The organism is Rhodococcus sp. K11/5, assembly GCF_055193735.1.
The window spans coordinates 1375752-1488899 of sequence record NZ_CM143721.1 but is presented as its reverse complement, the minus strand read 5'-3'; the positions used below and the strand labels follow the sequence as shown (position 1 = coordinate 1488899).

General features: G+C 68.2%; 116 protein-coding genes, 3 tRNA genes and 1 pseudogene (2 of these 120 running past the window's edge). 57 read left to right on the top strand and 63 right to left on the bottom strand.

All coding sequences use genetic code 11. The features are described from left to right. A protein-coding gene (locus ACY466_RS07255; protein ID WP_463251082.1) for a hypothetical protein crosses the window boundary here: on the bottom strand, positions 1 to 82 show its 5' end (the start). The gene continues 443 nt to the left of window position 1, outside the view; 82 of the gene's 525 nt are visible here — the first part of the coding sequence; the start codon lies at positions 80 to 82; the stop codon falls past the left edge of the window. A 127-nt stretch (positions 83 to 209) separates the two neighbouring features. On the opposite strand from ACY466_RS07255, the gene ACY466_RS07250 reads away from it, so the two are divergent. Next, complete coding sequence (locus ACY466_RS07250; protein WP_463251080.1) at positions 210 to 1079, top strand: hypothetical protein; 870 nt, start codon at positions 210 to 212, stop codon at positions 1077 to 1079. 1060 nt (positions 1080 to 2139) lie between these two features. On the opposite strand, the gene ACY466_RS07245 is transcribed toward ACY466_RS07250, so the two are convergent. After that, positions 2140 to 2213: transfer RNA gene (locus ACY466_RS07245), tRNA-Leu, on the bottom strand. A gap of 31 nt (positions 2214 to 2244) precedes the next feature. Next, positions 2245 to 3090, bottom strand: coding sequence for a sulfurtransferase (locus ACY466_RS07240; RefSeq protein ID WP_463251079.1), 846 nt, complete (start codon positions 3088 to 3090; stop codon positions 2245 to 2247). A 117-nt stretch (positions 3091 to 3207) separates the two neighbouring features. Between ACY466_RS07240 and ACY466_RS07235 the strand changes: the two genes are divergently transcribed. The 5 genes from ACY466_RS07235 (at position 3208) to ACY466_RS07215 (ending at position 5316) form a co-directional block, all read left to right on the top strand. Next, the gene (locus ACY466_RS07235; RefSeq protein ID WP_463251078.1) at positions 3208 to 3567 is read left to right on the top strand and encodes a TA system antitoxin ParD family protein; all 360 of its coding nucleotides are present in this window, start codon (positions 3208 to 3210) and stop codon (positions 3565 to 3567) included. A 132-nt stretch (positions 3568 to 3699) separates the two neighbouring features. Beyond that, complete coding sequence (locus tag ACY466_RS07230) at positions 3700 to 4116, top strand: nitroreductase family deazaflavin-dependent oxidoreductase (RefSeq protein ID WP_463251076.1); 417 nt, start codon at positions 3700 to 3702, stop codon at positions 4114 to 4116. Between the two features lie 92 nt (positions 4117 to 4208). Further along, positions 4209 to 4658 carry a hypothetical protein gene (locus tag ACY466_RS07225; protein WP_463251074.1) on the top strand — a complete coding sequence of 150 codons (450 nt, stop codon included), beginning with the start codon at positions 4209 to 4211 and terminating at the stop codon, positions 4656 to 4658. Next, a complete protein-coding gene (locus ACY466_RS07220) occupies positions 4655 to 4948 on the top strand; it encodes a transcriptional regulator (RefSeq protein ID WP_463251072.1) in 294 nt (97 codons plus the stop codon). Before ACY466_RS07225 ends, ACY466_RS07220 begins: the two co-directional genes overlap by 4 nt. Before the next feature lie 23 nt (positions 4949 to 4971). Next, positions 4972 to 5316 carry an MmcQ/YjbR family DNA-binding protein gene (locus ACY466_RS07215; RefSeq protein WP_463251070.1) on the top strand — a complete coding sequence of 115 codons (345 nt, stop codon included), beginning with the start codon at positions 4972 to 4974 and terminating at the stop codon, positions 5314 to 5316. On the opposite strand, the gene ACY466_RS07210 is transcribed toward ACY466_RS07215, so the two are convergent. The 9 genes from ACY466_RS07210 to ACY466_RS07170 all read right to left on the bottom strand — a co-directional run bounded on the left by ACY466_RS07210 (position 5303) and on the right by ACY466_RS07170 (position 15946). After that, positions 5303 to 6247, bottom strand: a complete 945-nt coding sequence (locus ACY466_RS07210) for a Ppx/GppA phosphatase family protein (RefSeq protein WP_463251068.1) — start codon at positions 6245 to 6247, stop codon at positions 5303 to 5305. The genes ACY466_RS07215 and ACY466_RS07210 overlap by 14 nt on opposite strands. Next, a complete protein-coding gene (locus ACY466_RS07205) occupies positions 6244 to 6759 on the bottom strand; it encodes a DUF501 domain-containing protein (RefSeq protein ID WP_463251067.1) in 516 nt (171 codons plus the stop codon). The genes ACY466_RS07210 and ACY466_RS07205 overlap by 4 nt, the downstream gene beginning before the upstream one ends. Positions 6760 to 6804: 45 nt before the next feature. Beyond that, complete coding sequence (locus ACY466_RS07200) at positions 6805 to 7377, bottom strand: FtsB family cell division protein (protein WP_463251063.1); 573 nt, start codon at positions 7375 to 7377, stop codon at positions 6805 to 6807. A 39-nt stretch (positions 7378 to 7416) separates the two neighbouring features. Beyond that, positions 7417 to 8709: a phosphopyruvate hydratase gene (gene eno, locus ACY466_RS07195; protein WP_463251061.1), complete on the bottom strand. Its 1293-nt coding sequence runs from the start codon at positions 8707 to 8709 to the stop codon at positions 7417 to 7419. 158 nt (positions 8710 to 8867) lie between these two features. Further along, on the bottom strand, positions 8868 to 9605 hold the full coding sequence (locus ACY466_RS07190; RefSeq protein WP_463251059.1) for a lytic transglycosylase domain-containing protein: 738 nt from the start codon (positions 9603 to 9605) through the stop codon (positions 8868 to 8870). A 56-nt stretch (positions 9606 to 9661) separates the two neighbouring features. Then, positions 9662 to 10672, bottom strand: a complete 1011-nt coding sequence (locus tag ACY466_RS07185; RefSeq protein ID WP_463251057.1) for a nucleoside triphosphate pyrophosphohydrolase — start codon at positions 10670 to 10672, stop codon at positions 9662 to 9664. A gap of 4 nt (positions 10673 to 10676) precedes the next feature. Next, the gene (mfd, locus tag ACY466_RS07180; protein ID WP_463252169.1) at positions 10677 to 14291 is read right to left on the bottom strand and encodes a transcription-repair coupling factor; all 3615 of its coding nucleotides are present in this window, start codon (positions 14289 to 14291) and stop codon (positions 10677 to 10679) included. A 202-nt stretch (positions 14292 to 14493) separates the two neighbouring features. Then, positions 14494 to 15138, bottom strand: a complete 645-nt coding sequence (locus tag ACY466_RS07175; RefSeq protein WP_463251056.1) for a ScbR family autoregulator-binding transcription factor — start codon at positions 15136 to 15138, stop codon at positions 14494 to 14496. A 163-nt stretch (positions 15139 to 15301) separates the two neighbouring features. Further along, the gene (locus ACY466_RS07170; protein WP_463251054.1) at positions 15302 to 15946 is read right to left on the bottom strand and encodes a TetR/AcrR family transcriptional regulator; all 645 of its coding nucleotides are present in this window, start codon (positions 15944 to 15946) and stop codon (positions 15302 to 15304) included. A gap of 163 nt (positions 15947 to 16109) precedes the next feature. On the opposite strand from ACY466_RS07170, the gene ACY466_RS07165 reads away from it, so the two are divergent. The 3 genes from ACY466_RS07165 to ACY466_RS07155 all read left to right on the top strand — a co-directional run bounded on the left by ACY466_RS07165 (position 16110) and on the right by ACY466_RS07155 (position 18750). Further along, a tRNA-Gln gene (locus tag ACY466_RS07165) sits at positions 16110 to 16180 on the top strand. A gap of 103 nt (positions 16181 to 16283) precedes the next feature. Continuing rightward, positions 16284 to 17762 (top strand): bifunctional UDP-N-acetylglucosamine diphosphorylase/glucosamine-1-phosphate N-acetyltransferase GlmU, encoded by a 1479-nt coding sequence (gene glmU / locus ACY466_RS07160; protein ID WP_463251053.1) that lies wholly within the window; start codon positions 16284 to 16286, stop codon positions 17760 to 17762. Between the two features lie 4 nt (positions 17763 to 17766). Next, positions 17767 to 18750 (top strand): ribose-phosphate diphosphokinase, encoded by a 984-nt coding sequence (locus tag ACY466_RS07155; RefSeq protein WP_463251051.1) that lies wholly within the window; start codon positions 17767 to 17769, stop codon positions 18748 to 18750. Between the two features lie 57 nt (positions 18751 to 18807). Here the strand turns inward: ACY466_RS07155 and egtD are convergent, their stop codons facing one another. From egtD to egtA, 4 genes are read right to left on the bottom strand one after another with little or no spacing between them, the layout of a single operon-like run. Then, positions 18808 to 19779, bottom strand: coding sequence for an L-histidine N(alpha)-methyltransferase (egtD, locus tag ACY466_RS07150; protein ID WP_463251049.1), 972 nt, complete (start codon positions 19777 to 19779; stop codon positions 18808 to 18810). A gap of 37 nt (positions 19780 to 19816) precedes the next feature. Beyond that, positions 19817 to 20548: an ergothioneine biosynthesis protein EgtC gene (gene egtC / locus ACY466_RS07145; RefSeq protein WP_463251048.1), complete on the bottom strand. Its 732-nt coding sequence runs from the start codon at positions 20546 to 20548 to the stop codon at positions 19817 to 19819. A 16-nt stretch (positions 20549 to 20564) separates the two neighbouring features. After that, positions 20565 to 21890 carry an ergothioneine biosynthesis protein EgtB gene (gene egtB / locus ACY466_RS07140; protein ID WP_463251046.1) on the bottom strand — a complete coding sequence of 442 codons (1326 nt, stop codon included), beginning with the start codon at positions 21888 to 21890 and terminating at the stop codon, positions 20565 to 20567. Further along, a complete protein-coding gene (gene egtA / locus ACY466_RS07135) occupies positions 21887 to 23146 on the bottom strand; it encodes an ergothioneine biosynthesis glutamate--cysteine ligase EgtA (RefSeq protein ID WP_463251044.1) in 1260 nt (419 codons plus the stop codon). Before egtA ends, egtB begins: the two co-directional genes overlap by 4 nt. A 114-nt stretch (positions 23147 to 23260) precedes the next feature. Here egtA and ACY466_RS07130 point away from each other — a divergent pair, with 114 nt between their 5' ends. From ACY466_RS07130 to ACY466_RS07110, 5 genes are all read left to right on the top strand, one after another. After that, entirely contained in the window at positions 23261 to 24436 is a 1176-nt protein-coding gene (locus ACY466_RS07130) for an aminotransferase class V-fold PLP-dependent enzyme (RefSeq protein WP_463251042.1), read from the top strand. Between the two features lie 208 nt (positions 24437 to 24644). Next, positions 24645 to 25328: a 50S ribosomal protein L25/general stress protein Ctc gene (locus tag ACY466_RS07125; RefSeq protein ID WP_463251040.1), complete on the top strand. Its 684-nt coding sequence runs from the start codon at positions 24645 to 24647 to the stop codon at positions 25326 to 25328. An 88-nt stretch (positions 25329 to 25416) separates the two neighbouring features. Further along, positions 25417 to 25998, top strand: coding sequence for an aminoacyl-tRNA hydrolase (gene pth / locus ACY466_RS07120; RefSeq protein ID WP_463251039.1), 582 nt, complete (start codon positions 25417 to 25419; stop codon positions 25996 to 25998). Positions 25999 to 26092: 94 nt separating this feature from the next. Beyond that, positions 26093 to 27748 carry a peptide chain release factor 3 gene (locus ACY466_RS07115; protein ID WP_463251037.1) on the top strand — a complete coding sequence of 552 codons (1656 nt, stop codon included), beginning with the start codon at positions 26093 to 26095 and terminating at the stop codon, positions 27746 to 27748. A 315-nt stretch (positions 27749 to 28063) separates the two neighbouring features. Continuing rightward, positions 28064 to 28408: a hypothetical protein gene (locus ACY466_RS07110; RefSeq protein ID WP_463251035.1), complete on the top strand. Its 345-nt coding sequence runs from the start codon at positions 28064 to 28066 to the stop codon at positions 28406 to 28408. Positions 28409 to 28576: 168 nt separating this feature from the next. Here the strand turns inward: ACY466_RS07110 and ACY466_RS07105 are convergent, their stop codons facing one another. From ACY466_RS07105 to ACY466_RS07075, 7 genes are all read right to left on the bottom strand, one after another. Beyond that, positions 28577 to 29272, bottom strand: coding sequence for a fasciclin domain-containing protein (locus ACY466_RS07105; RefSeq protein ID WP_463251033.1), 696 nt, complete (start codon positions 29270 to 29272; stop codon positions 28577 to 28579). A gap of 211 nt (positions 29273 to 29483) precedes the next feature. Beyond that, positions 29484 to 30158 (bottom strand): DUF4166 domain-containing protein, encoded by a 675-nt coding sequence (locus ACY466_RS07100; protein ID WP_463251031.1) that lies wholly within the window; start codon positions 30156 to 30158, stop codon positions 29484 to 29486. Positions 30159 to 30237: 79 nt separating this feature from the next. Beyond that, positions 30238 to 32022, bottom strand: coding sequence for an ABC-F family ATP-binding cassette domain-containing protein (locus ACY466_RS07095; protein WP_463251029.1), 1785 nt, complete (start codon positions 32020 to 32022; stop codon positions 30238 to 30240). Then, positions 32022 to 32957: a 4-(cytidine 5'-diphospho)-2-C-methyl-D-erythritol kinase gene (locus ACY466_RS07090; RefSeq protein WP_463251027.1), complete on the bottom strand. Its 936-nt coding sequence runs from the start codon at positions 32955 to 32957 to the stop codon at positions 32022 to 32024. Before ACY466_RS07090 ends, ACY466_RS07095 begins: the two co-directional genes overlap by 1 nt. 91 nt (positions 32958 to 33048) lie before the next feature. Further along, entirely contained in the window at positions 33049 to 33912 is an 864-nt protein-coding gene (gene rsmA / locus ACY466_RS07085; RefSeq protein ID WP_463251026.1) for a 16S rRNA (adenine(1518)-N(6)/adenine(1519)-N(6))-dimethyltransferase RsmA, read from the bottom strand. A gap of 38 nt (positions 33913 to 33950) precedes the next feature. Next, the gene (locus ACY466_RS07080) at positions 33951 to 35078 is read right to left on the bottom strand and encodes a transglycosylase family protein (RefSeq protein ID WP_463251024.1); all 1128 of its coding nucleotides are present in this window, start codon (positions 35076 to 35078) and stop codon (positions 33951 to 33953) included. 63 nt (positions 35079 to 35141) lie between these two features. Further along, complete coding sequence (locus ACY466_RS07075; protein ID WP_463251023.1) at positions 35142 to 35351, bottom strand: hypothetical protein; 210 nt, start codon at positions 35349 to 35351, stop codon at positions 35142 to 35144. Between ACY466_RS07075 and ACY466_RS07070 the strand changes: the two genes are divergently transcribed. Further along, positions 35350 to 35598, top strand: coding sequence for a modification methylase HgiDII (locus tag ACY466_RS07070; RefSeq protein WP_463251021.1), 249 nt, complete (start codon positions 35350 to 35352; stop codon positions 35596 to 35598). The two genes, ACY466_RS07075 and ACY466_RS07070, sit on opposite strands and share 2 nt — an antisense overlap. Before the next feature lie 433 nt (positions 35599 to 36031). Next, entirely contained in the window at positions 36032 to 36415 is a 384-nt protein-coding gene (locus ACY466_RS07065; RefSeq protein WP_463251020.1) for an LppP/LprE family lipoprotein, read from the top strand. A 14-nt stretch (positions 36416 to 36429) separates the two neighbouring features. Here ACY466_RS07065 and ACY466_RS07060 read toward each other — a convergent pair whose 3' ends face one another. From ACY466_RS07060 to ACY466_RS07050, 3 genes are all read right to left on the bottom strand, one after another. Next, positions 36430 to 37215, bottom strand: a complete 786-nt coding sequence (locus tag ACY466_RS07060; RefSeq protein WP_463251018.1) for a hypothetical protein — start codon at positions 37213 to 37215, stop codon at positions 36430 to 36432. Positions 37216 to 37254: 39 nt separating this feature from the next. Further along, complete coding sequence (locus tag ACY466_RS07055) at positions 37255 to 37587, bottom strand: hypothetical protein (protein WP_463251017.1); 333 nt, start codon at positions 37585 to 37587, stop codon at positions 37255 to 37257. A gap of 280 nt (positions 37588 to 37867) precedes the next feature. Next, positions 37868 to 38668, bottom strand: a complete 801-nt coding sequence (locus tag ACY466_RS07050; protein ID WP_463252168.1) for a TatD family hydrolase — start codon at positions 38666 to 38668, stop codon at positions 37868 to 37870. 76 nt (positions 38669 to 38744) lie between these two features. On the opposite strand from ACY466_RS07050, the gene metG reads away from it, so the two are divergent. After that, a complete protein-coding gene (gene metG / locus ACY466_RS07045; protein WP_463251014.1) occupies positions 38745 to 40301 on the top strand; it encodes a methionine--tRNA ligase in 1557 nt (518 codons plus the stop codon). 39 nt (positions 40302 to 40340) lie between these two features. Here metG and ACY466_RS07040 read toward each other — a convergent pair whose 3' ends face one another. After that, positions 40341 to 41729 carry a WS/DGAT/MGAT family O-acyltransferase gene (locus ACY466_RS07040; RefSeq protein ID WP_463251011.1) on the bottom strand — a complete coding sequence of 463 codons (1389 nt, stop codon included), beginning with the start codon at positions 41727 to 41729 and terminating at the stop codon, positions 40341 to 40343. Between the two features lie 224 nt (positions 41730 to 41953). Here ACY466_RS07040 and ACY466_RS07035 point away from each other — a divergent pair, with 224 nt between their 5' ends. Both ACY466_RS07035 and ACY466_RS07030 read left to right on the top strand, forming a co-directional pair. Then, positions 41954 to 43099 (top strand): alpha/beta hydrolase, encoded by a 1146-nt coding sequence (locus ACY466_RS07035; RefSeq protein ID WP_463251009.1) that lies wholly within the window; start codon positions 41954 to 41956, stop codon positions 43097 to 43099. A 67-nt stretch (positions 43100 to 43166) separates the two neighbouring features. Then, a complete protein-coding gene (locus tag ACY466_RS07030; RefSeq protein ID WP_463251006.1) occupies positions 43167 to 43595 on the top strand; it encodes an SRPBCC family protein in 429 nt (142 codons plus the stop codon). Positions 43596 to 43599: 4 nt separating this feature from the next. On the opposite strand, the gene rsmI is transcribed toward ACY466_RS07030, so the two are convergent. Next, on the bottom strand, positions 43600 to 44400 hold the full coding sequence (gene rsmI / locus ACY466_RS07025; RefSeq protein WP_463252167.1) for a 16S rRNA (cytidine(1402)-2'-O)-methyltransferase: 801 nt from the start codon (positions 44398 to 44400) through the stop codon (positions 43600 to 43602). Between the two features lie 72 nt (positions 44401 to 44472). Between rsmI and ACY466_RS07020 the strand changes: the two genes are divergently transcribed. Further along, positions 44473 to 46038: a dolichyl-phosphate-mannose--protein mannosyltransferase gene (locus ACY466_RS07020; protein ID WP_463251005.1), complete on the top strand. Its 1566-nt coding sequence runs from the start codon at positions 44473 to 44475 to the stop codon at positions 46036 to 46038. Positions 46039 to 46084: 46 nt separating this feature from the next. Further along, the gene (locus tag ACY466_RS07015; protein WP_463251003.1) at positions 46085 to 46942 is read left to right on the top strand and encodes an ANTAR domain-containing protein; all 858 of its coding nucleotides are present in this window, start codon (positions 46085 to 46087) and stop codon (positions 46940 to 46942) included. Between the two features lie 10 nt (positions 46943 to 46952). On the opposite strand, the gene ACY466_RS07010 is transcribed toward ACY466_RS07015, so the two are convergent. Together ACY466_RS07010 and ACY466_RS07005 are read right to left on the bottom strand one after the other, a co-directional pair. After that, positions 46953 to 47375: a DoxX family protein gene (locus ACY466_RS07010; protein WP_463251001.1), complete on the bottom strand. Its 423-nt coding sequence runs from the start codon at positions 47373 to 47375 to the stop codon at positions 46953 to 46955. Between the two features lie 83 nt (positions 47376 to 47458). Then, positions 47459 to 47839 carry a GntR family transcriptional regulator gene (locus ACY466_RS07005; RefSeq protein WP_463250999.1) on the bottom strand — a complete coding sequence of 127 codons (381 nt, stop codon included), beginning with the start codon at positions 47837 to 47839 and terminating at the stop codon, positions 47459 to 47461. A gap of 41 nt (positions 47840 to 47880) precedes the next feature. Here ACY466_RS07005 and arsC point away from each other — a divergent pair, with 41 nt between their 5' ends. After that, positions 47881 to 48258, top strand: coding sequence for an arsenate reductase (glutaredoxin) (gene arsC / locus ACY466_RS07000; protein WP_463250998.1), 378 nt, complete (start codon positions 47881 to 47883; stop codon positions 48256 to 48258). A gap of 25 nt (positions 48259 to 48283) precedes the next feature. Here arsC and arcA read toward each other — a convergent pair whose 3' ends face one another. Together arcA and ACY466_RS06990 are read right to left on the bottom strand one after the other, a co-directional pair. After that, complete coding sequence (gene arcA / locus ACY466_RS06995; RefSeq protein WP_463250996.1) at positions 48284 to 49516, bottom strand: arginine deiminase; 1233 nt, start codon at positions 49514 to 49516, stop codon at positions 48284 to 48286. Positions 49517 to 49562: 46 nt separating this feature from the next. Then, the gene (locus tag ACY466_RS06990) at positions 49563 to 50432 is read right to left on the bottom strand and encodes an SDR family oxidoreductase (protein WP_463250994.1); all 870 of its coding nucleotides are present in this window, start codon (positions 50430 to 50432) and stop codon (positions 49563 to 49565) included. 78 nt (positions 50433 to 50510) lie between these two features. On the opposite strand from ACY466_RS06990, the gene ACY466_RS06985 reads away from it, so the two are divergent. Next, positions 50511 to 51110 carry a sulfite oxidase-like oxidoreductase gene (locus ACY466_RS06985; RefSeq protein WP_463250992.1) on the top strand — a complete coding sequence of 200 codons (600 nt, stop codon included), beginning with the start codon at positions 50511 to 50513 and terminating at the stop codon, positions 51108 to 51110. A gap of 6 nt (positions 51111 to 51116) precedes the next feature. After that, positions 51117 to 51893, top strand: a complete 777-nt coding sequence (locus tag ACY466_RS06980) for a ferredoxin reductase (protein ID WP_463250989.1) — start codon at positions 51117 to 51119, stop codon at positions 51891 to 51893. 9 nt (positions 51894 to 51902) lie between these two features. Here the strand turns inward: ACY466_RS06980 and ACY466_RS06975 are convergent, their stop codons facing one another. The 5 genes from ACY466_RS06975 to ACY466_RS06955 form a co-directional block, all read right to left on the bottom strand. Continuing rightward, positions 51903 to 52088, bottom strand: coding sequence for a hypothetical protein (locus ACY466_RS06975; RefSeq protein ID WP_463252409.1), 186 nt, complete (start codon positions 52086 to 52088; stop codon positions 51903 to 51905). A gap of 125 nt (positions 52089 to 52213) precedes the next feature. Continuing rightward, positions 52214 to 52885 (bottom strand): TetR family transcriptional regulator, encoded by a 672-nt coding sequence (locus tag ACY466_RS06970; protein WP_463250988.1) that lies wholly within the window; start codon positions 52883 to 52885, stop codon positions 52214 to 52216. A 253-nt stretch (positions 52886 to 53138) separates the two neighbouring features. Continuing rightward, complete coding sequence (locus ACY466_RS06965) at positions 53139 to 53576, bottom strand: GyrI-like domain-containing protein (RefSeq protein ID WP_463250986.1); 438 nt, start codon at positions 53574 to 53576, stop codon at positions 53139 to 53141. Next, positions 53573 to 54034: an effector binding domain-containing protein gene (locus ACY466_RS06960; RefSeq protein ID WP_463252166.1), complete on the bottom strand. Its 462-nt coding sequence runs from the start codon at positions 54032 to 54034 to the stop codon at positions 53573 to 53575. Before ACY466_RS06960 ends, ACY466_RS06965 begins: the two co-directional genes overlap by 4 nt. 152 nt (positions 54035 to 54186) lie before the next feature. Beyond that, on the bottom strand, positions 54187 to 55173 hold the full coding sequence (locus ACY466_RS06955) for an EamA family transporter (protein WP_463250983.1): 987 nt from the start codon (positions 55171 to 55173) through the stop codon (positions 54187 to 54189). A 118-nt stretch (positions 55174 to 55291) separates the two neighbouring features. Here ACY466_RS06955 and ACY466_RS06950 point away from each other — a divergent pair, with 118 nt between their 5' ends. The 4 genes from ACY466_RS06950 (at position 55292) to ACY466_RS06935 (ending at position 59020) form a co-directional block, all read left to right on the top strand. Beyond that, positions 55292 to 55834, top strand: coding sequence for a CGNR zinc finger domain-containing protein (locus ACY466_RS06950; RefSeq protein WP_463250981.1), 543 nt, complete (start codon positions 55292 to 55294; stop codon positions 55832 to 55834). Positions 55835 to 56177: 343 nt separating this feature from the next. After that, on the top strand, positions 56178 to 57461 hold the full coding sequence (locus tag ACY466_RS06945; protein WP_463250980.1) for an aspartate aminotransferase family protein: 1284 nt from the start codon (positions 56178 to 56180) through the stop codon (positions 57459 to 57461). Further along, positions 57458 to 58495, top strand: coding sequence for an SDR family oxidoreductase (locus tag ACY466_RS06940; protein WP_463250978.1), 1038 nt, complete (start codon positions 57458 to 57460; stop codon positions 58493 to 58495). Before ACY466_RS06945 ends, ACY466_RS06940 begins: the two co-directional genes overlap by 4 nt. Before the next feature lie 12 nt (positions 58496 to 58507). Further along, positions 58508 to 59020, top strand: coding sequence for an SRPBCC family protein (locus ACY466_RS06935; protein WP_463250977.1), 513 nt, complete (start codon positions 58508 to 58510; stop codon positions 59018 to 59020). On the opposite strand, the gene ACY466_RS06930 is transcribed toward ACY466_RS06935, so the two are convergent. From ACY466_RS06930 to sepX, 5 genes are all read right to left on the bottom strand, one after another. Continuing rightward, complete coding sequence (locus tag ACY466_RS06930) at positions 58983 to 59855, bottom strand: SDR family NAD(P)-dependent oxidoreductase (protein WP_463250975.1); 873 nt, start codon at positions 59853 to 59855, stop codon at positions 58983 to 58985. The two genes, ACY466_RS06935 and ACY466_RS06930, sit on opposite strands and share 38 nt — an antisense overlap. Continuing rightward, the gene (locus tag ACY466_RS06925; protein ID WP_463250973.1) at positions 59852 to 61339 is read right to left on the bottom strand and encodes a flavin-containing monooxygenase; all 1488 of its coding nucleotides are present in this window, start codon (positions 61337 to 61339) and stop codon (positions 59852 to 59854) included. The genes ACY466_RS06930 and ACY466_RS06925 overlap by 4 nt, the downstream gene beginning before the upstream one ends. A gap of 79 nt (positions 61340 to 61418) precedes the next feature. Then, entirely contained in the window at positions 61419 to 62300 is an 882-nt protein-coding gene (locus ACY466_RS06920; RefSeq protein WP_463250971.1) for an oxygenase MpaB family protein, read from the bottom strand. Positions 62301 to 62535: 235 nt separating this feature from the next. After that, a tRNA-Ala gene (locus tag ACY466_RS06915) sits at positions 62536 to 62611 on the bottom strand. 48 nt (positions 62612 to 62659) lie between these two features. Then, a complete protein-coding gene (gene sepX, locus ACY466_RS06910) occupies positions 62660 to 63430 on the bottom strand; it encodes a divisome protein SepX/GlpR (protein ID WP_463252165.1) in 771 nt (256 codons plus the stop codon). 228 nt (positions 63431 to 63658) lie between these two features. Between sepX and ACY466_RS06905 the strand changes: the two genes are divergently transcribed. Genes ACY466_RS06905 through ACY466_RS06890 form a run of 4 tightly spaced genes read left to right on the top strand, consistent with a single transcriptional unit; the run spans position 63659 to position 67927 of the window. Beyond that, the gene (locus ACY466_RS06905; RefSeq protein WP_463250968.1) at positions 63659 to 64930 is read left to right on the top strand and encodes an Nramp family divalent metal transporter; all 1272 of its coding nucleotides are present in this window, start codon (positions 63659 to 63661) and stop codon (positions 64928 to 64930) included. A gap of 10 nt (positions 64931 to 64940) precedes the next feature. After that, positions 64941 to 65597 (top strand): response regulator transcription factor, encoded by a 657-nt coding sequence (locus ACY466_RS06900; RefSeq protein WP_463250966.1) that lies wholly within the window; start codon positions 64941 to 64943, stop codon positions 65595 to 65597. After that, entirely contained in the window at positions 65598 to 67019 is a 1422-nt protein-coding gene (locus tag ACY466_RS06895; protein WP_463250964.1) for a sensor histidine kinase, read from the top strand. It abuts the gene before it with no gap. Further along, a complete protein-coding gene (locus ACY466_RS06890) occupies positions 67016 to 67927 on the top strand; it encodes a TAXI family TRAP transporter solute-binding subunit (protein ID WP_463250962.1) in 912 nt (303 codons plus the stop codon). The genes ACY466_RS06895 and ACY466_RS06890 overlap by 4 nt, the downstream gene beginning before the upstream one ends. Positions 67928 to 68000: 73 nt before the next feature. Here ACY466_RS06890 and ACY466_RS06885 read toward each other — a convergent pair whose 3' ends face one another. From ACY466_RS06885 to ACY466_RS06875, 3 genes are read right to left on the bottom strand one after another with little or no spacing between them, the layout of a single operon-like run. Beyond that, positions 68001 to 68651, bottom strand: a complete 651-nt coding sequence (locus ACY466_RS06885) for a GNAT family N-acetyltransferase (protein ID WP_463250960.1) — start codon at positions 68649 to 68651, stop codon at positions 68001 to 68003. Positions 68652 to 68681: 30 nt separating this feature from the next. Then, on the bottom strand, positions 68682 to 69938 hold the full coding sequence (gene glp / locus ACY466_RS06880; RefSeq protein ID WP_463250958.1) for a molybdotransferase-like divisome protein Glp: 1257 nt from the start codon (positions 69936 to 69938) through the stop codon (positions 68682 to 68684). A gap of 31 nt (positions 69939 to 69969) precedes the next feature. Further along, complete coding sequence (locus ACY466_RS06875; RefSeq protein ID WP_463250956.1) at positions 69970 to 70911, bottom strand: UTP--glucose-1-phosphate uridylyltransferase; 942 nt, start codon at positions 70909 to 70911, stop codon at positions 69970 to 69972. Between the two features lie 58 nt (positions 70912 to 70969). Here ACY466_RS06875 and ACY466_RS06870 point away from each other — a divergent pair, with 58 nt between their 5' ends. The 4 genes from ACY466_RS06870 to mscL all read left to right on the top strand — a co-directional run bounded on the left by ACY466_RS06870 (position 70970) and on the right by mscL (position 73402). Beyond that, complete coding sequence (locus ACY466_RS06870; protein ID WP_463250954.1) at positions 70970 to 71599, top strand: 5-formyltetrahydrofolate cyclo-ligase; 630 nt, start codon at positions 70970 to 70972, stop codon at positions 71597 to 71599. Positions 71600 to 71711: 112 nt separating this feature from the next. Next, a complete protein-coding gene (locus ACY466_RS06865; RefSeq protein WP_463250952.1) occupies positions 71712 to 72074 on the top strand; it encodes an FmdB family zinc ribbon protein in 363 nt (120 codons plus the stop codon). An 89-nt stretch (positions 72075 to 72163) separates the two neighbouring features. After that, positions 72164 to 72856 carry an SAF domain-containing protein gene (locus ACY466_RS06860; RefSeq protein ID WP_463250950.1) on the top strand — a complete coding sequence of 231 codons (693 nt, stop codon included), beginning with the start codon at positions 72164 to 72166 and terminating at the stop codon, positions 72854 to 72856. Positions 72857 to 72943: 87 nt separating this feature from the next. Beyond that, on the top strand, positions 72944 to 73402 hold the full coding sequence (gene mscL / locus ACY466_RS06855; RefSeq protein WP_463250948.1) for a large conductance mechanosensitive channel protein MscL: 459 nt from the start codon (positions 72944 to 72946) through the stop codon (positions 73400 to 73402). Between the two features lie 276 nt (positions 73403 to 73678). Here mscL and ACY466_RS06850 read toward each other — a convergent pair whose 3' ends face one another. The 7 genes from ACY466_RS06850 to ACY466_RS06820 all read right to left on the bottom strand — a co-directional run bounded on the left by ACY466_RS06850 (position 73679) and on the right by ACY466_RS06820 (position 81439). Beyond that, positions 73679 to 74941, bottom strand: a complete 1263-nt coding sequence (locus tag ACY466_RS06850) for an APC family permease (RefSeq protein ID WP_463250946.1) — start codon at positions 74939 to 74941, stop codon at positions 73679 to 73681. A 52-nt stretch (positions 74942 to 74993) separates the two neighbouring features. Further along, on the bottom strand, positions 74994 to 75440 hold the full coding sequence (locus ACY466_RS06845; protein ID WP_463250944.1) for a hypothetical protein: 447 nt from the start codon (positions 75438 to 75440) through the stop codon (positions 74994 to 74996). Between the two features lie 212 nt (positions 75441 to 75652). After that, positions 75653 to 76309: an MspA family porin gene (locus ACY466_RS06840; protein WP_463250942.1), complete on the bottom strand. Its 657-nt coding sequence runs from the start codon at positions 76307 to 76309 to the stop codon at positions 75653 to 75655. 787 nt (positions 76310 to 77096) lie between these two features. Continuing rightward, the gene (locus tag ACY466_RS06835; protein WP_463250940.1) at positions 77097 to 77594 is read right to left on the bottom strand and encodes a MogA/MoaB family molybdenum cofactor biosynthesis protein; all 498 of its coding nucleotides are present in this window, start codon (positions 77592 to 77594) and stop codon (positions 77097 to 77099) included. Between the two features lie 95 nt (positions 77595 to 77689). Then, complete coding sequence (locus tag ACY466_RS06830) at positions 77690 to 79201, bottom strand: S1C family serine protease (RefSeq protein WP_463250938.1); 1512 nt, start codon at positions 79199 to 79201, stop codon at positions 77690 to 77692. Positions 79202 to 79247: 46 nt separating this feature from the next. Further along, positions 79248 to 80705: a HAMP domain-containing sensor histidine kinase gene (locus ACY466_RS06825; protein ID WP_463252164.1), complete on the bottom strand. Its 1458-nt coding sequence runs from the start codon at positions 80703 to 80705 to the stop codon at positions 79248 to 79250. 47 nt (positions 80706 to 80752) lie between these two features. Then, the gene (locus tag ACY466_RS06820) at positions 80753 to 81439 is read right to left on the bottom strand and encodes a response regulator transcription factor (RefSeq protein WP_463250936.1); all 687 of its coding nucleotides are present in this window, start codon (positions 81437 to 81439) and stop codon (positions 80753 to 80755) included. A 113-nt stretch (positions 81440 to 81552) separates the two neighbouring features. Here ACY466_RS06820 and ACY466_RS06815 point away from each other — a divergent pair, with 113 nt between their 5' ends. The 11 genes from ACY466_RS06815 (at position 81553) to ACY466_RS06765 (ending at position 94042) form a co-directional block, all read left to right on the top strand. After that, entirely contained in the window at positions 81553 to 81780 is a 228-nt protein-coding gene (locus tag ACY466_RS06815; protein WP_463250934.1) for a hypothetical protein, read from the top strand. A 117-nt stretch (positions 81781 to 81897) separates the two neighbouring features. After that, positions 81898 to 82068, top strand: coding sequence for a hypothetical protein (locus tag ACY466_RS06810; RefSeq protein ID WP_463250932.1), 171 nt, complete (start codon positions 81898 to 81900; stop codon positions 82066 to 82068). 85 nt (positions 82069 to 82153) lie between these two features. Next, positions 82154 to 82864 (top strand): GAF domain-containing protein, encoded by a 711-nt coding sequence (locus tag ACY466_RS06805; protein WP_463250930.1) that lies wholly within the window; start codon positions 82154 to 82156, stop codon positions 82862 to 82864. 146 nt (positions 82865 to 83010) lie between these two features. Beyond that, the gene (locus tag ACY466_RS06800) at positions 83011 to 84486 is read left to right on the top strand and encodes a sugar transferase (protein WP_463250928.1); all 1476 of its coding nucleotides are present in this window, start codon (positions 83011 to 83013) and stop codon (positions 84484 to 84486) included. A gap of 3 nt (positions 84487 to 84489) precedes the next feature. Then, positions 84490 to 85872, top strand: a complete 1383-nt coding sequence (locus ACY466_RS06795; RefSeq protein ID WP_463250926.1) for an O-antigen ligase family protein — start codon at positions 84490 to 84492, stop codon at positions 85870 to 85872. After that, entirely contained in the window at positions 85782 to 86834 is a 1053-nt protein-coding gene (locus ACY466_RS06790; protein WP_463250925.1) for a glycosyltransferase family 4 protein, read from the top strand. The genes ACY466_RS06795 and ACY466_RS06790 overlap by 91 nt, the downstream gene beginning before the upstream one ends. Positions 86835 to 86888: 54 nt before the next feature. After that, complete coding sequence (locus ACY466_RS06785) at positions 86889 to 88421, top strand: flippase (RefSeq protein WP_463250924.1); 1533 nt, start codon at positions 86889 to 86891, stop codon at positions 88419 to 88421. Next, positions 88418 to 89524 (top strand): glycosyltransferase family 4 protein, encoded by a 1107-nt coding sequence (locus ACY466_RS06780; protein ID WP_463250923.1) that lies wholly within the window; start codon positions 88418 to 88420, stop codon positions 89522 to 89524. The genes ACY466_RS06785 and ACY466_RS06780 overlap by 4 nt, the downstream gene beginning before the upstream one ends. Positions 89525 to 89735: 211 nt before the next feature. Then, positions 89736 to 91661 (top strand): YveK family protein, encoded by a 1926-nt coding sequence (locus ACY466_RS06775; protein ID WP_463250922.1) that lies wholly within the window; start codon positions 89736 to 89738, stop codon positions 91659 to 91661. Then, a complete protein-coding gene (locus tag ACY466_RS06770) occupies positions 91645 to 92760 on the top strand; it encodes a glycosyltransferase (protein ID WP_463250921.1) in 1116 nt (371 codons plus the stop codon). Before ACY466_RS06775 ends, ACY466_RS06770 begins: the two co-directional genes overlap by 17 nt. Then, positions 92744 to 94042, top strand: a complete 1299-nt coding sequence (locus tag ACY466_RS06765; RefSeq protein WP_463250920.1) for a hypothetical protein — start codon at positions 92744 to 92746, stop codon at positions 94040 to 94042. The genes ACY466_RS06770 and ACY466_RS06765 overlap by 17 nt, the downstream gene beginning before the upstream one ends. Before the next feature lie 48 nt (positions 94043 to 94090). Here the strand turns inward: ACY466_RS06765 and zwf are convergent, their stop codons facing one another. Next, entirely contained in the window at positions 94091 to 95563 is a 1473-nt protein-coding gene (gene zwf / locus ACY466_RS06760) for a glucose-6-phosphate dehydrogenase (RefSeq protein WP_463250918.1), read from the bottom strand. 186 nt (positions 95564 to 95749) lie between these two features. Here zwf and ACY466_RS06755 point away from each other — a divergent pair, with 186 nt between their 5' ends. Both ACY466_RS06755 and ACY466_RS06750 read left to right on the top strand, forming a co-directional pair. Then, positions 95750 to 98092 carry an ATP-binding protein gene (locus ACY466_RS06755; protein ID WP_463250916.1) on the top strand — a complete coding sequence of 781 codons (2343 nt, stop codon included), beginning with the start codon at positions 95750 to 95752 and terminating at the stop codon, positions 98090 to 98092. After that, a complete protein-coding gene (locus tag ACY466_RS06750; RefSeq protein ID WP_463250914.1) occupies positions 98089 to 98562 on the top strand; it encodes a DnaJ family domain-containing protein in 474 nt (157 codons plus the stop codon). The genes ACY466_RS06755 and ACY466_RS06750 overlap by 4 nt, the downstream gene beginning before the upstream one ends. 18 nt (positions 98563 to 98580) lie before the next feature. Here the strand turns inward: ACY466_RS06750 and ACY466_RS06745 are convergent. Next, positions 98581 to 99757: pseudogene (locus tag ACY466_RS06745) on the bottom strand (cation:proton antiporter). A gap of 3 nt (positions 99758 to 99760) precedes the next feature. Continuing rightward, the gene (locus ACY466_RS06740) at positions 99761 to 100240 is read right to left on the bottom strand and encodes a cation:proton antiporter regulatory subunit (RefSeq protein WP_463250912.1); all 480 of its coding nucleotides are present in this window, start codon (positions 100238 to 100240) and stop codon (positions 99761 to 99763) included. A gap of 190 nt (positions 100241 to 100430) precedes the next feature. Between ACY466_RS06740 and ACY466_RS06735 the strand changes: the two genes are divergently transcribed. Beyond that, positions 100431 to 102260, top strand: a complete 1830-nt coding sequence (locus ACY466_RS06735; RefSeq protein ID WP_463250910.1) for an HNH endonuclease signature motif containing protein — start codon at positions 100431 to 100433, stop codon at positions 102258 to 102260. 116 nt (positions 102261 to 102376) lie between these two features. Here the strand turns inward: ACY466_RS06735 and rpmF are convergent, their stop codons facing one another. Genes rpmF through mrf form a run of 3 tightly spaced genes read right to left on the bottom strand, consistent with a single transcriptional unit; the run spans position 102377 to position 104059 of the window. Continuing rightward, entirely contained in the window at positions 102377 to 102547 is a 171-nt protein-coding gene (gene rpmF, locus ACY466_RS06730; protein WP_463250909.1) for a 50S ribosomal protein L32, read from the bottom strand. A 4-nt stretch (positions 102548 to 102551) separates the two neighbouring features. Next, complete coding sequence (locus tag ACY466_RS06725; protein ID WP_463250907.1) at positions 102552 to 102809, bottom strand: type B 50S ribosomal protein L31; 258 nt, start codon at positions 102807 to 102809, stop codon at positions 102552 to 102554. Continuing rightward, entirely contained in the window at positions 102806 to 104059 is a 1254-nt protein-coding gene (gene mrf, locus ACY466_RS06720; protein WP_463250904.1) for a ribosome hibernation factor-recruiting GTPase MRF, read from the bottom strand. Before mrf ends, ACY466_RS06725 begins: the two co-directional genes overlap by 4 nt. Before the next feature lie 97 nt (positions 104060 to 104156). On the opposite strand from mrf, the gene rpmB reads away from it, so the two are divergent. From rpmB to ACY466_RS06690, 6 genes are all read left to right on the top strand, one after another. After that, positions 104157 to 104399, top strand: a complete 243-nt coding sequence (gene rpmB, locus ACY466_RS06715; protein ID WP_463250902.1) for a 50S ribosomal protein L28 — start codon at positions 104157 to 104159, stop codon at positions 104397 to 104399. Beyond that, positions 104396 to 104566 carry a 50S ribosomal protein L33 gene (gene rpmG, locus ACY466_RS06710; RefSeq protein WP_463252163.1) on the top strand — a complete coding sequence of 57 codons (171 nt, stop codon included), beginning with the start codon at positions 104396 to 104398 and terminating at the stop codon, positions 104564 to 104566. The genes rpmB and rpmG overlap by 4 nt, the downstream gene beginning before the upstream one ends. After that, complete coding sequence (gene rpsN / locus ACY466_RS06705) at positions 104566 to 104871, top strand: 30S ribosomal protein S14 (protein ID WP_463250900.1); 306 nt, start codon at positions 104566 to 104568, stop codon at positions 104869 to 104871. Before rpmG ends, rpsN begins: the two co-directional genes overlap by 1 nt. Positions 104872 to 104901: 30 nt before the next feature. Further along, the gene (gene rpsR / locus ACY466_RS06700; RefSeq protein ID WP_463250898.1) at positions 104902 to 105156 is read left to right on the top strand and encodes a 30S ribosomal protein S18; all 255 of its coding nucleotides are present in this window, start codon (positions 104902 to 104904) and stop codon (positions 105154 to 105156) included. 90 nt (positions 105157 to 105246) lie between these two features. Beyond that, positions 105247 to 106173: an AEC family transporter gene (locus tag ACY466_RS06695; RefSeq protein WP_463250896.1), complete on the top strand. Its 927-nt coding sequence runs from the start codon at positions 105247 to 105249 to the stop codon at positions 106171 to 106173. A gap of 59 nt (positions 106174 to 106232) precedes the next feature. Then, positions 106233 to 106697, top strand: a complete 465-nt coding sequence (locus ACY466_RS06690) for a hypothetical protein (RefSeq protein ID WP_463250894.1) — start codon at positions 106233 to 106235, stop codon at positions 106695 to 106697. A 27-nt stretch (positions 106698 to 106724) separates the two neighbouring features. Here ACY466_RS06690 and ACY466_RS06685 read toward each other — a convergent pair whose 3' ends face one another. From ACY466_RS06685 to ACY466_RS06675, 3 genes are all read right to left on the bottom strand, one after another. Next, positions 106725 to 108686, bottom strand: coding sequence for a hypothetical protein (locus ACY466_RS06685; RefSeq protein WP_463250892.1), 1962 nt, complete (start codon positions 108684 to 108686; stop codon positions 106725 to 106727). After that, positions 108686 to 110050 (bottom strand): sigma 54-interacting transcriptional regulator, encoded by a 1365-nt coding sequence (locus tag ACY466_RS06680; RefSeq protein WP_463252162.1) that lies wholly within the window; start codon positions 110048 to 110050, stop codon positions 108686 to 108688. Before ACY466_RS06680 ends, ACY466_RS06685 begins: the two co-directional genes overlap by 1 nt. Before the next feature lie 133 nt (positions 110051 to 110183). Further along, positions 110184 to 110498: a hypothetical protein gene (locus ACY466_RS06675; RefSeq protein ID WP_463250890.1), complete on the bottom strand. Its 315-nt coding sequence runs from the start codon at positions 110496 to 110498 to the stop codon at positions 110184 to 110186. A gap of 159 nt (positions 110499 to 110657) precedes the next feature. Between ACY466_RS06675 and ACY466_RS06670 the strand changes: the two genes are divergently transcribed. Next, a complete protein-coding gene (locus ACY466_RS06670; RefSeq protein WP_463250888.1) occupies positions 110658 to 111140 on the top strand; it encodes a glutathione peroxidase in 483 nt (160 codons plus the stop codon). Positions 111141 to 111178: 38 nt separating this feature from the next. Here ACY466_RS06670 and purH read toward each other — a convergent pair whose 3' ends face one another. Both purH and purN read right to left on the bottom strand, forming a co-directional pair. Further along, on the bottom strand, positions 111179 to 112750 hold the full coding sequence (purH, locus tag ACY466_RS06665) for a bifunctional phosphoribosylaminoimidazolecarboxamide formyltransferase/IMP cyclohydrolase (RefSeq protein ID WP_463250886.1): 1572 nt from the start codon (positions 112748 to 112750) through the stop codon (positions 111179 to 111181). After that, positions 112743 to 113148: the 3' portion of a phosphoribosylglycinamide formyltransferase gene (gene purN / locus ACY466_RS06660; RefSeq protein ID WP_463252161.1), read on the bottom strand. It continues 239 nt past the right edge of the window; the window shows 406 of its 645 coding nt (coding positions 240-645); its start codon lies beyond the right edge, outside the window; it ends in the stop codon at positions 112743 to 112745. The genes purH and purN overlap by 8 nt, the downstream gene beginning before the upstream one ends.

Here is a 113148-nt window from a genome sequence, read left to right as displayed (position 1 = left end):
CGCGAGCATTAGCGAACGTGAGGTGGACCGAGTGGGTGAGCAGGTCGAGCAACTTGCGCTCCTGCTCGGCGAGTGTGCTCACGGACCGTCCTTCCAGTTGTCAGTCAAGTCAACCCGATTATGGCGAATGACGTCAACCAAGTCAACGCTCCGCGGGTCCTTTTAAATGACGTCATACGCGAGTAAGGGGCAAATGGAACACTTGGTCTGTGATCGCCAATGATTTTTTCACCCCTGTCGCGTCGTTCAGCTCGTCTCCCTCGTTCGGGGACCCGTGGGACCCGGCGTCTGCCCGGCAGCAGTTCGACACGGCGATGATGACCCAGTTGCGACGCGGCTCCGTGGCGGGTAGGTCCGATCTGGAGGTCGCGATCGCTCTGTCGGACCTGCTCCAGGACGAGCTCACCGCGTACGGAACCGGCGGCGGTGAGCAGTTGGCCGACAAGGAGATGTCGGCGGCTCTAACGGCGATGAAGGCGATGTGCGGCCGCCTGAGCGTGGATTTCGAACCCCCGTTCCGCAACTTCACGACTTTCCGGACGTATTGGAACAAAAATGACGGGTACGGGTCCTGGCAGGCGAGACGGGAAATGGTCGCGGAGCTTTTCGACCCGGTGCACACCAAGCTGATCGCGTTGGAGGACCGCAGCTTCGACGCGCTCGCCGAGCCCGCGTCACCGAGGGCCGCGACGGGGTGGCCGGCGGTGGACGAAGAGGTTAGAGAGCTGCGCCGGCGATTCCAGATGGCCTCGACACCGCAGGATTACCGCGCCTTGGGAACGAATTGCGTCGGGGTGTTGGAGGCATTGTCCCGAACTGTCTACGACGCGGAGAAACACCTGCGCGAAGGAGAGACCGAGCCGCCGGTCGACAAGACGAACATGCGGATCGAGCGCTACATAGAGGACACGCTGCCGGGGAAGAAAAACGAGGACATCCGCGGCCTGACTAAGAAGTCGGCCGTAGTAGCTCACAGAGTGAAGCACTCGGCGACAGCGACCCGACGTGACGCAGGGATTGCCGCCGACGCGGTGATTCTGCTGGCCAATATCATCCGTCGGCTAGACCAGGACGAATGAGGGAACCCTCCGGCACGACTTGGTAGGTGACCACACCGCTCTCTTGGGTGGCAGTGGTCGTCTGCATGCAACTGCTTTCCGTGACGCCGTTTCCGACTAGTGTCGCGTGCTCGCGGCGGTAGGCCACGACGAAGTCGGGGCGCGCGTGTCCGGTTTGGCAGGCGAATGCTGGGCCGTCAGCGCCGTTGCGGGCGCCTTGGGTGACAGCCCCCCGGCACGCAACGAGTGGCGGCTCTACGTCGTTAGGGTGATGGGGTGGCAGCAGGCATGTTCGGCTCGGCGGCGGACGGTTTGGTGGATCGCAGCTGCGGCGAGCAGTGTGGCGCCGACGTTGCAGGTTTTTCGCGACATCCCGCAGCAAGAGGAACCGTGCCGCGGTGCGGGTCACTCCCCCACAGCACACATGCCCATGAACGGCTCATGCTTGCCGAGAGCACACTGATGACAGAGTGGCGACCGACATCGTAGGCGGCGACGACCTGCACCCGGCGCATGCGCTGCCGGATGTTCAGTCTGTCGACGCAGTGCAGGATGATGTCGCAGCAATGCTGATCTAACGTTTCACTGCGTCGGTATGAGCCGTCGAACCCGCGCAGCAGGATTGCGGCGTCGCGGGGTTCGAGGACGTCGGCCAGTCCCAGCACGGGTTGCTAGCGGTCTCGACGAGGATCTTGATGTCTCGACCAGTAGTGTGCTCGCCGGTTCTGCGCCGGTCTCCCGTGGTCGCGTTTTGGCCGGGTCGGAGTCGTGAGTTCGTGCTGTATCAAGCCAATGGTGGGCGAAGCAAGAAACTGGCGTGTCCACGCACGTCGATTCACGTCCATCTGGATGCGCATAAGGCAGTTGTGACAGCGTTGTGACACCGAGCGCCAGAGCAAACAGGTCTCAAGTCCCTGACCTGCAAAGATGCAAATGATGCCGAGAGAAATGGCCCAAATCAGCGGATCTGAAATCCGCTGCCTCAGTAGTCCACTCAGATCCGTGGTTGGCCGCTGAGGGCCACGATACCACCCGAAAACTGATGTCCTGGTCCAAAATTCTGGATCCATATGGACCTACGTGCCCCCAGTCGGACTCGAACCGACACTGTGCGGATTTTAAGTCCGCTGCCTCTGCCAATTGGGCTATAGGGGCGTCACCTGCGCTGCCACTGTATCGGGCCGGGTCAGCGAGGGCTGCTGCCCGTAGACACCGGTCGATCCGGGTCGGAGGACCACGCCGACCACGAGCCGGGGTACAGCGCCGCGTCGATACCGACCCTCGCGAGCGCGACGATCTGGTGCGTGGCGTGCACACCCGACCCGCAGTAGACGCCGACCGACTCCCCGTCCCCGACCCCCAACGCCGCGAACCGCGCTCGCAAGACCTCGGCGTCCGCGAACGTGCCGTCATCGGTGAGGTTCTCCGACGTCGGCGCGCTCACCGCGCCCGGGATGTGGCCGGCGCGGGAATCCATCGGCTCGACCTCACCGCGGTACCGCTCCCCCGCCCTGGCATCGAGAAGCACGCCGGTGGTGGGCACGGTTGCTGCGTCGTCGGTGGACAACGTCGGCATCGCGCCGCTGGTGAGCGTCACCGTCCCGCGTCGCCGCGCCACTTCCTCACCCGACGACGTCGCGAACCCGGCTCGCTGCCATGCCTGGATCCCACCGTCGAGAAGGCGCACGTCGGCGAACCCTCCCCAACGCAACAGCCACCACGCACGGGCCGCAGCGAGATTGCCCGTGGCGTCGTACACGACCACCGATCCGCCGTCGTCGATTCCCCACCGCCGCGCGTTCTCCTGCAGATCTGCGACATCGGGGAGCGGATGACGCCCATCGGTCGCCTCGCCACTGCCCGCGAGCTCCGTCGGCAGGTCGACGTAGACGGCACCGGGGATGTGCGACTCCAGGTACTTCTCGAAGCCGTCCGTCGCCCCGAGTGCCCACCGAACATCCAGCAGCACAGGCGGACTGGAGGATGCGAGCGCAACATTCAGCTCGGCAGCGTCGACAAGGATCGTGGCCATGCGGTCAGGGTAGACCTGCATACGTCGGCCGGTGCGCGATGCGTGCAGCAACCCACCACGTGCCGCCCCTGAACGCGGGCGACTCCCCGACGCGAGGCACGGTACTACCATCGGGCTGTGGCCAGGACCAGCAAAGCGACGCGACTGCCGGCCGATGTGTACGAGTCCGCTGCGGCTGCCGCACGCGCCACCTTCCGGACCGTGCCGGAGCAGATCGCACACTGGGCACGGATCGGCCGCGAACTCGAGATGTCACCGCGGGTGAATCACCGGGCCATCACCGAGGTTCTTGCCGGTACCGGCTCATATGACGAGCTCGGCGAGCACGAGCAAGCCCTCGTCCGCGAGGAGTGGTCGGATCGGGCGGCCGCCCGTCGAAGCCGGCTGAACTATGCGTCACAGTTCATCGAAACGGGAGCGTCGTACTCGGAAGTCGACGATGACGGCAATCTCAACGTGCACCCCGCCCACGGCTGATGCCGCTGCTGCGTCTCCTCGCCGGACCCAACCTCGCTCATCTCCACGTCATCGTCGTCCGGCCGACCTGACCGCGCAGGAACCCACCCCGGATCCGCCCGGACCACACTCGCCCGGAGGTAGCGTGATCTCATGACCACAGCCGAAGATCTGCACGGAGATGCCCACGTCGAGCGCTACCTCGAAACCGCCGGTGAGGATGGGTACCACTGGCACGGGACCGAGATCCTGATCCTCTTCACCACGGGTCGCAAGAGCGGCACCGAACGCCGACACGCCCTGATCTTCCGTGCGTGGGAGAACGCCTACCTGGTGGTCGCCTCGAAGGGCGGCACCGACGCACCGCCCGCGTGGTTCCTGAACCTCGAGGACACGCCGGATGCGGAGATCCAGATCAAGGACGAGCGCTTCGCCGTCCGGGCACGGGTGGCCACGGACGACGAGAAGCCGGCCATGTGGAGTCACATGACGCAGGTCTGGCCGGATTACGACGAGTACCAGACGAAGACCGACCGCGTGATTCCGATCGTGGTGCTCGAACGAGTGTGAAAGAGACGGTCGGCGGGTCGACCGGTATCACTTGCCAACATGGAAAGTCAGTGGTTTACTTTCCATAACGGAAAGTGAACCGAGGAGACCCCATGACCGACGACTACTCCCCCGCCGACGCCCTGGCCTCCGTTCAGGCGCAACGAGACAGGCTCGCCGAGCAGGCAGCCTCCCCACCCGGGTACCACATCGTGTACGGCCTGATCTTCGGCGTGCTGATCGCCGCCCCCTTCTTCCAGAATCTGTGGATCCTGGCCGCCGTGTTCGTCGCGTGGGGGCTCGGCGTCAGCGGACTCATCCGGTACTACACGCGCGCGAAGGGCATGTGGATCAACGGGCACACTCCCCGCCCGGCCAGAAAGTACGCCGTAGGGGCCGGCGCCGTGTTCGGTATCGGGTACCTCGGATCCTTCGTGGCCGCATTCGTCGTCGACGCGCCCGTCCTGTGCCTCGTGCTGACCGTCGTCGCGGTGCCTGCCCTCACCTGGCTCGGCTACCGGTGGGACGCCGCGTACGCGCGAGATCTTCGGGCCGCCGCATGACGGTGATTCCCGCGTTCGATCCGGTGGTGCACGCTCCCCATCGCTTGCAGATCTGCGCGCTGCTGGCGGAGGTCTCCACGATGGATTTCGCGACGCTGCGCGAGAGCATCGGGGTCAGCGAGTCCGTGTTGAGCAAGCAGTTACGCACCCTCGAGGACGCCGAGTACGTCCGAATCCACAAGAGCACGTCGAACTCTCGCGTGCGGACCAGTGCGTCGATGACCCCGCAGGGCACGCGCGCGTACCGGGCGCACGTCGCCGAACTGCGCCGTATCGTGGGCGAGACCTGATCGACCCCGGCACACTGATGCGTATGTCCACGAAAGACGATGTCCGCCGCATCGCGGTGTCGCTGCGCGGTGTGACCGAGCGTCCGTCGTACGGCAGCCCCGGCTTCCGAGTGAAGGACAGACTGTTCGCCCGCATCCACGAGATGCCCGGCGTGCTGGTGCTGTGGCGCCCCAGTGTGGAGGACCGGGACGCGCTGATCGCCTCGGACGCTGCGAAGTTCTTCACCACCGACCATTACGCCGGCCATCCGACCGTGCTGGTCCGTCTCGAGGCCGTGGACGCCGACGAACTCCGCGAACTGCTGATCGAGGCGTGGGACGTGCGCGCACCGGCAACGGTGCGCACGCTCGGACCTACACCAGACTGAGGGCGATTCCGTCGAGGATGTCGTGCTCACTGACCACGAGGGACGAGATGCCCGCCTCGGCCCCGATGTGCTCTGCCAACGACGCGGTGACCAGCGAGCCTCCGCCGATCACGTCCACCCGGCCCGGGTGCATCGATCCGATGGCCGCGCGGTCCGCGCGGGTCATGGCGACCAGCCGGTCGCACACGTCGTGCAGCTGATCGAACTCGATGCGCGAGAGGTGAATTCGATGCGGATCGTACTCGGGCAGATCTTGCGCGATGGCCGAGAGCGTCGTCATCGTTCCCGCGACGCCCACCCAGGTGCGGGCCCGAGCCACGGGGACGGCATCGAACGCCGGCGCCAATCGCTCGGCGATGAACTCCTTCGCATCGACGATCTCCGCGGGGGTCGGCGGATCCGTAGGCAGGCACCGCTCGGTCAGGCGAACGCAGCCGATGTTCGCCGAGAACGCCGCCTGCACGCCGTCACTGTCGCCGAGCACCAGTTCCGTCGAACCACCGCCGAGGTCGACCACCAGGAACGGTCCGTCGGACGCGTCCAGATCACCGACGGCGCCGGCGAACGACAACCGCGCCTCCTCGTCCCCGGTGATGACCTCGGCCACCGCCCCCGAGGACACCGGTGCGAGCACGCGGCGAGTCATCTCGAAGAACACGTCGCGGTTCGCGGCGTCACGCGTCGCGGACGTCGCGACCATCCGCACCGCGTCCACCCCACCCAGCGCGGTGATCATCTCCACGTACTCGGTCAACGCCGCCTCGGTGCGATCGATCGCCTCGGGAGCGAAGGAACCGGTGGCATCGACGCCCTGTCCGAGCCGGACGACGCGCATCTCGCGAGCGAGGTCGGACAGACCCGACTCGTCGATGTCGGCGACCAGCAACCGGATCGAGTTGGTTCCGCAGTCGATGGCGGCGACGCGCGTCATGCGCCCAGCTCCTCGATGGTGGGCCAGTCCGCGGGCAGCGCGGTACCGCGCAGGTGCCCCTCGGCGGCCAGTGCGACGGACTCGTCCCCCAGCGGATTGACGCCCGGACCCTTGGCCAGCGAGTGCGCCATCAACACGTGCAGGCACTTCACGCGGTCGGGCATCCCGCCGCCGGTGAAATCGGTTCCCAACGACTCGATCTCGTTGCGTTCGGCCAGGTACGCATCGTTCGCGCGGCGATAGAGCGCGGCCAACTCCTCGTCCTCCCCGAGACGCTCGGTCATCTCCCGCATCACGCCGGCCGATTCCTGACGGCTCGCCTCCGCGGTGAGCCGCGGATCCGTGAGGTAGAACAGCGTGGGGAACGGCGTACCGTCGGGCAGCTTCGGCGCAGTCTTGACCACGGCGGGACGCCCGTCGGGAGTGCGGTACGCGATCTCCAGAACGCCGCGGGGCTCTCGGCCCAACTGCCGGGCGACGGCCTCGAGGTCCTCGGCGGACACGTCGGTCACTTACGCACTCTTTCGATCGGTGTCGGCAACTACGGGTGTCTTCAGTCAGCGGGGCGTGGTCGCGGTCGACCACAGGTCGCTGTACCAGGGGCCGGGCGGAGGCGGCGGCGGATCGTTCTCGATGTCGGAACGTGCACGCGCACCGGGCAACTGGACCTGGTACGGAATCTCACCGGGCATCACGTATCCGAGGCGCTCCCGCGCCTGCGCGGTGATGTAGGCAGGATCTTCGGTCTGTTCGCGGCGAATCTCGAGTTCTTCGACCCGCTGCTCGAGCTCGATCTGCTGCGCGGCCACCTCGGCGGCATCGCCGCGCTGAGAGATGTACGTACGCAACGGAACCGCGAGAGTCAGAGCCAGCGCGCAGATGACGACCGCGAGGATCACCGCTTTGCCCGTGGACAGTCCGAGAAACGTGCGCTCGGTTCCACGCTCGAAGCGTCGGGACCGCCGACCGACCACCGACGCGCCGTCGGTACCGAGGTCGTCGACCGCATCCGCGGAACGGGCCGAGCCGGAGGACACCGAGCGCCGCGACGACCGACCGGGACGCGCGCTCTGCCGCGGCGCCCGGCCACCCGGGCGCGCGGCGGGGCGATGCTTGTCCCGATCGGTCATCTACTCGGCAGTCCTACTCGTCGTCGGCGCGTGGTTCGCTCAGGCCTTGGTCTCGAAGTCGAGACGGGGGAAGGCCAGCTCACCGGCGTAGCGCGCGGCGTCGCCGAGGGCTTCCTCGATGCGCAGCAGCTGGTTGTACTTGGCCACGCGCTCGCTACGGGCCGGGGCACCGGTCTTGATCTGGCCGCTGCCGACGGCGACGGCGAGATCGGCGATCGTGGTGTCCTCGGTCTCGCCGCTGCGGTGGCTCATCATGGTGCGGTAGCCGCCCCGGTGCGCGAGGTCCACGGCGTCGAGGGTCTCGGTGAGCGTGCCGATCTGGTTGACCTTCACCAACAGTGCGTTGGCGGCACCCTTGTTGATGCCTTCCTCGAGCCGCTCGGGGTTGGTGACGAACAGGTCGTCGCCGACGATCTGCACGCGGTCGCCGATGGAGTCGGTGAGGGCGACCCAGCCGTCCCAATCGTTCTCGTCGAGCGGATCCTCGATGGAGACGAGCGGGTATCCGTCGAGCAAGTCGGCGTAGAACGCGGACATCTCCTCGGCCGAACGGTTGCTGCCCTCGAACGCGTAACCCGTTCCGGCCGTGTAGAACTCGGTGGCAGCGACGTCGAGCGCGAGGCCGACGTCCGTGCCGAGCTTCAGTCCGGTCTTGCCGATGGCCTCCGCGATGAGGTCGAGCGCGGCCTTGGTGCCGGCCAGGTCCGGTGCGAAGCCACCCTCGTCACCGAGGCCGGTGGACAGGCCCTTCGCCTTGAGCACGGACTTGAGGGAGTGGTACACCTCGGCGCCCCAGCGCAGCGCTTCCTTGAACGTGGGCGCGCCGATGGGGGCGATCATGAATTCCTGCACGTCGACGCCGCTGTCCGCGTGCGCGCCGCCGTTGATGATGTTCATCATCGGGACCGGGAGGATGTGGGCGTTCGGTCCACCGATGTAGCGGAAGAGGTCGAGCTGCGCGGAGTCCGCGGCGGCCTTCGCGACGGCGAGCGATACGCCGAGCAGAGCGTTGGCGCCGAGGCGGGCCTTGTCCGGGGTGCCGTCGGTGTCGAGCAGAGCCTGATCGACGGAACGCTGATCGGCAGCGTCCATGCCGATGACGGCGGGTGCCAGCTCGCCGAGAACCGCCTCGACGGCCTTCTGCACACCCTTGCCGAGGTAGCGATCGCCGCCGTCGCGCAGCTCCACGGCCTCGTGCTCGCCGGTGGAGGCGCCGGACGGAACGGCTGCGCGGGCGAAGGTGCCGTCTTCGAGTGCGACCTCGACCTCGACCGTGGGGTTGCCACGGGAGTCGAGGATTTCGCGAGCGCCGACCTGTTCGATGATGGCCACGAATGAACTCCTAGTTCCGGGTGTGAAGGCGTGTGGACGGTGGCGCAGGCCGTTCCGTGTCACAGCACGGCCCGCGGCTCACCGGACAGCCTAACCGCCACACCCCCCACCCAGCAGCCGACGCGCAGACCCCACCCGACCTCGGTGGAGCGGGTTGCCTACGCGCGTACCCCCACCGAGTACGCCGACGCGGCGTCCCGAACGTCGACCAGGTAGACCCGCGACAGGTTGTACGCGAAGAGGGCCTGCTGCCATCCCTCGGGCGTGTTCAGGTCGCCGCCGCGTGCGCACAGGTACCGCCCCGCCGAGAGGGCGGCGTCGTCGATGTTGTCCGGATCGGCGATGCCGTCGCCGTTGGCGTCGACGCCCCACCGCTGCCAGGTCTCGGGGATGAACTGCATCGGGCCCATCGCGCGGTCGAACACGGTGTCCCCGTCCAGCGCGCCTCCGTCGGTGTCCCGGATCTCGGCGTTGCCGGCGGTGCCGTCGAGTGGGACGCCGCGGATCTCGGGGACCACCGACCCGTCCGGCTGTACGGACGAGCCGCGGAAGGTTCCGTGCCGGGATTCGATGTATCCGATGCCTGCCAGCGTGGTCCACGCCAGACCGCACTGCGGTGCGGACTGCGCCAGGACGGCGGCGGCGTGCCCGTACGCCTCGAGGGCCGTGGGCGAGATTCCCAGGGCGTCGGCCTGGGGGGCGGCCCAGTCACGCAGGAGATCGGCCGTCCGGCCCGGCCCGTTCACGTCGATGACGGGGACCGGGGTACCCGCACCCGGCGGGATTCCCTCGGGCACCTCCACCGGCGGCGTGCCGATGCTGCCGCATCCGACGACCGCTGCCGCCGCCGCGGTGAGCGCGACGGCCGCACGGACGCGGCGAGCAGTGAAGGTCATGGCCCCATCATGCGGACCCCGAGTAATAGAAACCTAAAGGGCCCAGAAAAGGCAGGTCAACGCGACGACGGTTGCCGGTCGTCCGTCGGCCGGTGGTGCGAGACCGCGACGCGGGTGGACTCGGTACCGGTGGCGGCGAGCGAGCGGCCGAACATGTCCGTGCCGGGCCAGTACTTGGTCCACGCCTGCTTGTCGAGGCGTCCGGCCGGGATGCCGTCCATGGCGGCGGCACGCTCGGCGGCACGCACGTCCGCGACGAACTCGTTGACCCGGCGGCGCAGGACGTCCTCGGCCGACTCCGACCCGTGCGCGTCGGTCAGTTCGATCCGAACGCTCAGCATGTCCTGAGGCACGAAGTCGTGCGGAAGCCCGGCCCGCACCGCTCGCGAGGCGACCTGCTGGGCCAACGCCAGCGCGGGCTGCGCCATCGCGACGCCGTCCAGACACGACGCTCGGGCCTTCTCCGCGGCCTTGCGTTCCTCCCACGCCCGCTCCTGCGCCGCCACGTCCACGGGTGAGCCGGACGTGTCGGACAGATGCGGGCTGCGGTGGGTCAGCTTCGCGACGAGACCGGCCGCGACGTCGTCGATGTCGAACGGCTCCTCCGAGTCCGCCGCGATCCGCGCGTGGAAGAGGACCTGGAGCAGAAGATCGCCCAACTCCTCCTTGATGGTCACGGAATCGCCCGCCTCGATGGCGTCGAGCAACTCGTACGTCTCCTCCAGGAGGTAGGTCCGCAGCGAGTGATGCGTCTGCTGCGCTTCCCAGCCGCCGAGCGATCGCAGCCGATCCATGACGAAGACGGCCTCGGCCAGGTTGCCGCCGGTGGGAATCGGCACCTCGATGACGTCCTCGCCGCGCAGGATCCGCTCCTGGACGTCGGGATTGGTGCGGCTGGTGCTGATGAGCACCTCGGGCTCGTCGTCACCGACCGAGGTGAATCCGGTGAGTCGCCACCGGATGGACACCGGCACCTCTTCGGTGAACCCGACCGGTTTCTCGAGGAGCGTGACGGCCTGCACCGGAACCATCGTGGGGCGAAGCGGATCCAGGAGAAGCACGGTCATCGATTCACACCCCCACCGGTTGCTCGACTCGAACCGACCCCGCGGGCTTGCCGTCGAGGGCGAGCAGCACGTCGGCGACGAACTGCAGCAACTCCTCGTCCCGCACTCGGGCCGAACCGACTCCACCACCGGCGACGCGAGGAATCGGGATCTGCACCGCTCCGGTGGTCGCCCGATACTGCGCGCTGGGGTAGAGCCTCTTCAACCGTAACTGCTTGGAGTCCGGTAGGTCCATGGGTGCGATCTTGACCATCGTTCCGGCGACCGTGACGTCGACGATCCCGTACGAGCGGCACAGGATGCGCAGAACGGCCACCGCCACCAGGCGGGCGACCTCGGACGGCACCGGTCCGTAGCGGTCGGTGAGCTCCTCGATCACCGCGGCGATCTCCGCGTCGTTCTGGGCCGCGGCGAGCTTGCGGTAGGCCTCGAGCCGCAGACGGTCGCTGGTGACGTAGTCCGGCGGAATGTGCGCGTCCACCGGCAGATCGATGCGCACCTCCTTGGGCGCCTCGTCGGTGGTGACCGGGCGACCGTCGGCCACGGCGCGGTACGCCTCGACCGCTTCGCCGACCAGTCGCACGTACAGGTCGAAGCCCACCCCGGCCACGTGTCCGGACTGTTCGGCGCCGAGCACGTTGCCGGCGCCGCGAATCTCGAGGTCCTTCATCGCCACGGCCATACCCGCGCCGAGGTCGGAGTTCTGCGAGATGGTGGCCAACCGGTCGTACGCCGTCTCGGTGAGCGGCTTCTCCGGCGGATAGAGGAAGTACGCGTACCCGCGGTCGCGGCTGCGCCCCACGCGGCCGCGCAGCTGGTGCAACTGCGACAGGCCCAGCGAATCCGCACGCTCCACGATGAGCGTGTTCGCGTTGGAGATGTCGAGGCCGGTCTCGATGATGGTGGTGCACACCAGGATGTCGAACTCGCGCTCCCAGAACCCCTGCACCGTCTTCTCCAGGGTGTCCTCGTTCATCTGCCCGTGTGCGACCACCACGCGCGCTTCGGGGACCAGGCTGCGGATGCGAGCGGCGGCCTTGTCGATGCTGCTCACCCGGTTGTGGACGTAGAAGATCTGCCCGTCCCGCAACAACTCTCGACGAATGGCCGCCGCGACCTGCTTGTCCTGGTATCCGCCGACGTAGGTGAGAACGGGGTGCCGCTCCTCCGGCGGGGTGAGGATGGTGGACATCTCGCGGATGCCCGCCATGCTCATCTCGAGCGTGCGCGGGATGGGGGTGGCCGACATGGTCAGCACGTCGACGTGCGTGCGGAGCGCCTTGATGTGCTCCTTGTGCTCGACACCGAAGCGCTGCTCCTCGTCCACGATGACCAGCCCGAGGTCCTTCCACTGCACGCCGGTCTGCAGCAGGCGGTGGGTGCCGACGACGATGTCGACGGTGCCGTCGGCGAGACCGGCCATGGTCTCCTTGGACTCGGCCGCGTCCGAGAACCGCGAGAGCCCCTTGACCGTGACGGGGAAGTTGGCCATGCGCTCGTGGAACGTCTGCAGATGCTGTTGCGCGAGAAGGGTGGTGGGGACGAGGACGGCGACCTGCTTTCCGTCCTGTACGGCCTTGAAGGCGGCGCGGACGCCGATCTCGGTCTTGCCGTATCCCACGTCGCCGATCACGACGCGGTCCATCGGGACCGCCTTCTCCATGTCCGCCTTGACCTCGGCGATGACCGTCATCTGATCGACGGTCTCGGTGAACGCGAACGCGTCCTCCATCTCCTTCTGCCACGGGGTGTCCGACCCGTACGCGTGGCCGGGTGCGGCCTGCCTCGCGGCGTACAGCTGCACCAGCTCGCCCGCGATCTCGCGAACGGCCTTGCGCGCCTTGCGTTTGGTGTTGGTCCAGTCCGAGCCGCCGAGCTTGCTCAGACTCGGCATCTCGCCGCCGACGTAGCGGGAGAGCTGATCCAGCGACTCCATGGGCACGAACAGCCGGTCACCGGGATGGCCGCGCTTGCTGGGGGCGTACTCGACGACGAGGTACTCGCGCCGGGCGCCGCCCACGGTGCGCTCGACCATCTCGACGAAGCGTCCGATGCCGTGCTGATCGTGCACCACCATGTCTCCGGCGGTGAGCGCCAACGGATCCACTTGGTTGCGGCGCTTGGCGGGCAGCCGACGTCCGTCGCCGGCCGCGGCGACGCGGTTGCCGGTGAGGTCGGCTTCCGTGATCACCACCAGTCCGGCGTCGGTGAGCACCAGACCGTCGTGCAGAGAACCGCACAGCACCCCGACAGCGTCGGGATTCGGCTCCTGCCCCACCTCGAGGTGGGCGGCGGGAACGTCGGCCTCGCGCAGGCGCTCGACGGTGCGCTGGGCCGTGCCCGCTCCGGCGACGACCACCGCGACGCGGCCGCCGGAGGCGAGGTGGGCGGCGAACATCTGGAACAGGGTGGCGAGTGCTTCCTCGGACCCGCGCACGTCCGGGGCCGCCGTGATCGGCAGGACGATCTCCTCGTCGCTGCCCGACGCCAGCGGACCGAGCGTCCACCACGGGCGACCCGCGGCCTCCGCGCTCTCGCGCACCTGGCGCAGCGAGCGGTAGGCCGACGCGCTCAGATCGAGTTCCGGCGACTCTCCCTCGATCGCGTCGGCGGCCAGCGAGCTGGTGTCGAGCGCACTCGTGTCGAGCGGAGCGGACGCACCGATACTCGCCGCCGTCCACGACGCCTCGAGGAACTCCTTGCCCGTGCGGACCAGGTCCGTCGCGCGCGTGCGCACCTTCTCGGGGTCGCAGATCAACACGTGGGCGTCTGCAGGAAGCGCGTCGGTGAGCAGTTCGAGGCCGCCGGCCTTCAGCACGGGCAGCAACGCCTCCATGCCCTCGACCGGAACGCCCGCGGAGATCTTCTCGAGCATTTCCACCAGGGCCGCGTCGGTGGGGTTGTCCGCGGCGAGACGGGCGGCGCGTTCGCGCACCGGCTCGTCCAAGATCATCTCCCGGCACGGCGGGGCGATCACGCCGTCGACCTCGACGTCCGGGATGGACCGCTGATCGGCGACGGCGAACGCGCGCACGTCCGTGACCTCGTCGCCCCAGAACTCGACGCGCACCGGGTGATCGGCGGTGGGCGAGAACAGGTCGAGGATGCCACCGCGTACGGCGAACTCGCCGCGCTTGCCGACCATGTCCACGCGCGTGTAGGCCAGCTCGACCAGGCGCTTCTGCAGGTCCTCGAAGTCGAACTCCGTACCTACGCGCAGCGCGATCGGCTCGATCTCGCCCAGACCGCGGGCCATCGGCTGCAGGACCGACCGCACGGTGGTGACGATGATGCGCAGTGGAACGCCGTAGTCGACGTCGTCCGGGCGGGCCAGCCGCCGCAGTACCTCGATGCGTCGGCCGACGGTGTCCGCCCCCGGTGACAGGCGCTCATGGGGCAGCGTCTCCCAGGACGGGAACTGAGCGACCGCGCCGCCGAACATGTCGGTCAGCTCCGCCGTCAGGTCGTCCGCCTCGCGACCGGTGGCGGTGACGACGAGTACCGGCGCCGAGCGCGCGATGGCCGCCGCGACGAAGGGACGGGCCGGAGCGGGCCCGACGAGGGTCGCCGACGCCCGGCCGACGAGGTCGGTCACCGCGGTCAGCGACGAATCCGTCATCGCGAGGCGGGCCAGACCGGCCAGCCGACCGGCCGGTGCGTAGGTGTCAGCGTCCACGGGTGGGGCGTCGTGCACAGGGGTGGACGGGGAGGACAACGGCAAACTCCTGACGATTCACAGACGCCCGAAATTCATCGGGCGGCGACGCCCCAGTCTAGGAGGTGGCGCCGACACCGGCGGACACGCAGGTAGATGTACCGACTCAGGATCCGTAGCGCAGCACACGGCGAGCGGCGAACTCCCGGAAATAGTCCAGCTTCTGACTCGGCACCAGGGACGGCAGCAGGAAATACCACAACCGCTCCATCCGACCGGAGAGCTCGGTGGTGCTGTCGGTGGCGACCGCCACCATGTGGGCGCCGACGATGAGTTCGAGGAACAGCATCCCGGTCACGTCCACGTCGAGGTCGCTCAACAGATCGCCCTCGTCGATTCCGCGTCGGGCCAGGCCCGTGTGGTACTCGGTCCACGTCTCGAGGATGTTCTCGCCCGTGCCCCGGTAGTCACCGATCTGATGCTTGAGCCGGAACATGGCGGACACCATCGGATCCGTGACCGCCAGGTCCGCGGTGATGTAGGAGACGCCGATCTCGGCCTCGAGGGCCGGGATCCGGCCGTCGTCGACGGCGCGGCAGGCCGTGGTCAGCCGCTGAACGCCCTCGTCGATGACCGCACGCGCCAGCTCTTCCTTCGAACCGAAGTGGAAGTACAGCGCGCCCTTGGTGACCTGGGACTGCGAGATGATCTCGCTGAGGCTCGCGTTGGCGTAGCCGAGCCGCAGGAATACGTGCGCGGCGCCGGACAACACCGTGTCGCGTGTTATCTCGGCACGTGCCTGTCTGGCCATGCGATCCGCCTCGAGGTTTTCGGGGATTTGTATCCGTGAACAACCCGTGAAAGGTACCACTGGACTGCAGCCCGAGCCCATCACCGGTCGTTCGGTCCGTGAGTCGCGTCGCGTCGGGACGTAGATCGTAAAGCGAACCGAACTCGCCCTCCGGACCGCCGTTTCAGGTCCCGAGCTGCGGATTCGGTTCGAGGTGGGTCAGCCCGTTCCAGCACAGATTCACGATGTGGGCGGCGACGTCCTCCTTGGGCGGGGTCCGATCGTCGAGCCACCATTGCGCCGTCATCGACACCATTCCCACCAGGGCCTGCGCGTACAGCTGGGCGTGCGCGGGATCGATGTCCCGACGCGAGAAGTCCTCGGCCAGGATGTGCCCGACCTGGCTCACCGCGTCGTTCAGCAACGACGAGTACGTGCCCTCGGCGGCCGCGACGGGCGAATCGCGCACCAGGATGCGGAAGCCGTCGGTGTGGTCCTCGACGTAGGTGAGCAGCGCCAGCGCCACCCGCTCGACCCGGACGCGGGACCGGTTCTCGGTCAGCGACGCGGTGATCATCGACAGCAGGGTGGACATCTCCCGGTCGACGACGACGGCGTAGAGCCCCTCCTTGCCGCCGAAGTGCTCGTAGACGACCGGCTTGCTCACCTGGGCTCGCTGCGCGATCTCCTCGATGGACGTCGCCTCGTACCCGCGTTCGGCGAACAGAGCCCGGCCGATGTCGACCAGTTGAGCGCGCCGTTGCGTACCGGTCATTCGGATTCTCGCCGCGCGTTCGCGCGGTCCGCTCTCCCCTGTGGTCGGCGTCATCACACCACTGTGTCACGCAGAGACCGGAACACCGTGTCGAGCGGTACCGGACACATCGATCACCGGCGTGCGGTGCAGCGCACGGACGTGCGGATCCGTTTTACGGAGCAGGGGGCTTCGTGCGAGGATCGACCCGCTCGGCGCACGTCGGCCGGGGCTGTGATCCGCCGTGGTGTAATGGCAGCACCTCTGATTTTGGTTCAGATAGTTCAGGTTCGAGTCCTGGCGGCGGAGCTGCGGTGAGACCGGTCAGCGCGTCGGTGTCGGTGCAGTCGCACAGTCGATTCGATCGCGCCCAGCGGCGATCGCGCCCAGTCAAGTCGTATCGAGGAGATCCATGACGTCGAAGGTCGCCGTAATCGTGCTCGCCGCGGGGGCGGGCACTCGGATGCGATCCAAGACACCCAAGGTGCTGCACGAGCTCGGCGGCCGATCGATGCTGGCGCACGCTCTCCACGCCGCCGACGGCCTCGATCCCGATCACCTGGTGACGGTCGTCGGACACGATCGCGAGAAGGTGTCGGCCGCCGTCGTCGACATCGCGTCGACACTCTCCCGCACCATCGACATCACGGTCCAGGAGGAGCAGCACGGGACCGGTCACGCCGTGCGGTGCGGACTCGCCTCTCTCCCTTCGGATTTCGAGGGCACGATCGTGGTGACCGCGGGTGACGTCCCCCTGCTCGACGCCCACACGCTGCAGGCTCTGGTGCACGATCACCTCTCCTCCCCCGAGCCGGTCGCGGTCTCGGTGCTCACCTCCGTGCCGCCGGACCCCGCCGGTTACGGCCGCATCGTGCGCGATGCGCAGGGACGGGTCCAGGAGATCGTCGAGCACGCCGACGCCACCACCGAACAGCTCTGGATCACCGAGGTGAACTCCGGCGTCTACGCGTTCGACGCGGCGTCGTTGCGCACCGCGCTGGACTCCCTGAGCACCGACAACGTCCAGCACGAGCTGTATCTGACCGACGTCCTCAAGATCTCTCGCCGACGCGGACTGCCCGTGTTCAGCACCCAGCTCACCGATTCGTCGCTGGTCCGCGGGGTCAACGATCGCGTCCAGCTGGCCGAGGTGACCCGTGTCCTCAACGAGCACGTGCTCGCCCGGCACATGCGGGCCGGGGTGACCGTGGTCGATCCGGCGTCCACGTGGGTCGACGTGTCCGTCCGCATCGAGCGCGACGCGATCCTCAGGCCGGGAACGCAGCTGCACGGCGAGACCACCATCGGCGAGGACGCGGTCATCGGTCCCGACACGACGCTCACCGACGTGCGCGTCGGCGCCGGAGCGTCCGTGGTCCGCACGCACGGCTCGTCCGCGAACATCGGCCCCGGCGCGACGGTCGGCCCGTACACGTACCTCCGCCCGGGCAGCGATCTCGGCGCGAGCGGCAAGCTCGGCGCCTTCGTCGAAACCAAGAACGCCACCATCGGCGCGCACTCCAAGGTGCCGCACCTGACCTACGTCGGCGACGCGACCATCGGCGAGCACTCCAACATCGGAGCGTCGAGCGTGTTCGTCAACTACGACGGCGTGGGCAAGAGCCGAACCGAGATCGGATCCCACGTGCGGACCGGCTCGGACACCATGTTCATCGCACCCGTACGGGTGGGGGACGGGGCCTATACGGGCGCCGGAACGGTCCTCCGCAATGATGTACCGGCCGGAGCGTTGGCGGTCTCCGGTGGTCCGCAACGGATCATCGAGGATTGGGTTCAGAAGAAGCGACCGGGAACGCCCGCGGCGGAAGCCGCCGAGCGTGCTCGGTCGGCCGAGGACACACACGAGCACGAATCGAAGGACGGCGAGTAGATCAGTGACCACAGCCAGTTGGACCGACAACCAGAAGAACTTGATGCTCTTCTCCGGTCGCGCGCATCCGGAGTTGGCCGAGCAGGTCGCCAAGGAGCTCGGGATCGACGTCGTCCCGCAGACGGCTCGCGACTTCGCGAACGGCGAGATCTTCGTCCGCTTCCAGGAGTCGGTACGCGGATCCGATGCCTTCGTCCTGCAGAGCCACCCGTTCCCGCTCAACCAGTGGCTGATGGAACAGCTCATCATGATCGATGCCCTCAAGCGTGGGTCCGCGAAGCGCATCACCGCGATCGTCCCGTTCTACCCCTACGCGCGGCAGGACAAGAAGCACCGCGGCCGTGAGCCGATCTCGGCCCGCCTCGTGGCGGACCTGCTCAAGACCGCGGGCGCCGATCGCATCATCACCGTCGATCTGCACACCGACCAGATCCAGGGCTTCTTCGACGGCCCCGTCGATCACATGCACGCGCACAGCCAGCTCGCCGAGCACATCCGCGCGCGCTACAGCCTCGAGCACATCACGGTGGTCTCCCCCGATTCCGGACGCGTGCGCGTGGCCGAGAAGTGGGCCGACTCGTTCGACGGCGCGCCCCTGGCCTTCATCCACAAGACGCGAGATCCGTTGGTCCCCAACCAGGTCAAGTCGAACCGGGTGGTCGGTGACGTCGAGGGCCGCACCTGCATCCTCATCGACGACATGATCGACACCGGTGGCACCATCGCCGGCGCCGTGAAGGTCCTGAAGGCCGCCGGTGCGGGCGACGTGGTCATCGCCGCGACGCACGGTGTGCTCTCCCACCCCGCCGCCGAGCGCCTCGCCGAGTGCGGAGCCAAGGAGGTGGTGGTCACCAACACGCTGCCCATCAGCGAGGACAAGATGTTCCCGCAGCTCACGGTGCTCTCCATCGCCCCGCTGCTGGGTCGCACCATTCGCGAGGTGTTCGAGAACGGTTCCGTCACGAGCCTGTTCGACGGTTCCGCCTAGCGACCTGCCCCCGCCCTGTACGCATCCGAGTGGTGCGTACAGGGCGGGTCGGCGCACCTACCGAACGCGCGCCAGGACGAGCGCGAATCTCTCCTGCGGATCCGTCCAGAACTCGGCGACGGCGAAGCCCGCCGCGGCCAGTTCCCCGTCGATCGACGCGCGACGGAACTTCGCCGAGATCTCCGTGCGCATCTCCTCGCCCTCGGCGAAGTGCACGTCGAGATCGAGGGCTGCGACGCGCACGGTCTGCTCCCGCGTGGCACGCAGTCGCATCTCGATCCACTCGTTGCGCTCGTCCCACACCGCCACGTGCTCGAAGGCGTCGAGGTCGAAGTTCGCGTCCAGCTTCGCGTTCAGTACGGACAGCACGTTCGCGTTGAACTGCGCGGTGACTCCCGACGCGTCGTCGTAGGCGGCGATCAACGCATCGCGGTCGGTCACCAGGCCGACGCCGAGCAGCAGGTGCTCCCCGGTGTCGAGGGTCTCGGCGATCTCCCCCAGGAACGTGGCCCGTTCCTGAGGCACCATGTTCCCCAAGGTGCCGCCGAGGAACGCGATGGTGCGTCGGCCGCCTGCCGGCAGCGTGCGCAGCGTGTCGGTGAAGTCGCTGACCACGCCGTGCACGTCGAGATCCGGGTAGGCGGCGGTGATCTCGGTGATCGCGCCGTCCAACGCGGAGGGCGAGACGTCCTGCGGCACGTAGCGACGCAACGCCCCGTGTTCGGTACCCGCGGTCAGCAACAGACGGGTCTTGTCCGACGATCCCGATCCCAGCTCCACGAGCACCTCGGTCTCGGTGACCCGAGCGATGTCATCGGCGTGTTCGGCGAGCAGCGCACGTTCGGTGCGCGTGGGGAAGTACTCCTCGAGCTCGGTGATGAGCTCGAACAACTCGGATCCCCGCGCGTCGTAGAACCACTTGGGTGGCAGCCACTTCGGCGATGCGCTGAGACCGCGCAGAACGTCCTCGCGCAGCGATCGCTGCAGGTCCTGCTCGGTGATGTGGACATCGGTGGTGGACGTGGCCATGACGCTCCTGATTTCGACGGCGGTGTGCGGGGGGTCGTTAGAGGGGACTGATCTCGATCGAGCCGACAGTGGCGTGGACGAGGCTCCGATCAGGAACCGGGCGCCAGCCAGGACGGTCGTCGAGGGGTTCGGACGCGACGAGAACGGTGGTGTCGTCGGCGTACACGGAGAGGGAGTGGTAGAGCGACGTCGCCCAGATCGAGCGCCCGTCGCCGAGAAGCAGATTGAGGCGGGACGCCGGCGCGGCGGCGTCGGTCTCGCGCACGAGGTCCGCCAGCGCGGTCGCCGGGTCCCGAGTGACCAAGCGGTGCTTCAGCATCGCCCACAGCGTGGCGGAGTCGGTGGGTGCCTCGAGCCGCAACAGTGCGGCGGTCGGTACCGACTCCGCAAGAGGCGCAACGGAGTTCGGCCACCCTGTGACCACCCCGTTGTGACTGAACGCCCACCGACCGTCGACGAACGGTGCGCAGGCGGTGCGGACCACGGGCATGCCGACGGTCGCCGAGCGCACCGCCGCCACCACCGCCGTGGACCGGACCTCGCCGAGCACCTCGGTCACGGCGGGATCGGTCCACGCGGGCATCGCGTTGCGGTAGGACGACGCGAGATCGCCCGTCCACCAGGCCGCCCCGAAACCGTCGGCGTTGATGGTTCCGCCTCTGCGCATGTCGCGCGGCGCCCAGGTCTGCGTCATCAGGGACGTCGGGCCCATGGTGAAGACCTCGCCCACCGATCGCTCCGGACCGAGATACGCGAGATGTCTACACATTCGACATGTCGCGCATCTACGCCGTCGTCCCGGTGTCGCTCGCACAGCGGAATCCGGCGAAGATCTGGCGCCGGATCGGGTGATCCCAGTTGCGGAAGGTCGCCCGTACCGCAGTCTGGTCCGTACCGAACGACCCACCGCGCAGCACCTTGTAATCGCCGCCGAAGAACACCTCGGAGTACTCGGGGTACGGAAACATCTCGAACCCCGGGTACGGCTCGAAGTCCGACGACGTCCATTCCCACACGTCGCCCATCATCTGTTCGACACCGAGTGCGGACGAGCCCTCCGGGTAGGCACCGACATCGGCCGGTTCCAGATGGCGCTGGCCGAGGTTGGCGTGCCAGATCTCGGCGTCCTGATCACCCCACGGGTTGCGACGCGAGGCCCCGGTGGCCGGGTCGTACCGAGCCGCCTTCTCCCACTCCGCTTCCGTCGGAAGCCGGACCCCGGCCCACCGGGCGTAGGCGTCGGCCTCGAACCAGGACACGTGCACCACGGGCTGGGACGGCCGGACCTGGCGCCGTGCACCGAACACGCGACGGAACCAGATGCCGTCGGCGTCCCTCTCCCAGAACTGCGGCGCGGTCAGGTCCGCCTCGATCCGGTGCGCCCAGCCGCGCTCGGTCCACAACTCCTCGCGCTCGTAACCGCCGTCGGCCATGAACCGAAGATAGTCACCGTTGGTGACGGGAGCGGCATCGATGGCATAGGTGGGAACGTCGACGACGTGGGCAGGGCGCTCGTTGTCGAGGGCCCACCGATCGGTGGAGGTGCCCATCTCGAACGGCCCGCCGGGCACGACCACCGCGCATTCGCCGTCGGTGGGTACCGCGGAGGTCGGCGCGTCGGGTGCGTGGAGAACCGGTGCCCCCGAACGCAACTGGTGCGTCGCCAGCATGGTCTCGTCGTGTTGCTGCTCGTGTTGCGCCACCATGGCGAAGACGAAGCCGTTCTCGACCAGCCGGCGGTCGTCGAACGTGTTCGAGCGCAGCGCATCCCACGACCGCTCCCGAACGGTGTGGACGTACTCGCGTGCCTGCTCCGGCGTGAGCAGCGGCAGGGAGGTCCGCGAGGAACGCGAATGACGGAAGGCGTCGTAGAGATCGTCGATCCCCGGGTGGACCGGATCGGCGCCGCCCACGTCGCGCGCCAGCCAGATCTCCTCCTGGTTGCCGATGTGCGCGAGGTCCCAGACCAGCGGGCTCATCAGCGGCGAGTGCTGAGCCGTGAGCTCGTCCTCGTCGAGACAGTCCGTCAGCGCCAGGGTGCGTGCGCGGCTACGGGTCAGCAGCGCCTCGAGGTCCCGACGGAGCTCGGAGACGGAATCGGCGGCGGTCATCGAGAGTATTCCTTTCGCGATTCGGCCGACACGGCGTCGGCGGAGGAGGGAGCGAGGCCGAGGGCGCAGCGACGCACCGCGGTGGCGATGCGGTCCCGCGAGGGACCCACTGCGGTCGACGCGGCGAGGTCGAGCAGTGCGGTTGCGACACCGCGTAGTTCGGGATCGGCGAGCCCGTCCCGCGCGGCGTCCTCCCACCGGTTCTCGTGTCCCGCGGCAACGCGTCGGGCCTGCTCGGCGACGGCGTCGTCGGCCAGGAGCGCGGCGACGGCCAGTACCGGGACGTCCCAGGCCCCGTCGGGTTGCCCGTCCAGGTATCGAACCTCGAGGTGCCCGCTCGCGCGGACCAGCGGGAACAGCGTGGTGAGGTGATAGCGCAGATCGTCCGTATCGGGACGGCGACCGATCTCGTCGTCGAGCGCCCCGGACAACCAGTCGGCGAACGTGGCGTCGGGCGGCGGATCGCCGAGGCCGTCGCCGCGGCGGATGCACAGCAACGGCACGTCGAGCGCCCACCGTGCGTAGTCGGCACGCGGGTCGACTCCGAGCGGAACGCGGGTACGGGTGCGATCGAGTTCGAACCACGTGCGCATGCGCTGCGACGCCCAGTCTTCCTCCGGCACACCGCGCAGCGAGGGCGTCGTGGCGAACGCGGCGAGCAGCGCAGGCCCGACGGCGTGCAGGGTCGCCCACCGAGATCCGACCTGCTCGGCGTCCGCGCCGGCGTCGAGACTCACCTGGACCGCCGCGGTGTTGCACATCATCGCCTTGCCGAACGGTCCGAATCGGTCGAAACGCCCTTCCATCGCGCAGTACCGCGGCAGGGTCAGCAGTCGCTCCGGATCGCGGCGCTCGTCCGCCCCACCCGCGACGAGCGAGATGGACGCGGCGGCAAGCAGATCGACCAGGTCGAGGTGGTCACGGGTGAGGGCGTCGAGGACGGCCTCGGCCGACACGTCGGGGGCGCTGGAGAGTTCGAGCTGCCCGCCGGGCTCGACGGAAACGATGTTCCCGGAGCGTAGGGCGAGGGCCGGAGAGCCGTGGGTGAGAGATCGGGGGCTGTGGTCTTTCAGTGCCCCGGCGATGAGGTCGAGAGACGGGCGCGACCCGTCGGGAAGTGCGGTGAACCATTCGAGTTCGGCGCCGACGAGAGTCGGTGGGCCGAGCTTGAAACACACCCTCTTCAAGAACGTCTCCGCGGCCGGACGCGAATCCAGCACGGTGGTCTCGGCAGTCGTCTGGGCCTCGGCCGTCATGGTCGCCTCCGCTTCCCGAACCGGCGTCGTCGTTCGACCCGGTTCTCGTTTTCTACCCCTGAGCATCCGAGACTAATCGCGCGCGGTGATGCTTCGCCGGTACTGTCGTCCGCGATGACGATTTCCCTGCCCGATGCCGTCCGCGCCGACACGCCGGGGTGCCTCGACTCGGTGTTCCTCGACAGCGCCGGTTCCTCGCTTCCGCCGCGGCAGGTCGTCGATGCCGTCGTCGCCCACCTCCGTCGCGAGGCCGAGGTGGGCGGATACCGAGCCGCAGCCGAGCGAGTCGACGATCTCGCCGCGGTGAAAGAATCGATCGGCCGTCTGGTCGGAGCGAGTCCCTCGACGATCGCTCTGTCCGACAGCGCAACCCGATCCTGGTGCGACTTCTTCTACGCGATCGATCTCTCCCCCGGTGACCGCATCCTGGTCTCCACCCTGGAGTACGCGAGCAATGCGGTCGCCGTGCTGCAACGCGCCGCAGCGACCGGTGCCGTCGTGGAGGTCATGCCCGTGGACTCCTCGGGCATCGTCGACGTGGAAGCGCTCGAGAAGACGATGGACGATCGCGTCGCGGTGGTGTCGGTGGTCCACGCGCCCACCAACGGCGGCGCCCTGGCGCCCGTTCGGGCCATCACCGAGATCGCTCACCGCCACGGCGCCCTCGTTCTTCTCGACGCGTGCCAGTCGATCGGCCAGATGTCGATCGACGTCGGCGACCTCGGGGTCGACGCGATGTCGGCGACCGGGCGCAAATGGCTGCGCGGTCCACGCGGCACCGGCTTCCTGTACGTGTCCGACCGGATCCTGCAGAACGTGGAGCCTCGCTCGCTCGACCTGCACAGCGCGACGTGGACCGCACCCGATGCGTACGAGGTGGCCCCCGATGCGCGTCGCTTCGAAGTGTGGGAGAACAACATCGCGGCCCGGCTGGGTCTGGGTGTGGCGGTCGACTATCTACTGGAACTCGGAGTCGATGCGGTCGAATCCGCCGTCCGTGAGCGCGCGGAGTACCTGCGGAGCGCCCTCGCCGCCGTCGACGGCGTGACGGTGCACGATCTCGGTGAGCACCGCAGCGGCATCGTCACGTTCACCACGACTGCCGCCGATCCTGCCGTCGTGCGGTCCGAACTCCACGCTCGCGACATCTCGGTCACCGTGAGTTCGCGATCCTCGACCCGGTTGGACATGACGGACCGCGACCTCGAGGCGGTGGTGCGGATGTCACCGCACTGCTTCGTCTCGTTCGACCAACTCGACGTCGCCGTCGCCGCCGTGGCCGCACTGTAGTTCCGTTCGGTCCGCGTGAGCCGGGCCGATGCGGCCCACGGGCCACCCGTCGGGTAATGTTGCACCAGTTGTCTCGGCGAGGGTGATGCTCCGGCGTCACCGTGATCGACGCAGGCTCGGTGTCAGCCGTCCTCGTCCGTGTCCCCGCCGGGCGAGTTGTACGCCATTTGCACGCCGTCACCACAGATCTCGTAGGAGTTGCTCCACCATGGCCGACACCAATCGCATCACCGCCCTGACCCGCACCGAGTTCGGCAAGGGCGCAGCCCGTCGTACCCGTCGTGACGGAATGGTCCCCGCCGTGCTCTACGGCCACGCGACCGATCCCAAGCACCTCGCGCTGAACGCCCGCGACTTCGCGGCGATCCTGCGTAACGACGGCACCAACGCCGTCATCGAGATCGACATCGACGGCACCAAGCAGCTCGCCCTGACCAAGTCGGTCGTGGTGCACCCGGTGCGCAACAACATCGAGCACGCCGACCTGCTCGTGATCAAGAAGGGCGAGAAGGTCACCGTCGAGATCAACATCGTCGTCGAGGGCGACGCCGCCCCCGGCACCCTGGTCACCACCGACGCCAACACGGTCGAGATCGAGGTCGACGCGACCAAGATCCCCGAGCAGTTCGAGGTGTCCGTCGAAGACGCCCAGATCGGTACGCAGATCTTCGCGAGCGATCTCCAGCTGGCCGACGGCGCCGAGCTCGTCTCGGACCCGGAGACCCTGCTGGTCAACGTGGTCGAGGCGCCCACCGAAGAAGAGCTCGAGGCCGAGGGTGCGGGCGATCTCGAGTCCGAGGTCGCAGCCGAGGAAGAAGAGGCCGTCGAGGACAGCTCGGCAGCCGACGGCGTCGACGATTCCGACGCCGACGAGAAGAACGACGACAACTGACCCACCGCTCTCTGCTCCGCCTGCGGCGCGCCTCCTCTCGCGGGGAGGCGCGCCGCCGTCGTTCCCCCAGCCACGAACAGGACAACCGATGACCTCCTCGAAGACCGCACTCGTCGTCGGCCTCGGGAACCCCGGACCGAGCTACGAGCGCACCCGGCACAACGTCGGCTTCACCGTCGTCGACGCGCTCGCGGGCCGCATCGGGGCGCGCTTCTCCGCCCACAAGAAGAGCAACTCGGACGTGGTGCAGGCCCGGCTCGGTGATCGGTCCGTGGTGATCGCGAAGCCGCGCTCGTACATGAACACCTCCGGCGGTCCGGTTGCCGGCCTGGCCCGCTTCTTCTCCGTCGAGCCCGCGGACGTCGTCGTGGTGCACGACGAACTGGACGTCGACTTCGGACTGGTTCGCCTCAAGTTCGGTGGCGGCGAGGGCGGTCACAACGGTCTGCGATCCATCTCGAAGTCGTTGTCCACGAAGGACTACCTTCGCGTTCGGGTGGGCGTCGGGCGCCCGCCCGGTCGGATGGACCCCGCCGCGTACGTGCTCAAGCCGTTCGCCGCGGCCGAGCGTGACGAACTGGGGGTCGTGGTGGAAGAGGCGGCAGACGCCGTCGAGATCCTGCTGCGGCTGGGGCTCGAGGATGCGCAGAATCGCGTCCACCGCCCCTGACTCGCGGTGCGTTCGTGCGCGCGTCGCACCCGCGTATCGTGGACACTCGGGTGGGTGCAGTTCGCGCCGACCGATCCAGAAGGAAAGGCCCGTGGTGAGCACCCCGTCCGGCGACATCGAGACCGTAGAACCCGCCACCTCGACGAGCGAGCACGACTCGTCCGAGAACGCGCCCAAGAACCTGCAGGACGAGGTTCGGCGCCGGCGCACGTTCGCGGTGATCTCGCATCCCGACGCGGGCAAGTCGACGCTCACCGAGGCACTCGCGCTGCACGCCCGTCGCATCTCGGAAGCCGGTGCCGTGCACGGCAAGTCGGGCCGACGCTCGACGGTCTCCGACTGGATGGAGATGGAGAAGGCACGCGGTATCTCCGTCAGTTCCACCGCGCTGCAGTTCGACTACGGCGATCACACCATCAACCTCGTCGACACCCCCGGTCACGCCGACTTCTCCGAGGACACCTACCGCGTTCTCACCGCCGTCGACGCCGCGGTGATGCTCATCGACGCGGCCAAGGGACTCGAGCCGCAGACCCTCAAGCTCTTCCAGGTCTGCCGCCACCGCGGCATCCCGGTGATCACCGTGATCAACAAGTGGGACCGTCCGGGGCAGACGCCGTTGGAACTGCTCGACGAGATCGACGAGCGCATCGGCCTCACCCCCACTCCCCTCTACTGGCCCGTGGGCATCGCGGGAGACTTCCACGGGCTGTTGGACGTGGCGAACGATCGGTACGTCCGGTTCACCCGAACCGCCGGCGGCGCCACCATCGCCCCCGAGGAGTACCTGGACGCCGACGCGGCGGCCGCGCGCGAGGGCGACGATTGGACCACCGCGGTCGAGGAGAGCGAACTGCTGATCGAGAGCGGCCAGCAGCACGACGAGGAGGCCTTCCTCGCCGGGCGCACCTCGCCCGTCATCTTCGCGTCGGCCATCCTCAACTTCGGCGTGCACCAGATCCTCGACACCCTGGTCTCCTTCGCCCCACCGCCCGGCCCGCGCCCCGACGTGGCGGGCAGCGATCGTCAGGTGACCGATCCGTTCAGCGCCGTGGTGTTCAAGGTCCAGGCCGGGATGGACACCGCGCACCGGGATCGCCTCGCGTTCATGCGCGTCGTCTCCGGGGTCTTCGAGCGCGGAATGGTGGTGACGCACGCTCAGACCGGCAAACCGTTCACCACGAAGTACGCGCTCACCGTGTTCGGTCGCGAGCGGACCACGGTCGAGCACGCCTACCCCGGTGACGTGGTCGGGTTGGTCAACGCCACGGCGCTGGCCCCGGGCCACACGCTCTACGCGGACCGCAAGGTGGAGTTTCCGCCCATTCCGTCGTTCGCGCCGGAGCACTTCTCCGTGCTGCGGGCGGAGAGCCAGGGCAAGTACAAGCAGTTCCGGCGAGCCGTGGAACAGATGGATCAGGAAGGCGTCGTGCAGATTCTGCGCAACGACATCCGCGGCGATGCGTCCCCGGTCCTCGCGGCCGTCGGGCCGATGCAGTTCGAGGTGGTGGCCGCCCGCATGAAGTCGGAGTTCGGTGTGGAGGCCCGGATGGATCCGCTGGGGTACTCGATCGCTCGGCGTACGGACGCGGAGTCCGCGGACGAGCTCGGTCGTCAGCGCGGCGTGGAGGTCTTCACGCGCACCGACGGCGCACTGCTCGCCCTCGTCTCCGACCGGTGGCGGCTGCAGTACATCCAGAAAGAGATGCCGACGCTCACACTCGAGCCCTTGGTCGCGGCAGCGGACTGAACAGGACCCAGAACCTTACCGGCGAGTAGGGACTGCACATAAGGGCATCGCGCTCGCTTTTGGTGCATTTAACAACAACTCGGTTTTGATCACGGAACTGTCTCGTTCTCGTGATAGTTTTCCGACAGTCGAAACGAACTCCAGGTTTGTTGTGAGTATCGTCAGAGACGTCCATTACGTGACGAATCGAGGAGTTGTCCGCGCATGAACGACGGATCCAGTGGGCCTCTTGCGGGCGTCAAGATCGGCAAAGCACCCGCCCACAGGTCTACCAGGACACCTTCTTCAGTTCCCAAGCAGCCGAGTGAGGTCGACATGACAACCAGTGACCAGATTTCCGAGCACGCGTTGCCGGGCGGCAGCTCCGCCACCAACGGGTCGTCCAGCGGCAGCAGCTTCGCGTCGGGCCGGCACCCCAGCCCGGATCGCCGCACCGCGATGGGCATCGCCTCCATCCGCATCGCCGGTCGCCTGACCCAGAACGAGCTCACGAGCCGCGACACCCGCCCCATGGATTCGTCCACGGGACCGGACGAGCTGCTGCAGCTCCTCGGGGAGTACCTCACCTCGGGTGGGCTTGCGAGCCCCGAACTTCACGTCCGGTCCAACGGCACCACCGTGGTACTCGATCTTCAGAATCCCGCCAAGGGATTCCGCTGATCGACGCTCCACCCTGCACACACGAGAAAGCCCCCGGTGAACGAACACCGGGGGCTTTCTCGTGGGCGTGACGACCCGTGGAACGGCGAACGGCCCGAGACCCGTGAGGGTCTCGGGCCGCAGCCGAATCACAACCGATCAGTCACGCTGATCAGAGATGAGAAGTGATCAGGCCGGGGGCATGAGCACGGTGTCGATGAGGTACACGGTGGCGTTGGCGGTCTGGACGCCACCGCACACCACGTTGGAGTTGTCGTTGATGACGATGTTGTCGCCATCGGCGGAGACGTTGACGGCCTGGCCCTCGACGGTGGTCTGCTCGCCGTCGATGTCGGCGGGCGCGATCTGGCCCGGGACGACGTGGTAGGTCAGGATCTGCGTGAGCAGCTCCGAGTCGGTGGAGAGGGTCTCCAGCGTTGCGGCGTCGAGCTTCGCGAACGCGTCGTCGGTCGGCGCGAAGACGGTGAACTCGTCACCGTTCAGCGTGTCGACCAGGTTGACGTCCGGGTTCAGCTGGCCCGAGACCGCAGCGGTCAGGGTGGTCAGGAGGGGGTTGTTCGACGCGGCGGTGGCGACCGGGTCGGCGGCCATGCCGCTGACCGAGCCTGCGCCGTCGGGAACGGTCTCGGCGTAGTCGGCGCAGCCGGGTCCGACGAGGTTCGCGGCGGGGTCGGCCATGCCGGACTCCATCGAGGTGGTCTCCTCGTCCGAGCTCATGGCCTCGGAGGTCATCTCTTCCATGGTGGTGGCGGCGTCGTCCGTGGTGGTCGTGTCAGCGTCGTCCGACGAGCAGGCCGACAGGCCGAGAAGTGCAACCGAAGCGAATCCGATTGCCATTGCACTCTTGTTCTTGGTGACGCTCATTGAAGAATCCTCCTTGGTGCGGAACCGATTTTGTGGCGTGTCGCAGGTGATGATTACCGGCGACTGTCGGTTGTGTCATCCAGCATTCGGATCAACCGCTCGGGGGGGATTGGTGTCGACCGGGACCAAAACCCCGTCCGCCTCGAATCGGACGAGTCGGACATGGCATAAACCCTGGTACAGCCCCGAACCGGTTCGGAAAAAAATTTCCTCATTCTCGCGAATCCGTACGCGTGGGACCCACGTGTGCGGGAAGATCCGCCGGCGAGCACGCTTCCTCGGTGGCCGTGAACCACCCCGTGTAGCGGAACAGGCTGCCCAGCAGACGACCGCGGACCTCGATGTCGATGCAGTGCCGCTGGCTCTTCTCGTCCCACCACTCCCGCCCGACGGTTTCCGCCGATACGGGCGCGGGCAGACGCACCGATCCCTTCGGCGCGAGGAACCGGGGGACGCCGCTGACCAACCGCAGACCACCGTCGGGATCGGCGCTGCAGCGGGTGTGCACCACCATGTCCGGACCCGATCCGATGTAGTCCAGGGCCCCGCGCGAACCCACGGACATGACCGAATCCAGCCGGACCTCCCGCCCGGGGAACTGGAAACGGCGAACGAACGCCAGCGTCTCGCGCCCCAGATCGTCCACGTAGGCGTAGTTGGCGATGGTGAAGGGAACGTCCACACCGGTCTCGGACGGGATCATCCGGCGCCGCCCACCGATCCAGCGGGCGGGCGCGGGTACCAATTTCGACGCGCTGATGGACTCCATCACGCCGGTCCCGAACTGGGCGACGTTGTCCTCGGCCCCGAAACCGAAACGCCACTGGACCTTGGGGTGCAGTTTCTCGAACTCCGAACCCATCACGTCACGAACCACGGATGTCATGGCACCTGTCCTCTTCTCACGGCTGTCCGCGACGACCGCGGATCCTCCAGCGGGATTCGGCGCGACGCCCGGTCCGGGGTCAACCCAGCTCTTCGGCGAGCTCCATCCACCGTTCCTCGACCGTGTTCTTCTCGTCCACCACGGTGAGGAGTTCGGCGTTGAGCTTCGCCAGTGCGGTGGGGTCGGTCGACGATTCCGCCAGCGACGCGTGCAGCGCCTTCTCGCGGTCGTCCAACTTCATCAGCGACCGCTCGAGGCTCTTGAGCTCCTTGCGAGAAGCCCGCTCGTCCGCACCGCCCTTGGCGCTCGCCGGTCGCGCGGGACCGGACGACATTCCGGGGGCCGCACCGTCGTCGGCGGCAGCGATGCGGGCACGTCGACGCAGGTACTCGTCGATCCCGCCGGGAAGGTTGGTGAGCTTCCCGTCGCCGAACAGCGCCCACGTGGAGTCGCAGACACGCTCGATGAGATACCGGTCGTGACTGATGACCACCATGGTGCCGGCCCAGCCGTCGAGCAGATCCTCGAGTTGCTGCAGGGTGTCGATGTCGAGGTCGTTGGTGGGCTCGTCGAGCAGCAGCACGTTCGGCTCGCTCATCAGCACCCGGGTCAGCTGCAGTCGGCGTCGTTCGCCACCGGACAGATCCCCCACCGGAGTGCGCTGACGAGCCGGGGTGAAGCCCAACCTCTCGGCCAGCTGACCCGCGGAGATCTCCTTGTCCCCCAGGGTGATGCGCTCCGCGACTTCCTGTACGGCCTCGAGCACCCGCATCTTCACCGGCAGATCGTCCAACTCCTGCTTGAGCCAGCCGATGCGTACGGTCTGTCCTTCTATTCTCTTGCCCGACGCGGGCTGCAGTTCCCCGGCGATGGTCCGGAGCAACGTGGTCTTGCCGGATCCGTTGACTCCGACGAGGCCGATGCGCTCCCCCGGCGCGAGACGCCAGGTCAGATCCTCGACGAGCACGCGACCGTCGGGCGTGGACAGCGAGGCGTCCTCGAGCTCGATCACCACGCGCCCGAGGCGCGTCTGCGCGAAGCGCGCCAGCGCGACCGAGTCACGAGGGGCCGGGACGTCGGAGATCAGGGCCTCCGCGGCCTCGATGCGGTACTTCGGCTTGGACGTACGCGCGGGCGGGCCGCGGCGCAGCCACGCCAGTTCCTTGCGCGCGAGGTTGCGGCGACGATCCTCCGCGGCGTCGGCCTGGCGGGAGCGCTCGGCGCGGGCGAAGATCCAGTCGCCGTATCCACCCTCGTAGGACTCGACGTTGCCGCCGACCACCTCCCAGGTGCGGTTGGCGACGGTGTCGAGGAACCACCGATCGTGGGTCACGACCACCAGCGACGAGCGTCGGGACACCAGGTGCTCGGCCAGCCACTGCACGCCCTCGACGTCGAGGTGGTTGGTGGGCTCGTCGAGCACCAACAGGTCGAGGTCCTGGACCAACGCGGCCGCGAGGGCGGTGCGTCGGCGTTCCCCACCGGACAGCTGCTCCACCGGGGCGTCGAGCCCGAGCCCGGTGATCCCGATGCCGTCGAGCACGGTTCGGATACGGGAGTTGCCCGCCCACTCGTGCTCGGCCACGTCGAGGGGGGCGAGCACCACGTCGCCGATGGTGGATCCGGGCGGCAGGACGCCGCGCTGGGTGACGACGGCCATGCGCAACCCGCCGACACGGCTCACGCGCCCGGAATCCGGGGGCTCGACGCCCGCGAGAACCTCGAGCATCGTGGTCTTGCCCCCGCCGTTGAGGCCGACGACGCCGATGCGCTCGTTCTCCTGCACACCGAGCGAGACGCCTTCGAGCAGCGGCTTCACCCCGAACGATTTGGAGACCTGCTCCAGGTTGATCAAATTTGCCATCAGTGTTGTCTCCGGTCCTTCTTCTCTACGATGCGTGCGCCGGCGACCGGGCCGCTCGCGACACGAACGGTGCGGCAGACGCCGGCACCGGATAGTTCGGCTCCCACCGCGGCCGCGTCGTCCGCGGAGGCGCACAGGAAGGCGCACGTGGGCCCCGATCCCGACACGATGCCCGCGAGGGCGCCCGCTTCCGTTCCGGCTCGCAGGGTGCGGCGCAGACCCGGCTCCAGCGACAACGCCGCCGCTTGCAGATCGTTACCGAGCACCGGCCCCAGTCGCGCCGGGTCACCCGACGCCAGGGCCTGCATCAGCGCGTCGGCGTCACCGACGCGCGGCGGGTCGCCGCGCTCGCGCAGACGATCGAGCTCTCGGAACACCGCGGGCGTCGACAGACCGCCCTTGGCCAGGGCCAGGACCCAGTGGAAGGTGTCGCGCGCGAGGACGGGGAGGAGCTTCTCGCCACGACCGGTTCCGACGGCCGTGCCGCCGCCGATGACGAAGGGGACGTCGCTGCCCAACCGTGCCGCGAACGCCTGCATGTCGGATCGGGACAGGCCCAGCTCCCACAGAGAGTCGAGCGCGACGATGGTGGCCGCGGCGTCGGCACTGCCGCCGGCCATCCCGCCGGCCACCGGGATGCCCTTGTCGATGGTGATAGCGACGAGGGGCGCGCGACCGGCGGCCTCGGCCACCATCTCGGCCGCCTTCCACACCAGGTTCGATCCGTCGGTGGGAACGGAGGCCGCGTCGTCGCCGCGCACCGTCACGGACAGCCGGTCCGCCGCGGCGACCGACACGTCGTCGGAGAGCGAGAGGGCCTGGAAGACCGTGGTGAGGTCGTGATACCCGTCGGGACGCAGGTCACCCACGGCGAGATGCAGGTTGACCTTGGACGGGGCCCGCACGGTGACCGGGGGCGGAAGGGCGGTGAGCACGGGTTCCGAGTCTATCGGCTCCGGGCCGTCGTCTCGGACCGTGGACCGTCGGCGCCGAGGCGTGACCTCCGCTCCGACGCGTCGAGCGCCTCTACTGCGCCGTCTCGGCCAGACGCACGAACGCGGACACGTCGAGGGTCTCCCCTCGCGCGGACGGATCGATGTCGGCGGCTCGCAGTCTGCGCTCGGCGTCGGCCGGCGAACCGGCCCACCCGGCGAGGGCGGCCCGCAGCGTTTTCCGGCGCTGCGCGAACGCCGCGTCGACGACGGTGAACAGTCGGCGGCGAGCGTCCTCGTCCATCGACCACGCGGGATCCGGGTGCCGGTCGATGCGCACCAGGCCGGACTCCACCTGCGGTACCGGCCAGAAGACACTGCGGCCCACCGCACCGGCGCGGCGCACCTCGCCGAAGTAGGCGGCCTTCACGCTCGGCACGCCGTAGACCTTGCTGCCGGGCGGGGCCGCCAACCGGTCGGCGACCTCGGACTGCACCATCACCAGGGCGGTGCGCAGCGTGGGAATCAGCGCGAGCAGATGCAGCAGCACCGGCACGGCGACGTTGTAGGGCAGATTGGCCACGAGCGCGGTGGGGGCACCGGGAACATCGCCCGCCCGCACGCGCAACGCGTCGGCCTCGACCACGGTGAGGCGACTCGCCCGCGAGCCCGCACGCTCCGCGACGGTACGTGGAAGCCGTTGCGAGAGAACGGGATCGATTTCCACGGCCACCACGGAGTCCACCACGTCGAGCAGAGCCAGGGTCAGCGAACCCAGACCGGGACCGACTTCGAGCACGGTGTCGTCGGCGCCCACTCCCGCGGCGACGACGATGCGTCGCACGGTGTTCGCGTCGTGCACGAAGTTCTGACCCAGCGTCTTGGTGGGGCGAACCCCGATCTCCGCCGCCAGGGCGCGAACCTCGGCCGGACCGAGGAGCGAAACGTTGTCGGACACCGGTAGAGACTATCCGGCCTCGGGCGAGCGCCCGGACGTCAGCGCAGGCCGAGTCGGCTGGTGCAGGACGGCCACGCGCCCCACCCCTGACTCTGCTGGGTGATCGTCGCGATGGCGATCTGCTCCTCGCGGGTCGCGAGGTCGGCGCGCGGTGCGTACTTCAGACCGCCCTGGCGTTCCCAGGTGTTCTGATCGAACTGCACACCGCCGTAGTAGCCGTTGCCGGTGTTGATGGACCAGTTGCCCGTGGCCTCGCACTGCGCGAGCGCATCCCAGATGGCGCCGTTCTCGACCGGCGGAACCTCGGTCTGGGGCTTGGATCCGACGCGCACGACCTTGGGTACCGGCGGGGTCAGGACCTTGGTGGCCATCAACGTCCGACCGACCTCGACGCCGTTGACCCTCTTCACCGAGTACAGCGCATTCTGCTCACCGGGCGCACCGGCGGATTCCTCGACCGTCACGCTCTGGTTCATCGTCGGGTCCTCGACACGCTCGTCCGGTGCCGGGACGGGCTCGGTGAGCGCGACGCTCTCGACCGTGGTGCGCGTGACGGTGATGGTCTGGCCGTCGGCGAGCGGGGTGTCCGCGGCGGGTTCGACGATGTCGGCCGGGGCGAGCGGAGCGCCGGCCGACTCGAGCAGGTCCGCGACGGTGGGAGCGGCGAGGCGCATCGGGGTGGGCTCGGACGCCCCGTCGACCAGGGTGACCGCCTTCGGCAGCACCACGTCGAGGGAAGCGCCGGCGAGCGGGATCTCGGTGGACGTGGGCTCGTCGACGTGCACGTCCGGTGCGATGCCGAGCTCGCCCATGGCCTCGTCGACCGTCGCCGCGGTGGTCCACACGGTGGAGGATTCCCCGTCGACGGTGAGGGCGACTTCGCGGGCGCGCTTGAGCACGACGGTCTCGCCGTCGGTCAGCGGGGCGTCGATGGCGGGCTCCACGACGTCGCGGTCCCCGGTCTCGTACCCGGCGGCCTCCAGGGCGCCGCGGACGTCGGACGTCATCGTCGACAACTGGACTTCCTGGCCGTCCACGGCGACCGTCACGGTCTTGTGCTGCGCCACGGCAACCGACGCACCGATGACGAGCGTGGCGAGCAGAGCGGCGACCACCACGTACAGCAGACGCGAGCGCGCGGAGTTCAGTCGGGCTACGTGCGACATGCGTTCTTCTCACTGACGAGCACTGGTGGATCCCTCACTGCGGTACTGGGACGCCGATCGAGGTCACGATTCGTGACCTTCGGCGAAGACAACGGTCACGATACGGTAACGGGCGTACCCGTCGATCAGCAACTTCGCCTGCTGGAGGTGGCGCGAAAGTCGCCGTCGTGTGATGTGCTCGTACGGCGGGTACAGCGGATACGAGTCGATGGACCGGTCGCCCGCACCGGCGTTCACCGCGACGACCACCACGACCGAAAAGGCAGCGTTCATGAGCGACGACCACGAGATCATGCAGAAGATCGTTGCGAAGATCGACGCGCAACTGGGGCGCCGAACCGAGGGGCTGCAGGACGAGGTACCCCCCGGCGCCAGCACGCAGGAGGACGACGGAGAGCGCGGACCGCTCGGACGGGACTACCACCTGGCCGGCAAGTACGCGCAGGCTCTGGCCATCAACGAGCCCTCCGTCATCGACCGCGCCGAGTTCGACCGGTTGGTCGAGGAGTACGGCGACTGACCGCTGTACGGAACCAGTGAGGGGCACCCTCGGTCGCGCGGACGGACCGAGGGTGCCCCTCACTCGTGTCCGGCGCGGCAGCAATGAGACGACATCGTTACCTCGTAGCGCTAACGAAACGAGCGTGACCGGCGACACACCGAGCAGAACGTCGGGTCTGTAGCGAGGAGTGCCGGTGGCCAGTGGATCGAAAACCGTCGTGTCCGTCGTTGCGGCCTCGTGCGCCATTGTCCTCGGTGCGTGCGGAACGACGGAGGGAACCGCAGTGAGCGCCCCCGTCGAGCCGTCGTCCAGCGCAGCGGTGGCCTCGACGACCGCCCCTCCCATCGTCCCCGCGCCGAACAGCATCGATTCTGCTGAGTCCAACGGTGCAGGCGACGCGACGAGTGACGCACCGGCGCAGCCCGTTCCTTGCGTCGACCCCGATTCGCCGATGGTGGCTGATGCGGTCGCGAGCCTGGGCCTCGATCAGTGGGGCGGCACCTTCGCGATCGACGACCACACGCCGGGTACCAGCGACGAGGGATGCCCGGAATTCGAATGGGCTCGCGCGACCGCCACCGGGAGCGGCCATGTCACCGTCACGTCCCACATTCTCTTCTTCCACAACAGCGGCCGGTACTTGGGCACGGCCACCTCCGACGCCTACAGCTACACCTCGGTGATCGGAGCCTCGGACACCGCGGTGCAGGTTCTCTACCGATGGCTCGACTCCGACGACGCGTTCTGCTGCCCGTCGAACGAGTCCGTCGTGGACTTCGAATGGGACGGAACGTCGGTGACGCCCTACGGCGAATTTCCCCCACCTCAGGAGTGACCGGCCGGCCGGAGCTACAGCCGCAGATAGATCTCGGTGTTGATCTTCTCCGCCGCCGCCTGCAGTCTCGAGCGACCCTTCGCGCTCTCGGTGATGCCGACGACCGCGTCGATGAGTTCCGCGTCGTCGTTGCGCTCCCGCAACCCGGCGGCGATCCATTCCATCCGCTCGACGAAGGCCGGATCGAGATGATGCGATCGAACGGTGGCCGGACTCACGTCGGTGGACAGAGTCTCGCTCCGTCCGCCGGCGATGCGCAGACACAGCGCCGTGGAGATGCACTTGAGGCACGCGCCGCAGTTGTAGGTGTCGGGAAGATCCTGATGGCAGACCCGTAGATTGTTCAGTGCGGCAGGGTAATCCGCCAGCTCGGCGATCTTGGTCGGACGCCACGGATCGTCGTCGTCGTGCACGATCCTCACCCGTTCCGACGACCACAACGGATCCAGATGGGGATGCGATCCGCGGATGACCGTGGTCGGCGGACTGCTGGGCACCACCACGGCCGCCAGAACCGGGCTCAACGCGAGCGCGACGTGTGCGAGCGCCGGGCCGTGGTAGATCCGCCCCCAGGGCACCCGCAACGGGTCGCTCACCGACCGCACCGTGGTGCGCACCACGATCAGTTCCTTCCCCAGCTCGTCGGCGGCACGACGGGCGCGGTCGACGGCCAGGCGTGCGGCCGAACTCTCGGGGTCCGCGATGTCGAACCCCAGCACGAAGATCAGGTGAGTGACCTCGTCGCCGTGTTTGCGCACGGCGTGGAACGAATCGACGCCCAGACTGAAGAAGCACCCCACGCCGCGACCGTCCCGCGCTGCGGGCAATACCGACGACGCCTAGAGCCGTTCGACCATGAGCGGGACCGCGTCGACCTCGGGAAACCATGACGCCAACAGCGTGACCGCCGCGGCTGCACCGGCCCGCTGCGCCCGATCGACGGCCGGTGAGACGTCCGCACCGGCCCGAAGATCGAGCGACGTGGCCATCCGGGCCGCGATGGGATGAATCGCCGGCACCCAGGGCGCCGTTCCCGTGTCCAACTCGACGTCCGCGCTGGTCTCCATCGTCCACGAGCCGCGGGCGGTGTCGAGGACGGCGGCAATGGCTGTGTCACTGCGCTTCTCGACGCGAGCGGTCATCGGATAGCGGCGGCGGGCCAATGTGCGCACGGACGTAGAACCTCTCGAAAGTGCCGGTCGACGCCCCCGCGAGTCGAACTGTCGGGAGAATGAATACCACAGCGATCCGACCGGTTTGTCGGAACTGTCCGCGGCGCCCGTCCCACGCCGAGTGAGGGTGCCGTTCGGTCCGTCTCGGGAGGTGAGGGTGCCCCTGACTTCGAGTGGCGCGGGCCCCACCCCGAGTGAGGGTGCCGTTCGGTCCGTCTCGGGAGGTGAGGGTGCCCCTGACTCCGAGCGGCGCGGGCGCGGCGCACCCCGGCGCCGCTCACTAGCGCCCGTACACCCGCTCCGCGGTGGCCGTGGCGAGCGCCGCGATCTCCTCCGGCGTCTGGCCGCGCGCCTCGGCCAGAGCGCGGGCGGTGTACGGGAGGCAGTACGGCTCGTTGGGCGCACCGCGATACGGGTGCGGGGTGAGGAAGGGCGCGTCGGTCTCGAGCAGGAACAGATGGTCCGGAACCATGGTCGCGGCCTCGCGCAGTTCGTGGGAGTTCTTGAAGCTGACCGTCCCCGAGAAGCTCAGTACGTACCCGTTGTCCACACACACCTGCGCCATCTCCGGACCCGACGAGAAGCAGTGGAAGATCACCGTCTCCGGCGCGCCCTCGTCGAGGAGCACCTGCAGGACGTCGTGATCGGCCTCGCGGTTGTGGATCATCAGGGGCTTGCCGACGCGTTTCGCCAGGTCGATGTGCCACCGGAAGCCCTCGACCTGATCCTCGACGTCGGCGCAGCCGTCGAGCTTGCCGGGCCAGTAGTAGTCGAGGCCGGTCTCCCCCACCGCGACGGTGCGCGGATCGCGGGAGAGCCGTTCGATCTCGGCCTTGACCTCCTCGGTGAGCACGTTCGCCCGAGTCGGGTGGATGGCCGTCGCAGCCCGCACGCGGGAATCCCAGTGCGCGGCGTCGACCGCGAATCGGGCGGCGTCGAGATCGTCGGCCACCGTGACCGCCCGCCCGACGCCCACCGATTGCGCTCGGTCCATCAGGGCGGTGACGGACGCGGCGTCGGTCGCGCCGCACGCATCGAGGTGGGTGTGCGCATCGACGAGCGGGGCCAGCGGGGTGGGCAGGTCCGGAGCCGGACGGGTTCGGGGCTGCTTGGGGGCGGGCGTGGTTTCGGGCACGAAAGCTAGAGTAAGCGCCACCATGACTGAGATCTCCGACGCCGCGACCAGGCCGCCGTTCTACATCACCACCGCGATCGCCTACCCCAACGGCGATCCGCACATCGGTCACGCCTACGAGTACATCTCCAGCGACGTGGTGGCTCGGTTCAAGCGGCTCGACGGGTTCGACGTCCGGTTCCTCACCGGTACCGACGAGCACGGGTTGAAGATGTCGCAGACCGCGGCGAAGGAAGGCATCCCCACCGCGGACCTCGCCCGACGCAATTCCGACGCCTTCCAGGCGATGCAGAACGCTCTGAAGATCACGTTCGATCGGTTCATCCGCACCACCGACGCCGATCACCTCGAGGCGAGCCGCACCCTGTGGTCCAGGATGGCCGATGCCGGCGACATCTACCTCGACACCTACAGCGGCTGGTACTCGGTGCGCGACGAGGCGTACTACGCCGAGGGCGAGACGACGGTGCGCGAGGACGGCAGCCGCGTCTCCACCGAGACGGGCACCGAGGTGGAGTGGACCGAGGAGTCGACCTACAACTTTCGGTTGTCCGCCTACCAGGATCGGTTGCTGGCGCACTACGAGGCACATCCCGAGTTCCTGGCGCCGGCAACACGATTGAACGAGATCACCAGCTTCGTGCGCAGCGGACTCAAGGACCTGTCCATCTCCCGATCGACGTTCGACTGGGGAGTCCAGGTTCCCGGCGACCCGGCACACGTGATGTACGTGTGGGTGGACGCGCTGACGAACTACATCACCGGCGTCGGTTACCCCGATACCGAGGGCGAGTTCGCGAAGTTCTGGCCGGCCGATCTGCACATGATCGGCAAGGACATCACGCGATTCCACACCGTGTTCTGGCCGGCCTTCCTGATGTCCGCGGGTATCGAACTGCCGAAACGCGTGTTCGCCCACGGCTTTCTGTACAACAAGGGCGAGAAGATGTCGAAGTCGGTCGGCAACGTCGTCGACCCCTACGCACTGATCGAGGCGTACGGACTGGATGCGGTGCGCTTCTTCCTGCTGCGCGAGGTCTCGTTCGGCCAGGACGGCAGCTACAGCCACGAGGCGATCGTGATGCGCATCAACGCGGACCTCGCCAACGAGCTCGGCAACCTCGCGCAGCGCTCGCTGTCGATGGTCGCCAAGAACCTCGATGCACAGGTACCCACCCCCGGCCCCCTCACCGAGGAGGACGAGGCGATGCTGGCGCGCGTCGACGCGCTGCCGAACATCGTTCGCGCCCAGGTCGACGCGCAGGAACTGCACCTGTACCTGGAATCGATCTGGTCGGTGCTCGGTGAGACGAACCGCTACTTCTCGGCGCAGGAGCCGTGGGTGCTGCGCAAGACCGACCCGGCGCGCATGGCCACCGTGCTCTACGTGACCCTCGAGGTCCTGCGCGTGACGGTGTTGCTGACCCAACCGGTGATGCCCGACGCCACGGCGCGTCTGCTGGACCTGCTGGGGGTGACCGACCGGGACTTCGCCTCGGCCGGAACGCGTCTGACTCCGGGCGTCGCCCTCCCCAAGCCCGTCGGAGTGTTCCCGCGATACGTCGAGCCGGAGGACTGACCCCCCGGGGTCCGACGGGCTTCGAAGGGCCCCGACTCGTCAGTCGTGCGCCAGCTTCTCCAGTTCCTCGAGCGCGTTGTCGAGATGGGTGAGGAGGCGCTGCAACGACGGAACGCTGCGACGGTCACCGACCAGACCGAAGTTCACGTTGTCCGCGTTGGTGGCGAGCGTGATGTTCAGCGCCTGCCCGTCGAGCACGATGGACATGGGGTACACACCGTCCAATCGTGCACCGTTCCAGTACATCTCGGCGGAGGGCCCCGGGACGTTGGAGATGATGATGTTGAACGGCGGCGGGGTGTTGCGCACGAATCCCGGCACCGGGGTGAGCAACAGCGGAGCCATGACCGCTGCGCCGTAACCCAGGGCCTGCAGCGGCGACAGTCCGCGAATCATGTTCTTGGAGTCGTTCATCGAGCTCACGACCGAGGCCAGGCGTCGGTCCGCGTCGGGCTCGTGGGTTCCGAGGTTGCACAGCACCGTGGTGACCGAGTTGCCGCCGACCGCGTCGGAACCCGCTTCACGCGTGGACACCGGCACCATCGCGACGAGGGGCGCCTCGGGAAGAGCGTTGCGGTCCAACAGGTACGAGCGCAACGCACCCGCGCACATGGCCAACACGATGTCGTTGAGCGTCACTCCCAGTGTGGCGGCGATGTCCTTCATCCGCGACTTGGACCACTGCTGCGATGCGAAACGTCGGGCGCCGCCGATGGGGACGTTGAGCATGGTGCGCGGGGCGGTCAACGGCAACACCATGTCGTTGCCCCGTACCTTGCCGAGACCGATCTTGGCGACGGCGCCACCGAATCCGGCGAGCTCACCCGCGGTCTTCACACCCGTCGACACCCCGGAGGTGATGGTGGCCAGCGTTCCGGGCGTCTGGACCGCCGGGGCCCTGCTCTTCTCGAACAGCTTGGGGGCCCAGATCGGCCCGGAGTCGCGGGCGTCGGGATCGCACGTGAGGGTCTTCTCGAACAGCTTGAGCGCGGACACACCGTCGACGAGCGAGTGGTGGATCTTGCTGTAGAGCGCCACGCGGCCGTCCGCGAGGCCCTCGATGATGTGCAGTTCCCACATCGGCCGGTGGCGATCCAGCGGCGCGCTGTGTTCGGCGGAGACGTAGCGCAGGAGTTCCCGGACCCGCCCGGGTCGCGGCAGCATGATGCGCCGGACATGGTGTTCGAAGTCGAGTTCGTCGTCGTAGACCCACCGCACGGTGCCCATGAAGTTGACCGGGGGCGCCGGGCGTTTGCGGAACAGCTTGTAGACCTCGGTGGACTGGGCGAACTTCTCGTAGATCTGCATGCCGAAGTCCTCTCCGGCATCCTCCGGCGGTACGAACAGCTGCAATCCCCCGACGTGCATGGGGTGCTCTCGGGTCTCGGCGAGCAAGAACATCGACTCCGTGAACGGCATGAACGGCATTGAGCGGTACCTCTCCAGACTGGCGATCCACGTGATCTCGACGACCGTTCGTCCGTGACGTGACGCGCAGTACCACTATCGGTACTCCACATCACGAAACAGCATCGGTACCGACAACGTGGGGTCACGGTGTGACCCCAGTTACAACTATTCCTCGAGATCGTGTTTCATCGGAGCCCTATCGTGCGATTCATAGGACGACAAAGGAAACGGAGGGCCGCCACGTGAGCATCGCCTCGGTCAACACGCGCAACGCCCAACCCCACGGTCGGTCTGTGGTGGACGGGTACGTCATCTCGTCGGCGGCGCGGGCGCGCTCGGCGCTGCAACAGGGCGTGCCGATGTCGGCACCCTCCGTCGAACGCTCGGTCTTCCCCGGTGGCAGCGTGCAGTCGAAGGCGCTCGCCGCCTACCTTCGCTCCACCGTTCGTCCGTTCCTCAAGGTCTGGGCGCGTAGCCAGGCACTTCCCTGGCCGAACTCGCTCATCGACCAGGCGGCCCGCGTCATCCCGCCCGTGGCCGACACCTCCTGCGCGCCTGTGCGCCTCGAGCACTGCCGCGCGGAGTGGATCCGCACCGGCACCCCGCGTCGGGCCGGAAGCGACGGCCGTTCCGCCCGTCCGGACCGTCACTCGGATCGAGACCGGGTGGTTCTCTACATGCACGGCGGCGCGTTCGTCGTGTGCGGGCTCAACAGTCACCGTCGCCTCACCTCGCGCATCGCGAAGTCCACCGGCGCCGACGTGCTGTCGGTCGATTACCGCATGATGCCCAAGAACCCGATCGCGCACGCGGTCGAGGACGGCGTCGACGGCTTCCGTTTCCTGCTCGAGTGCGGCTATCTGCCCGAGCAGATCTTCATCGCCGGGGACTCGGCCGGCGGCTACCTCGCTCTGATGGTCGCGCTGACCCTCGAATCCCAGGGTCTGCCGAGAGCCGCGGGCGTCATCGCGCTCTCGCCCCTCACCGATCTGAACCCGTCTCGCAAGATGGCGCACCCCAACTCGCACACGTGCCCCGTGTTCCCCCGATCCTCGCTGCCCGCGCTCACGGTGCTGGCCGACAAGGTCGATGCGCGCATCGTCGTCGACGGCGAACGCGGCCCGCGCATCTGCCCGGTGGACGCCGACCTGTCGTCCATGCCGCCGGTTCTCATCCAGGTGGGGTCGACGGAGATGGTCTACCCCGACTCAGAGCTCATGGCGGAGCGCCTGGGCGAGGCCGGAATCGAGTGCCACCTCCAGGTGTGGGAGGACCAGGTGCACGTCTTCCAGGCCGCCGACTTCGTTCCGGAGTCCGATCGGGCCATCGCCGAGATCGGGGCGTTCGTCGACGCCCGCGCTCGTCAGACGGCTTGCGCACGTTCGTAACTCGTCGTCTCACGCGATTTGCGTCGATAGCGCCGTGCAGGTGTGAACTGTCGGTTACATTTACTTCATGGCCGTCAGTGGTAACAGAGAAGTAGACATCGAAGCCGAACCGTCCAAGGTGATGGCGGTGATCGCCGACGTCGAGGGCCTGCCCTCCTGGTCGGACGTACACAAGAAGGTCTCGGTGGTCACTCGGGACGACCAGGACCGTCCGGTGCGCGTCGAGATGACGGTCAGCATCATGGGTTTCACCGACGAGCAGGTCCTCGAGTACACGTGGGGCGAGAACTCCGTGGCCTGGGACATGGTGGAGAGCACCCAGCAGAAGTCGCAGCACGCCGAGTACCGGCTGACCCCGACCGACAAGGGCACCCACGTCGAGTTCGAGATGACCCTCGATCCGAAGATTCCGGTGCCGGGGTTCATCGTCAAGCGCGGCACGAAGTCCGTCCTCGAGACCGCGACCGACGGGTTGCGTCAGCAGGTCGTCGGCTGACGCGCTAACGCGCGGCCAACACCGCCTCGTACAACTCACGCTTGGACACCGCCGCCGCGGTGGTCGCCGCGACCCTCGCACACGCATCCTTGAGCCCCAGGCCGGCCCGAACCAGGTCCTCCACCTCGGCCACCAGGTCCTCGGGTTCGACCACCGCGGGGGTCGCGGCGGCGAGCACCACCGTGATCTCGCCGCGGACACCGCCGGCGGCCCACGCGGCGAGCTCCTCGAGCGGTCCGCGCTTGACCTCCTCGTAGGTCTTGGTCAGCTCCCGGCACACGGCGGCGCGTCGATCGCCCCCCAACACCTCCACGGCGTCGACCAGACATTCCGCCAACCGGTGCGGCGCCTCGAAGAACACGACGGCGCGCGATTCGGTGGTCAGGGTCTGCATCCACGCCCGTCGCTGTCCGCGCTTGCGGGGCGCGAAACCGTCGAAGCAGAACCGCTCGACCGGGAGTCCGGACAGCGCCAGCGCCGTCGTGACCGCGGACGGACCAGGCAGGCACGTCACCGCGATACCGGCGTCGACACACGCCGCCACCAATCGGTATCCCGGATCGCTCACCGACGGCATCCCCGCGTCGGTCACGAGAACAACCCGCTTTCCCGACGCCATCTCCTCGACCAGCCCCGGGATGCGGTCGATCTCCACCTGGTCGTAGAAGCTCACGATGCGCCCGGTGATGTGCACGGACAGGGCCGTCGCCAACGACTTCGTGCGTCGGGTGTCCTCCGCCGCCACGATGTCGGCCGACGCCAACGCCTCGCGCAGACGCGGCGACGCGTCTCCCGGATCGCCCATGGGTGTCGCTGCGAGCACCAGCACGCGTCGTCCTCTCTCTCGTCGGTCGGCCGCGAAGCCTACGATCGTGACGTGACCCTGCTGACCGATCGCGCCGATCCCGCGCGCGCACGTTCGGTGGGAACGTACTCCGCACCCGGACCCAGTCTGCCCCCCGCCGTGTTCGGCCCCGCCGACCGCATGCGCGGGTGGATCGCGACCGGCATCGTCACCCTCGTCGCGGCCATCACCCGATTCACCATGCTGGGCTACCCGACCGATGCGGGAACACCCGTCTTCGACGAGAAGCACTACGCCCCGCAGGGGTACCAGGTGCTCACCGGCGGCACGTGGGTCGAGGACAACCCCGGCTACGGACTGGTGGTGCACCCACCGATCGGCAAACAACTCCTCGCCCTCGGCGAAGCCGTCTTCGGGTACACCGGGTGGGGCTGGCGACTGACGTCGGCCGTGTTCGGCACCCTCCTCGTTCTGCTGGTCGTGCGCATCGTGCGCCGCATGACCCGCTCGACGCTGCTCGGCGTGATCGCGGGCATCCTGCTGATCGTCGACGGCATGAGCTTCGTGACCTCGCGCGTCGGCATGCTCGACATCTTCATGGTCGTGTTCGTCGTCGCTGCGTTCGGCGCGCTGATCCGGGATCGCGACGACGTGCGGGAACGGCTCGACCGCGTCGCCCGGGAAGGGCGCATCGCCGCCACGGTGTGGGGACCGAGGTTCGGCGTGCGCTGGTGGCGGTTCACGGCCGGCGTCATGCTGGGCCTCGCGTGCGGCACCAAGTGGTCCGGCCTCTACTTCGTCGCGTTCTTCGGGCTCCTGTCCGTCGCCTTCGACGTCGCGGCCCGCCGCCAGTACGGCGTGCAGCGCCCGTGGCTGGGTTCGGCGGTGCGCGACGTCGGTCCGGCGCTGTACGCGTTGGTGGCCGTGCCCGTGGTCGTCTATCTCGCGAGCTACTCCGGCTGGTTCGCCAGCGAGACCGCCGTGAACCGGAACGCGGTGGGAACCGACATCGGGACGGACGGAACCTTCTCCTTCGTTCCCGACGCACTGCGCTCGCTCTGGTATTACAGCGGCAACGTTCTCTCGTTCCACAGTGGGCTGACCAACTCCGCCGGCAACATCCACCCCTGGGAGAGCAAGCCGTGGACGTGGCCCATGGGACTGCGGCCGATGCTCTACTACTTCGCCGACGGAGAACGCATCGCCCGATGCGGCGAGGAGGGCAACTGCGTCAGGGCGATCATGCTCATCGGCACCCCGGCCCTGTGGTGGCTCGCGTTTCCCGTGCTCGCCTGGGCGCTCTGGAGCACCGTCGCACGCCGGGACTGGCGCTACGCCGCCGTGATCGTGGGATACGCGGCCGGCATCGTGCCGTGGTTCTTCTCCCTGGACCGCCAGATGTACTACTTCTACGCGGCCCCGCTCGCCCCGTTCCTGGTGATGGGAACGACCCTGGTGCTCGGCGACATCCTCGGCCGAGCCCGACGCGGCGAGCGGCGCACCCTGGGACTGTTGGTCGTCGCCCTGTACGTGGCGGTGGTCGTCGCCAACTTCGTCTGGCTGTGGCCGATCCTCACCGGAGCCTCGATCACCGACACGATGTGGCAACAACAGTTGTGGTTGCCCAGCTGGCGATGACCGCAAGGTCGTCACGAGCCGAACAGGTGTGCTACACCTGGAACCCATGAACCAGACCGAGAGCGCACAACCAGCCTCCGGCCTTCCCGGGCACACACGACCGGCCTCCGGCCTCCCCGGCGACCCACGACCGGCCTCCGGCCTCCCCGGCGACCCACGACCGGCCTCCGGCCTTCCCGACGGCCCCCGGTCCGACGCGGCCACCGACCTCGGCCGCCTGCTGGTCTCGCTCGGCGGTTCCATCTCCGACGAGGACGATCTGATGATGCTCCTCGATCGACTCGTCCACGCCACGGTGGGCGCCATCGAGGGCGCCGACTGCGCCGGGGTCACGATCGACCTGGGCGGTCGCCTCTACACCGCCGTCCACACCGACGAACGCACGTTGGCCGTGGACGCCGACCAGTACTCGGCGAACGACGGCCCCTGCCTCGAGGCCGCACGTACCGGCGAGGTGGTCCGCGTGGACGTCGACGAGTCCGCAGCGCGGTGGCCCGCATTCACCGCAGCGGCGCAGAAGGAGGGAATCCACTCCTTCCTCGCCGCCCCGCTGATGACCGCGGAGACCTCTCTCGGCGCACTCAACCTCTACGGCGCCCGCGTCTCTGCGTTCGAGAACGTGGACGCCGCCTTCGTCGAGATGCTGACCCGCGGGATCTCGCGGTCCATCGCGGACTTCGCGCGCTACCGCTCGGCGACCGAGGTGGCCGACCAACTCCGCGAGGCGATGTCGCACCGAGCCCCGATCGAGCAGGCCAAGGGCATTCTCATGGCCATGCACCGCGTCGACGCGGAGGCCGCGTTCTCGATCCTGCGGGAGCAGTCCCAGTCGTCCAATCGCAAACTGCGCGACATCGCCGCCGACGTGGTGTCCGCATTCAGCGCGGCGAACGGAAAGGCCTGACGGGCGACCGTCAGCGGCGGCGACTCAGTCGGCCACCGAAGAGACGGTCGACGCTGTAGGCGCCCGCACCGGTCCCGGCCAGCAGCAACGCACCGGCGCCGAGCGCGACGACCAGCTCCCACCCACCGTTCTCCACGAAGACTCCGTTCTCGAGGTGCACGAAGATCAGCGCACCCATCATGTTGACGAACAGCAGCAGTCCCGCGAGCGGCGTGAGCACGCCGAGGATCAGCGCGGCGCCGCCGATGAGCTCCACGAACGTGGCGAAGTAGGCGGAGATCTCCGGCATCGGGATTCCCATGTCGGTGAACGCGGCCTGCGTTCCCTCGATGCCGTTGGTGTCGAACTTCTGCCAACCGTGGGCGACGAAGACGACGCCCAGGCCGATGCGGGCCACCAGGGCGGCGAAATCTCGAACGAAAGCGGTCTTCACGGTGTGGTCCTCCACGGAGCTGGGTCGGATGTCGAGTCGAATGTGTCGGGCAGAGGATGACACAGGCGAAGTTGAAGCGTCAACTAAGTGCCGTCGGGCCGGCTCGGCTCGACCTTCAGGGCGGTACGAACGAGCTTCACCGCGTCGTCGTCCCCGATCCCGGCCCGCCGCGCGGCGTGCACGTACTCCGTCGCCGCGCGTTGCACGGCCGTTCGCGACGGATCCGGACCCGACGCGACGAAGGTGCCGGACCGACCCCGCGTGACGATGACACCGTCCTGCTCGAGCGCTCGATAGGCCTTCGCGACCGTGTTCGGCGCGATGTCGAGGTCCGCGGCCATTCCCCGCACCGTCGGCAGCTTCGACCCCGCGATCAACTGACCGCGCCTCACCTGTGCAACCACCAGCGCTCGCAACTGTTCGAACGGCGGAACCGGCGAATCATGGTCGATCTCGAATGTCATGTCCCCTCTTCGATCTCCCCGACCGATGCCATACTCCAGCAATGTCCGATGACTCTCGACCGAACTCCGTCCCCGACTCGAACGTCACCATCTTTCACAACCCACGGTGCTCCACGTCGCGCACCGTCCTGAAGATGATTCGAGACAAAGGGGTCGAACCGACCGTCGTGAAGTACCTCGACTCCCCCTGGGACGAGACGGGACTGCGCGCCCTGCTCTCCGACGCCGGTCTCACCCCGAGCCGGGCAGTGCGGCGTCGGGAACAGCTGTACAAGGACCTCGGCCTCGCGAACGCCGACGACGAGACCCTCCTCGCCGCGATGGTCGAGCATCCGATCCTCGTGGAACGGCCCTTCGTGGTGACCGCCCGCGGCACCGTCCTCGCCCGGCCGGCAGACTCCGTCGACTCGGTTCTCTGACACCGGCACGGCCGGCACAGTCTCGTCAGGCGAGCGAATCCCTCGCGATGGGGCACGACATGCACCGCGGGCCGCCGCGACCGGAACCGAGTTCGGAACCCGCGATGCGCAACACCTCGATACCCGACGCTTCCAGCCGGGCGTTCGTCTCGACGTTGCGTTCGTAGGCGACGACGACGCCGGGTGCGAGCGCGAGAGTGTTGTTGCCGTCGTCCCACTGCTCGCGTTCGGCCGTGACGTTGTCCAGTCCGGTGTCGATGACGCGAAGTTTGGCGATCCCCATCGCGTCGGCGGCCGCGTCGAGGAACGGATCGGCGCCGCGTATCCGGACGTCGTCGCCCTCCCGCCGAATGGTGAACGCGGACAGCGTGTCCTGAATGATCGGGTACATCACCACCGCGTCCGTGTCGACCATCGTGCACACGGTGTCCAGGTGCATCGATGCTCGCTCCTGCGTGATCGGTACCACCAGAACCGTGTGCGCGAGCTCGTCGTCGAACAGACTGCGCGCCAACGCTTCCGCCCCGGCCGGGGTGGTCCGTTCCCCCACCCCGACGGCCACCACACCCGGTGCGAGAAGCAGCACGTCGCCGCCCTCGACGGGCGCGGTGTGCGACTCGTAGGCACGACGCACACCGAGGAACCGCGGATGGAAGGCGTAGATCAGATCCGTCAGGGACGTCTCCCGCACGCGAGCGGCCAGTGCGAGCGCGGTGGTCGCGACACGCGTGCCGATCCAGAACGACGAGTCCCGCGTGAACAGCAGGTTGGGCAGTGGGTCGATGACGAAGTCGGCGCCGTGGTGCATGCGGCGGACCAGCGAGACCCCGGAGCTGTCGGCGATGGGAAGTTCGTCGAACGTCATGCCCGCCATGAGTACGTTCGCCAGCTCGGGCGCGGGCAGCGCCCGCAGGTAGGTCGCGAGATCCCGAGCGAGCACGTGCCCCAGACGGCGCGCGTCGACCGCGGCGGCGACCCCCTGAACCCGCGCCGCCCCGCTGACCTCCAGGGTCTGGGTGAGCAGATCGCCGAGCAGGAGGACCTCGACGCCGCGTCCGACGAGCAGGTCGGCGAACGCGTCGTGCTCCTCGCGCGCCCGGTCCACCCACGGCAGACCGTCGAACAGCAGTTGATCGTTGTTGCGCGGGGTCAGCCGACGCAGTTCGTCACCGGGGCGATGCAGGAGCACCGAGCGCAGCGTTCCCACCTCGGAATCGGCGCCGAGGGTCACGGCAGCCGGGGACGCGTCGTCGGTCATGGGTCGACGGTAGCCCCGAGCGGGGCTCCGTGCGCACCGCGAACGATCAGGCTCGCGGCAGCAGTTTCGTGAACTGGGCGTTGGCTGCCCGCATCAGGATCTCGTAGGGGCGGGCGAACTTGCGAGAGATCCAGTACAGGACGCGAATGTCGTTGGAGGAGTAGACCAGGAAGTGTCCGCGGGCCATGCCGTCGAGGATCTTCGTGGCCACGGCCTCGGGCAGCGCGGCGCGGGACTCGAACCGGTGCTGCAGTTTCTGCACCCGCGGGTCGTTCCGATCGACACCCGCGATCTGGACGGTCTCGACGAGCGGCGTCTTCACCGCACCCGGCACCACCAGGCTCACCCCGATGCCGTGGCGCTCGAGATCGAACCGCAGCACCTCCGACACCCCGCGCAGGCCGTACTTCGATGCGCTGTACGCGGCGTGCCACGGGTAGGCCAACAGGCCGGCCGACGAGGAGACGTTCACCAGATAGCCCCCGCGACCGGCGGCGATCATCGGCGGCAGGAAGGTCTCGATGACGTGGATCGGACCCATCAGGTTCACGTCGATCATCGACTTCCAGTGCCGGTGCTCGAGATTCTCCACCGTCCCCCAGGCCGAGATGCCCGCGACGTTCATGACGACGTCCAGGCTGCCCATCTCGGCGTGCACCTCGGCGCCGAACTCGGTCACGGCCTCGTGATCGGAGATGTCGAGTGCTCGTGCGAGACAGGTGATTCCCGTCGTGGCCGCGATGTCGTCCACCACCGCCGCAAGACCGTCGGCCGCGATGTCGGTGAGCACCGGCCGAGCCCCGGCCGCGGCCACCGCGTGCGCCGTCGCGCGTCCGATTCCGCTGGCGGCGCCGGTGATCAGCACCTTCTTCCCCGCCAGTTCCGACACCGTGATCCGTCGTCCGCGTAGCACCATGGTCGAACCCTACCGTCGGTGATCCGCGCACCACACCGACTTGTCACCACCGACGGAACAGGGCCAGAATCGTGTGTCATGGCACTCATCTCCCCCGGTTTCACCGGCCGCAGGCGCGGTGACGAGAGTCGTACGCCTCCGGGTCAGTACCTCACGAAGGACTTCCCCGTCCTCGCGATCGGCCCCTCGCCCGCGGTGTCGCCCGAATCGTGGACGCTCGAGATCGTCACCGAGAGCGGCGAGAGTCGGCGGTGGACCCACGACGAGTTCGAACAGTTGCCCACCGAGACACCGACGGTCGACATCCACTGCGTCACGAAGTGGTCGAAACTGGACACGCGGTGGCGCGGCGTCTCTCTCGACGTTCTCCTCGACGGCATGACCACCGATGCCGGATACGCGGTCGCCCACGGCGTCGACGGCTACACCACGAACCTGCCCCTCGCCGATCTTCGGGGCGGGAAGGCGTGGGTGGTCACCGAGTTCGACGGCGCTCCCCTCACCCGTGAACACGGCGGTCCGGCTCGGCTGCTGGTACCGCACCTGTACTTCTGGAAGTCGGCCAAGTGGCTGTCCCGGCTCGAGCTGACGGTCGAGGACGAGCCGGGGTTCTGGGAGCGCGGCGGCTACCACGATTACGGCGATCCCTGGCGCGAGCAGCGCTACCAGGGCGACTGATCGGCGGTGCCCACCGACGATCGCGCCATCCCGTGGACGGTGGCCTCGGTCGCCGACGTGCGTCGGGAGACGCCGACGGCGCACACACTGGTTCTCGACGTCGACGGCTGGCGCGGTCACCGCGCCGGCCAACACGTCGACGTGCGGCTGACCGCCGAAGACGGCTACACCGCCCAACGCAGCTACTCCCTCGCGTCGGAACCGACGCCGGCACGCGACGGGACGACGCGACTCGAGATCACGGTGCAATCCGTGCCCGACGGCGAGGTGTCGTCGTACCTCATCGGCCACGTCACCGCCGGTGACCGCCTCGAGATCCGCGGGCCCATCGGACGCTGGTTCGTGTGGCCGCCGCCGCCCACGACCGACACGGCGGCATCGCCGGTTCTTCTGGTGGGTGGCGGTTCCGGCATCGTTCCGCTGCGGGCGATGATGAGGGCCCGCGGCGACTCCGGGATTCCGTTCCGTGTCGTCTACTCGGTGCGCGAGCCGGACGAGATCTACTACGCGACGGACTTCGAGCACCCGGCAGCGGGGATCGAGGTGGCCACCCTGTTCACCCGACGTGCGCCTCGCGGAGCGGAACGGCCGGGCTCGGCGGTGAGGCGACCCCTCGGGCGCATCACCGTCGACGACATCGACGCCTTCGGCTGGCCCGCGAGCACGTCACCGCACTGCTACGTGTGCGGCCCGACGGGGTTCGTCGACACCGTCGCGGATCTGTTGGTCGACCGCGGTCATTCGCCGTCCCGCATTCGCACCGAACGCTTCGGGCCCAGCTGACGAGCCGGTTCAGAGACGGGTGGACATCTCGTCCTGGAAGTCGCGGACCGTGCGTTCGATTCGGTCCGCGTCGGCATCCTCACCGCGACGACGGGCGTCGTCTGCGCGCGATTGCATCACCCTGATCGCCTTGCGCAGTTCGTTGTCCGACATCCGGCGTTCTGTGGTGTCTCGGGTGGTGGTGTCGTGAGCCATCTCGGACTCCTTCCGTGGGGGCCGCGCAACCCGATACCCCACTGAAGTGGGCTGGGTCACACCGTGCGTCCAGTGTGCCCTGCCCCGACCGCCGACGCCAGAGCTCGCGAGGACCTACTCGCGAGTCAGGAGTGGGCGGGCGCCGACGAGCGGTCTCGCACGAAGCTCGACAGGCTCCGCGATGCGAACTCGCGGAAGTACGGAAGCTTCGCCGGGGGGACCAACGACGGCAGGATCAGGTGCCAGACCTGCTCCATGCGCGCCGGCGCTCCGTCGAGTCGAGCCGTTCCCTCGGCGACCATCAGAACCCCGCTGAGCATCTCCGACACCAGGCACGACGCGGTCTCGGCGTCGAGGGAATCGATCACGTCCCCGTGTTCGATGGCGCGCTCGAACAGGTGCACGAAGATGTTCTGCCACGTCGCGAACACGCTGCCGCGGGTGGGGTCCGGCGCGTCGACCTCGAGCTGCAGCCGGTACATGATGCGGACCAGGTTGTCGGAGTTCGCGAGATCCAGCACCGAGTACGTGATGCCGATGACCGACTCGAGCGCGGGCGAGCGGCTGTCCACCATGCCGGTGCACGCGGTGGTGACACGTTCGCGACCCTCGTCGACGAGCGCGCGGGCGAGTTCTTCCTTGGAGGCGAAATGGAAGTAGAGCGCACCCTTGGTCACCCCGGACTCGGCCGAGACCTGACTCAGGGTCGCGGTGGCGTGTCCGACCCGCAGGAACAGATCGGCCGCCGCCCTCAGGGCCGCCGATCGAGTTGCTTCCGCTCGCAGTTGCCTGACCATGTCGACTCACCTTCTACGCCGTTCATTGCACGCACCGTGGAGTCGTGTGACGTCGTCCACGATCGTGTCTGCTTTATCGCGCGCCTCATGATATGCACACAACCTGCATCATCGTGGGGTCTGACGGTGCACCATGTCGAATTTCCGGCGCTTCGCGCACGCGTGTCGGGTCACGTCACCGAAAAGGCCGCGACAACCGGACTTCGTGTTCGAAAAGCGTGTGCGAAATAAGCGTCGAGAACTCGAGTGTCATTCAGCGAAGAACGACGGATACGAAGATCTCGACGTCCCCGTCGCCGTACAGGCACTCGATCTCGGGGCCCGCGGCACGCTCGATCTCGCCGGCCGCGAGAGCCGCCTCCACCTCGGACCAGGTGTCCTCCACCTTGTCCGGCAATGTCATCGCCGGCGTGAAGACGGCGTACGCACCGGGCGGGAGGTAGACGAAGACGTCGCCCAGGGGAACGTCGTCCTCGGTGTCGCGCGGAACCCCGACCACGGCGTTGCACACTCCGCGCTGGTCCGGCGCATAGACGGTGTAGATCGTGGTTCCCTCGGGTTCGCGCTCGCGCACCCGCTCCCGCAGGAACGACACGAGGTCGCTGGCGCTGCTCTCGGGACCGGGGGCAACCCCCGGGGCCACCAAGCCGGAGAAGAGGGTGCTGGGGCGTGCGACGAGACGATGGTTCACGCGTCGGTCCCGGTGGTCGAACGGTCCGCCGTGGGGATGTACATCTCGATCTTGTAGGCGTGCGGATAAACCTCGTAATCGCCGGTGAATGCGCGGTCGATCGCTCCACTTTCCTCCGCGTGGGTTATCTCGTTCCAAATGGTCGTGAGCACCTTGGGAAACGAACCGACTGCCGAGAATTTGGCGTACGTACCGGCCGGGACTTTGGCGACGACGTGCCCGGCGCGAACCTCACCGCGAACGGCACGGTAACCGACGATCTGCGTGCTGTAGGACCCGATGACGGGAACGAAATCGGTATAGATGGCGCCAAGTGGTTCGCCGATATCCTGGTTGAGAATTCCCGACCACGCCCGCTCGAGGTTCACGTCGTACAGAGATCCGAGCGCGCGCTTGGGACTGCGCACCGGTAGCCCCGCAACCCAGGTTTCGGGAAGGTGGACTAGCTCGAACGACATGGCGGGCTCCCGGGACACGAACGGCGGATCTGGTGTGGGCGGCGGTATTCGATCGATTCCGTGATTCTCGACCCCGCGAGAAAACCCCGGCTGCACGATCCAGCTTGACCGTCACCATACATCGCGGCCATTCACCCAGAACGGACCGTCCGTTATCCCACTTCCTGTTGGCGGAATTCCGCGGTGGCGATCGGAATCCGCGACTCCGCCGGCTCCGGGGCACCGGATCGCCACTGGACGATCGCTGCTCCGGCGAGAATGGCTGCGCCCCCGAGCATCTGAACGGGGGTGATCGCCTGCCCCAACAGGACGCGCGCGGCGACCACCGCGCAGAGCACCTCCACCAGCGCGATCACCGACGCGGTCGAGGCACCGAGGGCGCGCGATCCGACGATGCCCAGCACGTACGCCATGGCGGCGCTGACCACCGCGAGCACCAGTACCGGCACCCACCAGGACAGAACGGATCCCGCGAGGGCCACGTCTGCGGTACCGGCGTGCAGGGGAAGGACACCGAGGGCCCCTGCCGCGAAGATGCCGACGGCGCCGACGGCCAGACCTGCCGCGGAGAGGACGAACGGATCGACGGCGTCGCCCTGCTTCGCGGAGACGACGAAGTAGAAGGCCAGGCAGACCGCGGCCGACAGACCCCAGGCCACACCGACGAGATCGATGCTCGCCCCGCCCGTCACGTCCAGGACGACGACGGCTCCGGTGAGGGCGACGACCACGCCGACCAGCGTCGGGACCGGGGGCCGACGCCGGGTGCGCATCCAGATCCAGCCGATCACCAGTATGGGAGCGAGGTACTCCAACATGAGCGCGACTCCGACCGACAGATGCTGGATCGCGTTGAAGAAGCAGACCTGCGCGCCGGCGACCGCGATGAGTCCGTAGGCGATCACCGTCACCGGCGCGCGCCGCAACCCGGCGATCGCGCTGCGCCCCACGAGGAGAACGAGCGGCAACAACACCACCGCGCCGCCCACGATGCGCGCGAGTACCGCCGCTTCCGGTGACCACCCCGTCTCGGTCAGAGCCTTGCCGAAGGGTCCGGACAGTCCGAACGACACGGCGGACAGCAGGGCGACGAGCACCCCCGATCGGGAGGTGCGGTGAACACCGGGAACGGCGGACATCGACGGGCCTTTCTCGCGGACACAGCGATGCGGCTGCGTCTGTCGATGCAACTGCGGCTGTCATGAGTGAAACGGTAGATTGGTCATGACACTAGAGACGGAGGAGGTCACGAGTCAAATGATTTTTGCTCATGACACACAGTCGGCGCTGGTCTGGGCGGCAGCCCTGGTGAACACCGCGGCCGACGAGGACGACCGGCTCACCGACGTCGCGACCCTGAACCGCCTGCTCGACGACCACGACTGGACCGGCCGCCGCGACGGCACCGACGACGAACTCGACGCCGTCCGAGCCCTGCGGCCTCGATGGCGAACGCTCTGGGACACCGACGACGTCGACCGACTGGTCGGAGCGGTGAACACCATGCTCGCCGAGTCCGACGCACGACCGCACCTGACCAGACACGGTTCGTGGGGATGGCACCTGCACGTGACACGCGACGACGCGCCGCTCGCCGATCGAATGCTCGCCGAGACCGCCGTCGCTCTCGCCGAACTCGTGCGGTCCGGACAACTCGAGCGCCTACGCACCTGCGAGGCCGACGATTGCGATGCCGTCCTGGTCGACCTGTCGCGCAACCGTTCTCGGCGCTACTGCGACACGGGCAATTGCGGCAATCGCACCAACGTGGCGGCCTACCGCGCACGCAAACGCACCTGACGTCCGCGCGACGATCGACCCGCTTCCGCGTGCCCGTCGAGGTGAACGAGTATTCGCAGATTCTGGCTCGCACAGAGGGGCGGCTGGGGGGCGTAGCGGGCGTTGATCGCGACCGTCGTCGGGGATCCGGCGTGAGCCGCGGTTCACCGTTCGGTGGGCGAACAAGTCGTGGAAAATACTGTGCCGGTGATGGTTTGGAGTTCCTGCGCGGCGACGCCGCGGCGCCTCGCTCCGGTTGACGGCGCCGCCGACGCGTGGCTAGATTCGCGATCACGGAGGGCGAACGACGGTTCGGTTCTTTCCCGTCTCGTTCGTTCTCGCCCACACCCCGGGAGCCCAGTCCATGTCGATGTCCACGGTCGGTACCGACACCATCACCCGAACGCACCTGAGCTCGTCCTGGGCTCGCGTCGCCTCGATGCTCGGCGGCATCGTCGAGGATCGCTCCGCCGGCGCTCGCGTGTGGTCGACCGCCGATGTGGAGTACCTCAACTGTGGCGGTTACGGCGCGTTGCTGCTGGGCGCACGGCACCCACGTGTCGTCGACGCGGTGATCGCGCAACTCGGTCGCCATCCGATCTCCACGCGAACGCTCCTCGAACCGCGAGTGGCCGAGGCCGCGGCCGCACTCACCGCGACCCTGCCCGACGCGTTGAGCAAGGTGTACTTCGCCTCGTCGGGCACCGAGGCCACGGAAGCCGCCATCAAGATGGCCTGCGGTGCGGGTCGTTCCCGGTTGATCGGTGCCCGCGGCGGGTACCACGGCAAGACCCTGGGCGCCCTCGCGCTGACGGCGAACCCCGCCTACCAGAACCCCTTTCGCGGTCGATTCGTCCCCGCCGCACATGTGCCCTACGGCGACCTGGCCGCGCTCGACTGCGCGTTGGGGATCGACGGTTCGGACGCGTGCGTGTTCCTCGAGCCGATCCAGGGCGAAGGCGGGGTCACCATGCCCCCGCCCGGGTATCTGTCCGCCGCGGCCGACCTGTGCCACCGCCGCGGGGCGTTGCTGGTGCTCGACGAGATCATGACCGGTCTGGGCCGCACCGGACTCGCCTGGGAGGGCGACCGGGAGAAGGTCGACGCGGATATCGTGCTGGTCGGCAAGAGCCTCGGCGGGGGAATCGTTCCGGTGTCGGCCGCCGTCGCCACTCCCGACGCCTTCCGCGCCTTCGACGTCGATTTCGCCCTCCACACCTCCACCTTCTCCGGCGCGCCGCTGGGGATGGCCGCGGCCTGCGCGGCGCTCGCCGCCATGGAGGAGGAGGGCCTCGTCGCGCGATCCCGACGCGTCGGTGAGCGGCTGTTGCGAGATCTGCGGTCCATCGCAGCCGACCACCCGGGCGGGCCGCTGCTCGACGTGCGCGGGCGTGGGCTGCTGATCGGCCTCGAGTTCACCGATGCCGGTGCGGCCGGGCACTTTCTCCTGTCTCTGCTCGATCACCGCGTCGTCACCAACCACTCCCTCAACGCCGGCCCGGTGGTGCGGCTGACGCCACCGGCGACGATGTCCGACGCGGACGTCGACTGGCTGCTCACCGCGTTCCGGGCCGCGTGCCGCACTACCGCCCACCTCGGTCGCCCCGCCCCGTCGGGGGACCGACCGACCACCGAGGATCACCGATGACCGTCCTGCTGACCGGAGCCTCCGGCGTCGTCGGGATTCCCACCCTCGACGCCCTGCGCCGCACCCATCACGTCACCGCACTCGCCGGCCGCCGGCCGGTCGACGGTGCGGACCGCGTGGTGCACGGCGACCTACGACGACCGCGATTCGGACTGGACGACGTCCAGTGGTCCCTTCTCGCAACCGATCTGGACGTCGTGGTGCACTGCGCCGGGGAAGTCGACTTCGCCGCGGACGCGGATGCCACCGCTGCCCTCAACGTGAACGGGGTCCGCCACGTCACCGAGCTGGCCCGCGAGGCCGGGGCCCGCATGGTGCACGTGAGCACGGCGTTCGTGGAGCAACCGGTGGTCCCGGACGTCACCGGCGGCGACGCCACGATGCACCCCGGCGCCTACATCGCGAGCAAGCGGGCCGGTGAAGCGATCGTTTCGCAGAGCGGGCTGGACTGGACCATCGTCCGCCCGTCGATCGTGTGCGGAGACTCCGAGACCGGCGAGATCTCGGAACTGCAGGGACTGCACACCCTCATCAAGGCTTTTCTGCGCGGAACGCTGCCCGTGGTGCTGTGCGAGGACGCGCTGCAGTACGACTTCGTGCCTCGCGACGTGGTGGCCGAGACCATCGCCGGAGTCGTCGATCACCCGGAATCGTTTCGGCGCCGGATCGTCTGGGCGACCAGCGGCGGCGCCGCCCTCGACATCGACGCGCTCATCCACGTCATGGTGGACGAGGCCACCGCCCTCGGCGTCGCCGTCCACGCGCCGCGACGACTGCACCCGGAGGTGTTCCACCGGCTCTGGAAGCCCGCCTTCTTCGACATGCTCGACGGGCCCGCGCGCGCCAAGTTCGCGAATCTGCTCGCGTCCGTGGCGAACCTGTTCAACACCAGTCCGTTTCCCACGTCGCTGGGATCGGATCGACTACCGCCTCGCCGCACGGAGGAAGACGTCGAACGCTACGCCCGTCTCACCGCTCGACACCTCGTGGCGCGCTCCCCCGCCGCCTATCCCTCGCTCGCTCCGACCGCGTAAAGGATTCTCACCATGTCCCCCTCCCTCATCGGCGTCAGCGCCGTCGTCGTCGGCGTCCCCGCGGACGAGGTGTTCGAGCGCATCGCGGACTTCGCCGACTTCGGCACTCACGTCCCGTCGGTGGACCGCATCACCGTCTCCGACGACGATCCGGCGTCGGGAACGCGCCTGTCGTCCTGGTCCGTGCACTTTCGCGGTGGACTGCTGCAGTGGGTCGAACGGGACGTCGTCGACCGCGCGGAACGGACGGTGGTGTTCGAGCAGTCGAGCGGAGACCTCGGATCGTTCGACGGGCGGTGGGCGGTGGGCGAACACGAACACTCCGATCTCGTGAACACCGGCAGTCGCGTCGGCATCACCTTCGACGCGGCCGTCGACATCGGCATTCCGTCGATGGCCGATCTGCTCAACCCGGTCGCCGCAACGGAACTCGCCGACGGCGTGCACCGCATCGTCGACGGGCTGTTCGCCGCGGGTGTGCTGTCGGTCACGACGTCGGCGAACGACGCTCCAATTCGCCGGTGAGACGCACGATCTCGCCGTTGCGCTCGAGAAGTCGGTCCGTGACGGGATTGACGATGCCGCGCAGCAGCGACACCGGAACCCACCGCCTCGGCACCTGGATCCGCGCCGACCGCTTCTCGATACCCCGCACCGCGGCCTTCGCGAACGTCTCGGGTGTCAACGGCGTCAAGAGGAACGACGGAAAGGCCTTGGACACCAGCGCGGTCGCGATGGAGTCGGAACCGAACGCCACGTCCGCGATGGGCGTCGCCACCCACCCCGGATACAGCACGCCCGCCGTCGCCTCGGTGCCGGCGAGCTCGACGCGCAGCGCCCGCCCGATCTGCTCGACCGCCGCCTTCGACGCCGCATAGGGGGCGTTGGCCAGCCCGTTCAGATACGCGTACGTCGACGACGTCAACAGGACGTACCCGCCCGAGTCCACGATGTGCGGCAGCGCCGCCCGCACGGTGTTCCAGACTCCCTGCAGGTTGACGCCGATGACCCGTTCGAACACCCCGTCCGCCACCGAGGCGATGGTGGACGCCTCACGGCCGCTGGCGATTCCGGCGTTCGCGATCACCACGTCGAGCCGCCCGAACCGGGACAGTGTCCGCTCGACGGCCGCGTCCAGCTGGGCGCGATCGGTGACGTCGGCGTGCGCGACGAGGACCCGGTCCGGTCCGAGCCGCGCGGCCACGCCGTCGACGTCCGAGCCGGGAATGTCGACCAGCATCACCGAGGCGCCGCGGCGGTGCAGATTCGTCGCGATGGCGGCGCCGATTCCCCCGGCCCCACCGGTGACGAGAACGACGCTGTCGCGGCGGAGCCGGCCTCGCCGACGCGGGAGGTTCATTCGCTCGCCCCGACCGTCTCGCGGAGATCGGCGTGGCGCGCGATCCGGTGATGCTCGGGACGAAAGTTCCTCGCCCAGCGGCGGAACGTGAAGCTGAAGCCGGGGAACATCGCCACGACGTGCCCGGACTTGGACTGGTACCAGCTGTGGCAGCCACCGTCCTTCCACACGGTGCCGTCCATTTCCTCGTGGATGGTGTCGGTGTAGTCCTGCTCGGCCGCCGCGGTCACCTCGATGGACGCGGCACCGGCGTCGCGCACCGCGGAGATCGCCCGTGCGATGTACTCCATCTGCGCCTCGATGAGGAAGATCGCGGAGGTGTGTCCGATGCCGGTGTTGGGGCCGGTGACCACGAACAGGTTGGGGAAATCGGGAATCGTGGTGCCGAGGTAGGCGCGCGGGTACGGATCCCAGACGTCGGCCAGGGCCTTTCCGTCTCGGCCGACGACGGGGTAGGAGATGACACCGTCCGTCGCGTCGTACCCGGTGGACCACACGATGACGTCGAGATCGAGGTGCTCGCCGCCGGTGGTGCGAATTCCGGTCTCGGTGACCTCGGCGATTCCGTCGTCCGCGGTGTGCAGGCTGACGTTCGGAGACGCAAGGGCCGGATACAGCGTGTTGGACAGCAGGATTCGCTTGCATCCGATGGTGTAGTCGGGGGTCACCGCGGCACGCAGATCGGGGTCTCGCACCTGCTCGGCGATGAGCTTGCGCGCGCTGCGCTCGGCGACCAGGGCGAGCCCGCGCCGCGAGTACTTGAACCCGATGATGCGGGTCTCGAGGGTCCAGTAGATGGCCGCCCGTACCGCACGCCGGACCGGTTCGAACCGCAGAAGGCGACGCTGGAGCGGGGTGAACTCGCGATCGTTGCGCGGCATCACCCAGTGCGGGGTGCGCTGGAAGACGTGGAGGTGCTCGACGTCGGGGGCGATCGCCGGGATCACCTGCGCGGCACTGGCTCCGCTGCCGACGATGGCGACACGCTTGCCGCCGTGGTCCAGCTCGCGATCCCAGTCGTTGGTGTGGAACTGTGTGCCCCGGAACGTCTCTCGCCCGGGAAAGTTCGGGATGACCGGGGTGCTGAGCGGACCGCTGGCGTTGACGACGAACCGGGCCTCGAACGGCCCCGCCGAGGTGGCGATCGACCAGTGATCGCCCTGCCATTCGATCCGCTCGACGTTCGTGTCGAGGTGGATCCGATCGAGGATGCCGTTGCTTCTCAGCACGTGATCGGTGTAGCGCTCGAGCTCCTCGCGCTCGGCGAACATCCGCGTCCAGTCGAACGGCTCCGAGGCGATCGAGTAGAGCGGGCTCTGCACGTCGACCGCGGCGCCGGGATAGCGGTTCTGCTTCCAGGTGCCGCCGGCGAACGATCGCCGTTCCAGCACCGCGAAGTCCTCGATCCCCATTCGGCGGAGCGCTTTCGCGGCACACTGCCCGCCGAATCCGCTGCCGATGATCACGACGGTGTACCTGTGCATCCACGTCCCCCTGATTGTCGCCGACCGGTCCCCGACCGAATGGGAGATTACCTGTGGCGGCTCGGGCGGCGCGGCGAAGTCACGAGGTTGCGTGATGGGCGACCGGACACGTGCCGGGGAACGTTCCCAGCTCGCTGACGGTGTATCCGTTCGGGTAGCTGCGGAAGTTCGGCATGTGCCGGGCGAACCTCGGCTCGGTGCGCACCGGGAGTCGTCGAACCAACCGCGACCGCGCCCTCAACGCGAAGGCCGCGGCCCTGCGTTCGCGCGGCGACGGATGCGGGTAGCGGAACGCGTCGAGCAGGGGTTCGTCCATGAGCGCCAAGGAGAACCGGGTGACGAGGGAGGCGGGTGCCTTGTCGTTGGGCGGGAACGTGACGAGCAGTTCGAGGGTGGAGTCCGCGACCGCGCGGGCACCGCCGTCGTAGGAGAAATTCTCCCGTTCGTACTCGTCGAGATAGGTACTGAAGGCCTCGAAGCTCTCCGGGACGGCGCGGATGCCCATGTGCTTGCCGAGGTGGCGGTAGTAGTTGGTCGTGCCCTCGATCTCGTTGGCCGTCAGATCGCGCCAGCCGTACTGCGCGATCCACCGAACGGGGATCACCACGAAGGTGGACAGGACGTAGACCATGTCCTCGTTGGAGATGTCGTAGGAGCCGTGCATCTGGTTCATGCGGCGGATGGCCGAGCGACCGGTGGTGCTGCCCATCCCGTGTTCGAGGACCGCGTCGAGGATGAGACCCGTGTCGTCGTAACGCTTCTGCACGCGCTCGGTGAACTCCCCTGTGTCGTACAGCAACCGCCCGATGCTGGGGACGGCGTAGGTGCGGAACAGCGCGAAGCTCAGCGCCTGGTTGATGTCCCAGGGGAACTCCTGCGTCGCCAGGATGCGGGCGATCTCCTCGAAGTCGGTCCGAGGGTCGAGAGTGTCCGTGCGGTCACGCAATGCGAAGCGCTTCATCGTCGGCCTCCAGTTCGCCGGTGGGGGTGCCCGTACGGGTGACCGGCGTCACGATGGTAGCGAGTGGCCGCTCGCGAGTCCATGTCTCGCTCTGCCCGCGCGCCGATCCGCACCCCTTGCTCGAATGCGCACCCTATACAGCGTGCTGCAGGGGGTGTGCGCCGTATGCAGAGTGTGCGCATCGACGGAGTCCGCGAACCACAAAACCGCCACCCGCGAAGCGGATGACGGTCGATGGTGGAGCTGAGGGGAATCGAACCCCTGACCTTCTCGATGCGAACGAGACGCGCTACCAACTGCGCCACAGCCCCGGAACCCGCGAACGGGAACGGTTACGAACTCTAGCAGCCGACGCGGGGCTACTCCCCCGCGGCCCGACGCATGCGGACGTCGAGGTGCTCGGTGCCCACGCGATCGTCGTAGTGATCGAGGTGATCGAACGCCGGATCCTCGTCGTCGACCTCGAGCACCACGGCGCCGGGGCGACGCAGGCGCTCGGGGGTGAGCGCGAGCTCGGGGTCCGTGGCCGACTCGACCCCCAGGCGCGAGCGCTGCAATCGCTGCATGCGGCGGTGCCGGATGTCCTCCTCGATGCGCACCTGGCGCCGGAGGTAGAAGAGGTAGCCGGACAGGCCGGCCAACGTGACGGCGAAGACCCACCAGAAGATCGGCGTCGCCAGGAACCCGAGCGCAGCGGACATCAGGATCACGAAGGCCGAACCCAGCACGGCACGCTGACGGAAGGCGTATCGGGCGGCGCGCGCGATGGCGTCGGCCTCGGGGTCGAAGCCGCCGCGTCCGCGGCGACGGGGGACGAACTCGTCCTCGAAGTACTCGTCCACGTGCTCCGCATCCTCGGTATCGCGCTCGGCGGCGTCGTCCGCCTCGAGACGTTCGGCGTGCGTCTTCATGACATGCTCCGATTCTTCCGGCTGCCAGTCGGGGTCACTGCGATGTCCGGTCGCCGGGCCACGGACCACGCGAGGCGCGGCGTCTCCGCGGTGCAGCACTCGTGTCGCGAGCGCCGCTTCGGTGGTGCGTCGGATACGCGGGCGAGTCTTGACCACCATCGGAACCAGCACGAACAGCCAGATGGCCACGAGACCGATCCAGATCACCGAATTGGGCACCACGCCACCTCCTCTCCGCACCGAACCGTCATGTCGTCTTGGTTCGAAAGCGTAGTGGTGGGCGCGCCCGACGCCGTTCCGACGCGCCGCGCCCGAGTGAACTCATGTCACATCCGTCACAGATCCGGATTGTTGCCCTAAGGGAGCGTTAGGAAACACGCGTAAGACTTCCCCCGCCGATGTGAGTGCCGCCACAGTGGTCCACATCACCGACGGAGGAGCTCAGACATGACAACGCAGGACGTCTCCCAACAACCGGAATCGACGGCACCACCGAAATGGAAGGTGGTGGGCCCCGGACTGGTGGTCGCGGCCACGGGTATCGGCGCGGCCGATCTCGTTGCGACCCTCGTCGCGGGCTCGCGCTACGGCTACGCCCTGCTGTGGGTGGTGATCGTGGGCGTCGTGCTGAAGGTGGTGCTCGTCGAGGGCGCCGGCCGCTTCACGCTGGCGTCGGGCAGCACGATCTTCGAGGGCTGGCGCTCGCTCGGGAAGTGGACGACGGCGTACTTCGCCCCGTACATCGTGATCTGGGGGTTCGTCTACGGCGCCGCCGCGATGTCGTCGAGTGCACTTCCCATCGTCGCGCTGTTCCCGGCCCTCGACCTCAAGGTCGTGGCCATCGCGTCCGGCCTGCTGGGCTTCGGGCTGGTGTGGCTGGGTAGCTACGGCTTCTTCGAGAAGATCATCACCGTCTTCGTCGGCATCATGTTCGTGACCGTCATCGGCGCTGCGATCGTCGCCGTTCCCAACGTCCCGCAGATGGTCGCGGGCATCGTCCCCACCATTCCCGACGGTTCCATCGTCTACGTCCTGGGGCTCGCGGGTGGCGTCGGCGGCACCATCACCCTGGCCGCATACGGCTACTGGCTGCGCGAGAAGGGCTGGATCACACCGAAGTTCATGAGGGTCATGCGCATCGACAACTCGATGGCCTACGTGATCTCCGGCATCTTCGTCCTCGCCATGCTCATCGTCGGCGCCGAGCTGCTCTACTCCGCGCAGATCGCCATCACCACGGGAGATCAAGGGCTGATCCAGCTTTCGGACGTGCTCGCCGATCGCTACGGCACCGTGTTCGGCTACGTGTTCCTCATCGGCTTCTGGGCCGCGTCCTTCTCCTCGCTCATCGGTGTGTGGAACGGCGTGAGCCTGATGTTCGCCGACTTCGCCGGCAACCTGAAGGGACTTCCGCAGGGCCACGCCGACACTCGCGTCGGCGGCAAGTACTTCAAGTGGTACATCGTGTGGCTGACCTTCCCGTCGATGGCACTGCTCTGGCTCGACGAGCCCATCGGACTGGTTCTCGCTTACGGCGTGCTCGGCGCGGTGTTCATGCCGTTCCTGGCCGTCACCCTGCTCCGACTGCTCAATTCCGACCGGGTTCCGCGCGAATGGCGCAACGGCTGGTTCACCAATCTGTCCCTCGGTACGTGCACCTTCCTCTTCGGCTGGCTCGCCGTCGATCAAGTGCACTCGGTGATCACCACCTACCTGTGAGAATGAGCCGATGCGCGTAGCGGTGGTGGAGGACGACGACGGGGTGGGCGACGCCCTCGTCGACGCCCTCGCCGCCCGCGCGCATCAGCCGACGCGGTTCCGCCGCGGCGACGACTTCCTCCTCCATCGCGGTGACGCCGAACTGGTGATCCTCGACCTCGGTCTGCCCGACATGGACGGACTGCAGGTCCTGCGTCGTCTCCGCACCGTCAGCGCGGTCCCGGTGATCGTGCTGACCGCGCGGTCCGACGAGCGGTCGATCGTCCGCGGACTACGCGGCGGTGCCGACGACTATCTGATCAAGCCGCCCCGCCTCGGCGAACTGCTCGCCCGGATGGAGACGGTGTCGCGCCGCGCCGCCGCCGCGGTCACCGCACCGGACTCGGTGGTCACCGGCGACGTACGCGTCGACTTCGCCGCCCGCCGGGTCGACGTGGACGGACAGCCGATCGCGCTGACGGCCAAGGAGTTCGAACTGGTCGAGGCGCTGGCGTCGCGGCCGGGATCGGCGGTGAGTCGGCAGGAACTGATGGACAAGATCTGGGGTGACGCCTTCGTGACGGTCTCCCGCTCGCTCGACGTCCACATGACGGCGCTGCGCGGCAAGCTGGGCCGTCCCGGACTGATCGAGACCATCCGCGGTTTCGGTTACCGCTGGGGGCCGTGAGTGCGCCGCCGACTCCTCGCCGCGCTCGCGCTGTTCGCGGCGATCGCGGTGCTGGCCTTCGCCGTACCCCTCGCGCTGGTGGCCGCCGGAAACCGGACCTCGGAGCTGATCCTGGACCGCGGCGCCGACGCAGACCGGTTCGCGGTCCTCGCGACCTCCGCCTACGTAAGCGGCGATCCGCAGGTTCTGCTCGAGAACGTCGAGCGGTACCACGCCCTCTACGGCGACGGCGTTCTCGTGACCGACGTTCGCGGGGAAGTGGTCGCCGAGGCCGGGGTCTCCCCCGCCGACCCCTCCATCGCGGACGCCATGGCCGCGGCCACCCGAGGCCAACGACCGGAGACCGTGGCGCGACTGCTGCCGTGGGGTCCGTCGACGGTGGTCGTCGCCCGTCCGGTGGGGACCAGTGTGCAGGTGGACGGTGCCGTCGCCCTCGTCGCGTCGACCGATGCGGCGCGGCAGGACATCTCGGTGATCTGGGCGGTCGTCGCCGCGGGTGGGGTGATCGCGATGGCGTTGTTCGGACTGCTCGCGCACGCCATCGGTGGGTGGGTGTTGCGGCCGCTGTCGGTGGTGTCCCAACGGATGAGCGACCTGACGCGTTCGCTCCCGGCGCGCGGCCGCACCGCGCCCACCGCGGACGAACCGGCACTTCGCTACGCCGGACCCCCCGAGATCAGAACCCTCGCCCGCTCCTTCGACGTCATGGCCTCGACCGTGCGGGAATCGACCGAGGCGCAACGCCGCCTGACCGCCGATACCGCACATACTCTGCGCAACCCGTTGACGGCCTTGACCTTCCGTCTGGACAGCCTCGAACCCGCTGTTCCCGACGCGTCCCGCCCCACCTACGACGCTGCCGTCACCGAGGTCGCCCGGCTCACCCACATTCTCGACGGTCTCCTGCATCTGGCGGTGGCCGAAGAGAATCGCGGCGGGCGGCGACCGGACGACGAGCACGACCACCACGACGACGCGTCGGACGCGGTCGCGGTGGTGCGCGACCGCATCGACGCCTGGCACGACGCCTACGCGCGCGCGGACATGTCCCTGGAGGTCGAGGTGCCGGACCACGCCGAGGTCGCCGTCGGCCACGATGCACTCGCCCAGATGCTGGACGCCCCGTTGGACAACGCGCTGCGCTACGCGGGGGCGGGTTCCACGGTGACGGTGACCGTCGACGCCGGTGCGCACGTTCGAATCTCGATCGTCGACGACGGCGTCGGCGTCGATCCGGCCGAGACCGCGCTGCTGACCGAGCGCTTCTACCGCGCCGCACCTCGCGGCGAGCGGCCGGCCGGATCCGGTCTGGGCCTGTCCATCTCCCGAGCGCTCGCCACCGGCCACGGCGGCCACGTCGACATCGACTCGGCACGCCCGCGCGGCTTGATCGTGCGCATCACCCTTCCGGCGGCCCCGTGATCAGCCGTCGGCACTTCCTGTACGCCGCCGCCGTCGCCGCGGCGGCCACGGCGTGCGCTGCCGATCCGCCGCGGACCCTCACCCTCGCGGCGGGCGAGGAGGGCGGGCTCTACCTCACGTTCGCCGAGGCGCTGGCCGCGGTCGCCGCCCGGTCGGGGCCGGTGCGCATCACGCCGGTCAGCACCAGCGGATCGGTGGAGAACCGTCGGCTTCTCGCTCGCGGCGAAGTCGATCTTGCTCTGAGCCTGGCGGATTCGGCCGTCGCGGATCCCGATCGCGGTCTGAGCATCGGGCGGGTCTACGAGAACTATCTCCAGCTGGCCGTGACCACCGAGAACCGCGCGGCCGCACCGACTCTCGCGTCACTGCGTGGTCGGCGCGTCAATCTCGGTGCCGACGGATCGGGTGCGGCGTTCACCGGCCGGCGCCTGCTCATCGCGGCCGGCCTCGATCCGGAGACCGATCTCGACGTGTCACTGCTCCCCCTCGCCGATGCGGTGAGCGCGGTCCTGGCCGGCCGGATCGACGCCCTGATGTGGGCGGGCGGTATCCCGACCCCCGCACTGGCGTCGCCGCGGAGATTGACGCTGGTACCGCTCGGCGACGAGGTCACGGCGATGCGGACGAGATTCGGGTTCGCCTACGACCGCGTGGTGGTGCCGGCGTCGGTCTACGAAGGGACGGAACCGACCCCGACCATCGGTACCGCCAACATTCTGCTGACGCGGCCCGATCTGTCCGACGCCGAAGCGGGCGCGGTGGTGCGACTGCTGGTGGACGGCGCGGCGGACCTGGTGCCGGCCGGGACACTGGGAACGCAGTTTCTGGACCGGCTCTCGCTGCCCTTCACCTCCGGCATCCCGTTGCACCCCGGCGCGGCGCGCGCCTACCGGGAGCTGCACGGCTGAGGTCGTTCGTCGGAAGAATCCGGTGCAGAAATGTTCGCTCAGCGAGGGATTCCGCACCGGATTCCCGGCGACATCAGCGCGACCAGGTCGCCCGGCCGCTGCGCACCAGCAGATCGCACACGGTCCCCTGCGTCTCGCCCACCGTCATGGCCACCAGGATGTGGTCGCGCCACGCGCCGTCGACGTCGAGGTATCGCTCGAGCAGGCCCTCCTGGCGAAATCCGACGTTGCGCAGCACCGCCTGGCTGGCGTGGTTCTCGGGGCGGACGGTGGCCTCGATGCGGTGCAGACCCGCGGTGCCGAAACAGTGATCGAGGCCCAGTGCCAGTGCAGCGGTCGCGACGCCCTGGCCGCCGACGTCCTTGGACACCCAGTACCCGATCCACGCCGATCGCAGCGCACCGCGCACGATGTTGCCGACCGTGAGCTGTCCGCAGAACGTGCCGTCGAGCTCGATGGCGAAGGGCAACATCGCGCCGCGTCGGGCCTCGGCCTTGAGGGAGGACAGCAGGGGCGGCCAGGAGGAGATCGCGTGCCGGATCTCCCACGGCGCCTCACCGCTGGGCTCCCAGGGTTCGAGATGGGCGCGGTTGTCGATGCGGGTGCGCGACCACACCGCCGCATCCCGCAGCCGTACCGGGCGGACGGTGACCTCACCCGCGGAGACCGTGAGAGGTCCCAACTTCGCCGGCCACCCTGGATGGCTCGACCACTTACCCGGCATGACAGAAAACTCTACGGCCGAGGGCTTGCGTCACCCGCGCTGGGCGAGGAATGCGACGTCCACCTCTTCGCCGGTGCGCACCTCGGTGGTCTCCGCGTCGACCATCACCAGGCAGTTCGCCTCGGCCAGCGTCGCGAGTAGGTGCGAACTGCTGCCGGGTGCACCGCCGAGGGCCTGCACCAGGTACTCGCCCGTCGCCTCGTCGCGCATCAGTTGACCGCGCAGGTACGCACGCCGACCGGCGATGGAGGTGATGGGACCGACGGTGCGGGCGGTGACGATACGGCGCATGGGTTGGCGTCGTCCGAGCGCGATACGCACCAGTGGGCGCACCATGACCTCGAAGACGACGAGCGCGCTGACGGGGTTCGACGGCAGCAGGAACGTGGGGACCTCGTCGCGGCCGAGCTGACCGAACCCCTGCACCGATCCGGGGTGCATCGCCACACGGCCCACCTCGATGTCGCCGAAGTCCTCGAGCGCCTCGCGCACCGACTCCGATGCGCTGCCACCCACCGCGCCGGCGATCACCACGATCTCCGACCGAATGAGCTGACCCTCGACCACTTCGCGCAGCCGCTTGGGGTCGCCGCTGACGATGCCGATGCGGTTGACGTCCGCCCCGGCGTCGCGCGCGGCGGCGGCCAGCGCGTAGCTGTTCACGTCGTAGACCTGGCCCTGACCGGGTGTGCGTTCGATGTCGACCAGTTCGCCGCCGATCGAGATCACCGACAGCCGGGGCCGCGGGTGCACCAAGACCTTGTCACGGCCGACGGCGGCGAGCAGTCCGACCTGGGCGGCACCGATGATGGTGCCCGAGCGCACGGCGACGTCGCCGGGCTGCACGTCGTCGCCGATGCGGCGGACGTACTCGCCGGACCGGACCGGGGCGAGAACCTTGATACGTCCCTTGACCAGGTCGGCGTGCTCCACCGGCAGCACCGCGTCGGCGAGCGTCGGGAGGGGTGCGCCGGTGTCGACGCGCACGGCCTGCCGCGGCTGCAGCCGAATGGGCTGCCGCGATCCGGCCGCGACGTCACCGACGACCGGCAGCGAGATGTCGATGGCGTCACCGTTGTCGTCCACCGCAGAACCCGCGGCGGCGATGTCGACGCTGCGTACCGCGTAGCCGTCGATGGCCGCCTGATCGAACCCCGGCAGCGGACGCTCGGTCACCACTTCTTCGGCGCAGAGCAGACCCTGCGCCTCGGAGATGGCCACTCGGACCGGCCGCGGGGCCACCGCGGCGGCGGTCACCCGTGACTGTTGCTCCTCGACCGAGCGCATCCGCACCTTTCGCTCACATAGAACCAGCTGGTCACTCGTAGGTGGTGAGCTCCGGCGCCCAGTCGTCGCTGAGGCGTTCCTGGAGCCACTCGCGCAGAGCGGGCCCGTAATCGTCACGTTCCAGTGCGAAGTCAACCGCAGCGCGGAGATAACCCCCGGGATTTCCGAGGTCGTGTCGCACTCCGCGGTGCACGACCACGTGGACCGGGTGGCCCTCCTCGATGAGCAGTGCGATGGCGTCGGTCAGCTGGAGTTCGCCGCCGGCACCGGGCTCGATGCGCCGCAAGGCGTCGAAGATGGACCGATCGAGTAGGTAGCGTCCGGCCGCCGCGTACAGCGAGGGCGCCTCCTCCTTCTTGGGTTTCTCCACCATGCCGTTGACCTTGAGCACGTTGGGGTTCACCGCGTCGGGCACGATCTCGGTGTCGAAGACGCCGTAGGCGGACACCGCGTCCTCGGGGACCTCGATGGCGCAGAGCACGGATCCGCCGCGCTTGGCCCGCACGCGCGCCATGACGTCGAGGACGCCGCGGGGCATCACCAGATCGTCCGGGAGCAGCACGGCGATGGCGTCCTCGTCGTCATCGAGCGCCGCCTCGGCGCACGCGACCGCGTGTCCGAGACCCAACGGTTCGTGCTGGATCACGGAGCGAACGTCGAGGAGCTTGGGAGCAACCCTGACTTTCTCGAGAAGTTTCAGCTTTCCGCTGGCTTCCAATTTCGATTCGAGAACCAGATCCTCGACGAAGTGCGCCACGACGCCGTCTTTCCCGGGCGAGGTGACAATGACCAATTTGGTGGCCCCGGAATCGGCGGCTTCCCCGGCCACGAGCTCGATACCGGGTGTATCCACCACGGGCAGCAACTCTTTCGGCACAGTCTTGGTTGCGGGGAGGAACCGCGTCCCCATGCCTGCTGCCGGGACGATGGCAGTTCGGAATGGCGGGTTCTTTCCGACCGAAGCTGAGCTCATGCGCACACCCTATCCGTAGAGATCGCGAAGTTCTTTCGCGAGACCTTATGGTTTCCACATGACGGCAGTCGACAAACCCGGGTGGCGAGCCGACGTTCTCGACGCCCGCCGGAGGCTGTCCGACGCCGCACGGCGGCGATCATCCCTGGCACTCTCTCACGCGGCCTCGGATTTGGCGCGCGAAGCGGGAGCCGATCCGTCGGCCGACAGCGCCGAGGCGCGCAGAGGTGTGACGCCGCCCACCATTGCCGCGTACGTGCCGGTCGGGGCCGAGCCGGGACATCCCGGCCTGCTCGACGCTCTGTTGGCGTCCGGCGCACGAATCATCCTTCCGGTGGCCCGTGAACCGGGTCCGATGCGGTGGGCCGTGTACACCGGACCCGACGCCCTGGTGCCGGCCCGATTCGGACTGCGAGAGCCGGCCGAACCTCACCTGCCGCCCGACGCCCTGGCCGCGGCGGAGGTGGTCCTGGTGCCCGCCTTGGCGGTCGATCGACGCGGCACCCGGCTCGGCCGCGGCGCCGGCTTCTACGACCGCACGCTGCACGCGGCCCGGCCGGACGCCCGGTTGGTCGCGGTGGTCCACGACCACGAGTTCGTCGACCACCTGCCCGGCGAGCCGCACGACGTCCGCATGACCCACGTCCTCACGCCGTCGGGCGGGCTCGTGGCCCTGGCGGAGGAATAGCACCGCCGCGGACGGCGTTGGCACTGTCGGCTGTAGAGTGCCAGAGAATCTTGTCTTCCCTGCGTGCGACCGACATCGGTTGCGCAGGGACCAGCTGCACAGTGGAGGAATCGTGCCCACCTACTCATACGCCTGCACCGCGTGCGACAACCGTTTCGACATCGTCCAGTCGTTCACCGACGATTCGCTGACGGTGTGCCCCGAGTGCTCCGGCAAGCTGCGCAAGCTGTTCAACAACGTGGGCATCGTGTTCAAGGGCAGCGGCTTCTACCGCAACGACAGCCGCGGCGCGTCGAGCACCAGTGAGGGTTCGGGATCGTCGGACTCCTCCGGTTCGGACTCGGGCTCGTCGGACAAGAAGTCGTCGGAGAAGAAGTCCGACACCAAGACCGAGTCGAAGTCCGAGTCCACGTCGGCGAAGAAGTCCGACAGCTCGAGCACGTCCAGCTCCTCGAAGTCCACCAGCGCAAGCTGATCTTCCGCGCCCGGGGATACTGCGGGCGCGCTCTCCACAGGTACGTCCGGCGTCGCTGCACCGGGCTTTCTCGGTCCTAGCGTCGAGCCATGTCGGCATCCTCGCGCGCCCGGCCCGTCGGTGACGCGGCCCTTCGCCCCCATCTCCTCGATCGCATCCCGTCGCTCCCCCACCAGCTCCGGACACCGCGTTTCCGACGCGTCGTCGCGGCGCTCCTGGTGGTGTGCGCGGCTCTCGCGGCATTTCGGTCGGATCCCGATCGCGGCAGCGCCGACGTGGTGGTGGCGGTCCGCGACCTGACACCCGGTGACGTCGTCGAGGCGGCCGACCTTCGTGTCGATCGGGTCGACGTGGACGCCCGGCCGTCGGGCGCGCTCACCGCGGTCGTGGACGCCTCCGGTCACACCGTCGCCTCGCCGGTGCGGCAGGGCGAGACCATCACCGACGTCAGGCTCCTCGGCCCCCGCCTGGCCGCTGCCGCGATCGGCCCCGACGTGGACGCGCGCATCGTGCCGCTGCGTCTCGCCGATCCCGAACTCGCGGAGCTTCTACGGGCCGGCGACGCGGTCGACGTGGTGACGGTGTCGGGCGAATCCTCGGAGTCCTCGGCCTCTGCCGTGGGACGGGTCCTCGCCGCCGACGCGACGGTGGTGTTGGTGTCCGCCCCCGGCACCGGGGCCGCACGGCGGGAGCAGCTGGTCCTGGTGGCGCTGCCCGCCGATGCCGCCACCTCGGTCGCGGCGGCGTCGTTGACCGAAGCCCTGACCGTCACTCTGCGCTGAGCTGGAACTCGCTGAGCTGTTTCGGACCGCGCGCTCGGTTAAGCTGCTCGTCGTCCGGGGTGTCCGACGGTGAAAGAGGGGCCGATCATGTTCAAGGGTTTCAAGGATTTTCTGCTGCGCGGCAATGTCGTGGATCTCGCCGTCGCCGTGGTGGTCGGTGCGGCGTTCACCGCCATCGTCACCGCGTTCACCAGCAACATCATCGACCCGCTCATCGCCTCGATCGGTGCGAGCGACGAACTGGGCTGGGGCGTGCAGCTGCGCGAGGGCAACGCCGCGACCTTCGTCGACTTCGGCGGGGTCGTCACGGCGGCCATCAACTTCGTCATCATCGCTGCGGTGGTGTACTTCGTCCTCATCCTGCCGGTGAACACCGCGAAGGCGCGCTTCGCCGCCAAGCCCGAGGCGTCGCTGAGCGATCAGGACATCCTCATCCAGATCCGAGACCTGTTGGCGGAGGGCAAGTCCGACGGCGTCGTCACCGGTCCCGACGGCGTCACGGGAAACTCGACCGACGGTGGTTCGACCGGGGCGCACGCGAAGTAGCGGTTCCGGCTCGCATTCCCACCGGAGTGAGGGTGCCGTTCGGTCCGTCTCGCGACCTCAGGGTGCCCCTGACTCCGACCGACTCGCATTCCCACCGGAGTGAGGGTGCCGTTCGGTCCGTCTCGCGACATCAGGGTGCCCCTGACTCCGAGCGGCTCCGGTTTCCACCGGAGTGAGGGTGCCGTTCGGTCCGTCTCGGAACATCAGGGTGCCCCTGACTCCGAGCGGCTCGCATTCCCACCGGAGTGAGGGTGCCGTTCGGTCCGTCTCGGAACATCAGGGTGCCCCTGACTCCGAGCGGCTCCGGCGCCCGCGCCGCACGGCGTAGATCAGCGCACCGATCGACAGCACCCCGACACCCGCACCCACCGACGCCGCCGGCAGGAACACGGCCAGCAGCACACACCCCGCGGCGCCCGCGGCCGGCACCACGCGCCTGCTCGCGCGCGGCGACAGGGTCCACGCCGAGGCGTTGGCGATCAGGTAGTAGGTCAGCACCGCGAACGACGAGAACCCGATCACCTCACGAAGATCCGCGGTGGCAGCGACGATCGCCACCACCAGTCCGACGGCCAGCTCGGCGCGGTGCGGCACGCCGAAACGTGGGTGCACCGCATTCAGCGCTCGCGGCAGATGACCGTCGCGGGCCATGGCGAAAGCGGTGCGGGACACTCCGAGAACCAGCGCGAGCAGCGAACCGAATGCCGCGAGTACCGCACCGACGCGCACGACGATGTCGAATTCACCGAACCCCGCAGCGCGCACCGCCTCGGCCAACGGATCCGTGGCCGACGCGAGACCCGACGGACCGAGAACGGTCAGCACGGCCACCGCAACGGCGGCGTACACCGCCAGGGCGATGGGCAGCGCGATCGAGATCGCCAGTGGGATGGTGCGTTTCGGGTCGCGTACCTCCTCGCCCAGAGTGGCGATCCGCGCGTACCCGGCGAACGCGAAGAACAGCAGTCCCGCGGCCTGCATCACACCCGCGACACCGGGTTCGACGGAATCGGGCGCCGCATCACCCCTCGGTCCACCGATCAGGCTCACCGCCACCACGAAGGCCAGCACGGTCAACACCAGGACGACGATCGTCCGCGACACCAGAGCCGACTTCTGCACACCGACGTAGTCGACGACGGTCACCACCGCGACCGCGGCGACGGCAACCACGTGCTCGTGACCCGGCCAGGCGTACGTGCCGACGGTCAACGCCATGGCCGCGCAGGACGCGGTCTTGCCGACGACGAATCCCCAGCCGGCCAGGTATCCCCAGAATGGGCCCAACCGTTTCCGGCCGTAGACGTACGTGCCGCCGGACTCCGGGTAGAGCGCCGCAAGCCGGGCCGAGGACATCGCGTTGCAGTAGGCGACGACGGCGGCGACCGCCAGCGCGACCAGAACCAGAGCACCCGCGGCCGACGCGGCGGGACCGAGTGCGGCGAAGATCCCCGCACCGACCATGGCGGCGAGTCCGATCCACACCGAATCGCCCACACCGAGAGTGCGACGCAGACTGCCGGAATCGCCGGTGTTCACCGCGGCGGCCGACCGATCGGATCGGGAACCCGTGTGCGCCGCATGCGTGGGATCAGAAGGTCAGGAGCGGGAACTCGTCGAGCGTGACCGGAGTGCCGGCGGCGTCGCACGCCGAGGCGACCGCGGTCGAGTTGTCCACGAACGCTTGGCCCGACGCGCTGTCCGGCTCCGTCAGCTCGAGGGAATCGGCGGGCAGCGCGGAGTTCAGCGCCGTCAGCGAGGCCTCGACGTCTCCGGTCGCGGTGTCCGCCAGCGGGGCGAATTTCTGCATCTCTTCGGTCTTCGCGGCGGTCCACCCTTCGACGTCCGCATCGACGGGGCCGGACGCGACGAGCGCGGTGAAATCGTTGTACGCGGACTCGAAATCCGTGCAGACGGTGGCGTTGTCGCCCTGATCGTCCGCAGCCGCCGTGTCACTGCTGCTGCACCCGGCGAGTGCAACGACCGATGCGAGGGCGAAAGCGGCGCCCAGTGCGCGCGTGGTGATTCCGAACGTCATGACCCCATTCCACCAGATGCCGAGAGCGTGAGATGCATTGGGGCAGTGGATCACAGGAACACGGTGACATCCCATGACCGAGCGTGGACGACGGCCATGAGAGGTCACCACACACGACGACACCCCGTCCGGAGTGATCCGGACGGGGTGTCGAGGTGGTGCGAGGCGCTGCCGATTTCTCGGTCAGCGACCGATCATGGCCGGGGCCAGGATCAGTTGAAGCGCCACGGCGTGCCGTAGGTGGTGACGGTGTCACCGTTGCTGCCGGTCACCTTGACGTACGGACGGACCGTGACGTTTCCGAGGATGCCGGTGGCAGTGCCCTGGACGTTCGAGATCGCGATCTCGGTGCGCTCGCCGGATGCGACGCCCTCGCCGACGACGACGTCAGCGATTCCGGGTCCGTAGCCGAGCTCGACCGATGCACCAGCCTGCGGGAGGATGTCGGAGACCGAACCGCCGCCATCGAAGTCGAGGCTGATCTGCGGGGTGGTGTAGCCGACGGTCAGCGTGCCGGCCATCGAGCCCGGGTAGCCGAACTGGTATCCGACGGTGACGGCGCCTTCGTAGTCGGCGGCGTCGGGTCCGGCGACCTCGACGATCGCGCGGCCATTGTGGAACCACTCGCGATCGAGCGGGCTTCCGCTCAACGGCGCGACGCTGTTGATGAAGGTGTCGGCCTGGGAAACCGTGACGGTGTTGCCACTGCCATCGACGATGGAGTTCGAGTCGTCGATTGCGGCGGATGCCGAACCGGTGCCGACGACGAGGCCGACAACTGCGGCGCTGGCGACGACCGCTGCACGCATGGACTTGAGCCCCCGGCTACGCCGCGGCTTCTGAATAACGGTCATGTACTTCCTCATCATGTTCGTCCCTGCGCTTGTTGCGCCGGGTGCGCTGTCGGGCTCTGATCTTCCCGATCGGCCACGCTGAGCGCGAACCTATCAGGCGGCGACCGCAGGCGGGTGGCCTACGAATCGGACTGTGCGAGAACGGAGTGACGGGGAGAAGTAGAGACTCGAACGCCCCGACGCGCCGAACCTGTGCGAAACCTTAGAGGGTCAACCGAATCGTGACAATCCCTGCGTACGGGTCACGAATCGGTTACCGACGGGTTCCGGTTTCGTTCGTGTGAACGGCGGTTGCGGATACGTCGAGCGGTCGAATGGCGGCCGAGTGACCTGTGAGATGTCACGACCGGTTCGGTGACCTCCGTGACAAAACCTGGTACTACGTGGGCATACCCCGAGGGCCTTCGATAGCGGCCCGCACAGTTGATGTCGATTTCAACCACACGAGTAACACCGAGTCGGCTCTCGCCCGGCGAAACAAACCGCTCGTTATGCGAACGGCAGGTTAACAAACCGAAGAACGAACGACAATCTGTCGGTTCTGGGTGTGCTGTGGATCACACCGATTCATTCGTAGTGCGGGGGCCGCTGGGCCTGAAACCACTCGGCCGAGCGCGAGGCCGAACTACCTCCGTGTGATTCGGCGGGGTCCACGTCGTCGCGCGAGGCCTCCGGGAGAACGTCGCCGAAGACACGAGCGAGCCGGGCCCGATGCTTCCGGGCCCGGCTCTCGTCGGATTCTGGGGGTGCCGCGGACTCCGTCGAACTCGATTCGTCCGGCGGGAGCTCGTCGACGCCGATGTCAGCCGTCCAGGCTCGACAACTCGTCGATGACCCATGCGGCCATCGGCGTCAGCGTCGCCATGCCGTCGCGCACCGCAGCGCGACTGCCGGCGAGGTTGACCACCAGGGTGCTGCCGGACACTCCGGCAAGACCACGCGACAGTCCTGCGTCGAGCGACCCCGCGGCCAGACCCGATTCGCGCATCGCTTCACTGATGCCGGGCAGTTCACGGTCCAGCACCTCGGCGGTGGCGTCGGGCGTGACGTCGCGCGGCGATACCCCGGTGCCGCCGACGGACACCACGAGGTCCACTCCGCCGATGACCGCGGTGTTCAACGCGTTCCGAACGTCGACCTCGTCGTTGGCCACGGCGACGACACCGTCGACCAGGAAGCCGGCTTCCGTGAGGAGCTCGGTGACCAGGGGCCCCAGCGAGTCCTTGGTGTCACCGTGCGCCGCGCGGTCGTCCACGATCACGACGAGTGCGCGACCGGCAACGGGAGCATCCATGTTCATGGTGTCCACCGTAGTGCCCGAACGCATCGAACTCTCCAGATGCCCAACGATCGAGTTCAGATGTCCGCTGTCACGAACCATTCTCGGGGGACGCATCAATTTCCTCCTGACGGGGCGGTGCCGAGGGTGACCTCGACGGTGTTCTCCTGGTTGTCGACGGTGTACGTGACCGAGACCTGGTCACCGGGTGCGTTGGACCGCACCGCGGCGATGAGCGCGTCGCCGCTGTCGATGACCCGATCGTCGATGCGCGTGACGACGGCGCCGGCCGGAATCCCCGCCTCGGCGGCCGGTCCGTCCGCGGTCACGTCGAGCACGGTCGCACCGTTCGCGGTGTCGCGACTCGGCACGCTGATGCCGATGATCGCCTGTGTCGCCGTACCGGACTGGATCAATTCGTCGGCGATGCGTCGGGCCTGGTCGACCGGGATCGCGAACCCGAGCCCGATGGACCCGCTCTGTGTGTCGCTCGACCGCGCCCCCGCGCCCAGCGTCGCGATCGCGCTGTTGACCCCGATGAGACGGCCGTCCATGTCGACCAGCGCACCGCCGGAGTTACCGGGGTTGATCGCGGCGTCCGTCTGCACGGCGTCGATGACGGTCGCCTGATCGGCGGAGTTCCCGCTCGTGGCGACCGGACGGTTGAGCGAGGAGATGATGCCGGTGGTGACGGTGCCGGCCAGTCCCAGCGGCGAACCGACCGCGACGACGGCCTGGCCCACCTGGAGCCCGTCGGACGACCCCAACTCGATCGGTGTCAGATCGCTGCGCCCCTGAGCCTTGATCACGGCGATGTCGGACGACGCGTCCGCTCCGACCACGGTGGCGGGGGCCGTCGACCCGTCGTCGTAGGACACGGTGATCTGCGCACCGCTACCCGCGCCCGCCACGACGTGGTTGTTGGTCATGATGAGGCCGTCGGACGACAGGATCACTCCGGAGCCCTCACCCTCCCCCGCACGCGAGGCGACCTCGATCTGCACGACGGACGGCAACACCTTCGACGCGACGGCCTGGACCGACCCGTCGGGAGCGTTCGCAGCCGGACTTGCCTGCGTGACAGGTGAAGTCAGCGAATTCACGACGCCGGACGAGCTGTTTCCCGACGCCACGACACCGATCGCGCCGCCGATGCCACCGCTGAGCAGAGCCAACGCGATCACGCCGGCGACGAAGGCCTTGCGCCCCGTCTTCGCCGCGGGAGCCGGTTCGGTCGGACCGAAGTACGCAGGCTGCGGCTGGTTCGGGTTCGGACCGCCGAAGGCCGGGGGCACGCCGCGATCGTCCTGGCCGTATCCGGGCCGACCGGGTGCGCCGTAGCCGGCCTGTGCGTATGGGCCGGGCTGGAAACCGCCGCGGCCGTAGCCGGGCTGTCCGTAGGAACCCTGGCCGTACGACCCCTGGCCGTGTTGGCCATAGCCCTGGCCGCCCTGCCCCTGCACGCCCTGACCCTGGCCGCCCTGGTTCGCGGTGGGGAACTGAGCGGTGTCGTTGTCACCCGAATGCGGCGCGTACGGGCTGCGCTGCGGGTCCTGCCGTGCCCCGTCCCGCCCGGACGACGTCGAATCCTCGCGACCGTCGTCGCCGTTGCCGTGGTTTTCGCTCATGTCGACCTGTGCTCCGTTTTTCTCGACTGGTGACTCGTGCCTTCGGTCATGACGATGCCCGGTGGGACTGAGAAGGCGCTGAGATGGGCATATCAGTTGTCCGTGAACCTCGGCCCGTGTCGTGCACGTCCGTCACCACCGGGGGTTCCCCGGGAAGGACGATTCGTATCACGGTGCCGCCGGAGGGCGCCTCGTCGACGGCGATGGTGCCGCCGTGCTTGTCCACCACCTGTCGCACGATGGCCAGCCCCAGGCCGGAACCGGGCATCGACCTCGACGCCGTGGAGCGGTAGAACCGCTCGAACACCAGGTCGCGCTCGTCGACGGCGATCCCGGGACCGTCGTCGGTCACCGTGAGTTCGAGCAGGCCGCCGTCGTGCGGAATCATCCGGACCCGCACCGAACCGTCGGTGGGACTCCACTTCGCCGCGTTGTCCAGAACGTTGAGCACGGCGCGGGAGAGGCCGGCGTGATCGCCGTAGAGGATCCACGGTGCGATGACGGCCTCGAACTCGATCTCGTTGCGGCGGCGTCGAACTCGTTCCAGGCTGCGTTCGACCACGTCGGCCATGTCGACGCGTTCGAAGACGTTCTCGGGCGCGTCCTCACGGGCCAGGTCCACCAGGTCACCGACGAGGGTGGACAGTTCCTCGATCTGCGCGACGACGTCGGATCGCAACTCCGCCATGTCCTGCTCCGGAATGCGCGGCGCCCCCGGCCGTCCCGACGCGATGAGCAGCTCCATGTTGGTCCGCAGCGAGGTGAGCGGCGTGCGCAGTTCGTGGCCGGCGTCCGCCACCAATCGACTCTGCCGCGACCGCGATTCCGCGAGGGCCCGGAGCATGGTGTTGAAGCTTTCGGTGAGTCGGGCGAGCTCGTCGTTGCCGCTCACCGGGATCGGCGTGAGGTCGTCGGTCCGGGCGACGCGCTCGGCGGCAGCGGTGAGGCGGCCGATGGGTCGCAACCCGGTGCGCCCGACCGCGGTTCCGGCCACGGCGGCCAGGACCACTCCCCCGCCCCCGACGACGAACAGCACCCACGCCAGGCGATCCAGAACCTCGCCCGTGGGCGCCAATCGCTGCGCGATGACGATGGTGCTCCCCGTCTGCGTGCGTTCGGCGAGCACGCGGGCGCCGCCGGCGGTGCGGATGGAGGAATCGGAGGTGCCGCGCGCGACGCCCATCTCGGGAGCACCGATGGGCACCAGGGAGCCCGGTGGCACGTACTTCGTCAGGTCCGAGAAGATCAGGGCAACCGAGACGTCGGTGCTGTACAGCGTGGCCCCGGCGACGTAGCGCGGATCGAACTCCACCAGGTTGGTGTCGATCAGCGCGCTCGCGCGCGTCCGCAACTGGTTGTCGACGTCGCTGTAGAGCGCGCGGGAGACCACCGCGTACGCCGCGATGGCCATCACGGCGACGGCGATGGCCACCACCGACGCGGCGAGCAGCGTCACGCGCCATCGCAGCGACACCGATCGAGTGAGCGGCATCGGCGGTCGCATCGCGGCGGGATCGGCAGGCGTGTCGGACGTACCGGGGGCCGCCGACGTCACGGCGGCGTCTCGCGCAGCACGTAGCCGACGCCGCGCACGGTGTGGATCAGCCGGCTCTCCCCATCGGCCTCGGTTTTGCGACGCAGGTATCCCACGTACACCTCGAGGGCATTGCCCGACGTCGGGAAGTCGTAGCCCCACACCTCCTCGAGGATGCGACTACGGCTGAGGACGCGGCGCGGGTTGGCCAGCAGCATCTCGAGCAGTGAGAACTCGGTACGGGTGAGGCTGATGGGCCGATCACCACGACTCACCTCGCGGGTGACGGGATCCAGGGACAGATCGGCGAAGGTCATCTCCTCGCTGTCCGGGCCGAGCTCGCCGCCCGTGCGCCGCAGCAGCGCCCGCAACCGCGCGAGGAGTTCCTCGAGCGCGAACGGCTTGGGCAGATAGTCGTCGGCGCCGGCGTCCAGACCCGCGACCCGCTCCGACACCGAATCGCGCGCCGTCAGAACCAGGATGGGGAGATCGTCACCCGTACCGCGCAGCCGACGGCACACCTCGAGTCCGTCGAGTCGCGGCATCATCACGTCGAGCACCAGCGCGTCGGGCCGCTCGGCGGCCACCTTCTCCAACGCGTCGAGACCGTCGGATGCCAGGTCGACGGTGTATCCGTTGAACGTGAGCGAGCGGCGCAGCGATTCGCGCACCGCACGGTCGTCGTCCGTCACCAATATCCGCATTCGTACAGTGTCGCCCCACCTGCTGAGGTTCGGCTGAGAGGGCTCGGGGGCCCACCGACCGAAACCTTCAATTCATTCGAACGCATGTTCTATTCTCGAGGTAGAGTGAGGGCATGACGAACGAGGACTCGGTGGCGGCCAAGATGGCGGAACTGCGCTCGGTCGCGGACGAGCTCCGCGAGCTCGACGAACATCGCGTCGCCCTGGGGAATCGCCTGGTGGATCTGGAGCACTGGTTCCGGCGTACGGGGCGTCCGGAACTGTCCGATCGGGCCCTCGACGTGTTTGCGACCCGCTACATGGGCCGAGTCCTCGAACTGGCGGACGGCATGCGCGAGTAGTTGTCCGTAACCGCTGGGCACAGACACTGTGGCGTGCGTCGCCTCGGATCGGGCGAGTGGGTTCGCACTCACATCGGTGAAAATCCTGCGAAACAGGGCAATCATTTAGTGCGGCAGGTGAGTTACCTGCCGAAGAACGAGTTCCCCGAACTCACGAAAGGACAGACCGTCATGTCGATCATCCTGGTTCTCGCCGGCGCCGCGGCAATTCTCGTCGCCACCCTGTCCGAGGGTCGCGATCTCGATTTCGCCGGTCGTCAACGTCGGGTTGCCTACCGCACTCACTGACGCGATTCGCTCGGGTCGGCGTCGCCGACCCGAGCCGTGCGTATCCGTGACTCCGCGTCGCCCCGTCTGCATTAAACTGTGGGACATGACGACTGGTGTTCACGGATTCGACGGCCGACTGTCCGAGCTGATCGCGCAGCAAGCCGACAAATCCGGCATTACCTCCGACGCGTACATCCGGCGGGCCGTAGTGGATCGCTTGGTCGGCGAACTCGAGCACGACGAGAACTCCGCCGTCGGGCAGCTCATCCGGCACCTTCGGGCCGAGAACGAGGGCAGCGACGGACCGTCTCCGGTCTCCGAGCGTCGTTTCAACACCCCCATCGACGATCCCGCGCGTCTCGACGCGGTCGAGCGGACCGGTTTGATGCACACCCCGGACGACGGCAATTACGACCGCATCGTGGCCATGGCCGCCGACGCGCTGTCCGTACCCGCAGCCGGCGTCGCCCTGTTGGACGCGAACCACCAGTTCTTCCTCGGGGGCTACGGCCTCCCGCCCGAGGTCGCCGACACGCGCCTCGTTCCCATCGAGGGAACCATCTGCCGGTACACCATCGACGAGGGCAGTCCACTGGTGGTCGAGGACACCCGCCTTCACGAGATCCTCAAGGACCACCCCGCCGTGAAGGAGCACGAACTGCTCTCGTACCTCGGTATCCCCCTCGAGGACGCCGACGGACAGGCGGTCGGAACTTTGTGCGTCTGGGATCAACAGCCACGACAGTGGACAACCGGGCACATACAGACCCTGCAGGATCTCGCGTGGATCGCACGCGAGAAAATCTTCGGCTGAGTGCAGCGCGAACCTTCCGACAAACCATTCCGAAGGTAATTATCGGGATATCGGTCTTTTTTGTTGAATGGCACCTGTGTCCAATTGTGGGCTAGTCTTTTTCAATGCCGACAATGACCAGCGGGCGATCTGCGGACGACTGAGCCGTGACCTCTACCCTGCCGAAAGAATCGACAACGCTCCGCGTCGTCTCGCGTCAAGAGGCGGTCAAGCGCAGGACCCTTGCCGATCGCCTACGCGTCGATCCGTTGCACACCGTGCTGACGGTGTCGCTCGACGTGGCGGCAGCAACCGCCGCGGTGCTGATCGGCACGCTCTGGCGCGAGGGCACCGTGGCCGGATTCGGGCTTTACCCTTGGCTTTTCGTCCCAGCCGTGGTCTTCGCACTCGGTGCCCAATCCATGTACCGGCGAGGTCTGCGCCGAAACTGGCTCGACGAGGTCGGGCCCATCCAGACCTCGGTCGCGCTGGCCGTGCTGTTCGTCCTCACCGTCATGGTGGTCGTCGAAGTGGACTACCGACCCGGCGCTCTGATGTCGCGCATCTGGGTCAGCGCTGCGGTACTGATGGCGCTCGTCCGACTGATCCGCATCGTGGCGGAAAGGCGAGCGCGGCGCAGACACGGGGTGGCTGCGCCGGCTCTCGTGATCGGCGGGGGACCGGTCGGAAACCAATTGATAGCTCGAATGCAGCAGTTTCCGGAATACGGTTTGAATCCCATCGGAATTCTCGACTCCACGCCGGTTTCGCCCGATCTGTCCGGCGGGGACCACGGGGTGCCGTACCTCGGCTCCCCCGCCGACCTCGACGCGGTGCTCGACGCGACCGGAGCCGAGGAACTCATCGTCGCCTTCGCTGCCGTTCCCCACGAACATCTCGTGGCGGCCACGCGGACCGCTCACAAGCGCGGGCTCCGTGTATGGATCGTTCCGCGTCTGTTCGACACGGTCGGCGCCAAGGCGCGCGTCGATCACCTCGGCGGAATGCCGCTGATGGTGCTCCCCCACGTCGATCCCCGCGGGTGGCAGTTCGCGGTCAAGGGCTTCATCGACCGAGTGCTCACCACCGTGGGCCTCGTCCTCATCTCGCCCATCTTCCTGCTGCTCGCGCTGCTGGTGAAGCTCTCCTCCCCCGGTCCCATCTTCTTCGCTCAGGAACGCATCGGTCGTGACGGAAAACCGTTCGACTGCTTCAAGTTCCGGTCCATGCGCCCACCGCGCGCTTCGGACGCGGCGTTCGAGCGTGCCGAGGGATCGGCACCCGGCGGCGTCGAGGGCGTGGACCGTCGCACGCGCATCGGCAAGCTCATGCGGCAGACCTCCCTGGACGAACTTCCCCAGCTCATCAACGTCATCCGCGGCGACATGAGCCTCGTCGGACCGCGTCCCGAGCGGCCCCAGTTCGTCGACCTCTTCGAGATGCAGATCCGCCGCTACGGCGAGCGTCACCGGGTGAAGGCCGGCGTGACCGGATGGGCGCAGGTCCACGGTCTGCGCGGGCAGACCTCCATCGCCGACCGCGCGGAGTGGGACAACTACTACATCGAGAACTGGTCGGTGTGGCTCGACGTCAAGATCCTGTTCCTGACCGTCGCCGCCGTTCTCAAGCGCGCCGAGGACTGACGCGTGCTCGTCCTCGTGGGCGGCGTCCTCGCGGCGGTCGTCGTCGCAGCGGTGGCTGCGGTGCTGATGGTCGCGGTCTACCGGCGCCCCCAGCGGGGACTGCTGCTTCTCGCCGTGGCCGTTCCGCTGCACGGACTTCTGGCCGTCCTTCCGCTCCCCGGATTCGTGTCCGGCTGGAAGGAGGGCCTCGTCGTCTTCACCTTGATCTGTGCCTGGCTGCAACGCCGCCGGGCCGAGCCCGGTGTCTCGCTCGCACCGACGATGCTCATGCCGTGGTGGCCCGCGGTGGCGTTGTTCGTGGGCCTCGGTTCCGTCTCGGCCATCGCGTTCTTCGGACCTGTCGGCCTGGTGGCGATCAAGGTGACGTTCTTCTACGTCCTGCTGCTGCTGATCCTCTGGTGGGCCCCGTTCGACAGCCGCGATCGCGACGACCTGGTGAGCGTGCTGATGGGAATGGGCGTGTTCACCTCGCTCGTCGGCATCGCCCAGTTGCTCGCCGGTCCCGCGTTCCTCGTCTCGCTCGGTTACGAGTACGGCACCCAGATCCGCACGGCGGGTGGACTGTTGCGCACGTTCAGCACGTTCGCGCTGCCGTTCCCGTTCGGTCTCTTCGTGATGCTGTCACTGCTGATCGGCGGTGCCGTCGCGCTCGCCGAGCCCCGGCGCCGCCGTAACCTGGCGTTCCTCTGCGCCTCCCCGATCATGGTGGTGGCCATGGGCACGTCCATCGTGCGCGGCGCCATCCTCGGACTGGTGGTCGGCGTGATCTACATGATCGTCGTGCGGTTCCGGTTCCTCGCGGCGCCGCTGGGCATCGCCGCGGTGGCCGTCGCCGTGATCGTTCCGTTCGTGCCCCGGGTGACGTCCGTCTTCTTCTCCTCGAGCAGCCTGTCAGAGCGCGGGGGCCGCTGGAACGAGATCATCGAGTCCATCGGGACCAACTGGTTGGGCACCGGCCTCGGATCCAGTGGTGCTGCAGCGGACAGCATCACGGAGGCATCGGGGGGCTCGGCGGCAGGGATCGCCGGCGAGACCACCAACTATCAGCCGGACAACTACTACGTGAAGACCCTTCTCGAACTGGGTCCGATCGGACTGTGGATCGTCCTCGCTCTGCTGATCACCGCGCTGCTCTGGTGTACTCGGCTCGCCCGCGTGCTTCCCGGCCGGGACGCCGCGCTGACGCTGGGGGTCGGCGCCTCCATCGTGGCCGCCATGTTCGGCAGCCTCGTGGCAACGTATTTCGAGATCTTTCCGATCGATGTCTATTTCTGGTTGACGTTAGGGGTGGTGGGATGCGCAGCAGCGCAACACGAATCGTCTACGGGGCGCTCGCCCTCAGACCGGGCGGCAGTGGAGTCCAGACCTACGCCCGCGAACTTCTGAACGAGCTTCCCGCGCAGCTGCCCGGGGCCGATCTCGCGGCCGTCGTCCAACAGGACTCGGTCGACGAGTTGCCGACCGCCGTCTCACCGCGGACCCGTCCGGTGTCGGCCGGCGCCGTGCGGGCGGTGCTCGGCGCTCTCCCGGTCGGACCGTGCGACATCTTCCACGGCCTCGACGTCGATCTGCCGCTCGTGGGTCGGGGACACACCGTGGCCACCGTCCACGACGTCTCGGTCATCGACATGCCGTCGGCCTCGGGGCGGTTCCGGGCTGCCGGCGAGCAGCGCCTGGTACGCCATTCCCTGCGGAAAGCCGATCTGCTCATCGCGGTCTCCGAGTTCACGGCCGAGCGCATCAAGGCCGTCAGCGGTCGCGACGCCGCCGTGGTGGAGCTCGCACCCGCCGCCTGGGCCCGCGAGCCCGACGCCGAAGCCGTCGAGAAGGTCCGGGAGAAGTACTCGCTGCCGGACCGATTCGTGATGCAGGTCGGCACCGTCGAGCCCCGCAAGAACGTGCAGCTGGTGGCCGACGCGTCGGAGGCGCTGGGAATTCCGTGCCTGTTGGCGGGCGCCGGGTCCACCGGGCCGAACGCGCCCCGCTACGCCACCGGGTTGGGGTACGTGGACGTCGAGGACCTGCCCGGGCTCTATCACGCCGCGACCGTCACCGCCTACGCGTCCCGCTACGAGGGATACGGACTACCCCCGGTCGAGGCGATGGCGTGCGGCGGCGCCGTGGTCGCCAGCGCCGTCGGTGCTCTCCCCCAGGTGGTGGGCGACGGCGCGATCCTGCTGGGCACCGAGCGGGTCGACCGATGGATCGACGCGCTGCGCCCCCTGGTCTCGGACACCGCGGCTCGGTCGGAACTGGTCAACGCGGCGCTCCGGGTCTCGAAGGAGATCACCTGGCGCCGCACCGCCGAGCGCACCGTGCGGGCGTACCGCGACGCGGGGCTCCTGTGACCATCGAGCGCCGCCGCTGGGCTCTCCGATGAACGGCAAGGACGGGACTCGCTGATGGACGAGGAACGCGCGCCCGACGGCATCGAGACCGTTCCCGATTACCGGGCCATCGCAGGCGACCCCAAGGCCGCCGCTCGGGCCACCGGAGCGGTTCTGATCTCGCGCATCGTCGTCGCGGCCCTGGGGTGGGCGGGCAGCGTCGTCATCGCCCGATCGCTGTCCCCGGAGGAATGGGGGCAGTTCAGTTTCGTCTTCGCGCTTCTGGGTCTGATGTCGGTGATCACCGACCTCGGGGTCGGACGCGTCGTGCTGTCCCGCCTCATGGACGACGATCCCGAGGAGATCGCCCGAACCGCGTCGTCGTTCCTCGCGCTGCGCGCCCTGCTCGGTGTCGTGGGCTACGCCCTCGCGATGGTCTACGTGGTGCTGCTGGGCTACCCGAGCCAGGTGATCCTGGCGACGGCGGTCGGTGGCCTGGTCGTGGTGTTCGCGACCCCGGGTCACGCCCTGTCCGTGCTGTTCCAGAGTCGCCACAAGCTGGTGCTGGTGGCCCTGGCCGAGGCTCTCGGTCAGGTTCTGCAACTCGCCCTGACCATCCTGGCCGCGATCTTCGCGCCGCTGCTGCTGATCTTCGTGCTGCCCGCGGTGGCCAACGAGGTCTTCCGGTTGGTGGTCAAGGGACTCGGCGTTCGCCGCCGATCGATCGGTCTGCGCCCGTCGCGCACCGTCGAGATCGCCCGCTGGGGCGGGTATCTGCGCGAAGCGATCCCGCTGGCCATCGGCTTCGCGCTCACCATCGCGATGCTCAAGATCGACGTGCTGATGCTGAGCCTGCTCGACACGTTCGACGCCGTCGGCATCTACTCCATCGGCTACAAGTTCTCGGACATGATGGACACCATCGCGCTCGCCGCCGTCGCGCCGGTCAGCACCCTGTTGGTGGCGGCGTGGCCCGGTGACCGCACGACCTTCCGGGCGCGTACGCGCACGGCCGCAACGATGTTCACGGTGTTCGGCGCCATCGCCGTCGCGGCGTTCTGGCCGTCGGCGGAGCCGCTGATTCGTCTGCTGTACGGCGAACGCTTCGTCGTCGGCGCCGACGCGGCCCGGTTGCTGGTGCTGGGGGCAGCACTCATGTCGCTCGTTCTGCTGGGCATCTTTCTGCTCGCGTCGTCGGGCATGCAGCGCAAGTACCCCGTGGTGGCCGTGGCGGGTCTCGCCATCAACGTCGGGCTGAACCTGTGGCTGATCCCCCGCTACTCCTACAACGGCGCGGCGATCTCGACGGTCGTGACCTTCGCGATCACGCTCGTCGCCCTGTGGATCGTGATCGATCGCAGTATGCCGATCTCGACGCTGCTGCCGGTCAAGACGATCACCGTGATCGCGGTGCTCACCGCGGCGGTGACCGGAGTCGGATGGGTTCTGGTGCAGCAGTTCCCGGCGATCTGGCTGGTGGTCTCGCTCGCGGGTGCCGCGGTGCTGCTGGCCGTCGTACTCGTCCTGGCCCGAGCCGGAGTCATCGAGTCGCCGCTACCCGGCGGTTCGGATGCCTCGAGCACCGACGAATCCGAGGCCACCTCATGACCGTCGTCTTCGTCGCACACACCGGTTTGGCGTCCGGGGCCGAGCGGATGTTGCTGCGCTTGGTCGACGAGGCGTGCTCGACGTCCGACGTGACCGTGGTCTGCCCCGCCGGCCCCTTGGCGGACTCTCTCCCCGAATCGGTTCGCCACGTGCCGATTCCGGTTCTCGGGATGGGCGGTGAACGAGGCGGAGCCCGCCTGGCCGCGGCGGCCCGCATGCTCGGTCGGTGGATCTCGGCGGGACGTACGCTGCGCTCGGTCACCCGGCGCTCGGTCACCCGCGACGAGGGCACCGCGGTGATCGTCAACTCGCTCTTCGCGCTGCCCGCGGCCCGGATGGCGCGCCCCGCGGGCGGAGTCGCGTGGCTGGTGCACGACGCGGTGGCGAGCGCCCGGCAGAGCGCCGTGACCCGGCTCGGCCGCCCCGTGGTCCGCATCGCGGTGGCGTGCACCGAGGCTGCGGCGGGGCCGGTCCGCGCCGCGAACGTGCCGGTGCGCGTGGTGCCGTACGGCGTTCGGTGGCCCGTCGAGGACTACCTCACCCCGGTGCAGACGCCACCGGTGGTCGGAATGCTTGCGCTGCTCACGTCCTGGAAGGGGCAGCACGTGCTGCTCGACGCGGTGGCGACGCTTCCGGACGTCGTCGTCGAACTCGCCGGCGGTACCTTCCCGGGCGACCAGGACTACGAGCAAGCGTTGCGAACGCGGGCAGCGGAACCGGATCTGCAGGGCCGGGTGCGCTTTCTCGGGCACGTGGACCCCGACTCGGTGCTCCGACGGTGGGACGCGGTGATCTCGGCCAGCGTGCTGCCCGAGGCCGGGCCACTGTCGGTGCTCGAAGCCATGTCGCACGGGTTGCCCGTCGTCGCCACCGACCACGGCGGGCCGACGGAGTTCCTGGCCGACGGCGCGGGAATCCTGGTACCGCCGGACGACGTCCACGCTCTGGCCCACGCGATCTCGACGGTCCTCACCGACGAGGAGCTGCGGAGCCGGCTGGGTCGACGCGCGCGAGCGGCCGTCGAGACCGAGCACGACATCGGCGTGACCATGCCCGCACTTCTGCGCGCCCTGACCGAGCCGAGCACGGCGGACGCGTCGTGACCGAACGAACGGCGGCGACGCGAGCGCCCGGCATACCTCCGGTCGCGTTCGACGGCGTGAAACAATCCGATCGACAGATTTGTCGAATCACATTCGGCACCAACGTTGTTGGACCTCGTTCGACGCGGTCCGAACGCGCCGCGCAAATGCGCGGTCACCGAAGTCCGGTAGGTATCATCAGGCTTACCAGAAACCGAAGGAGCTCCGGTCGATGCCCGTAGACGACTCCGTCCACCGCGGCGACGTACCCCCTCCCGTCGACCTGGCCGGACACATTCGAGAACTCGGTCGCGCCTTCGTGCCCGCGTTCCTCATCGCCGTCCTGATCGGTGCCGCCGTGTTCGGGTACCGCAACTTCGTGGTCGAGAAGCAGTACGCAGCCACCGTCGTCACCGAGATCGCACCCGCCGGCGACCTGGTTCCCGGTGACGCCTTCATCGAGCAGCTTCGCGCGCCGATCACCGGACTGGCGAGCGACACCGCCGTGCTGAACGCCGCGCTCGACGGCGTCGACACCGACATCGACGCGGGCACACTGTCCTCGCGGCTCACCCTTGAACCGGGCACCTCCCCCGCTCTGCTGAACTTCACCGTGACCGCGGAATCACCGGAGCTGGCGCAGCAATTGGCGACCTCGATGGTCACGGCCGTCGGGAACGCCGCCGAGGCCAACTACGTCCGGGACACCGCCGGCCGCGTCGGACAGCTGCAACAGTCGATCGCCGCCGAGGAAGGTCGGCTCGCGGCCCTGGCGGACGACGATCCCCTGCGCGGCAACGTCCAGTCCCAGCTCGACAGTCTGCGCAGCCAGCTGACGCAGGTGGAACTCGGCGGCGCGGATCAACTCGTCGTGCTGTCGATTCCCGAGACCGGCTCCTCGCCCGTGTCCCCGCAACCCGTCGCCGAGGCGTTGGTGGCCTTCCTCGCGGCTCTCATCCTCGCGGCCGAGGCCATCGTTCTTCTCCGCGGGCGGTGGGGGTCCAAGCCGAATCGCGCGTGGGCCCGTCGAACCGCTCGCAAGCACCGGGCGATCTTCGAGCCGGGGGCCGGAGAGGGAATGCCGCCGGTGGTGGCCGCGCGCATCGCCGCGCTCGATCGCTCGGCGACATCGTCCCGCCCGTCGCGCCACGCAGCGAAAGCCGGTACGACCGTGCAGATTCTCGTCCTGCTCGGTGACGGCACCGCCGTCTCGACCCCGGTTCCCGACTCGGTGGTGCGCGCCGACCTGTCCAGCGAGTGGTGGAAGGCCGTGGACGTCACGGTCCTCGACACGGCCGTGGTGGTGCTGTCCACCCGGGCGAAGAACCGCAGCGTCGCCACGGCGACGCTGCGCCAACTGCGGCAGTTCTCGGTGACCACGTATCTCGTTCTGCAGGACGGGAAGAAGGGCGATCAAGCCGGACCGGGTCAGCTGTACTCCGGTCCGCAGTACACCGGTCAGCAGTACGGCGGATACCCCGGCCAGCAGTACCCGGGGCAGCAGTACTCGGGGGCCCAGTACCCCGGTCAGCAGTACCCCGGTCAGCAGTACCCCGGTCGGCACTACCCCGGTGAGCAAGACCTCGGTCGGCAACACCTCGGTCAGCAACACCCCAGTGGTCCCCTCCCACGGCAGCGGTTCGCGGACCCACGGTTCCCTCCCTACGCCGAGCCCCGGTACTCGGGGGAGGACGACGGCGAGTACCACGATGCGGAGGTTCCCTACGCCGAACCCCGACAGACCGAGCCCCGACACACCGAGCCCCGACATTCGGGGGCGCGGTACCGGGAGCAGCCATCCGCCGAGCAGTCCTACACCGAGCAGTCCTACACCGAGCAGTCGAACACCGGGCAGTCGAACACCGGGGACACCTTCACCGAGCCCGAGTTCGACTCCGACCGCGCTCGAACGCCCGCACCGCGCTACGCTCCGCCGCAGTCGGGCGCGCAGCACAATGGGACTCCGAGCAATGGGACTCCGGGCAACGGGGCACCGGGCAACGGAGGGCCGAGCAACGGGGCGCCGAGCCACGGGATGTCCCGGCACCACGGTGTGACCCGGCGCAGTTCGACCACGCAGCGCCCGTACACACCAGGCTCGAATACCTCGCGCCAGAACTACGATTCACAGGTCCAGGACAATGCCGAGAACCGATAGAATCAAGATCGTCCACGAGCGCTTCACCGAGATCGCCGGCTCCGAGCACGTCGTCGAGCAGCTCGCGATTCACTGGCCGACGGCCGAGGTGTACGCCCCCATCGCGCGACCCGAGGGCATTCCTGCGGGCCTGTCGCGTCCGCCGCACACGACGCGTCTCGAGACCATCTACAACGCGATCGGCCAGCGCTCCTACGCACCCGTTCTTCCGCTGGTGCCCTTGGCGTTCCGACGGATGGACCTTCGGAATGCCGATGCCGTGATCGTCAGCCACCACGCGTTCGCCACGCAGGCCGTGTTCGCCACCGACGCACCGGTCATCGCGTACGTCCACAGCCCCGCACGGTGGGCGTGGGATCCGGAGCTGCGCGCGGGCGAGGGTGGTGGCCGCGCGGGTGCCGCCATCCTCACCGGGCTCTCCGCGGTCGCACGCCGGTGCGAGACGTCGGCAGCACCGAAGCTCACCACCGTCGTCGCCAATTCTTCCGCTGTAGCGCAACGAATCTCGGACTGGTGGGGACGCAGCGACGCCGTCGTCGTTCATCCTCCCGTCGACACCGAGGGCTTCACCCCGGACACCTCGGTGGCGCGCGAGAACTTCTTCCTGCTGGCCGGTCGGCTGGTTCCGTACAAGCGGCCCGACATCGCCATCCGCGCCGCGGCGGAGGCCGACGTGCCGCTGGTGGTGGCAGGCGACGGCCGCGCCATGGAAGCCTGCAAGGCCCTGGCGGGACCGAAAACCGTGTTCCTGGGCCGGGTGTCGCACGAGCGGTTGCTCGAACTCCACCGCAGCGCCCGCGCCCTGCTCATGCCGGGAATCGAGGACTTCGGCATCGTGCCCGTCGAGGCGATGGCCACCGGGACACCGGTCATCGCGCTCGGTGAGGGCGGCGCCGTGGACACCGTCGTGCCGGAGCGCACCGGGCTTCACGTCGCACCGGGTACCGACGACGCCATCGTCGCGGGATTCGCGGACGCCATGCGAACGTTCGACCCGTCTGACTTCGACCGCGACCACATCCGCACCTGGGCAGAAGGCTTCTCCCGCGCCACGTTCCGCGATCGCATGCAGAAGGTCGTCGATGACGCCGTCCGCTGACCGGGAGTCGTACCGCTCGACGGTGATGGACCGGGTCTTCGCCGACGCCCGCAGCATCGCGCTGCTCGGGCCGGTCGAGGACCTGAGCGAGGACACCGTCCGCCGGGTCCTCACCGCCGCCGAGAACAGTTCGCCGACACCCCGGATCGCGCTCGAACCGCGGGGTGATCGTCGGCGCTGGCGCTACCGCACCGGTATCGCCGACGGCGCCGTGACCCATCTCGACGCGATGACCGGAGCCGACGCCGGAACGATGCTCACGGCCATCCGGAACAGGCCGGGACCGCACCTGCCCGTCGAAGTTCTGTTGTGCGGGGACTACATCGCCGTGGACTACTCGCACGGAGTGGGCGACGGTTTGCTCGGCACCACTCTGATCGGTGCACTCGCCGACGATCCGGACGGCTCACGCGCCCCGACGTTCGCCTCTACCCTCCCGCGATCCGCCACCCTCTCGGCGGTTCGCCGCCACTTCGGTGCGAACCCGGCCGCGCTGAAGGACTTTCGGCGCCTGCGCGGGGAACTCAAGTCGTACACACCGCCGCCCGCCCCGACCCGCCGCGTCGAGAACTGGACATCCGCGCGCGTCTGCCGAACCGGCTACATGCCTGCGGATCAGGTGAGCACGCTGCGATCGTGGGCCAAGGCCGATGCACCCGGGGCGACCGGAGGGTCGGTGAACGTGGCGCTCGTCGCGGCCGCACTCCGCGCCGAGGGGCTCGAGGTGGACGACCGGGTGAGCATGCTGTTCAACAGTCGCCGCTACCTCGAACCCGAGTTCGCCGGTACACACGGCAATTTCGCCGTCGCGATCCCCGTGCTGCTGCCGCACGAGCCCTCTCCCGCCGACATCGCCGGGCGTATGCGGGCCGTCATCGAGTCGGGATGGCCCGTCGCCATTCTCGCGATGTCGGGGGTTCAGAACACCCTCGGTCGGCTGCGGTCCCGAGCGAAGCCCGAATCACCCGACACCCCGGAAGTGCCGCCGTCCGCGATGCCGTCGTCGGTGGAGGTGCCGGACCGAGTGCGGTTGGTCGTCAGCGATCTCGGTCGACTGCCGATGTACGACCATCTGCCGTGGATCGACGACGAACGCCCCCGCCAGATGGCGGCTTCGGTGGAACCCGATGGGCCGGACGGCATCTCGGTTCTGGTGTCCGACGTGCAGGGTGGCCGGACCTTCACCGCGTCGTTCTGCAGCGCGATGATCGACCCCGACGTCGTCGAGTCCGCGCTCGCACGGATGTGTACCGACCCGGTCGCGCTGGTGCGCTCGCGCTGATCAGCACTCTCCGATCCACCGGCTCGGCAACCGACGCCCGACGGTGCGTCAGGAACCCTCGCGCCACTCCCGCTCGAACGGGAGGCGCCACGCGTCCGGCGCCACCAACGAGTGAATGGCGTTGGGCCCCCAGGAACCCGGGGCGTAGTTGCGCACCGGCGGCGGGTTCTCGAGCAACGGAGCCGACACCTCCCACAGCCGTTCGATACCCCTCGACGTGGTGAACAGGGTGTGGTCGCCGTGCATGGCGTCGAGAATCAGTCGCTCGTACGCCTCGAGGACGTCGTCCGCACCGTCGGTGTCGTCGAGGGCGAACTGCATCGAGAGTTTGTCGAGTCGCATCCCCGGCCCCGGCCTCTTGCCGTAGAAGGACAGGGACACCTTGGACGCATCGGTGAGGTCGAACGTGAGGTGGTCCGGTCCCTGCGCACCGACTCCGGAACCGGTGGGGAACATGGATTTCGGCGGTTCCCGGAACGCGATCGAGATGATGCGCTGGCTCTCGGCCATCTTCTTTCCCGTCCGGAGGTAGAACGGCACACCGGCCCATCGCCAATTGTCGATGTGGCACTTCACCGCCACGAACGTGTCGGTGTCCGAGTCCGGGGCGATGCCGTCGCCGTCGCGGTACCCCGTGTACTGCCCGCGCACCACGTCCGCCGGATCGATGGGGAGCATCGAGCGGAAGACCTTGTTCTTCTCCTCCTTGATGGCCTCCGGTTCGAGGGCCGTCGGCGGCTCCATGGCCGCGAAGGCGAGCACCTGGAACAGGTGGGTGACCACCATGTCCTTGAATGCACCCGTTGCCTCGTAGAAGCTTTCGCGCCCGTCGAGCCCCAGCGTCTCCGGGATGTCGATCTGCACGTGTGCGATGAAGTTGCGGTTCCAGATGGGCTCGAACAGTCCGTTGGCGAAGCGGAACGCCAGGATGTTCTGTGCGGGTTCCTTGCCCAGGAAGTGATCGATCCGGAAAATGCGGTCCTCGGTGAACGTCTTGTGGACCTCGGCGTTGAGCGAGACGGCGCTCGCGAGGTCGGTGCCGAACGGCTTCTCCATGATGATTCGAGAACGGTCCACCAGGTCCGCGGCGGCGATCATCTCGATCACCTTCAAGGCCGCCGACGGGGGCACCGACAAGTAGTGCAACCGCTGCACCCCCTCCCCCAGTTCTTCTTCGGCTCGCGCGACAGCGGCCGCCAACGCGTCGGGACCGTCGTTCTGGGAGACGTAGGTGAGTCGCGTCGAGAACGAGTCCCACTCGTCCTGCGTCGGCGTTCGGGCCGAGAACTCCCGTACGGCGGCCTCGGCCATGTCTCGGAACGCGTCCGACGACATGTCCTCCAACGAGGTGCCGACCACGCGCATGCGCGGGGCGAGTTCCGACAGGACGAGATGCATCATCCCGGACAACAATTTGCGTCGGGCCAGATCACCGGTGGCGCCGAAGAGCACCACCACCTGAGGGGGCAGGGAATCGTGCAGGGTCGCGCGCGCAGAGGTCACACCACCCGATGTTTCCATCGATTCGCGTCGCGTGCCGCACGGAGGGCTCCAACCAGGCAAAACGGTCGGACTGGGGCCTTTCCGGCGGTAGAATGAAGACTCGCTTTACACTGTAAGTAGACCGGGGTGGGGTATGCGCCTTCACCGCGCCGACACCTGTGCGAAAGGCCTCGAGATGCTGGGAACGACGACAGTCTCCCGAACGTGACGTCCGCTGACCGCATCTTCCCCGGTACGGACACCACCTCCGCTGCGCATCGCGACGCGGACTGGGCTGCGACCCCGCTGGGCGTAGTCGAGGACTGGCCGATCGAACTGACCATGGCGATTCGCACCGCTCTACCATCGGGCGCCGCGGTGTTGCTGTGGTGGGGCGAGGACCTCGTCCAGATCTTCAACCACCCCTACACCCAACTCATCGGCGACAAGTTTCCCGCCGCGGTCGGTCAGCGCGGCGAGGAGTGCTGGGCCGAGGCGTGGGCGACGCTCCAGGAATGGGCGGACGAGGCGCGGTCCGGCAACGTGGTGTACCGCGAGCGGGAGCGGTTGGTGATCGATCGGTACGGGTACGACGAGGAGACGTTCTTCACGTTCTCGTGCAGTCCCATCTTCGGCGCCGACGACGCCACCGTCCTCGGCGTACTCGCGACCACGACCGAGGTCACCCGCGAGGTTTTCGCGCTCTCACGGATGTCGGTTCTTCGCGATCTCGGCGGCGTCGTCGCCGTGACCGACGGTGTGGCGTCGGTGTGCCGCAGCGCCGTGGAGCGACTGACCACGGCAGCCGAGTTCCCCTATGCAGCAATCCATGTGCGACGTGGTTCGGATATCCAGCCGGTGGCGTCCTTCGGCGATTCGGCCCCGGTCGACGCCGAGCTCGAGACCATCGAACGAGTGACGGCGACGGGCGAACCCGAGGCGTTCGTCCACGAGGGACGCATGGTCCTGCCGCTGACGACGAGATCCACCGAGTCGATCGGCGCGCTGGTGGTCACCATCGACCCCCTGCACCAGCTCGACGACCAGTACCGGATGTTCCTCGAACTCGTCGCCGAACGAATCTCCCGAACCCTCACCGACGCCTATCTCTACGCCGAGGAACGTCATCGCGCCGCGGTGCTCGCCGAACTGGATACCGCGAAAACGCGGTTCATCGAGAACATCAGTCACGAGTTCCGCACTCCTCTGACGTTGCTCCTCGGACCGATCGACGACCTGCTCACCCATCATTCCTCGGATCTTCCTGCACGACAGACAGATTCGTTGGAGTCGGCGCGTCGGGCGGCGCTCCGCCTCCAGCGTCTGGTGGACACGCTCCTCGACGTCGCCCGCGGCGACAGCGACGGAATGGCGTTGCACCCCGAACCGACCGACATCTGCGCGCTCACCGCAGAGTGCGCCGAGATGTTCCGGGACGCAACGGATCGCGCACACCTGCAGCTCACCGTGGACTGCGAGGTGGTGACCGAGCGGTACATAGAGATGGATCGCGCCGCGTGGACTCACGTGGTGATGAATCTGCTCTCCAACGCGGTCAAGTTCACCACGGAGGGCACGGTGGCACTCACCCTCGCCGACGCGCCCGGCGGAATGACTCTGACGGTGTCGGACACCGGTCCCGGAATCGAGGTCGCCGATCGAGGACGGGTCTTCGAGCGATTCTACCGAGTTCCGGAGACCCCCGGCAGATCTCAGGAGGGCACGGGGATCGGACTGTCCCTGGTCGCCGACCTCGTCGAGGCCCTCGGTGGAACCATCTCGGTCGCGGACAACGATCCAGTGGGTACCCGGTTCGAGGTCACCGTCCCGGTCGTCTCCTCGACGCAGCCCTCCGGGACGGCCGTCCCCGAGGTCGCCGCGTCGCTGGCCGCTCCGTACCTGGGCGAAGCCGACACCTGGCGCCCGGTCTCGGAATACGCGTCCGAGCCCGGGTCCGATCAGCGTCAGGTTCTTCTGATCGAAGACAACGCCGACATGCGTGACTACGTCACCGGCCTGTTCGTCGAGCAGGGGTGGCACGTGGACGTCACCGGCACCGTCGACGACGCCTTGATCAGGGCCCGCACCCGCACGCCGGACATCATCGTCAGCGACATCATGCTGCCCGGTCGCAACGGCCTGTCGTTGGTCGAGGAAGCGCGGGGAGACTCCCGCCTCGTTCGAGTACCCATCGTGCTGCTCAGCGCCAGGGCGGGTTCGGAATCGGTGGTGCAGGGTCTGCGGATCGGTGCGGACGACTACGTCACCAAACCGTTCCATCCGGCGGAACTCGTTGCGCGCGTTCGGGTTCACCTCGAACTCGCCCGCCTGCGCGAGGATCTGCTGGTCGACGCCGAACGTGAATCGACGTCGCTGCGCACCGCCCTCGACAGCCGCGGGGTGTTGAGCCAGGCCGTCGGGCTGGTGATGGCCACGCAGGGAATCGATCCCGACGCGGCCTTCGCCTACATCGCGAAGAAGAGTCAGGATGCGAACGTCAAGGCACGGGTCGTCGCTGCGCAGCTCGTCGACGACTTCGTGAAGACCATCGCCACCGACGAATCATGACCGAGCGGAAACCGTCGGACATCGACATCGAGACCTGGGTGGAGCGGCAGATCCGGACGGCTCGCGACAACGGAGCCTTCGACGACCTTCCCGGCGCGGGCAAACCCATTCCCGCGTCGAGCACAGAGGAGATGGCATGGGTGCGAGCGTTCCTGAAGCGCGAGAACCTCTCCGGGGAAGCGCTGCTGCCGACGCCGTTGCAATTGCGCAAGGAGATCGAACGCTTACCTCGGACGGTCGCCTCGCTGCGGTCCGAGGACGCGGTTCGCGCGGTCGTCGCCGACCTGAACCGGCGCATCGTGGAGTGGCTACGCGCACCGACCGGTCCGCAGGTACCCGTGGGCCGGGTGGACGTCGACGACGTCGTCGAACAGTGGCGCAGCACCCGGCCGGCGCGGCCGACCGCGGCACCGGCGTCCGAACCCGAGGCAGCGCCGGTGCGGGGTCGTCGATGGTGGCGTCGCCGGTAGTCGTTCACGGCTGGCGGTTCACGGCTGGCGGTCGAACACTGCGGTGACTCGATGGGTGACGGGTTCGACGACGCGGGCGGCGATGGGCCCGATGATCGCCATGATCAAGACATAGGCCGTCGCCAGGGCGGCGATTTCGGCTTCCACCGCTCCGGACGCGACGGCCAGGCCCGCGATGACGATGGAGAATTCACCGCGAGCGATGAGCGCGGTTCCGGCCCGCATACGGCCGAGCCGACCCACCCCGATCTGTTTGGCCGCCCACGCTCCCGTGACGATCTTCGTCACCGTCGTGACCACGGCCAGCAGAATCGCCCACCCGATCACCGGCGGAATCGTCCGCGGATCGGTGTTGAGGCCGAAGACGACGAAGAACACCGCGGCGAACAGGTCTCGCAGCGGTTCGAGCACGCGGGTCGCGGCGTGGGCTGTCGTACCCGAGATCGCTATGCCCAGCAGGAACGCACCCACCGCGGCCGAGACCTGCATCGCCGCCGCCACTCCGGCCACCAGCAGGGCCGCGCCGAGGACGGTGAGGAGGACCGTTTCGCGGTCGCGGTGATCGACGAGCGCCGAGATCACCCAGCCGTAGCGCAGCGCGATCACCAGAACCACGGTCACCACGAGCAGCGAGATGCCGACGGCCTCGAGCCCGCCGACGAAGCTGACGCCGGCGAGCACGCCGGAGAGAATCGGCAGGTAGACAGCCATCATCAGGTCCTCGAACACCAGAATGGACGGCACCACCGGTGTCTCGCGGTTACCCAGACGGCCGAGATCACCGAGAACCTTCGCGACGATTCCCGACGACGAGATATAGGTGACACCGCCGAGGACGAGCGCGCCGACCGGTCCCCACCCCAGCATGAACGCGACGATCACGCCGGGCACCACGTTGAGAACGATGTCGACGAGTCCCGCGATCCACGAGCGTTTCAGCCCCGTCAGCAGTTCGTTCGCCGTGTATTCGAGTCCGAGCAGGAGCAGAAGAAGAACGACGCCGATCTCACTGGCCAGTTCGGTGAAACCGTCGATACCCTGCAGCTCGACGATCCCGCCGTTGCCGAAGAACAAGCCGGCGACGAGATAGAGCGGAATGGGGGGACATTCCGACGCGGGTGGCGAGCCTGGCGAGCAGTCCCAGTACGAAGAAGACCGCGCCGAGCTCGATCAACTCGATCGCGGTCTCGGTCACGAATCAGTGACCGAGCAACTTGGCGGCCGCATCCAGGCCCTCGGACGTTCCGACGACCACCAGCAGGTCTCCGCTGACCAATGTGAAAGTCGGACCCGGCGACGGCTGCACCTGCCCCGCCCGCATGACGGCCACGATGGACACCCCGGTCTTGGTGCGCATCTGAGTGTCGCCGAGCGAACGACCGTCGAACCGAGATCCGTCGTGGACGGGAAGTTGGCGGGTGCGGATGCCGGGAAGCTCTCGATGTTCCTCGCCCAGCTGCGCAACCAATTGCGGGGTTCCGAGCAGATTGCCCAGTGCGGCGGCTTCCTCGTTGTTCAGGGTGATCGACGCCTGAGTGGAGTCCGGATCGTCCTTCTTGGAGACGATGAGCTCGTTCGACCCGTCCTTGTGCGTGATCACCCCGATGCGGCGACCCGTGGAGAGCGCGAAGTCCTTGCGCACTCCGATGCCGGGAAGCAACGTGACGTCGACGTTCATGAGTGGAGTAGCGCCGATCATGCCGGTGGGTTCGGTGTCGGCAACTGTGCGGGGTCAGGGCCGATCGAGCCGGTTGTTGTTGTGGTCGAGCCCAACGCGCACCGCTTACGTTCGGAGTATTTAATCGAACACATGTTCGATATGTGGGTTACTCTGGACGTATGGACCGGGGGGTCCGCAGGATCAGGGGGTGAGCGACGCAGCCGAGGCTGCGGCGCCGGCCTCGTCGTGCCCGGACGGTTCAGCTGCCGGTGACGCGGGTGCTTCCGCTGATGCTGCCGGTTCTGGTGCTGGTGTTCCGTTGGTGTCGACGGCGATCTCCGATCCGGCGGCGGGTGCGGTGATCGCCGACCTCGAAGCGGCGGTGGCGGCGCTCGATTCGTGGTCGCTGCCCGCCGCGGACACCCGCGCGGTACTGGTACGGACGGAGACGGTGATCCGCACCCTGGTGGGGGCCTCGCACACCTGGTTGCACGAGGTCGTCGAACGCGGCGGGTTCGACGACGTCGTCGGGGCGTTGGGGTCCGGGGGTGCGCCGTCGGCGTTGGCGCATCTGCTGCGCGTCACTCCCCGGAGCGCCGCACTACGGTTGCACGTCGCGGCGGACCTCGCCTCCCGGACCACACTGACGGGGGATCCGGTGGACCCGCGGATGCCTCACGTCGCCGCCGCCTCCCGCGAGGGAGTGTTGGATCCGGGGCACGTGGCGGTGATCCGGACGTTCCATCGGGATCTGCCCGCTCGCACGGACCCGGGGCAGCGTGATCGGGCGGAGAAGCAGTTGGTGGACCTGGCCCGCTGGGTGCGCCCGGACGAGTTGACGGTGGCGGCGAAGCGGATCCTGGAGTTGCTCGACCCCGACGGCGCCGCCCCCGACGACCACGATGCCGCGCGGAAGCGGTTCATCCGGTTCGACCCGCAAGGGGTGGACGGGATGTCGACGGGCAACTTCTGCATCGATGCGCATCTGCGGGCGATGCTCGAGGTGGCGTTCGAGGCACTGTCCACTCCGGGGCGCTGCATGCCCGGCGAGGACGATGCCGGTACCGACGGGGTGAGGTTCCCGGCCGGCGCCGCCGAACCCCCGGCCCCGGACGCCGACGGCGCTGGTGTCGATGACGCTGGTGTCGATGACGCTGGTGTCGATATCGACGACGCTGGCGACTGCGCCGGAGCCGGTCACGATGGCACCGATCCCGCTGCGCCCGAACAGGATCAGGACCACACCGCCGACGACGGACCCGCGCGGTCGGGTCACGACGCCACCCTCGACCTCGACCTCGACCTGGACCTGGACCTGGACGTGGACGTGGACCCAGATATGCCCGAGGCCGTACCAGGGGAGAAGTCTGCCTCCGACCCTGCTGGGGTTGCTGCTGCTGCGGAGCGCGCCGGCCGGGATTTCCGCACCGGTGGGCAACGACGCCACGACGCCCTCAAACACCTCCTCGGACAAGTGCTGGCCTCCGGCACCCTCGGCACCCACCGGGGCTTTCCCACCACCGTCGTCGCCACCATCGGCATCGACGAACTCACCGCCGCCGCCGGACTCGCCCCCACCACCACCGGCACCACCCTGTCCCTCGGCGACCTCATCCGACTCGCGTCCGCCTCACACCCCTACCTCGCCGTGTTCGACGACGCCACCGGCCGCACCCTGCAACTACTGCGCAGCAAACGCTGCGCCAGCACCGATCAGCGTCTGGCCCTGTTCGCCCGCGAACGCGGCTGCACCTTCCCCGGCTGCACCCGACCCGCCATGAGAACCCAGGCCCACCACACCCACGAGTGGGCCGACGGCGGCTACACCGACATCGACACCCTCACCCTCGCCTGCCCGATGCACCACCGCCTCATCGGCACCGCCCCCAACCAGTGGGCCACCACCAGGGCACCCGCCGGGCACCGCTACGCCGGCCTGACCCTGTGGCACCCACCGGCCGTTCTCGACCCCGACCGGCGCGGGCGACCCAACCACTACTTCTTCCCCGAGAGATACCTCCTCGACGACGAACCATGATGCCGCGCACCGCAACACCCGAATCGGGGAAACTCGATCGGGTGCTGCATCGAGCTCGGTTACCGACGACCGCCCTGGTACCGACGACCGCCCTGGTACCGACGACCCGCAGGGATCTACTGCGCCGGATCGACCAGACCCATCTGCACGGCCTTGACCAAGCGACGGGGAACCTTGTGCGTCACGCCGGCGACGGTGACGGGCACCAGATCGGGCGGGACCGCTTTCCACTGCGAACGTCGACTGCGGGTGTTCGACCGGGACATCTTCCGCTTCGGAACAGCCATGACCTCAGCCCTTCTTCTCGCGTCGGCCGTACTTGCGCTCGAACTTCTCCACGCGCCCTTGGGTATCCATGACGCGGGCGGCGCCGGTCCAGAACGGATGGGACTCGTTGGTCACGTCGACCTTGACCAAGGGATAGGTCGATCCGTCCTCCCACTCGACGGTGCGATCGCTCGTGATCGTCGATCGCGTGAGGAACATCGAACCGGTACTCGAGTCCTGGAAGACCACCGGATGGTAGTCGGGGTGTACTCCGGGTTTCATTCTGCTGCCTTTCCTGTTGCGCGATCGGAATCGGTGAAAGTCGTTTCCTCGCAGGGTTCTTCGTGGTACTGCCCGAAGGGGTCGTCCCACGTGGACCACAACTCCGGAGCGCCCAGTTCGTCCTCCGTGAGCACCGCGTCGGACAGGACTCGGTGGATGTGTTCGGGGTCGGCGCGATGGGTGAGGATCACCAATGACGTCGCGCGGTCCCCGAAGTCCTCGTCCCACACGAGCGCGCCGAGAGCGCGCCGGGCCGTGGGTTCCTGCTCGTACTGCTCGGGTTCCATGGCGGCGAGCCACCGGCCGGCGCCCGCAACTCGCAGGCCACCACCCGCCGACTCGATCCACAGCACCTGGTCCGGCTGCGACGCCACCCACAGCCGTCCACGGGAGGCCACGACGCCGTCGAGCAGGACGTCGATCGCGTCGTGCAGCCGACCGGGATGGAACGGGCGCCGGTCGGCGAACTCGACGATGCGCACACCGCAATCCGACGTCAGTGGCGGCTGGCCCTCGAGAAGCGAACCGTGGACGTCCTCCTCGGCACCGCGACGGGCGACCGCGGGGACCCGGGCGAGCAGGTCGGTGCCACGCAGGCGCTCACCCGGTCGGGTCCACACGGTCGCCGCGGTCGGTGCGAGTCGGTCGAGAACGGCGCGTAATCGATGGGCCTCCCAGCCATCGGGTTCGGTGTCCCCCACGACCAACAGGTCGACGAAACGAGCGTTCCCCACGGTCACCTGCGCCACGGTGCGTTCGTCGGGAAGGTCGTCGCTGCCGAGAAGATCGTCCCCGGTCGCATCGTCGAGCCACGTGGCGCCGTCGACGCACCCGATGACGGCCTCGATACGGACGTCCAGCGATGCCGGTCCGTCGATGCGCCCCACCATTCCCGCGACCACGGTGTTCTCGATCGACCAGCAGACTCCTTCGACTTCGAGCGTCGAATCGAGCCGCACCACGATGCGATCGAGCGTCGAATCGGATGCCAGCGAGCGCAGGAGCGGCAGCAGATCGTCCCGGAGCGTGCAGGTGACACAGCACCCCGCAGCCCCCAGATCGACGGCATGGTCCGCACGCTTCCCGTCCACCACCCGCGTGGTGTGTCGACGCACGACGCCGACCGAGACGTCGGACAGGTCGTGACGCACCAGCACGGTCCCCGGCTCGACGAACGCGTCCGTGACGGATTCGAGGGGCCCCATCGGACCGCAGACGAGGACGAGCGGCGTCCTGCTCTCGGTGTTCATGACCGTCCTTTCGACAATGATTGTCATCAGCAGCGGTTCGAGCGTACAGTCCACCGAAGTCATTGTCGAAAACGATTATCAAGAAGGAGGTGGGTGGATGTCCGCGCACTGCGACGTCACCGGACGGCAGCCGAGCTTCGGCAAATCCGTCTCGCACTCCCACCAGCGCACCAGTCGCCGGTGGAACCCCAACATTCAGAAGAAGACGTACTTCGTCCCCAGCGAAGGACGCCGCGTCACGCTCACGCTGTCGACCAAGGGGATCAAGACCATCGACCGAGACGGCATCGACGCCGTCATGGCTCGCCTCCGAGCCGCCGGTTACGGACGGAACCGCTGATGGGCAAGAGCACGGACATCCGACCCATCGTGAAACTGAAGTCCACGGCGGGAACCGGCTACACCTACGTCACCCGCAAGAACCGTCGGAACGACCCGGATCGACTGGTGATGAAGAAGTACGACCCCATGGTCCGCAAGCATGTCGACTTCCGTGAGGAACGCTGATGGCGAAGAAATCCAAGATCGCCCGTAACCAGCAGCGAACCGAGATCGTCGCTCGTCACGCGGCCCGTCGACACGAGCTGAAGGAGCTGATCCGGAAGCCCTCCACCCCCGCCGCGGAGCGCGATGCCGCCCAAGCGGCCCTTCGGAAACTTCCGCGCGATGCGAGTCCGGTAAGGTTACGGAACCGCGATGCTGCGGATGGGCGTCCCCGTGGCTACCTCCGCAAGTTCGGGCTCTCTCGCATCAACACTCGCGAGATGGCACACCGCGGGGAACTCCCCGGTGTGCGCAAGAGCAGCTGGTAATACGAGACGTCAGACAAAGGTGGAGAGAACATGGCAGTGAAGAGAGGCCCGTCCAAGAAGGATCGGGCCGAAGCCGGCCGCAAGCCCAAGAAGAACCCGCTCATCGCCGCAGGCGTCGAGACGGTCGATTACAAGGACGTGAACCTGCTTCGTCAGTTCATCTCCGACCGCGGCAAGATCCGCAGCCGTCGCGTCACCGGCCTGACCCCGCAGCAGCAGCGCCAGGTCGCGACCGCCGTGCGCAACGCTCGGGAGATGGCACTGCTCCCGTTCACCACCCGCTAGACCCTTCTCGACCTGCATTCGGTCGGAGGGCGCTGCCGCTCACGCCTACCGCTGGCGAGCACCGCCCTCCGATCGAAAGGCCCCTGCACCGTGTCCGGAGTTCTCGCGGGTTTCACGGTCATCTTCGTCATCATCTTCATCGGCTACGTCGTGGCCCGCACCGGGATCCTCGGTAGCGAAGGCGAGTTCGTCCTCGGCCGGTTGGTGTTCTTCGTCGCCACCCCCGCCCTGCTGTTCGACACCCTCGCGCACGCCGATCTCTCGGTCATCTTCTCCCCCACGCTCTACGTCGCCGCGATCAGCGCGTTGGCCGTCGGAGCCGTGCATTTCACCATCGCCCGCGCGGCGCTGCGTCGCGACGTTCCCGACGCCACCATCGGCGCCCTGTCCGCGTCGTACGTGAACGCAGCGAACCTGGGAATCCCGATCGCCGTGTTCGTCCTGGGCGACGTGTCCTTCGTGGCGCCGTTGCTGCTGTTCCAGATCCTCGTCTACTCCCCCATCGTCCTGACGGTGCTGGATCTGTCGACCTCACGTGCCGCGTCGTCCGTGTGGCGGACGGTCTCGACGCCCTTCCGCAACCCCATCGTGGTCGCCGGCGGAGCCGGTCTGCTCCTCGCCGTGACCGGTTGGACCCTTCCCGACGCCGTCATGCAGCCCTTCACGCTCATGGGCGGCGCCTCCGTACCCGGAGCCCTCATCGCGTTCGGGATGTCGCTGTACGGGGTGCGCGTCCTGCAACACGGCGCCGGGCCGCGTCGGGACGTCGCCCTGGCCACGGTGCTCAAGACCGTCGTCATGCCGCTCGTCGCCTACGCGTTGGGACGGTGGGGCTGGGACCTCGACGGTCGCGAACTGTTCGCCGTCGTGGTGATCGGGGCTCTCCCCACCGCGCAGACCGTCTTCATCTACGCCAGCAGGTACGGCCGAGGTGTCGTCACGGCCCGCGACAGTGCGTTCGTCACCACCCTCGTTTCCATTCCGGTCATCGCCGTCGCGTCCGCACTCCTTGCCTGACCGCGCGTCGGGAAAGCTCGAAGAAACGGGCCGACCGCTCGGCGCGCTACCTTGGAGGCATGAGGTTGTTCGTGCTCGGCCTGCTCGCGTGTTTCGCCCTGTCCGGGTGCGCCGACGACTCCGACTCCCTCGCCGACGAGACCGACTCCGCCGCGGCCGTGGCCCGGCAGGACATGGTTCCGGTGCCGGGCGCTCCACCCGTGCCGCACGAGGTCGCAGCCGACCACGTCGGCACCGAGTTCGTTCCGGGCGCTCCCCTGGTGATGGCGCAGTCGACGCCCTTCGAGGCATGGACGCCGCTGCCGAACAACATGATCGCCGTTCACTTCGTCACCGGATCACCCGAGTGCTACGGCGCAGACGCCACCGTCGAGGAGACCCCCGACACCGTCACCGTCACCTTGCGAACCGGCACCTTGGAGTCCGCGAAGGACAAGTCCTGCATCATGATCGCGGTGTACGGGACCATGGAACTGCAGCTGTCGGCGCCGGTGGGCGACCGCCAGGTGCTCAACGGCACCTGACGGTCGGGCTCCGCCGTACGGGGTGTGTCAGCGCCGCTTGCGCGACTTGAGGTAGTCGCTGACCACAGCCGCGCCGAGCCCGTCGAGATCCGGCGCCACCACCCGACCGCCGACCCGATGCGCCATTCGGTCCACGACCCGAGCCAGCCCGGGATCGTCGCCGAGACGGAAGATCGTCACCTGCGCACCGATCTTCGCCACCGTGTCCAGCTCCCGCACCGTCAGACCGAGAGTTCGCGGATGCGGCGGATAGTCGAAGAACGCGTGGCCGTCCGGCTCGAGGTGCGCGGTCGGTTCGCCGTCGGTCACGATCAGCACCACCGGCTGGGCGTTGGGGTTGCGCCGTAAGTGCTTCACCGCCAACATCAACGCGTGGTGCAGATTCGTGCCCTGTTCCCACGCACCGTCCAGACCCGCGAGCTCGGACGTGGTGAGGGTGCGCGCATGACGACCGAAGCCGATCATCTGCAGATCGTCGCCGCGGAAGCGTGTGGACACCAGGTGATTCAGCGCCAGCGCGGTCTGCTTCATCGGCACCCAGCGTCCCTCCATGACCATGGAGAACGACGTGTCGACCAGCAGCGCCACCGCGGCCTGCGACCGCTGCTCGGTCTCGGAGATCTCCACATCGGTCACGGCGAGGCGCACCCCGCCGGAATCGGTCGGCCCCTCCAGCGCCGTGCGCAGTACGGCGTTGGTCACGGTCCGGGTCACGTCCCACGGTTCGGTGTCGCCGAATTCCCAGGCCCGTGAGGCACCCGTCGGCTCCCCCATCGCCCCGGCCTTGCGTGTGTCCCGCTCGCCTCGGCGTGAGGTGATCTTGCCCGCGATGTCACGCAGAGCCGATTGACCCAACTGGCGCATGGCCTTCGGCGACAACCGCCACTGGCCGTCGGCCCCCTTGTGCAGGAAACCCTGCTCCTGCAGCGCTCGTTCGAGCTCCGCGAGAGTACGAGCATCCGCGGCGGCCTCCGGTCCGAGCTGGCGTACCAACGCGTCCGCGTCGATGTCGTCGAGTGCCGCACCGTTGTACTGCTGGGAGAGTTGATCGCCCAGCTCCTCGAGTTCGGCGATGTCCTGCAGGACCCCGGTTCCGTCGCCGAGACCCATACCCTCCTGGCCACGGAACTTCTGCGAACCCTCCCAGTCCTCGCCGGGCCGCGCGGACTGCAGGTTCGCATCGAGCCGCGCCAACTGATCCATCAGGTCCTGGCTGCCGAACGCCTGCTGCGCCAACGCATCCAGCTCGGCGCGCTGATCCGGCGAGAGCGAGTTGCGCAGACGCTGCGCCGCCGCGGATCGCTCGGCGAGCGCGTCGATCAGTTCGTCGACGCTCTGCGGGTTCTCGGGGAAGAACTCGCCGTGATCCGCCATGAACTTCTCGAACTGCTCGTCCGTGTCCTCGCCGCGAGCGTTCGCGTCGAGCAGATCGTTCAAGTCGGACAGCATCTCCTGCACACGCTGACGGTCCTGTTCGGTGGCTCCCTCGAGCGCCTGCTTCATGCCGGCGAATCGCTGGTCGAGCACCTCGCGGCCCAGCAGATCCTTGATCTTCTCGAAGGTCTCGCGCGCCTCGCTGCTGCGCCAGTCGTACTCCGAGAGCTCCTGCACCGCTTGGGCCGTGGACGGCGGTAGTTCCGCGATCTGCATCTCGGCGAAGCGTGCGTCGTCGTCGTCCAGGGCACGGGCCAGCGTCTTGCGCTCCTCGAGCACCGCCTTGTCCAGCAGCTCTCGCACCTCCTGCAGGGTGCCGTCGAGATTCTTGCTCTTGAGCAACTCTCGACGCCGCCGATTGGCCTGCGCCGCAAGCTCGTCGAGCCCGCGCATGTTCTTCGTCCCGCGCCGCAGCATCTCCTGGATGGCGCGACGCGGCGACGATCCCTCGAGCACGTCCTGCCCGATGGCGTCCAGGGCCTCACGCAGATCGACCGGCGGCGCGAGGGGATCCGGGCCGTCGGTGTAGGGCCCGTAACGGGCTGATCCGGCCATCAGCTGTACACCGTCTGCCCGTCGTCGCCGGTGTCCTTGCCGATACGCCGGGCGAGGTAGAGGCCCTCGAGCGCCAACTCGGCCGCAGAGGCCCGCTCACCGTCGGACTCGGCACCGAGGCGCGCGGCGATCTCGTTCAGGACCTCCAGATCGGGCAGTTCGTCCAACAACGCCTTCGCCGTGATCCGATCTCCGGTCACCACGGGCTCACCCTTGTCGACCGCCTCGACCAGAGGAGCGAGATCGATGCCGCCCAACAGATCTCGCGCTGTCTCCGCCGTGGCCCGACGCAGGAGATGGGTGAGCACCTCGACCTCGCGACCCTCTTCCCCGGACTCGAACTCGACCTTGCCTCGCAGCACGTCGACGATCGTGCCGGTGTCCACCGGACGCGCGACGGCGTCGGACTCACCGAGCACCGCGGCCCTGTGCACCGCGGCCGCACCCACCGTTTCTGCTGCGGCGACGGCGAATCGAGCCGAGACGCCCGAGCGCTGGTCCACCGACGGCGATTCGCGCAGCAGGCGGGTGAACCGCGCCAGCACCTCGAGAACGTGCGGCGGAACGGTGGCCGTCAGGTTCGCTTCCTGCTCGACGACCGCGATCTCGTCGGCCAGCAGAATCGGATAGTGCGTACGGATCTCCGCCCCGAACCGGTCCTTGAGCGGAGTGATGATCCGGCCGCGGTTCGTGTAGTCCTCGGGATTCGCGCTCGCGACCAGCAGCACATCCAGCGGCAGCCGAATGGTGTAGCCGCGGATCTGGATGTCGCGCTCCTCCATGACGTTGAGCAGCGAGACCTGGATGCGCTCCGCGAGGTCGGGGAGTTCGTTGATCGCGACGATGCCGCGGTGGGTGCGAGGCACGAGGCCGTAATGGATCGTCTCGGGATCTCCCAGGCTGCGGCCCTCGGCGACCTTGACCGGGTCGACGTCGCCCACCAAGTCGGCCACCGAGGTGTCCGGCGTGGCCAGCTTCTCCGAGTACCGCTCGGTGCGGTGGCGCCATTCGACGGGCAGGTCGTCGCCGAGTTCGCGGGCGCGGCGGATCGAGGCGGGGGTAATGGGTTCGAACGGGTGCTCGCCCAGTTCGGAACCCGCGATCACCGGGGTCCATTCGTCGAGCAGACCGATGAGAGTGCGCAGAAGACGGGTCTTGCCCTGGCCACGTTCGCCGAGCAACACGACGTCGTGTTCGGCCAGGAGTGCGCGCTCGAGCTGCGGAAGGACGGTGTTGTCGAAGCCGAGGATGCCGGGCCAGGCGTCACGGCCGTCGCGCAGGGCGGACAGCAGGTTGTCGCGGAGTTCGTTCTTGACGGTCTTCGCCTCGTGGTCCGACGCACGAAGCGCGCCGAGAGTGCGAATGTCGGGTGCCGGGTGTTCGGAAGCCGGGTGTTCGGAAGCCGGGGACGCGGGCGAGGGAGAAACGGTGTCGGTCACTTCTCCAACGTACGAGCCTTCGGCGCTTTCGGCACGCCGCACCGACCACCTCAGGCAATCAGTGGCCGGCGGGATCCATCAGCGACTTGCCCTCGCCCTTCTTCACGCGGGCTCGCTCGAACAGGACGGCGCCGGTACCGGCCGCGAACAACAGAAGCGTCGCCGGGAAGAGAATCATTGCCCATCCCTCGAAACCGCCGCCGGCCGCCGTGATCGCCAATCCGAGACACCCCAGACCCAGGGCCATCAGGATGTATCCGGGCCAATTTCGCGCGTCGGCGATGGCTTCTCCGGCGTGCGCACGCGTGGTGCGCTCGGGATCTCGAAGCTCGGTGTCGTCGTCGCCCTCGGGCGCGGTGTTCTTGTCGTCCATCGGCTCGCGCTCTCGCTCCATGGTGGTTGATACCCGTCCGACCAACGGGCAAAACCGGCGCAACACATCCGATTCCTCGCGGGCTCCGAAGCAACCGGGGGGTTGCGGGCCACCGCGACATCGACATGTCGAACCACACACCGGCCACGGGGAGACCACATGACCACGGCGTACGACTTCACGGCGACTTCCATCGACGGAGATCCGGTCGACCTGTCCGACTACCGAGGGCGCCCCATGCTCATCGTCAACACCGCCTCCCAGTGCGGTTTCACCCCGCAGTACGAGGGGCTGGAGAAGCTCAACCGCGAATACGGTCCGCGAGGACTCGTGGTCCTCGGCTTCCCGTGCGACCAATTCGGTCACCAGGAGCCGGGCGATGCCGAGGAGATCAAGAACTTCTGCTCGCTGCGCTACGACGTCACGTTCCCCATGCACGAGAAGGTCGACGTCAACGGGTCCGACGCGCACCCCCTGTTCGCCTGGCTGCGCGACCAGAAGGGTGGTGTGCTCGGCAGCCGCATCAAGTGGAACTTCACCAAGTTCCTCATCGACGCGAACGGCACCGTGGTGGATCGCTTCGGACCGACCACCAAGCCCGAGAAGCTTGCCGGCCCCATCCAGAAGGTCCTCGAGACCTGAGAACCATCCTCCCGCTCCCGCGCGTGTCGGCGCCGGTGTCAGTGCGCGAAGTGGCGTGACCCGGTCAGGTACATCGTGACGCCGGCTTCCCGAGCCGCGTCGACGACCTCGGTGTCGCGGATCGAACCGCCGGGCTGGACGACGGCAGTGACCCCGGACGCGGCGAGGATCTGGAAACCGTCGGGAAAGGGGAAGAAGGCGTCGGACGCCGCAACGGCACCGACGGTTCGGTCCCCCGCCCGACGCACGGCCAGTTCGGCCGAATCGACGCGATTGACCTGACCCATCCCGACGCCCACCGACGCACCGTCGGCGGCGATCAGAATCGCGTTGGACTTCACGGCACGGCACGCGCGCCAGGCGAAGCGAAGATCGGCCAAGACGGCGTCGTCGGCGGGATCACCGACGGCGAGCGTCCAGTTCGTCGGGTCGTCGCCCTCGGCGTCGACGAGGTCGCGGTCCTGCACCAGCAGCCCGCCGGAGACCTGCTTGATCTCGGGAACCGGCTGCGGTGGCTCGCAGATGAGAACACGAATGTTCTTCTTGCGCTGCAGAACTCCGAGAGCCCCGTCGGCGTAGGACGGTGCGATGATGACCTCGGTGAAGATCTCGGCCACCTGCTCGGCCATTTCGACGGTGACCTCCCGGTTGGAGGCGATGACGCCGCCGTACGCACTGACCGGATCGCACGCGTGGGCCTTGCGGTGCGCGTCGGCGATGGAATCCGTCGTGGAGACGGCGATACCGCACGGGTTGGCGTGCTTGATGATCGCGACGCACGGGAGATCGTGATCGTGCGCGGCCCGCCAGGCTGCGTCTCCATCGGTGAAGTTGTTGAACGACATCTCTTTTCCGTGCACCTGCGTGGCACGTGCGATGCCCGCTGCCGTGGACGAATCGACGTAGAGCGCCCCGCCCTGATGGGGGTTCTCGCCGTATCGCAGCACCGACGACAGTTCGTAGGTCGCGCCCATCCACGAGGGGAACCGCTCGGCCTCGTCGGCGACGAGGGTGTCGGTCATCCACGACGCCACGGCGACGTCGTACGCCGCCGTGTGCTGAAAAGCCTGCGCCGCCAGCGACACTCGCTGCGCCAACGTGAATCCGCCACCGGACACCGCGTCGAGCACGTCGGCGTACCGAGCGGGATCCACGACCACCGCCACCGACGGATGGTTCTTCGCCGCCGCCCGGACCATCGACGGTCCGCCGATGTCGATCTGCTCGACGCACTCGTCGGGCGAGGCGCCCGACGCCACGGTGTCGGTGAAGGGGTACAGATTGACGACGACCAACTCGAACGGCCGAACCTCGAGCTCCTCGAGTTGATCGAGGTGCTGCTGCTTGCGGGTGTCCGCGAGGATGCCGGCGTGTACGCGCGGGTGCAGCGTCTTCACCCGGCCCTCGAGGGTCTCGGGGAAGCCGGTGAGGTCCTCGACGCGGGTGACCGGAACCCCGGAGTCGTCGATGCGGCCCGCGGTCGAGCCGGTGGAGACGATCTCGACTCCGGCGGCGTGCAACCCGGCGGCCAGTTCGTCCAGACCGGTCTTGTCGTAGACGCTGACCAGCGCTCGTCGAACGGGGCGGCGGGTGTCGGTGCTTTCACTCACTGGGAATCTGAGCCTTTCGTCCTTCGGTGATGACACCTCGTACAGCAACGGCGGCGACCACGTCGATCAACAATCGACGCTCGACCGCCTTGATGCGCTCGTGGAGCGACGACTCGTCGTCGTCGCTCAGCACGGGCACCGACTCCTGAGCCAGAATCGGCCCCGTGTCGACGCCCTCGTCCACCAGGTGGACGGTGGAACCGGAGATCTTCACGCCGTGGTCGAGCGCGTCGGCCACGGCCCGCGCGCCCGGAAACGACGGCAAGAGCGCAGGATGGGTGTTGATGATGCGACCGCCGAAGGCCGCGAGGAACTCGGGCCCGAGAATCTTCATGAACCCCGCGCTCACCACCAGGTCCGGCGCCTGCGCGGAGACGACCTCGGTCAGGGTCCGATCC

Coding starts and splice junctions, on each gene's coding strand:
- ACY466_RS06960 (WP_463252166.1), bottom strand. CDS start 54,034: ATGTCGTTCGAGCTAGTCCACCTTCCCGAAACCTGGGTTGCGGGGCTA.
- ACY466_RS06790 (WP_463250925.1), top strand. CDS start 85,782: ATGCGCAGCAGCGCAACACGAATCGTCTACGGGGCGCTCGCCCTCAGA.
- ACY466_RS06870 (WP_463250954.1), top strand. CDS start 70,970: ATGACGGCAGTCGACAAACCCGGGTGGCGAGCCGACGTTCTCGACGCC.
- metG (WP_463251014.1), top strand. CDS start 38,745: ATGACTGAGATCTCCGACGCCGCGACCAGGCCGCCGTTCTACATCACC.
- glmU (WP_463251053.1), top strand. CDS start 16,284: ATGACGTCGAAGGTCGCCGTAATCGTGCTCGCCGCGGGGGCGGGCACT.
- ACY466_RS06830 (WP_463250938.1), bottom strand. CDS start 79,201: ATGAGCGAAAACCACGGCAACGGCGACGACGGTCGCGAGGATTCGACG.
- ACY466_RS06670 (WP_463250888.1), top strand. CDS start 110,658: ATGACCACGGCGTACGACTTCACGGCGACTTCCATCGACGGAGATCCG.
- ACY466_RS07015 (WP_463251003.1), top strand. CDS start 46,085: ATGAACCAGACCGAGAGCGCACAACCAGCCTCCGGCCTTCCCGGGCAC.
- ACY466_RS07220 (WP_463251072.1), top strand. CDS start 4,655: ATGACGGTGATTCCCGCGTTCGATCCGGTGGTGCACGCTCCCCATCGC.
- ACY466_RS06770 (WP_463250921.1), top strand. CDS start 91,645: ATGCCGAGAACCGATAGAATCAAGATCGTCCACGAGCGCTTCACCGAG.
- rpmF (WP_463250909.1), bottom strand. CDS start 102,547: ATGGCTGTTCCGAAGCGGAAGATGTCCCGGTCGAACACCCGCAGTCGA.
- mrf (WP_463250904.1), bottom strand. CDS start 104,059: ATGAACACCGAGAGCAGGACGCCGCTCGTCCTCGTCTGCGGTCCGATG.
- ACY466_RS06765 (WP_463250920.1), top strand. CDS start 92,744: ATGACGCCGTCCGCTGACCGGGAGTCGTACCGCTCGACGGTGATGGAC.
- ACY466_RS06675 (WP_463250890.1), bottom strand. CDS start 110,498: ATGGACGACAAGAACACCGCGCCCGAGGGCGACGACGACACCGAGCTT.
- ACY466_RS06955 (WP_463250983.1), bottom strand. CDS start 55,173: ATGTCCGCCGTTCCCGGTGTTCACCGCACCTCCCGATCGGGGGTGCTC.
- ACY466_RS06925 (WP_463250973.1), bottom strand. CDS start 61,339: ATGCACAGGTACACCGTCGTGATCATCGGCAGCGGATTCGGCGGGCAG.
- ACY466_RS06920 (WP_463250971.1), bottom strand. CDS start 62,300: ATGAAGCGCTTCGCATTGCGTGACCGCACGGACACTCTCGACCCTCGG.
- ACY466_RS07095 (WP_463251029.1), bottom strand. CDS start 32,022: ATGGCAAATTTGATCAACCTGGAGCAGGTCTCCAAATCGTTCGGGGTG.
- ACY466_RS06875 (WP_463250956.1), bottom strand. CDS start 70,911: ATGAGCTCAGCTTCGGTCGGAAAGAACCCGCCATTCCGAACTGCCATC.
- ACY466_RS06685 (WP_463250892.1), bottom strand. CDS start 108,686: ATGGCCGGATCAGCCCGTTACGGGCCCTACACCGACGGCCCGGATCCC.
- ACY466_RS06950 (WP_463250981.1), top strand. CDS start 55,292: ATGATTTTTGCTCATGACACACAGTCGGCGCTGGTCTGGGCGGCAGCC.
- rpsR (WP_463250898.1), top strand. CDS start 104,902: ATGGCAGTGAAGAGAGGCCCGTCCAAGAAGGATCGGGCCGAAGCCGGC.
- ACY466_RS06815 (WP_463250934.1), top strand. CDS start 81,553: ATGACGAACGAGGACTCGGTGGCGGCCAAGATGGCGGAACTGCGCTCG.
- ACY466_RS06750 (WP_463250914.1), top strand. CDS start 98,089: ATGACCGAGCGGAAACCGTCGGACATCGACATCGAGACCTGGGTGGAG.
- ACY466_RS07225 (WP_463251074.1), top strand. CDS start 4,209: ATGACCGACGACTACTCCCCCGCCGACGCCCTGGCCTCCGTTCAGGCG.
- rpmB (WP_463250902.1), top strand. CDS start 104,157: ATGTCCGCGCACTGCGACGTCACCGGACGGCAGCCGAGCTTCGGCAAA.
- ACY466_RS06690 (WP_463250894.1), top strand. CDS start 106,233: ATGAGGTTGTTCGTGCTCGGCCTGCTCGCGTGTTTCGCCCTGTCCGGG.
- ACY466_RS07185 (WP_463251057.1), bottom strand. CDS start 10,672: ATGACCGTGCTTCTCCTGGATCCGCTTCGCCCCACGATGGTTCCGGTG.
- egtB (WP_463251046.1), bottom strand. CDS start 21,890: ATGACCGCCGCCGATTCCGTCTCCGAGCTCCGTCGGGACCTCGAGGCG.
- ACY466_RS07005 (WP_463250999.1), bottom strand. CDS start 47,839: ATGACATTCGAGATCGACCATGATTCGCCGGTTCCGCCGTTCGAACAG.
- ACY466_RS07175 (WP_463251056.1), bottom strand. CDS start 15,138: ATGGCCAGACAGGCACGTGCCGAGATAACACGCGACACGGTGTTGTCC.
- ACY466_RS07080 (WP_463251024.1), bottom strand. CDS start 35,078: ATGTCGCACGTAGCCCGACTGAACTCCGCGCGCTCGCGTCTGCTGTAC.
- ACY466_RS07215 (WP_463251070.1), top strand. CDS start 4,972: ATGTCCACGAAAGACGATGTCCGCCGCATCGCGGTGTCGCTGCGCGGT.
- zwf (WP_463250918.1), bottom strand. CDS start 95,563: ATGGAAACATCGGGTGGTGTGACCTCTGCGCGCGCGACCCTGCACGAT.
- ACY466_RS06785 (WP_463250924.1), top strand. CDS start 86,889: ATGGACGAGGAACGCGCGCCCGACGGCATCGAGACCGTTCCCGATTAC.
- ACY466_RS07200 (WP_463251063.1), bottom strand. CDS start 7,377: ATGACCGATCGGGACAAGCATCGCCCCGCCGCGCGCCCGGGTGGCCGG.
- ACY466_RS06860 (WP_463250950.1), top strand. CDS start 72,164: ATGTCGGCATCCTCGCGCGCCCGGCCCGTCGGTGACGCGGCCCTTCGC.
- ACY466_RS07075 (WP_463251023.1), bottom strand. CDS start 35,351: ATGAACGCTGCCTTTTCGGTCGTGGTGGTCGTCGCGGTGAACGCCGGT.
- ACY466_RS06740 (WP_463250912.1), bottom strand. CDS start 100,240: ATGAACGTCGACGTCACGTTGCTTCCCGGCATCGGAGTGCGCAAGGAC.
- ACY466_RS07170 (WP_463251054.1), bottom strand. CDS start 15,946: ATGACGCCGACCACAGGGGAGAGCGGACCGCGCGAACGCGCGGCGAGA.
- ACY466_RS06820 (WP_463250936.1), bottom strand. CDS start 81,439: ATGCGGATATTGGTGACGGACGACGACCGTGCGGTGCGCGAATCGCTG.
- ACY466_RS06985 (WP_463250992.1), top strand. CDS start 50,511: ATGGCACTCATCTCCCCCGGTTTCACCGGCCGCAGGCGCGGTGACGAG.
- ACY466_RS06935 (WP_463250977.1), top strand. CDS start 58,508: ATGTCCCCCTCCCTCATCGGCGTCAGCGCCGTCGTCGTCGGCGTCCCC.
- ACY466_RS07190 (WP_463251059.1), bottom strand. CDS start 9,605: ATGACCTTCACTGCTCGCCGCGTCCGTGCGGCCGTCGCGCTCACCGCG.
- rsmI (WP_463252167.1), bottom strand. CDS start 44,400: ATGGGCGATCCGGGAGACGCGTCGCCGCGTCTGCGCGAGGCGTTGGCG.
- ACY466_RS06840 (WP_463250942.1), bottom strand. CDS start 76,309: ATGATGAGGAAGTACATGACCGTTATTCAGAAGCCGCGGCGTAGCCGG.
- mfd (WP_463252169.1), bottom strand. CDS start 14,291: ATGACGGATTCGTCGCTGACCGCGGTGACCGACCTCGTCGGCCGGGCG.
- ACY466_RS07070 (WP_463251021.1), top strand. CDS start 35,350: ATGAGCGACGACCACGAGATCATGCAGAAGATCGTTGCGAAGATCGAC.
- ACY466_RS07065 (WP_463251020.1), top strand. CDS start 36,032: ATGGTGGCTGATGCGGTCGCGAGCCTGGGCCTCGATCAGTGGGGCGGC.
- pth (WP_463251039.1), top strand. CDS start 25,417: ATGACCTCCTCGAAGACCGCACTCGTCGTCGGCCTCGGGAACCCCGGA.
- ACY466_RS07210 (WP_463251068.1), bottom strand. CDS start 6,247: ATGACGCGCGTCGCCGCCATCGACTGCGGAACCAACTCGATCCGGTTG.
- egtA (WP_463251044.1), bottom strand. CDS start 23,146: ATGACGGCCGAGGCCCAGACGACTGCCGAGACCACCGTGCTGGATTCG.
- ACY466_RS06900 (WP_463250966.1), top strand. CDS start 64,941: ATGCGCGTAGCGGTGGTGGAGGACGACGACGGGGTGGGCGACGCCCTC.
- egtD (WP_463251049.1), bottom strand. CDS start 19,779: ATGGCCACGTCCACCACCGATGTCCACATCACCGAGCAGGACCTGCAG.
- ACY466_RS06975 (WP_463252409.1), bottom strand. CDS start 52,088: ATGGCTCACGACACCACCACCCGAGACACCACAGAACGCCGGATGTCG.
- ACY466_RS06725 (WP_463250907.1), bottom strand. CDS start 102,809: ATGAAACCCGGAGTACACCCCGACTACCATCCGGTGGTCTTCCAGGAC.
- ACY466_RS06940 (WP_463250978.1), top strand. CDS start 57,458: ATGACCGTCCTGCTGACCGGAGCCTCCGGCGTCGTCGGGATTCCCACC.
- ACY466_RS06885 (WP_463250960.1), bottom strand. CDS start 68,651: ATGCCGGGTAAGTGGTCGAGCCATCCAGGGTGGCCGGCGAAGTTGGGA.
- ACY466_RS07100 (WP_463251031.1), bottom strand. CDS start 30,158: ATGACATCCGTGGTTCGTGACGTGATGGGTTCGGAGTTCGAGAAACTG.
- arsC (WP_463250998.1), top strand. CDS start 47,881: ATGTCCGATGACTCTCGACCGAACTCCGTCCCCGACTCGAACGTCACC.
- ACY466_RS06970 (WP_463250988.1), bottom strand. CDS start 52,885: ATGGTCAGGCAACTGCGAGCGGAAGCAACTCGATCGGCGGCCCTGAGG.
- egtC (WP_463251048.1), bottom strand. CDS start 20,548: ATGTGTAGACATCTCGCGTATCTCGGTCCGGAGCGATCGGTGGGCGAG.
- ACY466_RS07105 (WP_463251033.1), bottom strand. CDS start 29,272: ATGAGCGTCACCAAGAACAAGAGTGCAATGGCAATCGGATTCGCTTCG.
- ACY466_RS07230 (WP_463251076.1), top strand. CDS start 3,700: ATGACCACAGCCGAAGATCTGCACGGAGATGCCCACGTCGAGCGCTAC.
- ACY466_RS07240 (WP_463251079.1), bottom strand. CDS start 3,090: ATGGCCACGATCCTTGTCGACGCTGCCGAGCTGAATGTTGCGCTCGCA.
- ACY466_RS06775 (WP_463250922.1), top strand. CDS start 89,736: ATGCCCGTAGACGACTCCGTCCACCGCGGCGACGTACCCCCTCCCGTC.
- ACY466_RS06825 (WP_463252164.1), bottom strand. CDS start 80,705: ATGCGACCGCCGATGCCGCTCACTCGATCGGTGTCGCTGCGATGGCGC.
- ACY466_RS06990 (WP_463250994.1), bottom strand. CDS start 50,432: ATGGTGCTACGCGGACGACGGATCACGGTGTCGGAACTGGCGGGGAAG.
- ACY466_RS06780 (WP_463250923.1), top strand. CDS start 88,418: ATGACCGTCGTCTTCGTCGCACACACCGGTTTGGCGTCCGGGGCCGAG.
- mscL (WP_463250948.1), top strand. CDS start 72,944: ATGTTCAAGGGTTTCAAGGATTTTCTGCTGCGCGGCAATGTCGTGGAT.
- arcA (WP_463250996.1), bottom strand. CDS start 49,516: ATGACCGACGACGCGTCCCCGGCTGCCGTGACCCTCGGCGCCGATTCC.
- glp (WP_463250958.1), bottom strand. CDS start 69,938: ATGCGCTCGGTCGAGGAGCAACAGTCACGGGTGACCGCCGCCGCGGTG.
- ACY466_RS07125 (WP_463251040.1), top strand. CDS start 24,645: ATGGCCGACACCAATCGCATCACCGCCCTGACCCGCACCGAGTTCGGC.
- ACY466_RS07030 (WP_463251006.1), top strand. CDS start 43,167: ATGGCCGTCAGTGGTAACAGAGAAGTAGACATCGAAGCCGAACCGTCC.
- ACY466_RS06945 (WP_463250980.1), top strand. CDS start 56,178: ATGTCGATGTCCACGGTCGGTACCGACACCATCACCCGAACGCACCTG.
- ACY466_RS06845 (WP_463250944.1), bottom strand. CDS start 75,440: ATGACGTTCGGAATCACCACGCGCGCACTGGGCGCCGCTTTCGCCCTC.
- ACY466_RS06930 (WP_463250975.1), bottom strand. CDS start 59,855: ATGAACCTCCCGCGTCGGCGAGGCCGGCTCCGCCGCGACAGCGTCGTT.
- ACY466_RS07040 (WP_463251011.1), bottom strand. CDS start 41,729: ATGCCGTTCATGCCGTTCACGGAGTCGATGTTCTTGCTCGCCGAGACC.
- ACY466_RS06835 (WP_463250940.1), bottom strand. CDS start 77,594: ATGAACATGGATGCTCCCGTTGCCGGTCGCGCACTCGTCGTGATCGTG.
- rpsN (WP_463250900.1), top strand. CDS start 104,566: ATGGCGAAGAAATCCAAGATCGCCCGTAACCAGCAGCGAACCGAGATC.
- ACY466_RS07110 (WP_463251035.1), top strand. CDS start 28,064: ATGACAACCAGTGACCAGATTTCCGAGCACGCGTTGCCGGGCGGCAGC.
- ACY466_RS07130 (WP_463251042.1), top strand. CDS start 23,261: ATGACGATTTCCCTGCCCGATGCCGTCCGCGCCGACACGCCGGGGTGC.
- ACY466_RS06805 (WP_463250930.1), top strand. CDS start 82,154: ATGACGACTGGTGTTCACGGATTCGACGGCCGACTGTCCGAGCTGATC.
- ACY466_RS06905 (WP_463250968.1), top strand. CDS start 63,659: ATGACAACGCAGGACGTCTCCCAACAACCGGAATCGACGGCACCACCG.